Source organism: Bradyrhizobium sp. CB82, from assembly GCF_029714405.1.
Taxonomy (GTDB): domain Bacteria; phylum Pseudomonadota; class Alphaproteobacteria; order Rhizobiales; family Xanthobacteraceae; genus Bradyrhizobium.
Genome location: NZ_CP121650.1, coordinates 1,835,146 through 1,943,642, shown reverse-complemented (window position 1 = coordinate 1,943,642; position 108,497 = coordinate 1,835,146). Strand labels below are relative to the sequence as shown.

Genomic DNA, 108,497 nt, shown 5'->3' with positions numbered 1-108,497 from the left:
AAACATCACGCCGCCTTCGGCAGCGCGGCCTTGGTCTCGGCAAAGGCCCAGTCGATCCACTGGGTCAGCAGCTCGACGTCCTTTGCCTCGACGGTGGCACCGCACCAGATGCGCAGGCCCGCCGGCGCATCGCGGTAGTACGCGAAGTCGAAGCCCGCACCTTCCTTCTCGACCAGCGCGACGAGCTTCTTGCAGAACTCGGCCTGCGCGTCGGACGATAGCGAGGTGATTGCGGGATCGGTGAACTTCAGGCACACCGAAGTGTTGGAGCGGATCGCCGCATCCTTCGCCAGGAAGTCGATCCACGGCGTCTTTGCCTTCCAGTCGGCGAGCACCTTGGTGTTGGCGTCGGCGCGCGCGATCAGCGCCTTCAGGCCACCGATCGACTTCGCCCAGTTCAGTGCATCGAGATAATCCTCGACGCAGAGCATCGAGGGTGTGTTGATGGTCTCACCGGCGAAAATGCCTTCGTTGATCTTGCCGCCCTTGGTCATGCGGAAGATCTTCGGCAGCGGCCAGGCCGGCTTGTAGGTCTCGAGCCGCTCCACCGCGCGGGGCGAGAGGATCAGCATGCCGTGCGCGGCCTCACCGCCGAGCGCCTTCTGCCAGGAGAAGGTGACGACGTCGAGCTTGGGCCAATCGAGCGGCTGCGCGAACGCGGCCGACGTGGCGTCGCAAATGGTCAGGCCTTCGCGGGTCGCGCTGATCCAGTCGGCGTTCGGCACGCGCACGCCGGAGGTGGTGCCGTTCCAGGTGAAGACGACGTCGCTCTTCTGATCGACCTTGGAAAGATCCGGGATTTCACCGTAAGCCGCGTTGAGCTTGGTGACGTCCTTGAGCTTCAATTCCTTGACGATGTCACTGACCCAACCTTCGCCGAAGGACTCCCAGGCGAGCGTGGTGACTGGACGCGCGCCGAGCAATGACCACAGCGCCATCTCGACCGCGCCCGTATCAGAGGCCGGAACGATGCCGATGCGATAGTCGGCCGGCACTTCAAGCACTTCGCGCGTCAGATCGATTGCGAGCTTGAGCTTGGCCTTGCCAGCCTTCGCACGATGCGAACGGCCGAGAGCTGCGTCTTTGAGATTTTGGGCGGTCCAGCCGGGGCGCTTGGCGCAGGGGCCGGAGGAGAAATGCGGCACGAGGGGCCGCGAAGCGGGCTTCGCTGCAGTCATCATCTACCCTTCCAGATAGTAAGCCTCCCGTTGGGGGGAGGTGTCCCGCGGCGGCTAATACGGCAAACGGGCAGAAGCGTCAAGGAAGTTTAGACGTCTCACGGTGGAGTGATGCGGTTTCCACCGTCTTCTCTGGAATTTCGACGGCAGCCGCTGCGTTGAGCAAGCCAGTCGCTTCGCTGATCAACTGCGCAGCTCGGCGCCGGCTGGCGACCTTCAAAATGCATTTGTCGTCGGCCTGCACAACGTAGTCGTTGCCGACCTTGATCAACGAATAGCTTGTCATTGAAATCCCCGAACCGACCGAGCCCGGTGTCCAGACGCAACCTAGCACCGATCGTTGCCCGGCGAGCATGAACGACCGCCCGGTAGTTTATCAGCCCTTAACCGAAACGGATGGGCGGGCAGATTTTGCAGACGATGCAACGGCTGCGGAAAGTTGCGTCAAAAGCGGACAGTCATGCCGACATGGCTCGCGGAGAATCCGAGCCGCTTGTAGAAACGTTGCGCGTCGACGCGGCTCTGATGCGTCAGCAACTCGACCAGGTTACAGCCCTTCGCGCGGGCTTCCGCGACTGCCCATTGCACGAGCTTTTCGCCGATGCCGCGGCTGCGGCAGTCGGAGGCGACGCGCACGTCTTCCAGGAGACCACGCGAACCACCTTGCGAGCTCAGGCCGGGCAGGATGGCGAGTTGCAGGCAGCCGACCACCCTGCCCGTGCCGTCCACCGCGACCACGAGCCTCAGACCGGGATTCTTGTCGACCGCATCGAATGCGCTGAAATAGGACTCCGGCAGCGGCTCCTCCAGGTGCTCGCGGGCGCGGCCGAGATGGTCGTCGGCGAGCATCGCGACGATCGCGGCCACGTCCTCGCGGCGGGCGCGGCGGATGATGATGGAATCGGCGCTCATCTCAGGCTCTCCCGTTCAGCGCGCCGACGGCAGGCCAAGATAGGCCTCGGCCTCGTCGATCCAGCGCCGCATGGCGTCGTAACGGCCGAGATCAAAGCCTCCTTCGTGGGCGACGCGGGTATAGGCCAACAGCGAGACGTCGGCGAGCGAGATGGCTTCGCCGACGAAGTAGCGGCTCGATGCGAGATGCTGTTCCATGCGGTCAAGCGCCGCATAGCCGCGCTTGACCTTCTCCGGGTCGAGCTCGGAGACGTCCTTGCCGAGATAGACCATTTGGAAACGGCAAACCGCGACATAGGGCTCATGGCTGTACTGCTCCCAGAACAGCCATTCGTCCATCTTGGCCGCGGCAAAGGCATCGCGCGGAATGAGATCGCTGTCGCGCGCGAGATAGCGGATGATCGCGTTGGACTGCGCCAGCGTGCGACCGTCGTCGAGTGCGATGGTCGGCACCTGACCGGCACCGTTCATCGCTAGGAATTGCGGCGTGCGTGTTTCGCCCTTGCGCGTGTCGATCTCGACCCACTGATACGGCAGGTCGAGCCTGTCGCAGACCCACTTGACCTTCAGGCAATTGCCGGAGTTCGTATCGCCGTAGATCTTCATCGCCGCTGCTCCCATCGCAGCGACAAAAGCATCAGGGCGGCGCCGTCCTGTCAACCGGCGCCATGCGCTGCGCTCAGAACCTGTAGCCGAGGCCGGCGCGGACGGTGTTGATGCTGGTGTCGACTTGGGAAGTGAAGCGGACATATTCCCACTCGGCGCGCATGAAGAGACCGCCCATGAGGTTCACGTCGACGCCGAGACCGCCCGTGTAGCCGTAGACCAGGTGGTTGTGCACGGCATCCGTCGCGCTCAACGGCGCGAGTGCGGTGAATGGCCCCGTCTGCGACGAGGCGATCGCATCATTGACGGTGACCGAGCGCGTGATGTCGGCATTACCGAGCGCAAAGCCGCCGAACATGTAGGGCAGGAAACAACCCCAGGCATAGGCGGCGCGGCCGCGGAACGTCGCCATGTCCTTGATCGAGATCGAGGCCGACGACGTCACGGCGACGTCATGGAAGTTGCCGTCGGATAGCTTGCTGCCGCTGACGAGTTCCTTGAACGCGTTGGACGAACCGCCGAAATTGCCGTGCAGGTAGCTGACCTCGAGACCCAGCACGACGTCTTCCCATTGCCCGTTATAGCCGAAGAAGGCGCCGTAACCTGCGGAGCGACTCGAATTCTTGCCGAGCCCGAGATTCCAGTTGGCGACATCCATTTGCTGGATCACGTTGTGGTCGAGCAGGGCGGCGAGCATCGTCGAATTGGAGCCGCTGAAGTTCTCGTCCGACGAGCCATAGCCGCCCTGGCCACCGACGTAGAAGCCCTGCCAGTTGACGCTCGACCGGCTGAGGCCATCGCTCAAGCTGCCGCGCAGGATCGGGAGATCCGGCATATCGGCGGCCTGCGCGGCGGACACCACGCCCCACATCACCGCGGCCCACAAAAGCCTACGCATCGCAACGCTCCATCGAACTCGGACTTGTCGCGCATGATCATGGCCCGTTAACCTTAACCAATGGTTGCGTTGCGCGATTTCGGCACGATCAGGCCATGAATTTTGCACAAAGCAAAACGGCGCGGGATGATCCCGCGCCGTTAAGATGTCTTAACCGATTGGGTACTGCGATCAGCCCTTGGTGACCAGCGGCGGTGGCGCATAGACCGGCGGGTTGTCGAGATTCCAGCGCACGCCGAGCTTCAGGTCTTGCGAGGTGATGTGCTTGAACGTCGTCGGGTTGACGACGGCATTCGTGCCATCGAAGGTCTTGAGGTCGCCGGTCAGACCATCGCCCATGTCGAGGTATCGATAGGCGAGTTCGACAGTGAAGGCTGGCGAGACCTTGTAGGCGAGACCGGCATGAGCCGCCCAGGCGAAGTTCCACTTCGCAACGTTGTCGCCGAAGGCCAGGCCCGGCAGCGCACCGGCACCAATATTCACGATGCCCTGGTCAGTGAAGCCGTTGATCGCGACCCGCGCCGTACCGATGCCAGCGCCGACGAACGGCGTGATGCACCACCAAGTACCGAGGTCGACATATGCGTTGGCGAGAACGACCCATTCGTTCTTGGTTGCGTGATAGGTGTCGGTGCCAACCCCACCCGGAAAGGTGATGCGGTCGGTGCCGAAGAATTGCGAGTTGCCGCGATACTCACCGGTAACGTCTGCACGGAACCAGTTGTTGAACCGATAGCCGGCACCGAGACCGAAGATGCCGGCGCTGTTGAAGTTGAGGGTCTGCACCGAGGACGTGGTGTTGGCATCGAGCACATTGTTCAGCCGGTCCACGCGCTGGTTGCTGAAGCCGATATCGCCGCGCAAATACCAGCCGCCGAAGTCGGCGAGAGCCGGCGGCGCGTACATGGGGGGCGCGGCGATCGGCATATCGGCGGCAAACGCCATCGACGAGATCAAAGTTGCCGCACCTGCGGCAAGGAATGACTTAACGCTACGCATTGGCTTCGTCCTTTTAACCGGTGAGGCAAAAATGCGGACGCCCCACTTTCTGGAAACTCACGGGCGGACGATGGCACTAAATGCTTAAGCGCCGCTTAACCCTAATTTTTAAGGTTGATTTTCCCTCACCCCACGCACCCGTGCGGCCGAAGCGTTGCAAAAATGCGGCACGCCGCGGCACAATCGCTAACGATGCATGAAGGCACGGCGTCCTGGGGAACGTCGAGTTAACGCGCGTGCTGCGGCAGTTTTGGCAGGAACACGGCCAGCAGGCCGATCGCCGGCAAATAGGCGCAGACCTGATAGACGAACTCGATCGAGGTATGGTCGGCGAGCTTGCCGAGCACGGCCGCGCCAAGGCCACCGATGCCGAAGGCCACGCCGAAGAACACGCCCGAGATCATCCCGAAGCGGTGCGGCACCAGTTCCTGTGCGAACACGATGATCGAGGATGTGGTCGAGGAGATGATGAGACCGATGATCACGGAAAGCACGGCGCTCGTGTAGAGCCCGGCATAGGGCAGCGCCAGCATGAACGGCAGTGCGCCGACGATCGATATCCAGATCACGATCTTGCGGCCGAAACGATCCCCGAGCGGACCGCCGAAGAACGCGCCGACCGCATTTGCTGCGAGGAAAATGAAGAGGTAGATCTGCGCCGCCTGCGTCGACACGCCGAAGCGATCGATCAGGTAGAAGATGTAGTAGCTCGACAGGCTCGATACGTAGAGCTGCTTGGAGAACAGGAGCGCCACCAGCACGAGAAGCGCGACCGCGACGCGCCGCGAGCTCGGCCCGTCAGGATGCACATGGATCGGCTTCTCCTTCTTCGTCGTGATCTGCGGCGCGTACCAGCGGCCGATGCGCCAGAGGATAACGATGGCGAGAAACGCGATCGAGGAGAACCAGGCGATGCTGCCCTGTCCGAACGGCACCACGATCAGCGCCGCCAGCACCGGGCCCATCGACGTGCCGAAACTGCCGCCGAGCTGAAACACCGATTGCGCAAAGCCGTAGCGGCCGCCGGAGGCAAGCCGCGCGATGCGCGCCGACTCCGGGTGAAACACAGCCGAGCCGAGGCCAACCAGCGCGGCCGCCACCAGGATGATGAGATATTGATGCGCGGCGCTGAGCAGCAGCAGGCCGAAGAAGGTCGAGGCCATACCGATGGCGAGCGAGTAAGGCTGCGCCTTCTTGTCGGTGTAGTGCCCGACCACCGGCTGGAGCAGCGAGGCCGTTAACTGGAAAGCCAGCGTGATCATGCCGATCTGCGCGAAGTCGAGCGCGTAGGTGTCTTTCAGGATCGGATAGACCGACGCGATCAAGGACTGCATGGTGTCGTTGAGGAAATGCGAGAAGCTGATGCCGGCGAGCACGATATAGGCCGGCCCGGCGCCCGGCTTGCGCGCCGCAGCCGCCACGTCGGCCACGACGACGGGCTCGGCCAGGCTTTCCTCAGAGACGACGACAGGCTTGTTCAAGGGATTGATTCCCGGCAGGCGCGGCGGACCGCCACGCCCCTCCCTACGACGGCAGGGATGAGCTGACCACCGTCAATCGCCGATGGCAGGGATGCACCTCTCCCATCGGGAGACGTCGGCGTAGACGGCCGACGGCCGTCGTTCTCCGAACCGCCGATGCTTCGCAGCGGCTACGGCCGGGGTGAGATGTTAAGGTCGCGCGTGAAGTTGCGGCCCCCTCACCTGGATTGCACTGGACGATGCTTGGCATCGCCAGGCGCAGTCCAACCTCTCCCCGCCCGGGGAGAGGTAAGAGGCGGCGTGAAAGGAGAGCGATGTGTTCTTCTAAGCCGCAGCCTGCCCGAGTGCGGAGACGATAGTATCGACGACTTCCTCGACCAGGATACGGTCCTCGCCCTCGCCCATCACGCGGATCACGGGCTCGGTGCCGGAGGAGCGGATCAGGAGCCGGCCATGGCCGTTGAGCCGCTTCTCACCGTCCGAGATCGCCGACTTCACGTCGTTGTCGTCGAGCGGCTTGCCGCTCTTGTAGCGGACGTTCTTCAGGATCTGCGGCAACGGATCGAAGCGATGGCAGACTTCGGAGACCGGCCGGCGCAGCTTCTGCACCACCGCCAGCACCTGCAATGCAGCGACGAAGCCGTCGCCGGTGGTGGCATAGTCGGACAAGATGATGTGGCCGGACTGCTCGCCGCCAAGATTGTAGCCGCCGCTCAGCATCTGCTCGAGCACGTAGCGGTCGCCGACCGGCGTGCGCACGAGATCGAGCCCTTGCCCTTTCAGGAATCGTTCGAGCCCGAGATTGGACATCACGGTCGCGACGATGCCGGGCCGCGACAGCCGTCCGTCTTCCTTCCAGCTCTGAGCGATCACCGCGAGCAGCTGGTCGCCATCGACGATGTGGCCGCGCTCGTCGACCAGGATGACGCGGTCTGCATCACCGTCGAGCGCGATGCCGATGTCGGCGCGCATCTCGCGCACCTTCTTCGACAGCGCTTCCGGCGAAGTCGAGCCGCATTCCTTGTTGATATTGAAGCCGTCGGGCTCGACCCCGATCGGCACGACGTCGGCGCCCAATTCCCACAGCGCCTCCGGCACCACCTTGTAGGCGGCGCCATTGGCGCAATCGACCACGACGCGCAGACCGTCGAGCGACAGATCGCGCGGCAGCGTGCGCTTGGCGAATTCGATATAACGGTCATGCACGCCGTCGATGCGGCGGGCGCGGCCCAAGCTCGCACTTTGTGCGAGCTTCTTGTCGAGGGATTCGTCGAGCAGTTGCTCGATCTGTCTCTCGACGTCATCGGACAGCTTGAAGCCCTGCGGGCCGAACAGCTTGATGCCGTTGTCCTCGAACAGATTGTGGGAGGCAGAGATCATGACGCCGAGATCGGCGCGCATCGACTTCGTCAGCATCGCGACCGCCGGCGTCGGCATCGGGCCGACCAGCAGCACGTCCATGCCGACGGAAGTGAAGCCCGCGACCATCGCATATTCGATCATGTAGCCGGACAGGCGCGTGTCCTTGCCGATCACGACCCGGTGGCGATGGTCACCGCGCTGAAACGCAAGGCCGGCTGCCTGGCCGACCTTGAGCGCGAGCTCCGGCGTGATCAGTCCGTTGGCGCGCCCTCGAATCCCGTCGGTCCCGAAATATTTGCGGCTCATATGAGTCCCCCACGGCGGCAACCAGGATTCCCCAATACAACTACCGGATGCCTTGCACGGCTCCGCCATCCCTGATTTCCGCTCGGCGTTCTTATAATGCCATCACAGCTAACTTGGCTTCAAAAAATATCATGAATCATTACGGAACCCGGCTGCCGGCCGGTCCGGCAACCCTTTGTTAACATTGGAACTCTCGTCAAACAAGCCCGAAGCAATGGAACTCTGAGGTTTAATCCGAGCGCTTCACGTGCCGGTCGCCACGACTCGGGGGAGGCTGGGTGACGTTGACGGGATCGGAGGCAGGAAAGGTCTCTTCGAGACCCTCCTCGAGCGCCTCATCGAGGCGATGCTTCTCGTCCGCATCAGTTGATTTCGGCCCGGGTCGCGGTCTGGTCATGGCTGCCTCTTCGCAAACGATTTGGCTGTGCACCCATCCATGCTAGATGACCCCTAAATCCGTTGACGCAAGGACGGGCGCCGGGGAACGTCATGAAGCATATCACCTGCATTGAAGACCTACGTGCGCTGCACAAGCGGCGCGTACCGAAGGCGTTCTTCGATTATTGCGACCGCGGCTCCTATGCCGAGGAGACGCTGCGCGCCAATCGCGACGATCTTCAGCAGATCAAGTTTCGTCAACGCATCCTGGTCGACGTCTCCAAGCGCGACACCTCGACCACGATCCTCGGCGAGCCCTCGACCATGCCGCTGATTCTCGCGCCGGTCGGGCTGCTCGGCATGCAGCATGGCGACGGCGAGATCCACGCCTGCCGCGCAGCGCAAGCCGCCGGCATCCCGTTCACGCAGTCGACGATGTCGATCTGCTCGATCGAGGATATTGCCGCCAATGTCGAGAAGCCGTTCTGGTTCCAGCTCTACGTGATGAAGGATCGCGGCTTCATCAAGGAGCTGATCCAGCGCGCGATTGCCGCCAAGTGCAGTGCACTGGTGCTCACCGTCGATCTCCAGGTGATCGGGCAGCGCCATGCCGACATCAAGAACGGCATGACGGTGCCGCCCGAGTGGTCGCTATCGAAGCTCATCGATTTCGCCACCAAGCCGACCTGGGTTTCCGGCGTGCTGCGCGGCAAACGCCGCACCTTCGGCAACATCGCCGGTCACGTGAAGAACACCGAGGATCTCAATCGCCTCGCGGAATGGACGGCTTCGCAGTTCGACACATCGCTGAACTGGAAGGACGTCGAGTGGGTCCGCAGCATCTGGCCGGGCAAGCTCGTCATCAAGGGCATCCTCGATATTGAGGATGCCGAGGAGGCCGCAAAGACCGGCGCGCAAGCCCTGGTCGTCTCCAACCACGGCGGCCGGCAGCTCGACGGTGCGCCGTCGTCGATCGAGGTGCTGCCCGAGATCGCGGATGCGGTCGGCGACAAGATGGAGATCATGTTCGACGGCGGTATCCGCTCGGGCCAGGACGTGATGCGCGCGCTCGCGCTCGGCGCAAAGTCCTGCATGATCGGCCGCGCTTATGCGTATGGGCTGGGCGCCGGCGGCCAGGCCGGCGTCGCCAAGGCGATCGACATCATCCATAAAGAGCTGCTGACGACCATGGGTCTGTGCGGCGTCAACCGGGTGGACGAGATCGACGATCACATCATCGCGGTCTAAGCGCGACGTATCGCGGTGTTACCACCAGCCCTGTTGCGGCTGCCAGTACTGGCCGCCACGCCGGCGAAGAGTGCCGGGCTGCGGGTTAGGATTGCGCTGGAAGAAGAAGCCGAAGCCGCCATTGTCCCAGCTGTCATCGCTCGCAACGAGATCGGGGGCCGTGGGCCGGCGCGTGATGAAGCCGCCCTGGGGCTCGTTGCTCAGCACCGCGACGAACTCGGTGCGGTAGTTGGTTTCGCTGCTCAGCGGCTCGTCGGAGATGATGATCGAGGATCGCGGCGCTGCGGTCGGCGCGATACGGTCGAGCACGTCCTGCGGGATGGTGATGCGGTCGAGCGCGTCCTTGGCGTCGTCTGCGTTGTCGATCGTGACCACGCTCCAGCGCAGCCCGGCATCGCTCTTCGCCATCGCGGTGAACACGTGCGTGCCGATCGGCCGATCGGGATTGCGGATCGTGACGGGAACCTCGATGGTCGTATCGAAGACCTCGCCGCCGCCGTCCGGCGCCGGCTTGTGTGTGTTGCGCCGCACGTAAAGTTTCTGCGTCGCGCGGCTGACGTAGATCGAGACCGGCTCGAGCGCCAGCTTCGCCTCGGTCGCAGCTTTGACGGCGTCGGCCTTCCTGGTCGCCGCCGCCTTGGCGGCGTCTTTGGCAGCAGCGGCGGCATCGCGCTTCGGCTGCGCGTTCGCCTTGGCGGTGTCGAGCTGCGTTGCCGCATCAGTGGCCTTGGTGGCGGCTTTCTGCTTCAGCCCCTCGGCCCGGGCCCTGGCCTGATCCGTCTTCGCGGCGGCGAGCACCTTGTCGGCGTAAGCGAGTTCGGCGTCGGCGCTCTTCTTGAGCCGTTCCAGATTGCGCAGCGTCCCCGGAAGCGATGCGGCCTCGCGCGCCGTCGTCGCGGCAGCTTTCTTCGTCTCGTCGGCTGCCCTGATGGCCTCCTCGGCCTCGCGGGAAAGCGTATCAGCCCGCGCCGGGGCCGCCGCAATCGCCTCCTTCTTCGGCACGAACAGCGCCGGATGGGAGAAATCGACCGGTGCGGCGTCGTTCGGCGAGATGATGACCCGCATCCCGATGTTCGTCTTGTCGAACAGATCCTCCGCAAAGCCGAAGGGCATCCGCACGCAGCCGTGCGAGGCCGCATAGCCGGGCAGCGGCCCGCCGTGTAGCGCGAGGCCGTTCCAGGTGATGCGCTGCATGTTCGGCATCCAGGCGTCATCATACATGGTCGAGTGGTGGTCCTTGTCCTTTTCGATCACGGCGAAGACGCCGGCCGGCGTCTCGCGTCCCGTCGTCCCCGTCGACACCGGTGCGCGCAGGATCCAGCCATCGGCGTCGTAGAAGGTGACCTGCTGGCTCTTGATCGACACGATCGCCATGATCGGCTCGCCTGCCATGCGCGGCGCAACCGCTTCGACTGCGGGGCGCGCCTGCTTCGCCGCGGCGACGTCGGGAGGTAGCACCGTCAGCGCGGCCATCGCCGCGATCGTTGCAAGGCCGGCAGGCCGCCAACGCCGCATCGCCAGAGTGGATTGCGCAGTCGTCAATCGATTTGCCATGCCGTACCCCGGTTGAAATAGTCGTCTGCGCTCGGCTTCGACTTAAAGTCAGATTGCGATCCTTGGATTAAATAACCGTCGCCATCGCAATTGGCTCCCGAGGATTATCGGCAGGTTCGATGGCAAATCTCTGATATACGACGGCCCGCACGGGAGGAAGGGCGGCTTTCCGTCAAAAAATGGGCCCGGGAGCCCAACAGCGCGCAAGGGTCACCGGCGCGTCCACGGTCTGTGGGCGAACCGGTGTGGATCGGCCCAATGCTGACGATTCCCTGCAGCCCAAACCCGGACGACGAGCCGTGCCGCCGGAAATGACGTCCGCAGTCGCATCGGCGGCGTCACTCCGTCGCGGCCGACCCGCGCAGCGGAGCTGCTCTACATCGGCGGCGTCAGACCGTCGCGGCCGACGCTGATGCGGCTGGCCTCGAAGGACCCGTCCGGCAGCGCCTTGATGGAGGCGATGATCTTGGCGCCCTCTTTCAGATCCGATTTCTCCCCGGCCACGTAGGTGACGACTGGCGTGTCCGACGAGACGAACACCTTCTTCTCGCCGTCCTTGTATTTGACGAGCAGCGTGTGACCGTCATTGCCGACCACGCTCTCGGTCACCGTCGCATTGGTCATGCTGGAATTTGGCCGCAAATCGTAGGGCCGCGAGCCTTCGCCGGTGCCGCGCATGCTTTCCGGAAAGACATGAACCTCGACGGCGTTCTGGCCGCCGTCCGGTCCCGGCACCGTGGTCGCTCCGACGAAGGAGCCGACCTTGATATCGGAAAGGGCGATCCTGGTGATCCCCGCGACGCGCAGGTCGGCGGCGATATGCAGCCTGACGTCCTCGCCGCTGCGTGACTTCACCGACAGCAGATCGCCGTCGACTTTTTCGATCGTTCCGCGCACCCGCGTCGGCACAGGCGCCTGCTGCGCAACGGCATAGAGCGTGGATAGGCCCACCATCGCGACAGCGACGAGCGGACGTGTGAAAGTTTCACGTTGAACAGGCATGACGTTCTCCGATTGTCCCACGAGAACAAACTCCGGAGGCCGCGCCCTATTCACTCAAGATTTTGTGAGATCGGCTTCGACGAGCGCGCGCAGTTCTGCCGTCACTTGCGGCCGCTTGCCGAACCACAGCTCGAACCCGCGCACCGCCTGGTGCAAGAGCATGCCGAGCCCGTCGGCGGTCTTCAGACCGCGCGCCTGGGCTGCCGCAAGCAATGGCGTGATCAGCGGGACATAAACGAGGTCGGCAACGACGGCCTCTTGCGGCAGGCGCGCGATGTCGAGTTCGAGCGCCGGCTGGCCGCGCATGCCGAGCGAGGTGGTGTTGACGAGCAGCCTTGCCCGCGGCATCACGTCGTTGATCGCGTCCCACGCCATGGGCTGCACGCGCGAACCAAACGCCGTCGCAAGCGCCTCCGCCCGCGCAATGGTGCGGTTGGCGAGATGGACGCGTCTGACGCCGCGTTCGAGCAGGCCGAACACGATCGCGCGCGACGAGCCGCCGGCACCCAGCACCAGCGCCTCCTCGGCCGCATCCCACCCCGGAGCGCTGGCATCCAGATTGTCGACGAAGCCTTCGACGTCGGTGTTGGTCGAATGCAGTTCGTTTCCCGCGAGCCACAGCGTGTTGGCGGCACCAATCGCCTTGGCGCGCGCATCCGGCGTCGAGAGCGCGAGCACGCCTTCCTTGTGCGGGATCGTGACGTTGGCGCCGACGAAACCGTGCAACGACAACCGCAGCACGAAGTCGCGCAAGTCCTCCGGCGGCACCGCCTCGATGACGTAGCCGCCATCGATGCCGAGCGTGCGCAGCCAGTAGCGATGGATCAACGGTGAGCGCGAATGCGCCGCCGGCCATCCGATCAGGCAGGCTACGGGCGTCTTAGACACGATAGAATCCGAAATTCCGATGCAGCACGGCGACCTCCCCGTCATGCCCACGCCTGTCGCGGGCAACCACGTCGTCTCGTGCATTCCGGAGACGTGGATGGCCGGGACATCCAGCGGAAGACACGCTTCGCGCTTTCTGCCCGGCCATCACGATCAATATGTTCAGCGAAGGCCTGTCAAGCACAAGGGCATCCACGGAGCCAGCACTTCTGGCGAGGCGCGATGTGCCAGACCGGGAGCACCGCCTGGCGGTGCGCCCGGAATGAGCGATCACGCCGCGTGCTGATGCGCGGCGATGATCTGGTCGGCGGCGCGACCCGTCACCTCGGCCATGTGATCGAACTGGCGGGTGAAGCTGCCGGAGCCGGCGGTCGCCGAGCGCAGTTCGACGATGAGTTCGCCGATCTCGGCCTCCGGCATCATGGCGCGCACGCAGTCCCAGCCGCTCCAGCCCTCGCGGGTATCGAAGCCGAGAATCTGGCCGCGCCGCGCCGACAGGATCGCGTTGATCTTGGCGGTGGCGTCCGTCGGGCAGACGATCTCGACTACATGGATCGGCTCCAGCAGCACCGGCTGGCATTGCGGCAGGCCCTCGTTGAGCCCGACCCGCGCCGCCGTGCGGAACGCGAGATCGGAGGAGTCGACGCTGTGATAGGAGCCGTCGGTCAGCGTCACCTGCACGTCGGTGACGGGGAAGCCGAGCGGGCCACGCATCAAGCCGTCGACGACGCCTTCCTCCACCGCCGGGATGTAGTTGCGCGGCACCGCACCGCCGACCACCTTCTCGGCGAACTTGAACCCCTCCCCGCGCGCCAGCGGCTTGATGTCGAGCACGACGTCGCCGAACTGGCCGTGGCCGCCGGACTGCTTCTTGTGCCGGCCGCGCTGGATGATCGGCTTGCGGATGGTCTCCTGGTACCCGATCGCCGGCGGATGGGACTTGACGTTGACGCCGAAGCGGTCACGCAGCCGCTCGCTGGCGACGCGCAAGTGCATCTCGCCCTGCCCCCACAGCACGGTGTCATGGGTTTGGGGGTTCTGCACGACCATCAGCGAGGGATCTTCCTCGTGCAGCCGGGCGAGCGCCTGGCCAAGCTTGACGTCGTCCTTGCGGTCGGTGGCCGCGACCGAGATCGCAAGCACCGGCGGCGTCGGCTCGACCGCGATCAGCTGAGACGGTGGGGTCTTGCCGGCCGAGATCGTGTCGCCGGTCTTGATCGGATCGAGCTTGCCGAGCGCGATGGTGTCGCCGACCTCCGCAGACGGACGCTTCGTATCATAAGCGCCGTTGACGGCGAGAATGCCGGAGATGCGCCCCGCGCCGCCCGAGGCGGACTGCAGCGTGGCGCCGTCGTCGAGATGGCCGGCAAGCAACCGCGTCAGCGACAGCTTTCCGCCATGCTGCGAATGCAGCGTTTTGAAGACATAGCCGAGCGCATCCTTGGTGTCGGGGGCGCCAAGCCGCTTGGCGGTCTCGGCAATGCCTGGCGCCTCATGGCGCAGCGCCTTCATCAGGCGCAGCACGCCGTTCTCGCGCGCGGCGGCGCCGAGCAGCACCGGGCAGATCAGGCCTTCGCGGAGTTCGCGCGAGAGATCGTCGAATACCGCATCGCGCGGCGGCTGGATGTCTTCGAGCAGTTGCTCCATCAGCGCGTCGTCGTGATCGGCAAGCTTCTCCAGCATCGAGAAACGGGCTTCCTTCTCGCGGTCGAGATTGCCGCCTTCGAGCGCGATGACCTCGGAGGCCTTGTGCTCGCGATAGACGAAGGCGCGCTCGAGCGCGAGATCGACGAAGCCTTCGATCAGCTCGCCGTTCCAGATCGGAATCTGGCGCAGCACCAGCGGCACGCGAGAGGCCGGTTGCAACGTCTCGAGCGTCTCGCGGATGCGCTTATTGGCGCGATCGATCTTGTTGAGGAACAGAAAGCGCGGGATCTTCATCTCCTCCAGCTCGCGCAGGATGATCTGAAGCTGCGGCAGCTTCTTCTCGTCGGCCTCGCAGACCACGACAGCAGCGTCGATCGCAGGCAGCGCCGCGCGCATGTCGTGAGCGAACTCAACGGAACCCGGACAATCGAGGAAGGTGTAGCTGTCGCCCATGAAACTCGTGGTCGCAGCCGTCAGGCCCACGGTCATCTTGTGAAGGCGGGCCTCTGGCGTCGCGTCGCCCACCGAAGTACCGGCGTCGACGCTGCCGGCACGCGGGATTGCGCCCGTTCGTGCCAAAATCGCTTCGAGAAGAGTGGTTTTACCGCTTTGGAAAGGGCCCACAAGCGCAATGCACCGTGGACCTCGGGGACTTCTGACGTCTTGTCCCATTCGCCGCCTCCTTCATGTGGAGCTCGGCCCGTGATTGGGTCGGCAAAGGTCGATGCTCTGCCGGTCCCTTCGTTTTGGCAAGCGCGAAACGTCGCTGCGGTGCGTCGTCGCCCAAACGTGTCTGACCGTTAACGACCCGGCCGCAGTTCCAGGCTTTCGAGGCCCGCGGCGACGTTGAGTCCGACCTGGCCCTGCACGCTGAGTGGCTGGAGCGCGATCGAATTGTTGGAGCCGCCGACCAGCACGTTGCCCCCTAAGCCGACGCCGACCGACGCGCTACCTTGCGCGCCGGCATAGTCGCCCGAGAGATCGCCCGGCCCAAGCCGATCGACCGGCGCGAACACGCCCCATGTCAGCGCCGTCTCCTGCGTGATGCCGAGGTCGAGACCGACTTTGCGAATGGTCGCGACGTAACGGTCCTCCGGCACACCGTCGGCGCGCAGCACGCAACCGAGATTGGTCACCGATCCCACCACGAAGCCGACGCTGGCGCCACCACGGCATTCGAGCACACCGACGCGCACCATCCGCTGCTGCTGCGCGCTGGCGCCGGCGACGAACGCCACGAGGCCGATTGCGGTAAGCCCGGCAAGGAGGAGTGAACGGTGCATGGAGGGTCTCCGGCTATGATGCGATACCATCAGAGATTGATAGCGGCGCGACGACGCACGCAACGCTCTATGCCACAAGAGTCCTGCTGGTGCCAGATCGGGTGCGATAAAAAAGGCCCGCTTCGACGCGGGCCTTTTCGTTCATCTGGCGGTTCAACGCAGGTTGCCGCAGAAGCGCTGGATGCGCTTGCAGGCGTCTTCGAGATCGGAGGTCTTGGTCGCGTAGGAGATGCGGAAGGCCGGACCGAGGCCGAAGGCCGAGCCCTGCACGACCGCAACGCCTTCGCTCTCCAGCAGTTCGGTGACGAACGCCTCGTCGTTTCCGATCACCTTGCCCGACGGCGCGGTCTTGCCGATCGTGCCGGCGCAAGACGGATAGACGTAGAACGCACCCTCGGGGCGCGGACACTCGATGCCGTTCGCCTGGTTGAGCATGGAGACCACCAGGTCGCGGCGCTCCTTGAACACCTTGTTGTTGGCCGGGATGAAATCCTGCGGACCGTTCAACGCTTCCACCGACGCCCACTGCGCGATCGAGCACGGGTTGGAGGTCGACTGCGACTGGATCGTCGACATCGCCTTGATGAGCTGCGCCGGACCGCCGGCATAGCCGATGCGCCAGCCGGTCATGCAATAGGCCTTGGAGACGCCGTTCACGGTCAGCGTGCGCTCGTAGAGCTTCGGCTCGACCTGGGCGACGGTGGTGAACTGGAAGTCGTCATAGACGAGATGCTCGTACATGTCGTCGGTCATCACCCAGACATGCGGATGCTTGACCAGTACGTCGGTGAGCGCCTTCAGCTCGGCCTTCGTGTAGGCGGCACCCGTCGGGTTCGACGGCGAGCACAGGATGACCCATTTGGTCTTCGGCGTGATCGCGCGCTCGAGGGCCTCGGGCTGGAGCTTGAAGCCGGTCGCGGCCGTGCAGATCACCGACACGGGCTCGCCGCCGGCGAGCGCCACCATCTCGGGATAACTGACCCAATAGGGCGCCGGGATGATCACCTCGTCGCCCGGATTGATGGTCGCCATCAGCGCGTTGTAGAGCACCTGCTTGCCCCCGGTGCCGACGATCACCTGGTTCGGCTTGTAGCTGACGCCGTTTTCGCGCTGAAATTTTGCGATGATCGCTTCCTTCAGCTCGGGAATGCCGTCGACCGCGGTGTACTTGGTCTTGCCGGCCTCGATGGCGTGGATCGCGGCCAGCTTGATGTTGGCGGGCGTATCGAAGTCGGGCTCGCCGGCGCCAAGGCCGATGACATTGCGGCCCGCCGCTTTCAGCGCGCGTGCTTTATCCGTGACCGCGATGGTCGCGGACGGCTTCACACGGTCGAGCGCAGCGGCAAGGAAGGACATCATCATCTCCTGGCGAGCGTCGTGAACCCTTGGGCGTCACGACTCTGATTGTGGGAATGATGCACCCTAGGACGGGTGCCGCTGCACCGCAAGAACTTCGGCTCAATCCGGCAAAAGTTTACGAATCCGAGCCGAAGACGCCCCGGATTTGCGCAATATTCCTAAACTTTTGCTGCCGGAATGCCTTATATCTGGCAAGGATTGTCCTCCGAGCAATTTCTACTCTTCGCCGAGCTGCAAGCTCGGCCGTTTCGGCGAGGCCGTGCAACCTGACGATGTGGGCGACGCCGGCTCGATTTTGCGGTTTGATATCGCAACCATTGAAGGCGGATGCGATCGCGGCGCAGCGATCGCAGCCTGACGCAAGCGTGATGCGAATTGTTCTGTCGTGTTGAAATGATTTTTTGCAGCGTTGCAGTGCAGTAGCGATTTCAAGTTTTTCTAGCGCGTGGGCCTTGCGGCGGATTCACAACGGCATCATTCTTTAGCCGCGTTGCGAGGCAACAAGCGGCGCGCCTTCCCGTCACCTGAGCAGACCCTCTCGAATGTACAAGCTCTATTCGATGCAACGCTCCGGCAACAGCTACAAGGTCCGCCTTGCGCTGGCGCTGTTGAACTTGCCCTACCAGGCAATCGAGATCGACATTCTGCGCGGGGAGAGCCGCACGCCGGATTTTCTTGCGAAGAATCCTTCCGGCCAGGTGCCGTTGCTCGAGGTTGGCGACGACCGCTACCTTGCCGAATCCAACGCAATCCTCTGGTACGTGGCCGGCGGCACGCCTCTCGCGCCGGAGCAACGCATCGACCGCGCCGAAGCGCTGCAATGGATGTTCTTCGAGCAGCACGCGCTTGAGCCCAATATCGGTGCCGCCTATTTCTGGTTGTCGCTGGTCAAGGGCGGCCGCGACCTCCAGACGCACGCGCTGGAGGACTGGATGGAGCGCGGCTATGGCGCGCTCCAAGTGATGGAAAATCACCTCAAGACTGCTGAGTATTTCGCCGCCCGCCAGCTCACCGTCGCCGACATCGCGCTGTACGGCTACACCCACCTCGCCGACCGCTGCGACTTCGACCTCTCGACCTTCCCCGCGATCCGGGCCTGGCTGAAGCGGGTCGAGCAGGCGCCGGGCTTCGTGTCGATGGACTGGCGGCCGGCCGATATCGACGATCCCGCGAGCATCGCAGCGAGCGCCTGAGCGGGCCGAGAATACCGGGCACAACGTTAATCCTTGCCACGATCTCGCCATATTCAGCTGGAGTGCGCCCCAATATTGCCGGTTGAAATTGTGACAGTTGTTGGCGTCGCGGGTGATTCGCTCGCGCGTTGAAGGATTTAGACCATGACTCGGGCGTCCGGCATGGTGGGCTTTCAGGGCCGACCTGCCCCCGTCGTCTCTTCCCGGCTGACAGGCGCCGTCGCGGCCTCGCTCGCGATCGCGGCGCTGTCGCTATGCCTGATCGTCGCTCTGACGGTGCTGACGACCCGGGCGACCATGGCGATGGGCCTTGCGGGCTGACCCACATCCTCGGCCCCTACCCGGCGCGGTCAGTGCGGCCCCGCGCTGATCGGCAACGCAGCAAGGACATCGATGAAATCACCGGTGATCATCGTTGCAGTGACCCTGACCGCGGCCATCCTGGTCGCTGCATCGCTGTTGATTTTCGCCGGCACGCGCAAGAGCACGGGCACCTCGACGCTGAACCTTCCGGCAGTGCGCAGCCAGGTGACGGGATAAGGCGCGAAGGCTTGTCTGGCATGTTCGCTCAAACGCGCATCGATTTGGCGTAAAATCCGTTGAAAGGTCTGCGCCCCACCGCAGCCACGCCTTAAGCATCCCGCGCGAAATCACACCGCAACGGTGCAACGATCGGCCAGTCTCGCGGCATTAGCTCGTCAGGGAGCGAGACAGGCCATGCGGTTCGGATGCCGTACGTTATCCGGTCCGGCGCTCACGGCAGCGACCGCGCTGCTGGCGCTTCTGCTCGATCGCTATCTTCCCGTCCCCTCACCCGTACCGCTGTTCGTCTGCATCGTTGCCTTCGCCGGCTCGCTCTCCGGCTTCTCCTCCGCCATGGCCAGTGCGGCTGTTGCGGTGATGGGTACAGCGCTGTTCTTCCTCAATCACAAGGCCGTTCCCGGCTACGCCACGATCGACCTCGTCCGGCTCGGCCTGCTGGCGATCACGGCGGCGGCCACTGCAGGGATCACCGGGCTGATGCGTGAGCGCCTGCTCGATGCCTTTGCGCTGGAGCGCCCGCATTACGCCACGGCGGAGCGTCTGTCGGCGGCGCTCGACCGGGTCGATATCGGCATCGTGCTGCTCGACGCCGAAACGCGCGCCGAGTTCATCAATCGCGCCTTCCGCGACTATTTCTCGCTACCCGACGAGAAGGCCGAGAGCCGGCCGCCTTTCGTCGCGCTGATGTATCACGGCCGCGACACCGGTGCGTTCGAATTGCCGGAGGATGAACTGAGCGCCTTCATCGCCGCACGCATGGAGATGGTCAGGATCGGCGACGCCACGCCGATCAACATCAAACTCAGCAATGGCGAGGTGCTGCGCTTCGTCTGTACCGCGCTGCCTAACGGCGGACGCATGCTGAGCTACACGCCGGTGACCGATCTCGTCCGTCACAGCGACGCGCCCTCGCGCGCCGATTACTATCGCTCGCTGCGCGATCCTACCGGCCGCAAGCTGATCCGCAATTTGCGCGTTGCCGAATAGCCTTACTGCGTCATAAACGCGCTAACTCCTCATCCTGAGGAGCTTGCGAAGCAAGCGTCTCGAAGGATGTGGGCCACAGGCGGGGCCTCATGGTTCGAGACGCGCTTCGCGCTCCTCACCATGAGGGTGACACAGTAAGGATAGTGCGATTGATCAGCGCCGCGATCATCCCGTATGAATGAGGCTCGCCTGGCGCCTCGCCCTGCATCCCTTGATCGCGGAATTTCGGTATGTCCCTCATCATTCGCGCCGCCACCCGACAGGACTACGATCAATGGCTGCCGCTGTGGGACGGCTACAACGCGTTCTACGGCCGTTCGGGTGCGACCGCGCTTGCGCCCGAGATCACGCGCATGACGTGGGCGCGCTTCTTCGATGCCTATGAGCCGGTGCATGCGCTCGTCGCCGACAAGGACGGCCGGCTGCTCGGCCTGACGCACTATCTGTTTCACCGCTCGACGACCGCGATCGAGCCGTCCTGCTATCTCCAGGACCTGTTCACGGCGGAGGCCGCGCGCGGCCAGGGCGTCGCCTCGGCGCTGATCTACGCCGTGTACGAGCGGGCGAAGGCCGCGGGCTCGCCCCGGGTCTATTGGCAGACGCACGAGACCAACCTCACCGCGCAGCGCCTCTACGACAAGGTGGCGGAGCGCTCCGGCTTCATCGTCTACCGCAAGATCTTCTGAGCTCCGCGGCTTGCAACCCTGTGGATAAGCGCGGCTGTCACCGGTACGTAACATTGCAGGATTAGGCTCGCGCTTGCGTCTGATCAGGCCCCCGTCACCGATCAAGCGCCCAAGCGGTCCCCGTCAGTCGCCGCGTCTGACCGGGGCCGCATTTTTTTGTACGCATGGCAGCATCGCGGCCGTCGCCTTGCCGGTCGAGCGCACGGCCGTCAGAATGGGATGTCGCCCCCACGCTCCTCTGACAGGACCTCCCATGGAAATCCGCAATCTCGGTGCCTCCGGCCTGCGCGTCTCCGCCGTCGGCATCGGCTGCAATAATTTCGGCCAACGCACCGATCTCGAGACCTCGCGCAAGGTGATCCACCGCGCGCTCGATCTCGGCATCACGCTGTTCGACACGGCCGACATCTATGCCGGCATGGGCGGCTCGGAAACGGTCTTGGGCACAGTGCTCGGCGACCGCCGCAAGGACATCGTGCTCGCGACCAAGTTCTCCAAGCCCATGGCGAGCGACGGCACCAAGCAGGGCGCCTCGCGCCGCTACATCATGCGCGCAGTCGAGGCGAGCCTGAAGCGGCTGAAGACCGACTATATCGACCTCTACCAGCAGCACGATTACGACCCGCTGACGCCGCTGGAGGAGACTCTGCGCGCGCTCGACGATCTCGTGCGCCAAGGCAAGGTCCGCTACATCGGCAACTCGAACTTCCCGGCCTGGCGCATTGCCGAAGCCGAATTCACCGCGCGAGCGACGAACGTCAGCCGCTTCATCTCCTGCCAGGATGAATACAGCCTCGTGGTGCGTGACATCGAGAAGGACCTGCTGCCCGCCGCGCAGGAGTACAAGCTCGGGCTCCTGCCATTCTTCCCGCTCGCGAGCGGTCTTCTGACGGGCAAGTACCAGCGCGGCGCGGCGGCGCCCGCAGACACGCGCTTTGCCAAGGCGCCGGCGCTTCGCGATCGCTACGTCACTCCGCGTAACGAGGATATCGTCGAGAAACTCCAGGCCTTTGCCAAGATGCGCGGCCATACCATGGTCGAGCTTGCCTTCTCCTGGCTCGCCGCGCGCCCGCAGGTTGCGAGCGTGATCGCAGGCGCCACCCGCGTCGAGCAGGTCGAGGAAAACGCCAAGGCGATCGCCTGGAAGCTCAGCACGGACGAGCTCGCTGAGATCGACGGGATCAGCAAAGGCTGACGCTTGCAGCGCGGCGCGCTATTTCGCGCCGCGTCCCACGGTCTGCATCACCTCGAAGCCTTCGAACTGGGGATGGCCGAGATAGAGCGGCTTGTTCTCGCCGGCCCGGTGATGCGCCGCGCGAAACGCCTCCGACTTGGTCCAGGCCTCGAACGCCGCGTAGTTCGCCCAGACGGTATGCGAAGCATAGAGCGTATGGTCCTCGGCCTCCGGCCCCCTCAGCAGATGAAACTCGATGAAGCCCGGCACCTTGTCCAGATGCGTGTCGCGCGACAGCCACACCTGCTCGAAGGCACCCTCCGACCCCTTGGCGACGCGGAAGCGATTCATGGCGATGTACATGAAGTTGGTCTCCTGATGCTCTGCAGATTATCTCGTCATTCCGGGATGCGCCGCAGGGCGCAGACCCGGAATCCATTTTTCCGCGGAGAGATGGATTCCGGGCTCATGCTGACGCGCGCCCAGGCATGACGGCTGTGCTTGGTTATGCGACGAGCCCCTTCATCGGCTTTGCGCTGGCGCTGTCCGGGAACACCGTCTCAGCCAGCACGCGATCCGACAAACCAAACTGGTCTTGCAGCACGCCTTTGATCACGGCCCGCAGGTCGGTCGTCGGCTTGAGATCGCGACCTTCGTAGAGGCTAGCGAGCTTCAATCCCGGCCAGTCGGAGATGACCCGGCCGCCTTTCACGGCGCCGCCGGCGAGCAACGCGATGGTGCCGGTGCCGTGGTCGGTGCCGTCGGTGCCGTTGATGCGGGCGGTGCGGCCGAATTCGGTTGCGACCAGAACGGCGGTGTCGCGCCAGCGATCTCCTAAACCGCTTTCGAATTCCGCGAGCGCGCCGTCGAGACCGCCGAGCAGGAAGGCGAGCCGCCCGACCGGACCGCCTTCATTGGCATGCGTGTCCCAGCCGTCGAAGGCGAGTGCGGCGATGCGCGGTCCGTCGTCGGCAGCCATCAGTTTTGCGGCGCCCTTCGCGACCAGCCGCATCTGCGCGACTGCGTTACCCGGCTTCGGCTTCATGTCGTCACCGCTTGCCGCCTTCTCGAGCTGCAAGCCTTGCGACAGCACGGACGCAAGCGCTGGGTCGCGGTGACGATAGAGATCGACGAGCCGCATAGCGGTGTCGTCATCGGCCTGCGGTAGCGCGACCGGCGCCCAGCCGACGGTCGGCGCGGTGCCGCGTAGCACCAGCGGCGTGGTCGGACCGACCGCGAGCCCGCTGGAGACACGCTCGCCGCGCGGCAGCGCTTCCAGTGCGCGATTGAGCCAGCCCGACTGCACGCGGCCGGGACCCGCATAGCCGCTTTCGAGCACGTCCTGGCCGTCGAAATGTGAGCGGTCGCGATAGGGCGTCGACACCGCGTGAATCACTGCGGCGTGCTTGTCGCGATACATGCGCCCAAATTCCGGCATCGACGGATGCAGCGCGAAGAACGAGTCCAGCATGAGCGCAGGGTGCTCGCCGTCGCGCGTCAGCGCGATCGAGCCGTGCAGACCGGCATAATCGGGATCACCGACCGGTGCGACGGTCGCAAGGCCGTCGAGCGCGCCGCGCAGGATAACCACGATCAGACGCGGATCGCGACCGTCAGTCGCGCGCGCGAATTTCGGCAAATACGCCCATGCGGCGAAGGAGGCGCCGCCGAGCAGCAGCGCGCGGCGCGAGGCGAGGAGCCGGTTCTCGGCGCAATCCATCGTCATCTCCTCTGGAGTTCCGGTGACATCAGGAGCAATGCCAGTGCCTGCTGGCGCGATTCCGCGCGCTCGATGGTCCGCCGCGTCTCGGTCGAGGCCGCATCCGCCGCTGCGAATTCCAGCAGATCGAGCGGGTCGATGTTGTTGCCGAGCCGCGAGCCGATCTGGACGGCGATGTCGAGTCTCAGCTTCATGCCCTCGGGCGCGGCCCACGCGGCGTTGGTGTCGGGGAATCCGTTCGGCCCGGCCGGCGACCACAGCGGCTGCCCGAGCAGATTGAGGCTGCCCAGATATTGTCCGGGATCTTCCGGCACGCGCGCGAGCAGCCTGCCGCTCGCGACCAGGAACTCGTAAGGGCTGCGCATCTTGGTCAGCGGCGCTGTCCAGGCCTCGTTGGAATCGACGAGCGCGGTCGCCAGCGCCTTGAGGTCGCCGTCGGTCCTCGTGAATACGTCGCGCAAACGCGCCACCAGCGCGGGCGGCGGATCGTCGGCGACGAAGTGACGGACGAACTTGGTCGCGATGAAGTTCGCGGTCGAGGGATGGCGCGCGATGTCGGCAAGCGCCGCTTCGCCCTGCGCGAGCCCCGCCGCGTCATAAGTCTTGCCGAGCAGCACCTGCGGTCCCGGCTGATGGGCGTTGGCGTTGAAGACGAAATTGCCGGGCTCGCCCAGCCGGCCCTGCCGGCCGGCAAAGGTCCACCCCGTGATGATGCGCGCGAGCGAGGTGACGTCCTCCTGCGTGTAACCGCCGTTTACGCCGAGCGTATGCAGCTCCATGATCTCACGCGCGAGATTTTCGTTGAGCCCGCGCTTGCGGTTCTGGCCTGCTCGCGAATCCGGTCCGAGCGATTGCTGGTTGTCGAGGAAGAACAGCATCGCCGGATGCTGCTCGACAGCCTTCAGTATGTCGGCGAAACGGCCGAGCACGTGGGGCCGGATCGCCTCGCGCTCGAAAGAGCCGGCCCAGATCCGCGCCAACTCGCCCTTGGCTGCGGAGATGCAGAAATGGTTGGACCAGAACGCAACAAGGCGCTCGGTGAAGCCGCAATCGGCGAGCGTGGCGCGTTGCAGCCGCGCCAACGCCTCGGCGCGAAACGTCTTCTGGATCACGTTGAGCGGCTGCGGCGCAGGCTTTGCGGCGGGTGGGGTCGCCGCACTGGGCTGCATGGCATCAGTGGGTTTTGCCGCCGCATCAGACGGCTTCATCTCCGGTTTCTCGCCGGCGATGTCCATCGCGACTGCATTGAGCGACAGGTTGCGGCGCGCGCCGGATTTCCGATCGGCTGGCGTCGGTGCGCCCTGGACTTGCGGCGGCCCTTCGCCTGGCTTCGCCTCTGGTTTCGATTCACCTGGCGTGCCGACCTTGGCGGCGGCTTCGCGCGCCGCTTTGACCTGCGCCTGATATTCGAACACGGCCTGGCCGAGTTGCGGTGTCGATTGCAGGCCCGGCGCTTCCAGCAGTACGCCGTTCGGACGGCTCAGCTCGGCCTTCACGAAACCGCGCGGATCGGAGGCCGCATTCATGAAATCGCCGGACGCACCGCCGCGCGCGCCAAGGCCGAACCGGTTGAGCGCAACGAGCGCGGCTTGCGAATCGCGGGCCATTGTTCTGTCCTTGCACTTCCTTGCGGCATGCGCGCCGATTACTATACCGCCGTCAATGATGAACCCGGTATGAAAATGTCGGCGAAGCCGCGGCGCAAATGATGACAAATCGGAAAGAAATCCTCACCTCACCCGCCGCGCCTTTGCGTCAAATCGTCTGTTCCCGCTGCGGCACAGCGTTTTCATGCGGATTGTCCGACGCCTGCTGGTGCGCCGAGGAGACGTCGCGGCTGCCGATGCCGGTCGAGGGCGAGGATTGCCTGTGCCGCGATTGCCTGCGCAAGGCGGTGGCGGAAGCGGCGAAGTAATGGCGCAGTCGCAGATGGCTACACCGCATGCCCCGGCGACTTCCGGGCCATGCCACCGAACGCGTCGAGCAGCTTTTCGCGCCAGGCGTAGACGGGGTCGTCCGCATCCAGCAGCTTGAAGGGGCTCACCACGCGCGCCCACTGGAAGCCGCCGAACACGATGTAGTCGGCGTAGTTCGGCGCCTGGCCGCCGAGAAAGGCTTGCGTCTTCAGAGTGAGGCGCATGATGTCGAGCGACTTGCGGAAGGCGACGACAGCGCTGTCGCGGCTCGCCATGATCTCCTCCAGCGGCTTGCCGAAACGCGCCTCGCGCGTCCGGCGGAAATAATCCGCATCGACCTTCTCCAGGTTCTTCGGGATGTCGGCGATGATGAGCGGAAAGATGCCGCCGATGATCGCGATGTCGCCCCACCCGTTCAGTATCTTCGCCATGGCGCGGCCGCCCTCCCCGCCGAACAGCGAAGGACGATCGGGAAAGGTGTCTTCGAGATAGTTGGCAATGGTCCAGGAGTCGACGACGGGCTTGTCGTCGTGCAGCAGCACCGGCACCTTCTCCGAGCCGTGCGGTGCAATCGCGGCTTTCTCGGTGAAGCGCCAGGGCAGCGTGTCCGCGGCGAGGCCCTTATGCGCAAGCGCCATGCGCGTGCGCCAGCAATACGGGCTGAAGGGCCGCGCGGCGTCGGTGCCGACGAGCTCGAAGAGTTTGAGGTTCATGGAAGGTCCCCGCTGCTGTGATTTGCGCAGAGAGTAGCCGTCGTTGCGAGGAGCGCAAGCGATGAAGCAATCCAGACTGCACCGCCAGGGAGACATTCTGGATCGCTTCGCTCGCACTGACAACGTGGAGGACACGCAGCAAGCTAGTTGGGGAAGAGGCGAAGATCAGCGGCCGTTGACGCGCAGGAACTTCTCGCCATCCTCGGTCACCGCGATGATCAGGCCCATGCCGGGCAGCGTCTCCCGGGCGACATAGCCCCGGTCGGCGGCGTCTTCCCAGATGGTCAGACGCGGGCACGAGGTCTTCCAGGTCGAAATCACCTCGGCATAGGTGCGCGGCTCGCGCGCGATCCATTCGACGAAATCGAGCACGAGCGGGTCTGCGCTCTCCGTCATTGCACGCCTCCGTTGTCAAAGGCCGCCATCACCGGTGTGCGGACCACGAGCCAGCTTCCATAGGCGAGATAGTAGCAGGCGATGGTGGTGATCAGCCGCGTCGCCCAGACGCGATACTGCTGGTCGCTCATCGCCTCCAGGATGCGCCGCGCCAGCGAGGTGCCGAGCATCGAGGCCGCGATTGCGATCCCCGCCAGCACCGGATCGAGCGTCGCCGCCTGGTCGACGATGCCGCCGAAATAGACGAGTTTCGTGAAATGGCTCGCGACTTGGCAGGTCGCTTTCGTCGCCACGATCTCGCGCCGGCCGAACCTCCCGCCGAGGAAAAAGGTGTCCATCAGCGGGCCGGAGACGCCGGTCATCAGCATCAACCCCATGCAGATTGAGCCGTAGAATGTGCCTTGCCAGATGCTGTCAGGGTTCGGCTTGATGCCGGAGGGCATCATCCGCGCCATGAACGGCGTGACGCCGAGCAGGAGCAGCGCGACCGGCTTGTCCGGCACGTAGCGGGTGAGCGACCACGCTGCGAGGGCAGCCGCGCAGCCGATCAGGTAGACGAACACGGGCCGCCAGCGGATATGCGCGCGCCAGAGCAGCGCGCGCCAGCCGTTCGAGGCCATCTGCGTGATCGCATGCAGCACCATCGCGGTCGGCAGCGGCATCAGCGCCAGCAGCACGCCGATCAGGATCAGCCCGCCCGCCATGCCGAACAGCCCCGACAGGAAGGCAGTGGCGACCATCAGCAATCCGAGGGCAGCGATCATGGTGGGCGTCACGAGAGGATCTCCTGTGGCTCAGGTAGGGGCGCAGGCTGTTCGTCTCCCTTGCCGCTCTTGCGGCGAGAGGGTGGGCCGAGGCGCTGCGTCCACAATCACGGTAGCAGTTCGCGGAGACTCGCCTTCACCCTGAATTTGCTTCGCGTAAATTCCGGCCTCTCCCCGCACGCGGGAAGAGGCGAAGGGCCGCAGCGCCTCTCGACAAATCAGCATGGATTACGCTGATATTTCTGCCTCGCTTGCCCCATCCGCGCAAACTGAGTTATCTTGGCCTGGCATCAGTTTTCCTGAGGGTACGGCATTTGCGGCGGCTGCTCTTTCTCAATGGCATCAAGGCATTCGAGGCGGCGGCGCGGAGCGGCAGCTTTGCCGGCGCCGGCCTCGAACTGAACGTCTCGGCCGCCGCGGTCAGCCGCATGGTGCATCTGCTCGAGGAGCGCCTCGGCGTCGCACTGTTCGAGCGCAAGGCCAACAAGCTCGTGCTGACGCAAGCCGGCCGCGCCTATCAGAGCGGGCTGACGCCGATCTTCGACGCGCTGGCGAGTCTCACCGCGCAGGTGACGGCGCCCTCCAGCGTGCGCGTGCTCACGATCGGTATCGGCCACACCTTTGCGATGCGCTGGCTGATCCCGCGCCTCTCCGAATTTCGCAGCGAGGAACCCGATATCGAAGTACGCTTCACCACCGGCGGCGCCACGGTGCCGTTCGGCGAGGACTGGAGCTGCGGCATCAAGCTCGGCACCGGCGACTGGCCGGGGCTCATTGCCGAGCCGCTGTTTGCCGGCGACCTCACGCCGGTCTGCGTACCCCGCCTAGCCGCCGGGCTGAAGAAGCCGGCCGATCTCAAGGGCCAGAATCTGATCCGCGTCGCGCATTCACCCGAGGACTGGCCGATCTGGCTCAAGGCGGCAAACCTCACACGCATCAGCGCACGCGGGCCGGAGTTCCAGTTCTATGGCCAGGCCTTGCAGGCTGCCGTCGACGGCCTCGGCATCGCCATGGGGATCCGCCCCTATATCGACGACGATCTCGCCGCCGGCCGGCTGGTAGCGCCGTTCGATCTCTCGGTGCCCAAGGGCATGCGCTGGTATCTGGTGTATCGCAGCTTCCAGACCGAACAGCGCGATTTTGCCGCGTTCCGCCGCTGGATCATGCGCGCTGCTGCGGAACCCGCAGCGCGCCCGCGCAAGACCGGCCGCCTCGCCGCGCGCGCCTGATGCAAAAGGCCGGCTCCGTGTGAACGGCTTCACACACGTTTTCGGCGAGACGTGGTCTTCTGACCCTCCAACGAGAAATTGGGGACCAGCAATGACGACGCTTTACGACGGCTTTGACATCGAATCGTTCGAGGCTGGCAAGGGCCTCTGGCACGCCCGCATCCGGCGCGCCGACTTGAGCCTGCTCGCCATCGACGGTGTGCTGTTTCCGGCAATGGAGGTCGGCTTCGCCTGGCCCGACCCGGAAGCCGCGATCGCCGATGCCAAGCACCATATCGACCGCTTCCGCCGGCGGACGGAGCAGGACGAATAGGATTTCTGACCAGGATCTTTTGACACAGCGCGGTGGCAGAAGGAGGATTGAAGTCATGTCGCAGATCGAGTTCGAAGAGACGCAACCGCTGGCCCAATCCTGTGAACGCGCGGTGCGGTCGAGCTGCCCGGAATGTGACGGCGAGCTCGCCGTGCTTCGCGTGATCGGCGGCCGGGCCGGATGCGAGTACTGGACCATGCGTTGCACCCATTGCGGTGGGATCCATCTCGACGTCCTCAAGCCGCGGGCGGCCGTCCAAGGAGACGGGTCGCTGCCGGCCGCGTGAGCCTGCTGCCAACCTGCTGTCAGCAGGCCGCTATGAGCGAAGGCCTTCGCCCTTTCCTGAGGGGCGGACTCGTCCCATATTCGGGGGATGGCGAAGAAACCTGCTCCTCCCGAAAAATCCGTCAAAACCCCGAAATCCAAAGCACATCGGCCCGACGTGCAGCCGATCGCGCCGGCATTGGCCGAACTGCTCAATCCCGCGATCAATCGCGGCGACGCGGGGCTTGGATCAGGCACCGGCTTGCAGCCGCCACCAGACAATTCGCGTGACCGCCGCGCCGGCGGCGAGGCCGCCGCACATCGCGCGCGGGCCTCGACGCCGAAGGATTTTCCGCAGGATTCGACTCGTGGCTCGCCCCGCTCCCCGGAGGCTGGTGCGCTGGAAGAGGCCCCGCAGGCCAATTACGGCACTGCCGCCACCGTGCCGTTCCTCGATCCGGAACTGGCGCGGCAGCTCGGGCTGCCGACGGAAGAGGACGATGCCGAAGCTCTCGCCCGCCCACCACGCAGCAAGATGGAGGCGCTCGGCGTCAAGGCGACCGCGGACGCGCTGGAGGCGCTGATCCGCGAGGGCCGGCCGGAGTTCCGCAAGGACGACGGCTCGATGCGGGTGTGGACGCCGCATCGGCCGCCGCGCCCGGAAAAGTCCGAAGGCGGCGTGCGCTTCGAGATCAAGTCGGAATACCAGCCCAAGGGCGACCAGCCGACCGCGATCGCCGAACTCGTCGAAGGCGTCGAGCGCAACGACCGCAGCCAAGTCCTGCTCGGCGTCACCGGCTCGGGCAAGACCTACACGATGGCCAAGGTGATCGAGGCGACGCAGCGCCCTGCCCTGATCCTCGCGCCGAACAAGACGCTCGCCGCGCAGCTCTATGGCGAGTTCAAGAATTTCTTTCCCGACAACGCGGTCGAGTATTTCGTCTCGTATTATGACTATTACCAGCCGGAAGCCTACGTCCCGCGCACCGACACCTATATCGAGAAGGATTCGTCGATCAACGAGCAGATCGACCGCATGCGCCACTCGGCGACGCGCGCGCTGCTCGAACGCGACGACGTCATCATCGTCGCTTCGGTCTCCTGCATCTACGGTATCGGCTCGGTCGAGACCTATACCGCCATGACCTTCGCGCTGAAGAAGGGCGAGCGCATCGACCAGCGCCAGCTCATCGCCGACCTCGTCGCGCTGCAATACAAGCGCACGCAGGCCGATTTCACCCGCGGCACATTTCGCGTTCGAGGAGACGTGATCGACATCTTCCCGGCGCACTATGAGGACCGCGCCTGGCGCGTGAATCTGTTCGGCGACACTGTGGAGAATATCGAGGAGTTCGATCCGCTCACCGGCCACAAGCAGGACGAGCTCGAATTCATCAAGATCTACGCCAACTCGCACTATGTGACGCCGCGCCCGACCCTGGTGCAGGCGATCAAGTCGATCAAGTTCGAATTGAAACAGCGGCTCGACCAGCTCCACGACCAGGGCCGCCTGCTGGAAGCGCAGCGGCTGGAGCAGCGCACGACCTTCGATCTCGAGATGATGGAGGCGACGGGAAGCTGCGCCGGCATCGAGAACTATTCGCGCTATCTCACGGGACGCCGCCCCGGCGAGCCGCCGCCGACGCTGTTCGAATACGTGCCCGACAACGCGCTGATCTTCGCCGACGAAAGCCATGTCACGATCCCGCAGATCGGCGCGATGTTCCGTGGCGACTTCCGCCGCAAGGCAACGCTCGCCGAATACGGCTTCCGCCTGCCCTCCTGCATGGACAACCGCCCGCTGCGGTTCGAAGAATGGGACATGATGCGGCCGCAGACCATCGCGGTATCAGCGACGCCCGGCGGCTGGGAGCTCAACGAGAGCGGCGGCGTGTTCGTCGAGCAGGTGATCCGCCCCACCGGCCTTATTGATCCGCCCGTCGACATCCGTCCCGCCCGCACCCAGGTCGACGACCTCGTCGGCGAGGTGCGCGCCACCGCACAGGCCGGCTATCGCTCGCTGATCACGGTGCTGACCAAGCGCATGGCCGAGGACCTCACCGAATATCTGCACGAGCAGGGCATTCGCGTGCGCTACATGCACAGCGATATCGATACCATCGAGCGCATCGAAATCATCCGCGACCTCAGGCTCGGTGCCTTCGACGCGCTGGTCGGTATCAACCTCTTGCGCGAGGGCCTCGACATTCCCGAATGCGCGCTGGTCGCGATCCTCGATGCCGACAAGGAAGGCTTTCTGCGCAGCGAGACCTCGCTGATCCAGACCATCGGCCGCGCCGCGCGCAACGTCGACGGCAAGGTGATTCTCTATGCCGACAGCATGACCGGCTCGATGGAGCGCGCGATCGCCGAGACCAACCGACGCCGCGAAAAGCAGGTCGAGTACAATAGCGCCAACGGCATCACGCCGGAGAGCGTGAAGAAGCAGATCGGCGACATCCTCAACTCCGTCTACGAGCGCGATCACGTGCTGGTGGAGGTCGGTGGCCACGACATGACCGACGACGTCATCTCGATCGGCCACAACTTCGAAGCCGTGCTCGCCGACCTCGAGACGCGGATGCGCGAAGCCGCCGCCGATTTGAACTTCGAGGAAGCCGCCCGTCTGCGCGACGAGGTCAAGCGCCTGCGCGCCACCGAACTCGCGGTGGTCGACGACCCCACCGCCAAACAGCGCATCGTGCAGGGCAAGGCCGGCGCTTATGCCGGCACCCGGAAATACGGCGACGCCGCCAACTTGCCGGTCAGCGCGATGAAGAAAAAGACCGTGACCTCCGCGCTGAAGGCCAGCGGCGGCAGCGGCTCAAAGGTCCACAAGCCGCATCTCGACGAGATGCACGGCCCGGAGTCGCTGCCCTACCGCGCGAACCGCGCGCTGCCGTCAAAACCGTTCGGCGGAGCTAGCAGGATCATCCTGCCAACCGACTCGCGGCAGTCTGGCCCGGAGTTCGGGCCCGCGCCGAAGTCGACCGGTGGGGCGCCTGGGCGACGGGGCGGGTGGAAGAAGAGATAGGGTTTGCAGCGCTGGCATCCGTTGCGGAACGAAGTGCGCAATGAATCCGGGACGCGCCGCTTTCGCGGCGCCCCGGAATGACGCGTTGAGAGAGAGATCACCGCACCGCACGCAGCTACCCCCTGAAAGCAATGGTTCGGGTTTGTGCCGTCACAAGCGCCGGATTTCATGCAGCAGGTTTTGAAGCCTGCGTTCCGAGCCGCAGGCGCAGAGGTCGTTGCGACGGGGCTTTTCGCTCAGCTCGACGTCGCCGTGAATGACGCGCCGTCCGCGCTTGCGAAGAACTTCCGCTGCTTACGCGTGATGCTGAAAGCAGGGAAAGTTTTCGAGATCGCGATCCCCGCGCATGGCGCCCTCCACTGGTTTTAAGAACGCGAGTCGACTGCTGCGGCGCTCAGCTAGGCCGTGTAAGTCGGCGAATATGTTGGAGTCCGGAGCGGCTTTTCGATTTGGGTAATCCTTCTGCGCACTCACTTTTGCGTTGCTCCCGAATACTCTGAACAAACCACCGGGGCCTCGGCGGGCTAATCGTGACGATCTGAAGAACAAGAACGTGACGGAGCTGCTTGGCCTGGTCCGCGAAATGGCGGCCGAGTTCGAGCATGCCAATGGACTGGACGATCAAACGCTGGACGATATTGAGCATCGCGCTCGAAAATTGGAGGGGCAGGCTTTTGACGGCGATGCTCGCGCCGAAGAATCGGAGCAAGTGTGATTGGATCGCGGGCGTGCACCTGGACGAGATATCGATCTTTTCCCAGCCCTGGTTCGTAGATATCGCGTACGGGAAGAAGCTCCGTGTAGCCAAAGCATTTAATAAAGCCGGCAAGCTAATATGCGCTTTTCCATATTGCCAAACAAACATAATGGGCATTTTTCCGAGGATAACAAGTTCAGATAACTGGAGACGCCTCAGCTCATTCGTCTTTCTCGACAAACACATAAGTGATGAAGAGAAGCGAGGCGCGATTACCGATATTATAAAGCAGCTTCCTGGATCGATTGGTTATTGCCAATTCATTCTGGATAACGATTCAGGCATCATTCGCGACGCGTTCATCAAAGCTGGGTTTGAATGCATCGAAATGCCAAAATACATCCGTCCACCCAGCAAACAAAATTATGAGCGTGTTGATGCGTATGCGCAAGCCAGAGACAACGTACTGAAAACCATTTCGAAAGACGGAAGAGCTAGATATAAAAAAACAGCAAGACAAGCAAAAATAGAAAGTATCTCGGCGTCTGACTTTTGCAGGTTTTACGAGAGCAATCTTATTAGTAATGGCGAGCAGAGCTATGCCCCGCTAAGCGTTGCAGAGACACTCATCGAGAACAGTGTTCGTCGTCAGAAAGCTTTCACGCTTGCGGTAAAAGATAAGGACGGCATGGAAGCCGCCGCCGCTTTCCTGTTTGATTCAGGAGCGATCTATGCATGGTTGGCAAGTAGAAAATATCACCCGCAAAGCACGAAATTTAGTGGCGATGATAAATATAAAAAATATTGCATAGATCTACTGATCATCGAAGCCATGATCTTCGCAGAATTGCATGGCCTGACTTATGATGCAGAAGTTATTGCTGTTGAAAGAAATGGCGCCCCCAGAAGTCCGCACAAAATTTTTGTCAACGAGAAGATACTTCACCTTTCGAAAACAGAAGCCAGATTTGTTTTCGAAAGAATGGGGTGGTGGTATCACGCAGCAAGGCAGGTCTTTTGCAAGGCAAGGGGCGTTTTTGCAAAAGCGGCCAGTTGATGTGATCGAATGACGCTCAAGTAGCCGTCGGGGATCGTTCCATGCGAGGCGCCGCCGCGCTTTCTGGAAACTGACTTTTAGGCTGCTCCAGAATAGCCACTCAAGCCTGACCCCCGGTCTTGCCGTTCGACCACGTGCCGCAAATCGCATCATCCTGTAGCTTTCCCGTCGCCCTCACTCGGCTACCAATACCATGATACCGATCGTCAGGCGATGGACGTCCGTCGGAGGACGCGTTCCAAGGAGCGCAACCGGCGGCCGAAATGCTTCGACTGTGGCTTGAACGTTACATCTGAGAGCAAAGAACCGGTTTAAGCTTTGGTTCGTTCGGCGAATGCTTGGGGCTTTTCATGAAAAAACTTGCTTTGGCGGTGTCCGTTCTCGCGGCCAGCGCAATGGGCGCATCCGCTGCCGATATGGCGGTGAAAGCGCCTCGGTACCAAGCACCCGAAGCAGTCGCTTCGACTTGGACAGGCTTTTATGTTGGAGCCTCGCTCGGCGGCGAGCAGGCCAACGCCAATTGGACGACGACGTCGATCGGCGTTGTCGCGCCGGGCTTTGTCATTCCTCCCCCAACGGTGGACGGTAGTTCGCCGAGACGCTTTAGCCCCTCAGGCGGTCGCTTTGGGGGCTTTGCCGGATACGACTATCAGTTCGCGCCTCAGTGGGTTGCAGGCGTTGTCGTCGATGCCGCGTATTTTGACAGAACCGTTACGACCGTGGGGGCGCCCGGCTGCACGGTCACTTGCATTTTGGGTGTCCCGGGACCGGGAGCCGATGTATCGAGTGTAAGAGCTCAATGGGATGCGAATGTGCGGGGTCGGCTCGGATATCTGGTCACTCCCAATGTGCTGCTCTATGGGACTGGCGGTATTGCCTTCCAGAAGTTCTCCAACTCCATCACCTGCGAAACCAGCCTGACTGATCCGCTTTGCGGACCAACTGCAATCCCCGCTGCTGCGACGGCGACGAACAGTTCCACGCGAACGGGCTGGACGGCCGGAGTCGGCATCGACGCGAAAATCTTCGCAAACTGGATGCTTCGAGCTGAGTATCGTTACTCGGACTTCGGAACGTGGAGCAATTCACTGTCGCTCGTATCGCCCGGTGTTTCAGTTGTAACGGTAGCCACGAATCTGAAACTCAATACGCACATTGGAATGATAGGACTGGCGTACCAGTTTGGTGGCCCCGTCGTTGCAAAGTATTGAGTTCTCCATCCATATTTTAAAGCCATGCGCCTGCCTTTGCGCCGCTTAGGGCAGTTGCCCAAAGGCACTTGGATCGAGCAACTTGCAGTGCCGGAGCTTTCGTTTTCGCGAAGCTCCGACATGCTGAGTTGGAAGGTCGTTCGCCGCCCGGCGGTTACTCCCTAAAAATAATAACCCCGGTTCGACCCGTCATACGCCCCGGACCGCATGCAGCAGGCCTTGAAACCTGCGTCCGGAGTTGCACGGGCACAAATCGTTGCGGCCGAGCTTTTCGGTGAGCTCGACGTCGCCATGGACGACGCGCCTGCCTCGCTTGACGTGCGTTTCGGAAGGGAAAGGAATTCCGCCGCTTACGCGTGATGCTGAAAGCTGGGGAGGTTTTCGAGATCGCTGATCTTGCGCATGACGCCCTCCATCGGTTGGAAACGCGGCCCGATTGCCGCTGGCCGTGTCGGTAGCATGGGAGTGGCCGGGTTCAAAGAGGCGCCGGTCGCGCATATCAACGAATGGTTGTGGTTGTGCCTTCCAGGCTTGCGGTTTCATCGCGCCCGGGAATTGACGCGCGGGGCGGGCGCGACTTGTTCATGTTATGCACGTTTTGATTGCACACAGGCTTGTGAAGCGAACCTGTGATCTGCCGCCTTGCCGGTGTGATCTACTTCACCTAACGATTTTCATATTTCAATTACGAGTTGCTGGGGTGGTTATTTAGAGGAGTGATAGACATGGCAATGGCAGTGAAGCGTGGTGCAATTCCGAGCCCGCGACACGAACTGGCAGCAGCGATGCCGCATGTGGCGCTGGCTCAGGTCCCGGCCCATCATCTGTTCTTCCCCAAACAACTTTCGATCTGGCACAACGACGTCCACGGCGACTGCGTGACCGCCGAAGAGGCCTTTGCCAAGGCCTGTCATAAGCCGGAGATCTTCATCAGCGACGCCGAGGTGGAGACATGGGCAAAGGCCCACGGCGTCTACGAAGGCGCGACCCTCATTAGCGTGCTGAAGTGGATGCAGAAGGAAGGCTTCAGCCAGAGCGACCACACCTATGACGACGGCTCGCACACTACGGTCGACTGGACCAACCCGGCGGTGCTGAAGAGCGCGCTGGTTCACGGGCCGGTCAAGATCGGCGTCGCCGCCGACCAGCTCGAGACCACCTGCAGCGCGAACAATTTCAAGACCGGGTGGGTCGCCACCGGCTACACGCAGGACAACAACGAGGACCACTGCGTCAGCCTGTGCGGCTACGGCACCATCAGCTGGCTGGCGCATCAGCTCGACACGTCCGTGCCGTCAGGCATCGACGGCACCAAGCCCGGCTATGCGATGTTCACCTGGGGCAGCATCGGCATCATCGACGTGCCGTCGATGGTGGCAATCACCCATGAAGCGTGGCTGCGGACGCCGACGACCGTCGTCGTCTAACCCAACCCTCGCGAACAATTGGTGGCACGCCGCTCCCGGCGGGCCACCAATCAATCGCGCTTTAAAGCTTGCCCTGCCCGTTCACCTGGCTCTGTTGCTGCTGCTTCTCCTTGGCATGATGCCGGCCATAGAGGCAGCCGGCTGCCGCGCCGAGGGCGCCGTGGTGGCCGGCATAGTGACCGGCGACGCCGCCGACAATGGCGCCCTTGATGCACCCCTTGGCATTGGCGGCTGAGGGCACTGCGAGCGAGAGCGCGACGGCGAGCATGAGAAGCGAGGATTTCATGTTGAAGTCTCCGGATGCGATGTCGCCTCCTCAACAAGCATAGGGGCGATGGAGTTCCCCTAAGACCAGGCATCGCGCGCCACACACCATGTCTGGCGCGCCATCGCAAAGGCGAATCCCGCGCACGAATCCGCGCAGGGAAGGAATCACATAACCTGCAATTGCGTGTCGTGAACCTGGTATTGCGCCGGCGCGTCAAAAGCCCTGCAATTCCCGGTGGTTTTGCGGATTGCCGGGATCGGGCAGGCCGCGATAGCGTTTGCGATGCGCGGGCCAAAGAGGGCGGCGGAGCATGACGGTTGAGAGTCTGAACAGGCAGCGCGTGCTGCATCTCCTCGACACTTTTGCGCGCGGCGATCGCGATGCGGCGCTGGCGTGCTGCACTGACGACGTCGACTTCCTCACCCACGCGCCGATCGACGTGCTGCCGCACATGGTGCCGCGACACGGCAAGGCCGAGCTGCGAAAACTCTGGCAGGCGGTGCGGTCGCGCTATTCGGAGATCCGCCACGATCCGGCACGTGTCGTCGCCGAAGGCAATCAGGTCGCAGCCTATTTGCGCGCCTTCTTCAGAAAGCGGACCAACGAGCGCGTCGTGCAAGTCGACATGGCCGTGTTCTATTCGCTGCGCGACGGGCTGGTGTCGGAGATCCGCGAGATCATCGATTCCTACGATCTGGTGCAGCAGGTGCTCGAGCGCGAGATCGGCCCGCTGATCGTGGGCGCGCCCGTGGAGGCGATGTAGGCCCCTTCTCCCCGCTTGCGGGGGAAGGTCGGGATGACGGACGAGTCTCCGCAAGGACGGCAACAAATGGACACGCGGAGACTCCCGCTCACCCGGAATTCAAGCTGCGCTTGAATTCCAGCCTCTCGCGCAGGCGGGGCAAAGCAAAGATGGCGCAATTGAACCTCCCTCCTCCCTCCCCAGACCCATCTCGGGGCGTTGTGGACGCCGGCTAACCGACTCCGGGCCGATGAGAATCGCGTTGCTTGCCGTTTTGGGGCTGTTTCTGGGATCGCTGGGCGGGGCCGCGCTCGGCATCGGGGCCGGGCTCGCCTGGGTCGAAATCTTCAAGACCACGAATTTCGAGGGCTATAGCGGCATGCTGGTGTTCTTCACCTTCATGCCACTGGGGGCCGTGATCGGTGGCGTCGGCGGCGCCGTGCTGTTCGGCCTGCTGGCGATGCGCGACGACGCGATCGCCGTCGAGCGGGAACCCGTCGCCCGGACGGACCGGTAAATTCTATTGTGAATGTCACAAAGCGCGCTCACTTGTGCATTTCGAAATTGTGAATTGCGTTCGGGCGAAAAACGCCTATTTGTTTGCGTACTAATGAATTCCGCGACCCTGCGGCGCTGACGGTGCATGGTTGTTTTCGTTTTTTTGCAATCCAGTCTCGGGAACGACCCAAATGACAGAGCACAGCCTCTGGCGTTTCTCGCGTGCATTGCATCGCGCGATCAACGACCGGCATTTCGAGGATATCGAGGCCCTGATCGACGAGGACGTCGACTGGGCGATCTACGGCCCGATCGACATGTTTCCGTGCCTCGGCGCCCGACGGGGCAAGGACGCCGTGCTCGACGTCATCCGCCGGATCGCGGACAATTTCCGCGTCCGCCGCTTCGACCGCGAGACCATCATGCTGGGCGTGGATTCCGCATCCTCCATGCTGCGCTATTCGCTGACGGCGCTCGATTCGGACAAGCCGATCTCACTGCGGGTGGCGCAGTTCGCGCAGTTCAAGGCCGGCCGTCTGCTCAACATGCGCGTGCTGGTCGACACCTTCGATCTCGTCGAGCAGGTGCTCGGCCGTCCCATTCATCTGCCGAAGATGAGCCGGATGGGGTGAGGGCACCAACGGGTCCCGTCTCTCCCGGGCCCGGCGACGCGCGCACATCCGGCCACCAGCCCCGCCGGGTCGCTTAGCGCGCACATTGTCGTCGGGCGCGCGCCGTTCGCGCGGCCCGTTGGTTTCGCACTTTGATGTGAGTTTCGTTCAGTGCTTGCCGCCACAATTTTGCGACGATATCTCCGCATCGTGGACGCGGAATGATTGGTCGCATGGCATCACCGGAAAACAACGCACGGTTTTCCCGATCATGCGTCGGGCTTGCGGGCAGGACGAATGGAATTCTCGACAGGGTTTGGCTGGACCAGGCTGCCGATGCTGGCGGCCGTGGTCATGTTGGTGTCCGTGACGGAGGCGCCGGCGCAGATCGTACCGATGCAGCCGGACCAGGCCACGGCCGCGCCCGAGGAGACCGACGAAGCGGCCGACGTCAACGATCCCGACGTGCTCAAGGACATCGACGTCGACAAGCTCGACTGGACCCAGCTCAACATCGACGCCACCACGCTCAACGAGCTGATGGCGGCGAAGAAGCGCGCGCAGGCGGCGGCCAATGGTGAGCCGAACTGGTCGAACGAGCGGCGCGCCAACGGCACATCGGCGGTGACGGTCAAGCAATCGGTCACCCCGTTCTGGGACACCCAGGTCGGCGCCGACATGACGGTGACGCACGAGCCCACCACGATGTCCGAGCTGCTGGCCGAGAAGGCCGCCAATGGCGGCAGCTTGCCGCAATCCTCCGGCAGCGCCTGGGCGAGGGCGACCGCGCCGGGTGCGGGCTCGATCTGGGACAAGACCGCGGTGGAAGCCCGCGTCGATCCCGGCGCCGAGAGCAGCAAGCTCGGTGCCTCGCTCAGCAAATCGGTGCCGCTGTCGGACGATCATTCGCTGACGGTCCAGAACGGCTACAGCGTCAACCAGCAGGGCACGACGCCGATCCCCGGCATCGCCGGCCGCACCACCCGCAACTACGAAACCGACCAGTCCGCCAAGGTCACCTTCGGCGAGACCGGCACGAGCATCGTCGCCGGACAGACCATGTCGACAACTGACGACAAATGGCTGCGCAAGGTCGGCGCCGAGCAAAAATTGTTCGACAACGTTACCGTTTCCGGCTCCGTCGGGGAGACCGCGCAGGGCACCACCAACAAGAGCCTGACCGCGGGATTCAAGAAGAGCTGGTGATGGTTCGCCTCTTCCCGCAAGCGCCGCCACGGCAAAGCCGCCGAATGGTCGATCCTTGCCGCATCTCGGCCTATATGCGGTCAAAATCGGACGCCCTGATGCTTCCTGCCTTACAGACGTCGTCGTGCGGGGGACACTCGCGCTGCGCTCAACGCGAACAGGGGAACAACGATGAACGCCATTCGTTCGGAAAAGATTGAATCAACTGAGACCGAGGTCGCCGACAGCAACCTTGCCGCGGTCACGGAGGTCGAGGCCGGCATCCGCGACTTCGTGCGCAACGACATCGCCTATCTGCGCCGCCCGGCTGCGGGCAGCGAGCCCGCACTCGATTCGAGCGCGGAAGCCACCGTCACCAACGTCAACTCGCTGATCCAGCGCGTCGCCGGCACTTCCCTTGCCGAGATCGAGAACCTGATTTCGGAGCTGGAGAGCCTGCGCGATCTTCTGCATGCCGAAGGCCAGCGCGTCCAGCGCGAGATCTCCGGCTACGCCCAGCTCAGCCAGGCCGCGATGAAGTCGACCCGCATGATTGCCGACAACGTCGCGCAGTGGAAGCGCGCCGCCGACGGCCTGCGCAACAGCTGATCGCAGTCCGCAACATTTCGACCGCCGCGTTCCCAAGGGAGCGCGGCGGTTTTCATTTGGAAGGCGTCCAACGTGGAGCGCCACAAGGCCAGGCGTCATCGCCCGCGAAAGCGAAAGCGGATGATCCACTACCCCAGAGACAGCGATGGGATACGGAGAAGCCGCGGCGTACCAGAGGCCCCCGGTCAAGCCGGGCATGACGGCGGCGAATGTGGCACGCCGACAGATCAAGATGATGATTTGAACTTGTTCCGTCTTCCCCGCGACCAAAGCCTAGCGCGGGCCGCATTCGCAGGCCTTGGCAGGGGACGGTTTCAGATGCAAAGCATTCGGCCCGAGAACACGGACCCGATCCCGCTGCGTCCCGCGCCGACGCAGTTCGGCACGATCATGGTCCGCTTTATCGGGCTGCTGGCGGTTGCGATCGCGATCCTGGCGCTGGTCTACAGCCGCTGAAACGGCTCGCCTCGCGCCGGCGATGTGATGGGTTAAGGAACGGTTAGCGATCGGCGGCGACGGTCGAGGCTTCGAGGGTATAGCCGCCATCGGCATAGCCCCGCACCACCATGCCGGCTATCAGCATCACTGCGACTGTCGCGGTGGCGAAGATGAATCCGACCAGCTTGAGTGCGCTGCGGTCTGCCATGGTCCTCGTTCCCTGTCCTCTATCCCGTTGGTTCAAATAGACAGCGACAGGTTCACAATTAGTTAGCAATTCAATGGTTCCGCGAAATGCTTCGCGACGAACCGCATGGCGAGGCTTATGGCAGCCAGTGCCGATCCCGTCCATAGCGCGCGGGCAACACTTGCCGCGCATTTTGGCCGTTCAGATTGGAACTGGTTTGACCACTCCTCACCCGCGCATCGGCACGAAGGCGGTCGCGGTGATCGCGTACACCTGTTCGCCGCGCTGGTTGGTGCCGGTGGTGGTAGCCTGCAGGATGCCCCAACCGGGGCGCGAAGCGGACATGCGCTTGTCGATGATCTCGCTCGCGAAGCTCACGGTATCACCCGCGAGCACCGGCTTGATCCAGCGCAGGTCGCGAAAGCCCGGCGACGGACCCCACACCGCGATCTTCTCGCCGCGAGCAGCAGCTTCCTCCGCAAGGCGCTGGCCGTCTGCGACGAGCAGGCTCATGCAGGCGGAGCCGACATGCCAGCCGGACGCAGCAAGCCCGCCGAACAGCGAGTTCCTGCCCTCTTCCTCATCGAGATGAAAGCGCTGCGGATCGAACTTCGCGGCGAATGTCTTGATGGCTTCCGCGGTGAATGTGTAGGAGCCGATCTCGCGGCGCAGGCCGATCGATATGTCCTCGAAGAACGGCATCGTTCAAGCCCCATCGCGCCGCTTGATCAGGATCGGCGAGGTCATCTCGCAGAGCGCCTCGCCTCTCGCATTGCGCGCGGTGCACTTGAACTTGACGATGCCGAGTTCAGGCCGGCTCTTCGAGGCGCGCGCCTCCACGACGTCGACGTCGAGGGTCAGTTCATCGCCGGGCCTTAAAGGAGAGAGCCAACGCACCTCGTCAACGCCGGGCGAGCCGAGCGAGGCGGCGCGGGTGATGAAGCCGTCGGCCATCATCCGCATCATCAGCGAGCAGAGATGCCAGCCCGAGCCGGACAGGCCCTTGAGCATGCTTTTGCCAGCAGCCTTCTCGTCGAGATGCATCGGCTGCGGATCGAACTCGGCGGCAAAGGCCAAGATCTCGTCGCGGCTGACATGGCGTGGGCCAAACGTGCCGAAACGGCCGGGGGGAAAATCTTCGAAAGTCAGGGTCATCTTGATGATACAAACGGGAATGACAGATTGTGGCCGCACTTTGCGGCAATCTCAACCCGCCCGCCCGCATGGCTCGTGCTACATTCGATGCGGCAGGGCTTGCCTGCCTTGAGTCGGATCGACGCGGGTCAGGTCCGATTTGCTGGGGGAGAGAGAATGTTCACGTTCAGCGACCTGTTTCAATGGGACCGCTTCATCGTTTCTGCCTCTACCGAAACAGAAAGCGGGGGCCCACCGTATCGGTACAGGCGGGCAGGCCTTAATGATCCAGCCTAAAGCGCAACAGCAAGGCGACCTTGTTTTCTTGGGCCGCTACAAGCTGGCGGCATGATCCATGCGGGGAATAGATGCACAATTGGCGAGAGATTTTCCAATGGGATCGGTTCATTACGCCGACCCTCGTTCGGCCGCTGTTCGGGATGATGGTCGGACTTGCGGCGCTGGCCGGGCTTGCCGGCATCGTATCAGGTCTAGCCATCATGGCGGTCAATCCATTTGCTGGCTTCCTATCCATCTTGCTCAGTATCTTCGGGCCGGTGGTCGCGATCACAGTGACCCGCGTCGGCTGCGAATTTGTCCTGATCGTTTTTCGAATTAACGAGCATCTCGGTTCAATCCGAGATCGGAACGGAGATTGAAACATTCGGCACGTCAGTATGGGACGGCCTTACCATTTACCCGGGCCGTAAACGGTCAGCCATGCGATTAGCCGGGGCCGGCCATTGAGCCCGGCGCGCGCTCACAGACTCACTCCCAGATACAAAGAGGACCCGCTCTCCGGCATTGGAGAGCGGGCCAAGTTTCGACGGGAAGCCCCCGACTGACCGCGTTGTGCGGGTCGGGGGTGCGTATGTGTTCCCCGCCGGTCGTGATTTTCTCACCGTCGGTTGCATGTCCGCGCGAATACCTAAAGCACAAATCCCCGACAGGATCAGTGAAAAGGTTCCGAAAAAACTTATCCGGCATAGGGGCTAAGCGCGCGCACCGTTTGCCTTTGCAACCGATGCGATTTTCCGTATTACGAATGCCAGACACGAACCGGGAATAACCGGCATGGCGCAGCAGCAGGGATCAACCCGGCGCGCGCCCAATAAAAATGCGTATGTGAAAGGACACAACCCCATGCAGCCGTGCGGGGATTGTCAGCTTTGCTGTAAACTTTTGCCGGTTGGCTCCTTGAGCAAAAGTGCCGGCGCGCTCTGCAACTTCCAAAAATACAAAAGAGGGCGCGCGGCGGCGATGCCGATTGAATGCGGCGTTTGGCACTGCCGCTCGCTCGTCAATGATAACGCCGATCCGGCTTATCCGCAGGCCCATGGGGCCCCCGCCTTGCGCCGCTGGCCCTACCGGCGCGCCGCGGACGGGGTCGCCGCCTTAATCCGCTTCAATGAACGAGCCGCCATCACGGTGTTCGCACCGCCCTTCGATCCGGCCGGCCAATGGCACGAGATCGACAGCGGCGTCTCGGTCAATCGCACCCATTCCCTTGGGGAAGTCGTCACGGCGCTCGGTGGTCGAGCGGCGGCGATCATAAGCGAGCCGGAGAAAGGCAACGATGGCAAAGCAAGCAGCGCCCCCAACACGCGATAGGTATCGGATCGTTTGCGAGACCGATACCGACGAGGATATGGGCCGCGTCATCGGCGCGCTTACGCGGATGGGGTTCAAGAACATCGGGTTTGAACTGATCACCGATGTCGTCACCTTCAATCGCAATGCGCCGACGCGCCCGATCACGTCGGAAGCTTTCGCCCTGGCATGGCTCGAAGCAAATCCGACCTTCGCGCTGACCGATCTGGTGGCGCACTTCAAGGCGGATAACCGCACGCCATCATCCGCCTATTATGCGGTGAAGAAGCTCGCCGACGCCGGCAAGGTGCGCAAACTGGACGGCGGCAATTATCAGCGCGCCGATGTCGCCGCGATCGAGGCGCCCCCGCCCAAAGCGGCCGAGCCGAAACATGAGCGCACGCACCGCGAGGAGATCGAGCGATTCATCGCCCGGCGCAAAACCTTCACCACCGCGCAGTTGCGCGAGCTATTCCGCGAGCAAGGCCGCAACGAGGTATCGGTCAGCCCGATCCTCGACAAGATGATGAATGCCAAAATCATCAAGCGATCGGGCGCCGCCGGATCGGGCGAATATGAGGTGGTGAAAAGGCCGGCGGCGAAAAAGCCGGCGACAAAACTCAATGGTGTATCGCAAGGAGAAATGACGAATGCCCAATAGGATCGGCCACAACTCGGGGACGCTATGGCTGACCCGATCCTATAATTTCATCGACAAGGACCCAGAGATCGATCGCTTCCGGACGCTCTATCAAAGGGATCGGATCAAGGAGGCCGATCTTGCGGTGCTTGCCGGCCTATCCGGATCGACGGTCAGCAACATGTTCGGCGGCAAGACGCGGCGGCCGCAGCATGCCACATTCGCTAAGATGGCCGGCGCGCTTGGCTACAAATACGATTTAGTCCGCGATGACCGACCAGACTACGCGAGCGAAATCCCGAAGGCGCGCGAGGAGCGAAAGGCTTATCGAGCCTTGCTCGCAAGAAATAAGGAACGCGCCGAAAAACGAAATGGCCATGCAGACGGCCACGGCAAATCCGGAAGGAGCAAGTAAACCAATGGGACGGGCTAAAAGCACCAAAACGAAAGTCCGCAGCGCCGGCAGTGCCGATCGCTCGCTGGGCGTCATGATCCGCACGCGCCGCAAGGAGGTCGGTCTGAGCCAGAGCGAGCTAGGCGAACGGCTCGGGGTCAGCTTCCAGCAAATCCAGAAATACGAGAAAGGCGTCAACCGCGTCAGCGTGGCGAGGCTTAGTGAAATCGCCACCGCGCTCGAATGCGACATTTCGCTCTTTACCGGCGCGGCGAAAGGCGATGTCAAAATCACGCCAGCGATGGAATTCGCGGCCTCGAAAGACGGACACGACATCATCGCGGCCATGATGCGGGTCAGCAATCCGGAATTGCGGCGCAGCGTCATCGCGCTCGCCCGCACGCTCGCGGAGCAATACCCGCAGTGACGACATGCCCATTCTGTCTTAAGCATTGCGGTTGCGCTCCGCCCAGGATGCGGCGGGACAGAATGGGCACTATCATTGCAATTCAGCGGGCTTGGGGGCTCGCGATGGGCGGAAAATGGAAATGAGGGATAGCGATAGCGGCGACAATCGCATCAAGTTGGTGAACGCGAAGGAAGCGGCGACGGCCGACTTCGTGGTTTGCGTGCTGTATCTAGCAGAGGAAGGTTTGCTGCTGCCCGACAACGTGCTCGACCGCTGCTGGAAATGCGGCCGGCGCGTCCAGTTGAGGCCCACGGTGCCGACCGGGCCAAGACGCATCTGCATCGAAGATGCGATTTTGGAGGTTGAGGCACATGGACAAGACGAACATTGAAACGACCGACTTGAAGTGGGCCGCCGGTTTTCTTGAAGGTTCGGGTAGCTTCTCATTCACGTCGTCGCTCGCGCTAACCGGCTCACAGGCTGACCTGTGGCCGTTAGAGCGGTTGCAATCCCTATTCGGCGGGACAATCAAACCGAGCGGCACGCCGAAAAACAAGGTGGTGCTCTCGTGGTACATCCATGGCCACCGCGCCGCTGCCGTCATGATGACGCTTTACGTTTTGATGTCGCCGCGCCGGCAAGCGCAGATTAGGTCGGCGCTGGCGATCTGGAAGCCTCTCAAGTTGCCGCGCGGAGGCGTTCGATGAACCCGAAACTTAATCAGGCCATTTGGTCCGTTCCGCCCCCCGATCGCATCAAGCGGCTGCCTATTGTCCGCGCTCAACCCCTGTTGCCGTGAGACGGCAGAGACGCAATCCAGCGAGCCGCGCGGATCATCGATCAGCATGCCTTCCGGCAATCCAACCCGACCGCATTGCGGCGCCAGCAAATCGCGATCCGCAAAGCCGGCGACGTGCTCTCCGATGCCATCGGCGAGCGCGACGATCTGATCGACGCGCTTGAGGCGGCGCACGACCAAATCAATGCGCTGCTCGCCATGCTCGCGGGCAGAGATTATTCCTTTGACCCATCGGAGACGGAGCTATGGCCCGAAATCGACCGCCGCACGGAAATCCTTCAACGTCATCGGAGGATGGGCGGGAAGAAGGCCGATTGAGGCCCGAAGCGATGCAAGCCGCGTTGCGGCAGTCGGATCATCTCGTCGATTTGATCCCTCCGTTCTTCGCGGGACAAACCCCGGAAGTGCAAGGCGCGACGATCGCGCAACTGCTCGCGATCTTCGTTGCCGGGCATGCGCCGCCGCTGCGCAGTGGCGCACGCAAATTCTTGATCGGTTGCGCCGAGGAGTTGGTGCCGATCATCATCGAGGAAATGATCGAGGACGGCTGAGCGCCGCCCGAGTGGCGCACTGAGACTACGGAGCAAGGTTAGCGGTGTCAGCCCGAGAAAGCGCCCGGCCATGCGCTCACGCACGTTCCGGATGGGTTATTGGTCCATCTTGCGGATTTCGTAACATAAACCGGGCACCAAAGCCGGAAACGCAGATCGCAAATATGCCGAAACCGGGCGGTCGCGCGTCCCCGCGCCGGATCACGCAGCCCAAAATACCTACGCCACGCCCCGTCCCGGACTTGGGCCGACGAACTTGTCGTTCTTGGGAACGTACCTGATAAAGGTTGGTTACCACTCGACGAGGCGGCAATGTGCGAAAAGTGCGATGAACTCAATGAGAAGATCGAGCACTACCGCAGCCTTCTCTCCCATGTCACGGATCAGTTGGCGAGCGAGGGAATAGCTCAACTGATTGCTGATTTGTTAGCCGAAAAGGCCGCGCTTCACCCGGAACAAGAAGGATAAGGCCGTCTAGTTGGCGGCCTCTGTTTCCTCGATCGGGCGCTTGGCAAAGCTCCGTTCGGAACCGAAACCTTCTTGACCTATATGAATTCTACCAACGGGGCGTGGCAGCGATGAGGCGCGCGATGGCCCCGTTCTCAATGGGCGACGTGTTTCTTACGGTCGCCATCATGTCCACCACCTTCCTGGTCGAGATTGGCTTTTTCATCTTGATTGGAATGTTCTGAAAGGAAACGCGCGCTCTGGGCAGCGCGCAGCCGATGCGGGGTCTAGGACTCCACAAGCTTAATGGTTGAGACCGGCCATCTTCCATCATGGCCTTTGATCGCAATCCGAAGCCCGTGCAATTCATCCAGCCAAACGTTCTCCACCGTGCCTGCCTTTCCGTCGGTAAGGACGACGGCTTTGCCGATCAATTCAGATTGCGCCTCACCGTACTCGTTCAAAATCGTTAACGCATGGCGTTTCACCGATGGCATCGCTCGTCCATGTTCGGCCGACCCGTCCGCGCGGCTCAATGGCGAGGTGTCTTCCAATGCTCCGCATCGGGAACGATTGACGGTGAGCGCTCCAATTCTGACGGTGAGCGCTCCAATTCGTTGAGCCGGTCGATTTGCGTTTTGAGGCGCGCTGGCAATTTAGGCTCTAGTCTTAGCGACACGCGTAGTCCCTTGCCGATCACTCGAAGGATGGCCCGGCTGTGTACGTAGTCGACGTCGACGCGGTTGCGCATAACGGAGCCTTCGGTTCGGCGCCACCTGCGCTCCTCCGCAACCGATCGGAGCAGGCTGGCCATTTTTGAAAGGAACCGGAGACCGCCGCTTTTGGCTATCTGCGCGAGCGCTTGTATTCAGAACAGCGGGTCGCTGGCAGCGACCTTTGGCTATCCCGCGACATGCGCCGTGTTAGTACCGGCGAGCGGCGGTCTTATGCTTTTCTAAAGCTTCGCAGGAGCTTTCGTTCCTTCGATCCTCATGATGGCGACGCGATGGTTCCATTCGGACGAGGAACTCGTGGCGTCGGGGCCCAACTGACAGCACTCTGAACCATTTCTGAGAGTGCCCGTCCATGAGACGATGAAGGGAGGGATGATCGCTATGAGGACCGAATATCTCGCTGCGAGCGCGATGGCTGTTCTTGCCGTTTGTACTGGGCTGGCCATGAATTCCCGCGACTCGCTACCTCTCGAAAAGCAGTCCACGCCAGCCGCCACGCAAGTTGCGGACCGATTAGCTGTGTCCGTGGAAGCTCTCGGGGCTTTCGACCGGCGTGAAGCAAGGTTGGACATGTTGATAGCACCAACCGGGTGGCCCTGATCCTGACCTCAGCCAAGGCATTTATCCACGGCGAATGGTCGTCCGTCTCGTCGTACCATTGGGGACGTTCGGTCACCATGACCGCCCCCCAAGACCCGACCCTTGACTGGCAGCTGCTCTTTCTTGAGCCGGTCTCGCTCGGCGCACAGTTCGTCGATCTTGTTGAGCATCCGGTCCAGAAGCGCCTCGGCCGACGCGGTCGAAATTCCCGCCCGTTGAAGCTGCCGGATTTCGCCGCGCGGGCGATGGATTTGGGTCCGCATGCGCTCGATCTCGCGCCGCATGACGTTCCCGCTCAGCCAAGACTTTCTCGATCTGCCGGAGAATGGCGGCCACCGGACGGCCCTGCCGCCCTGGGAGGCGCAGGCGGTGCCAAAGCCGGATGATTTCCCGTTCCCGATCGGCGTCCATGAACGTTCTCTCGCTAGGGATTGGGGTGCTCCCTGTAGACCGTACTAACCTCAACGGGCGCGACGCGATCTGATCGGATGAACAGGCTTGCCATTTGTTCTCATTTCGTTCACGGTGCGCCGTTCGGGTAGTGGGTCAGTTTGAAAAATGACCCGCGAAAAAACGGGGATGTCCCGGGTTCTGTTGAATTTCTGAAGAGGTCGGCGTTGCCCACCTTGAGCCGGTAGGCTCGGGGTGCTGATTCCACAAAGGAGAGCAACGCCATGACGAGAGATATCACACCGGCTGGTTGGCCGGCGACCGGGGCTGTGGACGAAGCGTTTGCAGAAGTGCGGGCGAGCTTCGATCGGTTCTGCCTTGCGGCAGGGATCGAGGCGCTCGGCACGATGATGGAGGCGGATGTCACGGCGGCCTGCGGGCCGCGCCACGGTCGCGACGCGGCGCGGCGGGCGCACCGTTGGGGCCGAACGCGGGGACGGATCGGCTTCCACGGCGGCAAGATCGAGGTCGAGCGCCCGCGGGTCCGGGGCGTGGACGGCCGCGAGGTCACGATCCCGAGCTGGGAAACGGCGGCGGAGGAGGACTGGCTCGGTCGCTGGGCGATGAACCTGATGCTGATCAATGTGTCGACGCGCCGGTTCGGCCGCGCTGTCCGGCTGCCCGAGGGTGACGTGCCGGCACCGCCCGGATCGGGGGTTTCGAAGTCGGCGGCCTCGCGGAGGTTCGTAGCGCTGTCGGCGGCGCGGCTGGCCGACTTCATGGCTGCCGATCTGTCCGCGCTCGACCTTCTGGTGGTCCAAATCGACGGGCTGCATCTCGGCGACGATCTCGTGCTGGTGGCCGCGATCGGGGTTGACGGCGAAGGCAACAAGCATCCGCTGGCGCTGGTGGAAGGGGCGACCGAGAACGCCGCAACGGTTCAGGCCCTGCTGGACAACCTGGTCTCGCGCGGGCTCGACCCGACGGTGCCAAGACTGTTCATCGCCGACGGCGCGAAGGCGTTGTCGAAGGCGATCCGCCGCACCTTCGGTTCGGCCGCTGCGATCCAGCGCTGCCAGATCCACAAGGCGCGCAACATCATGGAACGCCTGCCGAAAGAGCATCATGCGGCCACCCGTCGGGTGCTGCGCCAGGCCTGGGAGCTCGATGACGCCGACAAGGCTGAAAAATTGATCCGCAATCTCGCGCGTCGACTCGACCAGCAATGGCCCGGCGTAGCGGCCAGCATCCTCGAAGGCCTCGACGAAATCCTGACTGTCGTCCGGTTGAAGCTGCCGAAGGAGCTTCGTCGATCGCTCGCTTGTACCAACATCGCCGAGAACATGATGGGCACCATTCGCCGCGTCACGCGCAACGTCAAACGCTGGCGGGATGCCGGCATGGCCTTGCGATGGGTCGCGGCCGGCATGATCGAGGCCAACAAGGGCTTCCGACGATTGAAGGCGCATAAGCAATTGTCGGTTTTGCGTGCGGCCCTTCAAGCTCGCCACAATCGCATGACGATCAACCCCGTTGCCCACGTCACGAGGGCCGCGTAACATTCATTCCGGCAACGTCGGCCCGACGTAGTTCAACAGCGATCGGGACATCCCCGAAAAAACCTCTTGGTTAATTTTGCGGATGGCGCGGAGCGGGACTCGATCGGAACGCGAACCTGCGGCTAAAATTGCGGGATGGCAAAGATCGCGTCGCGATTCCGATGGCTGTTATTGGCTCTATGGTTTTTTCTCGGTCCACTGCTGCTGGCAGTCTGGAACGGATATATCGTTCGGGCAGATGTCGGAAACAACCCATGGGGCTGGGTAACCTGGTTGGCGGGACTGCCGGGTATACATGCCGGATCGCTGCTATTTACCGGACTTGTTGTGGGTGTCTGGGTCGATTGGATTCTCAGAAGGATTGACGGATCGCGCGCCGACGATCGTAGAGCGCTTGGGGTTAGATTTTGTAACTTGGCTCACACCATTGAGGATCGCTTTCGCTGCGATGATAGATGGCCTTCAAACATCGTCTCAGTGATTCCAAATATTACATCAGCGTTTATTGAAGCTGATAAATATGGGGTTTGGACGCCCGCCGATACACTCTATGAAAATCCGAACGGTGGAAACTTAATGGTATACTATCTACTGCACGTTGGAACGCTGCTTAGGGATGGACATTTTAGGGAGGCCAGAGTCCATTCACTGCAAGCTAAGGCCCTCGCTTCTCAATCAACCAGCGCTGCGATTTCTCCCTGATCTACTCCAGCGCGTCATGTTCGCGCTCAAATCCATAGATCGTATCAACCTCGCCGCCGCGCCAAAGAACGCTGACCGAATAGCCCTTGCCGATATCATATTTGCGGACCACGAATTGATACTCCGGCTTGTAATTGGCTAGCTCCCACCGCTCCAGCATCGCAACCAGATCGTCCATTTCCCAAAGCTTGTCAGTCACGCCAGCGGCCATCGCGGGCGTTACCTTGAGTGTCTGATGGATGCGCACGAAATTGTAGTACATCGCGTGCAGCGCGATTGCTGCGGCATGATTCTCAACTTTCTTTGAAAACGCATTCGTCAGTCGCGTGAATCGCCGCATATGCATGCGCATCGTCAGATTGCTGCGCTCTGCATATGACGTGCTGATGTGCTTGTACTCGGGATTGCCAATCTTCGGCTGACGCTCCGCGCCGATGCATTTAGCCGGGCTGTAGCGCGTTTCTGCTTGCGGATCAGATCCATAAATCTTGACTAGCATGGCGTAGTCAACGTCCTCGCCAAACACTGCGTCAACAGCCGTCAGATAGGGCCTGTGGCCGTCGCTGGTGAGCTGGACGCGATGAGTGAGGCGGCTGCGCAGGTCGCTAGTAAACGTAAGAGCGGCGTCTAGGCCGCGATCCGCAAGCAGCCAGCTAATGAGAAGCTTGGTGTCGGCGCAGATCGCGGTCCAGGTCCACACGTCAGCAGTCGCAGGAGCGGCCTTCGCCTTCGCTACATTGTCGTTCTTGGCGTAAACGAACGACCAGATTTCATCCATCTGGACGCGCTTGCCCGGCAGGTTGTGAAGCGTCTTGTCCTGATAGTCGGCACAGGCATGACCAGCGTCCACAAGTAGCTTGGCAACAGTGTTCTTGCTGCATCCGGTGAGCCGCGTAATGGCGCGGATCGATTGCCCCTCGCAAAGCAAATGAAGGATTTGGGCGCGGGTCTTTCGGTCCAGCTTGTTCATAGCCAGAGTATCTGACCCTTTATGCTTAGCGTCAAGCATTTTCCTTAATAGCCAATAAGTGTTTGTTCCGGCAAAACAAACGATTTGCAGGCCAAGATTCTTGCAATATTTACAGTTGGATAGTATAAGGACGTAACGCGGCCACCGATGGCTAGATCGGCACCGCGCCACGCCTACGTTACGTTATGGCGGTTGCATTGCTACCACCTCCTTCCCGGGGCTTCCGTAGCCCCCGGTGCTTAGACGAACGGGCCTCACAACCCATTCTTGCCCGGCTACCCGGGCTGCCCCCTACATCAGTGCTACGGCCTGATGCAGACGGGATTACAGCGGCGGGCCTCGGCCCGCCGTTCTCGTTAGAGGGCTAGTTGCCCCTCCGAATCTTCGTCGCCTTCTGTCACGCCAGATTTCGTGCGGCTGTCCATGTTCTTGACCGTCTTGGGAATGCCGCAGGCATTGGCGACCTGACGCCACCAGCGGCGAAACTCAACCGCTGACCACGGGATTCCTGACCACTCTGAAACGATGATCGGACCAGAGGAAGGAAGCGCAGAGCGCGCCTGTTTCCCAAGTTCAAATCCATACTGTGCGCGAAGTTCGTCAAGCACCATCGACGACTGCCGAAGATCGAATTCGATGATCTCTCGCTCGCTCGAGTGCCGTAGAGTCAGATTGTCATCGATTTCGTTCCAGCGAAGGCCGCGAATCCATTTCTCCCGACGGCCCTCGTCATCAGTGAATATCACGTCGGAAAACCCCTGCTCGTCCATCGGGACCCACTGACCGATAACATCGACCTGCAAAAGACCGACACCGGACTGAAACGCTTGCGCTAGGGCGATAGAAGGCCTTTCCAGTTCGCGCGCTTTGACCCGAATAAGATCCGCCTGAGCAACGGTGAGTTGTTGAGTGCGAGCCTTCGGAGGAGTGAATTTCTTTTTGCCGAGAATGCCGAACAGCCGTCCACACTCAGCATCCTCTAACTGCGACGTGCCAAAGCCGAACAAGCTTCGCGCCATCTGGATTTTGCTAAATGCGATGGCAACCTTGCCGCCCTCCGCCCATTTGGCATGCCATCCGTCGAAAGTGGCTGCATTGATGTCGGCTAGAAAAACGGTGCCGTAGTCGCGCTCGATCAATCTGAGCAGATTGTCGTAGTGTTCGCGCGACCTGTGCTTCAGGGACTTGTAAGGGGATTTTTCGTGATTGCGGTACCTGGCAATGAGATCGGTAATCGTCATGCCATTGCGCCGGGAGGTCGCCGTAGCGACCACAGCAACAGGTGTGCCAGCATTCCCGCCATACTTGGCCGCAAGCTCAGCCTGATAGCGATCATACTCCGCGATCTCACGCTCCACCGCTTCTAGCTGCTCAAGCAAGCTAGTCCTGCGGCGCTCCATCAGATCGCGGATATCGTGGCGATTGCCCATGGCGCGAATTAAGGCCACATCGCGGCGCGAAAGTCAATGAACCTTCTGGGTTTATACTATTAGCGCGAACTTAGCTTACCCCATCGGGTAGCTGCCGCCTTTTTGGCGATTTCGGCCCGCTTTTCGGGGCTCAGGTTATCCGCCCTTGCCTTGCCGCCCTTCTTTCCCATCGCCGCCGCGGCCGGGTCCTTGCCCTGTTCTTCGGGCGTGGGATCGCGGTCAGGCTTCTGCCCTGTCGCAATGTCGATAATCGACTTGGCGAGCTGATTGGGGTCCCTAGGGCGTTTGGGGGTCATTGGGTGATCTCCCGAACTTCACCCGGCTTGACCTTTAACACTTCCACCTCTCTCGGCGTCAGCCTGTTGGTCAGCAGTACGGCCGTCCAGCCCTCTGTCACCGCATCGTCCCGGCTACCGGCCGTTACGTAGAGCCGATGCTGTCGGTTGTCAGTGGTGACTTGTACCAAGTGGATACCGCCTGCAAAGGTGTTTGCCATCCATTCAATATGCGCCCCGCGGCGGCCGATTCCTAGACTGCGATTTCCGCCATAATCAAAGTGACCCACTACCGCCGTTCGTGACAGCGGGCGCTTCTCTTCGGCTGTCACAAACCTGTGGCATGCCCGTTGCACAGTGAAAATCAACTGGGATTTCAGCGCCCAGTTTGAGACAGAACGCTGCCGGGGGGACAGGGAATTTCGAGCCCGGCAGCGTCCTGTTTCGCGAAGTAGGACAGCACAGCGATGTGTCGCCAGCCGCTGCCTGTTGCGCTTCCTGTGCGATCGGAGCGGGGAAATGAGCGAAAATTGTTACAGACGTGGCCCGGACATTGGTTTATCGCCGCGGGGCGGCGTCTTGATCCTTTTCCTAGCTGGCCTACTCGTTAGCGCCGGAAAGAGATCGGAAGATAAGGGGAAAACCATGATGAGGATGCCGCTAATCCTCGTTGTCACCATCATTGGCTTTTCGGCAACTGCCTTCGCTCAAACCGCAGTGCCCAAGGCGACCGCAGCGTCCAAGACTGCCAACAAGCCGCACAAACAGCCGGCAGCACCGATGGGCTGTAAGCTCGTAGGAACGGTGAAGGGGACAAAGATTTGGGCCGGCGATTGCGCGGCACCGTCAGAGCTCAGTACACCCGCCGCCGAACCCACAGCGCCAGCAGTACCAGCCGAAGAGCCCGCCAAACAATAGGCGAAGATTGGTTCCAGGCCCCAGGTAAAGACGGCCCCGGCCGTGGCTTTCTGGGTATGATGGGAGGCCGGGGCCGTTGGAGGTCCTTGGCGGTATTTGGGATTCGCCAAGCGTCGCGACGCTAGATTGATTCGACCGCCAAATCTGTTCGCTTTCTTACTTTGGAACTGACGGCGGCGACACTACCGGCCCGCGCCCAATGACTGAGCCTCGTCGCTGAGGCTTCGCCTTCAATCGAACGCGACGCCGAGGCGTCTTTCCTTTCGCCAGACGACGTGGCAACGCCGCTTTAGGTGATCGCTTGGCACGCGGAGCGTGAAGCGGTCCGGGATGAGAAGCGGCGTGGCAAGCTCGAGCGCCGCGCCGGTCTCCGAAATGTTCTTGACCGTGCAGTCGATCCCGCCGCCGCCAAACTCGATCGTGCCGGCCTTCAGGATGCGACGACGTGGCGCTATCCTATGTTCCATAGGGCGCAGTTTAATCATCAGTTGCAATCTTTTCGTAAACCAACAGAGCGCCATTACTGTTCCAGTCGCGGAACTGCTGCCCGCCCATAGGAGGAAAATGGACCGCGAGGCCGCCGACCTTGGGGAAGGTTTGCTCCCGATAGGGGGGCATTTGTGGGGTTTGGTCGGGAGCTTGGATTCAACTCGGTAGTCGGGGGGCGTTCCGCTGCCATCATGAAAACGGCCTCAGTCTTAGGTGGCTGGGGCCGTTTGCATTTCCGAAAGCCGCTCCGGTCAGGGGAAGAACCGAAGCCGCTTTTCAACGCGCCCGATTGCGGCTTGTTCCTGATTCGTAAAATGCAGCCGAAAAGCTTATCTTCGGCTCATGCGCATGGCGTACGAGCTCTGCCTGGCGACCGCCGGACTGGATCCACGAAGTGAAGCACGACGGTTACCGGATGCTGATCATCCGGGAAGACAAGCGCGTGCGCCTGCTCTCGCGCAATGGCACCGACTGGACCAAGCGCTATCCGTGGATCGCCGAGGCCGCACTGAAGAACCGCCAGAAGCATTTCGTGATCGATGGCGAGGCGGTGATCCTTGGCGTCGATGGCATCTCCGATTTCAACGCCCTGCACTCGCGCAAGCACGACCACGAGGTCCAGCTTTATGCGTTCGACGTTCTGGCAATGGACGGAGACGATTTGCGTTCTTTGCCGCTGCACCTGCGCAAGACAAACCTAGAGCGGCTGTTGGCGCGTCGGCCGGACGGTATCACGGTTGCGCCGTTGCGGCGACTCGACTGCTACACGCTAGCACGCCGTTGCCTCTGCGCGGCGACGCCTCATATCCTTTCCAAGACCCTTTGCACCTGAACCGCCGACCACCTGCCGCCGCGCGCGGTTGGAATGCCGGCTTCGTTCAATCCGCCCGCGATAGCCCGCAGCGATGTAGCGCCGGCCGGCGGATCGATGTTCAAGGGGCAGTTCGACGTTCTGCGGTCACTTCCGGTTCACACCGAATTCCGGACATACTGCTGCATCGCCAAGTGAAGCGATGGGCCTTGGTTGTGTGCAAACAGATAGGTCGGACGCGGCCGTGGTCGCCTTCTTGCGGCCCGGCGAGGCGCTTGAGGTCGTGCCTGGCCTGATCGTTACCCAGATTCCGGAGAGGGTAAGGCCAACCAGTATTTCCTGCGCGGCTTCAACCTTGGCCACGGCACCGATCTTGCGATCAGGATCGATGGCATGCCCGTCAACATGCCGGCTCATGGCCACGGGCAGGGCTACGCCGATATCAACTTTCTGATCCCTGAACTCATTCAGTCGGTGTATGTCCGCAAGGGTCCGTACTACGCCGATGTAGGCGACTTCAGCTCCGCTGGCTCTGTCGAAATTGATTACCTCAACAAGCTCCCCAAAAACATCGCCGAGATGACATTTGGCAGTTTCGGCTATCATCGTGGGCTGGCCGCTGGCTCGACTACGGTTGGGGCCGGCACGCTGCTCACTGCCATCGAGAGCGTCCGATATAATGGCCCATGGGACGTGCCGGACAATGTTCGCAAGGTCAACGGCGTGATGCGCTACAGCCAAGGCACCGCGACCGACGGGCTTACTAAGCGCGTAGGCCCAGGACATCGCCGCCTGGGCGAACCATTCCGCCGATCAAGTGAGATCGTACACTTTCTTGAGTGCTGCCCAATGTCCAGATGGTCATTGAACAAGCAAAACGGCCTGAGTGCGCGCACACCTGAGGCCGTTTCAGACCTCCCGCCGGCAAAATGTCGACCGGTCGGTGGCTTAGCTTTCGGAGATAGGATCGCCGATTGCTCAGGACCAAGACCAGCCCAAGGTGAATCGTTCCGTCCCAATCTGAAATATTTAGCGCCCTGATCGCACCGCGGATGGCGCGCTGGCCCTGTTTGGACCGTTGAATCGCTCTGTAACCGCTAATTCGACAACCGAACACGAATTAACTGGCTATTTGGTTCGATCGGGATCCATATAGCTCCATCACCGCCGCACCACGGGCATTCACCGGTGACAGAGAGTATTGCGCTCCCGCCTATTCGAGGGGAAGCGTCGTTTGCCTTATCTCAACGCATGTCGTCCGCCATTCCGCCAGTTGCATTTGAGCGCCCCGCCTGTCCGAAGTGCAGGGCCAAGATGAGGCTTACCCGCATCGAGCCAGCACGCCCAGGCGTCGACTTGCATACGTTTGAATGTGCTGTCTGCAATCCTAGGCCTCGAGCTCCCGGGAAACTCCGATGCGACTTTCGACCCACCGACAAAGAATTACATAGTAAGCAAACGCAAAAGGAGGAGGAAATGAGGGATTACAGATACGAACGGAATGTGCCCACCGCCGCCTTGCGTAAGGCACGACAAGCCTTCAAGGAGGCGGACGTCAAGGTAGCGATGGCCGAGTATGAACGCACTCAAAAGGCGTTCCATGCAAACCACGAGCGGTTAAAGGCGGAGCGATTGGCTCGCGACGCCAAAGCAGCGCGGAAGCTCAAAACCTGATCGGAGGCTTTCGGTCAAATCTGAGTAGCTCCTCGAACCTGTTAGGCTGAAATATCTTGCCGTACTCGTCGGTGATCTGCACCTGCCACCGCCTAACTAGGGTGCGAGTTGCGTGTTCTTGAAATTTCTAACTGCGATAATTGACCGCAAAAAGGAGAGCGTGATGGTTAGATTGGTTACTCGCGGATGTTTCACCCACGATTATGCCAAGGGATTGGTGGCCGCACCGGAGGATCGAGAACCGGCCGTGCGCAAGCTGGTCGAGGGGGCCGGCGGCAAGCTCTTGAACTTTTACTTCACGACCGGAGACACCGACTTCACGCTGATCTCCGAGGCCAACGAAGCCGAGAGCATTATCGCCGCTCTATTTGCAGCAGTGGCCGCGGGCACAATTTCCAACGTGACCACTTCAAGGGCATGGACTGGTGCGGAATTCAAGGCGATTGCTGAAAAGGCTGCCAAAGCCGCAGGCAGCTACCGAGCCCCTGGCAAGAACTGACCGAATAGGTCTTTGGAGGCGCGGACTACTCGCGCCCGATCGGAAAACGGGCCGGGGCAGCCTCCCCGACCCGTTGACCCCGGCGACGAGCGGCACGCTAACCTTCGGCACAACGAATCTCCTTGGCCCAAACAGCCGACGCGGCCTAAACGGAGCGACCGGCTGCGGGGTCAAAAGCGCCGATTTAGCTTCGCGGGAGTCATGTCTGCTCTACCCCTGCCAGCCGATGTAAAGACAAGTGCCGAGGTTGGTCGATAGCGGCCAGAACCGGGCATAGCCCAGCCACGCACTTTACGCTGAGCAGCCGACGCAAGACCGGAGCTTTCAGACGGTCCGCATCGGGCCATGAGGAGTAGTCGCGAAGACGCGGCTCGTTGCTATCCTACTCGCTCAACAAGATGCGCACGGGAGGGTGCAGGGTCGAATGGATCGGCGAAATATTGCGTTTCGCTGGCCACCTGTCCTTCGCGGAGTTCCATGATGCTCACCGCGTATGACGGCACACCGTCATAGGTAAGAACGAATTCAGTGACCCAGAGTTCGCCGCTACCGACAATTCGCCGGCCCGTAAAACGCTTCTTGTTCGGCTGGACGAATCGGCTCTCCTGAATGTGGCGCCGGCCGCGGAGTTATGCACCGGCATCCGGCCCTCGATAGGTGCCGAGAAGCCTATCCCAGAAGAAGTGGATCACGGCAAAATTTCTGTTCGCGTGCCGGTGATGAATGAAGTGCAGCTCCTGCATCCGTCTGAACCACACAAATCGCTGAAGCCGCGATCCCTCGACGTGGTATTCCTTGTCGAAAAAGACGTGCGCATAAAACGATGCCGCGCTTCCGATGACCATCGCCACAAAAAGACTGAGCGGCAACAGGAAATAAGCGCATCCGCCGGCGAGAAACAAAGGGATAAAGAAAAAAGGTGTGTTGTTGCCCTCGTCACCGAGGTAGGTTCGTGAGACGAGATGATCCGTGGAATAATAGGTGTGATGGAAGTCGATATGATTGTGAAAGAATCGGCCACCCATGGGATGGTGACCGAGTTTATAATGCATCACCGTCTGCGCAAATGACATAACCAAATGCGTAGCGATGGCAGTCAGGAGAAAGAGCGGGACTTCAGGAAGTAGCCACGATGTCATTGAAGCATCAGCCTTCCGTCGCCCCAAAAGGGATTATAACCCACTTTGCCGGCGATTGGCGCATAGGACGGCGCTCGTAGTCAGCTATTTTTCGGCCCTTGGCGGATTTCACGCAAAGCGTCGTAACTTCCGCTTCTGATGCTGTTGTCTAATCGCTGCCGGGGCGTCAAGCATATAATCGCTGAGGACACTGCCGGGTGCATGGTTGTCTTCGCGGTCGGCATCAGCCGCCGCATGATGGAGCTTCGCGGGACGAGCCTTCAATGTGGACGACGCACTTTGCTGAGTCAGCAATGCAACAGCATCAGCGGAATGGCTCGGCTCACGTCCCGGCAGGGACGCCTTAGGCGTTCGGGTTCCGAACGCGATCGGGACTTATGCGGCGGCTCCGGCATTCGGGTTAAACAGCTCGCCGGTCTTAAGCATCGTATGCATTATTACCGCCAGTTTGCGGGCCACAGCCACGGCAGCTCTTTTGAAGCCGATCCTCTCCCGGAGCTGCAGACCCCACGTGCGCAGCGTGCTGTGAGTTGAGCTGCGCGTCAGAATGACCGCCGCCGCTTCGTAGAGAAGCCCTCGCAAATTGTGGTCGCCACGTCGGGATATATGGCGTCATAATCAACTTCTCCGGATTGGTAGCGGCGCGTTGTTAGCCCGATCCACGCACCGACAGATCGGGACTTCCTGAAGTTGTCAGGCTCCTCAATAGCGGTGGTAAAGGAGGTTGCGGTGATGGCACCGATGCCAGGAATCGACATGAGGATGCGGCAAGCCTGACTCTGGCGCGCGTCCCGCACCAATTGGCGTCCGAGTTCGGCGGCGCGGAGGCGAATGCCACGCCAGGCTTCCAGCATCGGCAGCACGATGGATGCAAGTCCGTCCTGATCGGCTAGAAGGCTCCGCACATTCTTCTCGAAGGTGCTTCCCTTTCCGGCGGGAACGAGCAGACCGAAGGTTTTCATGACACCGCGGATCTGGTTGGAAAGCTCGGTAGTGATTCGGACCAGGCGCGTCCGCGCTGCGACAAGCGTGCGGGTCAGCATGCTGTCGAATCCCTTCACACGCACCTCACGAAAGAAGCCGACTTCCGCGAGTTGCGCCAGACCATCGGCGTCGTTCGCGTCCGTCTTATTCGTTGCCATATCGAGCGCCGCTTTAGCATGGCGCGCATCGATGCAGATCGCCGGCAACCCTTCGGTGCGCAGAGAATGATAGAACCATACCGACAGCGGTCCGGTCTCGAATACCACGCGTTTCACGGATGGCGCCCGTTTGCGGATGAGCTCGGCGACGATGCTGGGATCAGATGCGCACTTGCCGCGCCAGATCCGTTCACCTGCTCGGCGGATCGAGACTGCCGTCTCTTTCATCGACACGTCGAGACCAATATACTCTTCCATGGCTGTTCTCCATTCGATGCTTGGGCCCGGCGTCCAGTCGTGAGCCCGTATTTCCATCCTATCGGGGAACAGCCACCAGCTTCCATTGTCGGTTGGGACTGACTCAGGGGCGACTCGCTCCCGCGATTACCCCATGTGGACGGCTCCTCCACGGGCACGAGAGTGCCAAGGAGTGGGCGCCGTTTGAGGCTCCCACTATTCGCAGGAGCAACCTATGCAGTCAATTTCGACAATCGGTCTGGATATCGCGAAGTCGGTCTTTCAAGTGCATGGCGTTGATGCAGCTGGCCAGGTGGTCATACGCCGTCAGTTGCTGGCGTGTGGCCAAAACGACGCGAATGACTCATTTGGGACATTGGTCGTTTCAGTCGTGACACCGAATCGACGGTTGCAGTGACCTCGTTGTCGTAAAGGACAGTGTGATTGTCACACCCATTGGTGAGAGGGACGAGGTGTCGAGCGCACGCATCTATGCTGGCTCTCGCTGAGGGGCAGATACCGACCAACGTATGACCAGGCGGCCGGGCCATCAGTGGTTGCAGCTAATAGTCCTGCAGAGCGGCGTAACGCCCGCCGGCCTTTCTCTATTGAGGATGCGATGACGTTCAGCATTCATGCGAGGAAGGAGGACGGGAAACCGTCGTTGCGAGCGACGTCAGTCCAATGCTGGCGGTTGCGAAAGCTCGCACCATAGTTAGGGCCGGATGGCAGGTGCAGATCACCGACGAGTACGGCAAGATATTTCAGCCTAACAGGTTCGAGGAGCTACTCAGATTTGACCGAAAGCCTCCGATCAGGTTTTGAGCTTCCGCGCTGCCTCGGCGTCGCGAGCCAATCGCTCCGCCTTTAACCGCTCGTGGTTTGCATGGAACGCCCTTTGAGTGCGTTCATACTCGGCCATTGCTACCTTGACGTCCGCCTCCTTGAAGGCCTTTCGTGCCTCACGCTCGGCCGCGGTGGGCACCTTCCGTTCGTATGTGTAATCTCTCATTTCCTTCTCCTTTTGCGTTTGCTTACTCTTTGTCGGTGGGTCGAAAGTCGCATCGGAGTTTCCCGGGAGCTCGAGGCCTAGGATTGCAGACAGCACATTCAAACGTATGCAAGCCGACGCCTGGGCGTGCTGGCTCGATACGGGTAAGCATCATCTTGGCCCTGCACTTCGGACAGGCGGGGCGCTCAAATGCAACTGGCGGAATGGCGGACGACATGCGTTGAGATAAGGCAAACGACGCTTCCCCTCGAATAGGCGGGAGCGCAACACTCTCTGTCACCGGTGAATGCCCGTGGTGCGGCGGTGATGGAGCTATATGGATCCCGATCGAACCAAATAGCCAGTTAATTCGTGTTCGGTTGCCGAATTAGTGGTTACAGAGCGATTCAAGGGCCAAAACGGGGTCAGCGCGCCATCCGCGGTGCAATCAGGGCGCTAAATATTTCAGATTGGGACGGAACGATTCACCTGGGCTGGTCTTGGTCCTCAGCAATCGGCGATCCTATCTCCGAAAGCCAAGCCACCGACCGGTCGACATTTTGCCCAATGCCCGGCGGGAGGTCTGAAACGGTCTCAGATGTGCGCGCACTGAGGCCGTTTTGCTTGTTCAATGACCATCTGGACATTGGGCAGCACTCAAGAAAGTGCACGATCTCACTTGATCGGCGGAATGGTTCGCCCAGGCGGCGATGTCCTGGGCCTACGCGCTTATGTTCAACTGCCGCAGCACGTCAGCGATGAGTTGCTCTTGATGGCCACCGTTGTTGAAGGTGATGCGCGTGCCTTGCCCGTCGGGCAGTGGTGTGGCGGTCACGATCCTATCCGTGTTGATGACGATGGGCTGATCGTCCGGTTGCGTGAACTGCACGAATGCCATGAAAGATCGATCCTGCCTGTTGGGCGCGCGTGCCGCGCCCCGAAACCTGCGACGCGCGGGCGTCAAGGTCAAGCCTGTGTACCGAAAACGGGGTCTTCAAATTTAGCAGGAAGATCGCCAGTCGTTTGTATGCGTCCGCCTAAGGCCACCTTGTCAGGTGAGGCTCAGTGTTGAGAACTGTCCTTATGGAAAGTGATAAGCGCAGTGCCCAGGTCGAGCGGCTTGAAGTGGTGGAGACGAGCCGGCGCCGACGCTGGTCCGAGGATGAGAAGCTCAAGATCGTCCTCCCCTTGCTGTGAACGACCTGTAGCGTTTGACCCCTACCGCACATTCGGCGTGACGCTTTCGCGCAACCACAGTCCGCGCCGGGTAGCCTCTCATTCAATTAGGAACTGAAACGACCGGCGGCCGTTAGGCAGCATCACCGCCCGATCATCTGCTGTTATCGGGGACTTCTTGCGCAACTTGAGTTGATCGCGGGCCGGCAGCCGGTCTCAGTTATGAAGGAGCTCACGAAGGAAACAATGGATTTTGCCGCCGCGCGGCACCTCGCGGATGGCTTCAACTTCCGCGCCTACACTCCGCATAAGACCGTCCACGCGCTGCTGCGCTGGGATCGGGAATTCAAAGACGCCGATTACACGGAGCTCGTTGCGCGCTGTGACGCTTTGGCAAAGTAGCTCGCGCGACTAGGCAAGGGCGACGAAAGTGGATTGCAGCCATAAGCACAAGCCAGCCACCCTTTTTTGGATGGGAGCGCAGTACACGCGACGGTCGCGCTTTGTGAAAGTATTGCACCAAATGCGATCGGTCGGACACTCAGCTCGTTAGTCATCTCTACCGAGCCGATTGGCTGTTTGGTCGAGGCGATGGCGCAGATCCCCCGAAGAGGACTACCACTGAATTACGATTGCAGCAACGATCAACAGCCCGAAAAAGATCGGCAGCAAGACCGGAGGTACGAGCCACGCACGAACACTGAATCTATCGATATTCGACATTGGGACCGCCTTCTCAAAACGGCGGGAGCGCAACACTCTCAGTCACCGATAACAGCCAGGGGACGCGCGGTGATATGGGGAATATGGTGACGCTCCGCGGAATCACGAGGCTGATCGTAACTTAATTGTCGTGGGCAGGTTGTAATCCGATTCCAAAGTAGCCATTTACGGCTTATCGCAGCCGGGTCGCTTTCAACATCTTTTCCCGTTGCGCAAACTTGATCGGACCCAACAATGATCGAGTTTCCAAATTATAGTCGTTCATATGACCGAACGCGGCATGCCGTGCGTTTTTGGGGATACGATAGCGCGTTAGAGGCATCGTTTTTCATAGAGGAAGACGCGCTGAGGCGACTTCAACCGGACGCTCACCCCAATGAAACGGGTTTCCTGAACGCATTCGATTCCAATCGTGATGTGATATGTGCCGCCGCTGCCAGGGTGTACGTCCGCGGCAGCAGGGGTTCTTACGATCTGGCCGCCGCTAATTTTTGAAACGAAAACTCACGTCTTAATGGACGCGGAAGACTCCGTTTACGGCACGTGGTTCATTACGACGGCCAATCCAGAAATAATCCCAAAAGCCAAGGAGAATCGCATGAAATTCCGTCCGCTTCACGACCGCGTCGTGGTCAAGCGCATCGACGCAGAAGAGAAGACCGCTGGCGGCATCATCATTCCGGACACTTCCAAGGAGAAGCCCTCCCAGGGCGAAGTCATCGCCGTCGGCCTCGGCGGCCGCGATGAAGCCGGCAAGCTGATCCCGATCGATGTGCAGGTCGGCGACCGCGTGCTGTTCGGTAAGTGGTCGGGAAACGAGGTCACGATCGGCGGCCAGGAGCTGTTGATCATGAAGGAGAGCGACATCATGGGCGTCCTCACTGATCTGCCCGCCGCCAAAAAGAAGGCCGCGTAAGCGCCAGCCAGCTTTCCTTGCCCCGGGGATTCGGCCTAGCCGGGTTCTCGAAGGATGAGGCCCGCAATTTAAATCGCATCCCTCAAGGAGCTCGCAAGTTGCGCGGTCTTTGGGATCTGACCAGTTGAAAACGGAGATCACTATGTCAGCCAAAGAAGTCAAATTCGGCGTCGATGCCCGCGACCGCATGTTGCGCGGCGTCGACATTCTCAACAACGCGGTAAAGGTGACGCTCGGTCCGAAGGGCCGCAACGTCGTCCTCGACAAGTCGTTCGGCGCTCCCCGCATCACCAAGGACGGCGTCACCGTCGCCAAGGAGATCGAGCTCGACGACAAGTTCGAGAACATGGGCGCCCAGATGGTGCGCGAAGTTGCCTCCAAGTCCGCTGATGCGGCCGGCGACGGCACCACCACCGCGACCGTGCTCGCGGCTGCGATCGTGAAGGAAGGCGCCAAGGCCGTTGCCGCCGGCATGAACCCGATGGACCTGAAGCGCGGTATCGACCTCGCCGTCGACGCCGTCGTTGCGGACCTCGTGAAGAACACCAAGAAGGTCACCTCGAACGAGGAGATCGCCCAGGTCGGCACCATCTCGGCCAACGGCGACGCCGAGATCGGCAAGTTCCTCTCCGACGCCATGAAGAAGGTCGGCAACGAGGGTGTCATCACGGTTGAAGAAGCCAAATCGCTCGAGACCGAGCTTGAGATCGTCGAGGGCATGCAGTTCGACCGTGGCTACATCTCGCCCTACTTCGTCACCAACGCCGACAAGATGCGCGTTGAAATGGACGACGCCTATATCCTGATCTACGAGAAAAAGCTCTCCAGCCTGAACGAACTGCTTCCGCTCCTGGAAGCAATCGTACAGAGCGGTAAGCCGCTCGTTATCATCGCAGAAGACGTCGAAGGCGAAGCGCTCGCCACCCTCGTCGTCAACCGCCTCCGCGGCGGCCTGAAGGTCGCGGCCGTCAAGGCGCCGGGCTTCGGCGATCGCCGCAAGGCCATGCTGCAGGACATCGCGATCCTGACCGGCGGCCAGGCGATCTCGGAAGACCTCGGCATCAAGCTCGAGAACGTCAATCTCTCGATGCTCGGCCGCGCCAAGAAGGTGATGATCGACAAGGAGAACACCACGATCGTCAACGGCGCCGGCAAGAAGGCCGACATCGAGGCGCGCGTGGCGCAGATCAAGGCGCAGATCGAGGAGACCACCTCGGACTACGATCGTGAGAAGCTCCAGGAGCGTCTCGCCAAGCTCGCGGGCGGCGTCGCGGTGATCCGCGTTGGCGGCGCGACCGAGGTCGAGGTGAGGGAGCGCAAGGATCGCGTTGATGACGCGATGCATGCGACCCGCGCGGCTGTCGAGGAAGGCATCGTCCCGGGCGGAGGCGTCGCCTTGCTGCGTGCCTCCGAGCATCTCAAGGGGCTGCGCACCAAGAACGACGACCAGAAGACCGGCGTCGATATCGTGCGCAAGGCGCTATCTGCGCCGGCTCGCCAGATCGCGATCAACGCCGGTGAAGACGGCTCGGTCATCGTCGGCAAGATCCTCGAGAAGGAGCAGTACGCCTACGGCTTCGACTCGCAGACCGGCGAGTACGGCAACCTGGTCGCCAAGGGCATCATCGACCCGACCAAGGTGGTTCGCGTGGCGATCCAGAACGCGGCCTCGGTCGCGGCTCTCTTGATCACCACGGAAGCCATGGTCGCCGAGGTGCCGAAGAGGAACGCAGGCGGCGGCGTGCCTGCGGGTAGCGGCGGCATGGGTGGTATGGATTTCTAAGTCAACCCGCTCATGGCCGAACGGCGGACAATGAAAGGATGGACCGATTTCCAAGAGGCAGAACGACTATCTGCTCAAAAGAAAGGGCACGTAAGTTGAGGCCCGCCTGCGTATCGCGCAGTCCGGCGAACTCTTCCAAGGAAACTTCTTGTCGCTTGCTGAGGCGCCGAGGCGAGGCTGCTGTTTTATCGGCATCGATAGCGAACGTCCTCCCTAAGCGAAAAGCCCGGCCACGAGGGCCGGGCTGATCGGTAATATATTCCAAGTCAGGCAATGCACGGAATAAATCGGGAAGAGGCGTCGCCGTCTGTGCAAAAAGGAACACCTGAACCGATTATTGGCACCGCCCGCGCATCAGGCCATCCCGAGAGTGTCGGTACGCGATTGAGTGAGCAATTTGGTACAGACACCGATCGCTCGAGGTGTCTACCCTTCTTAACCAATGAAGCTCAACATACCTCTAAGTCAAGGTGAAAATCATGGAAATCTCCCGGGAGACAAAGGCTGCCGTGAAGCCGGCACTGTGGGGAGCTGTGGCCGGAGCAATTGCTCTGGCAATCGTGGGGTTCAACTGGGGCGGCTGGGTGACGGGTGGGACCGCCGAGACGCTCGCGAAGAATAGTGCTGCGACGGCTGTCGTCGCAGCTCTCACGCCCATCTGCGTTGAGAAGTTTCGACAAGCCGCTGATGCGTCGGCGAACTTGGTCGAAATGAAGAAGGCGACCTATGCATGGGACCAGAGCAAGTTCGTCGAAAAAGGTGGTTGGGCCACGATGCCGGGAAGCACTGAGCCAAACTCAGCCGTCGCAAAAGCTTGTGCCGAATCGCTTGGTAGCATGAAAGCTGTGGAGCTGCGCGGATAGTTAGGCAAGTCGCGCGGCGGAAATCTGCCCACCCTCTCGACATGTCTGCATCTCGCGCAGTCGAGGGGGGCTCCTGCAAAGCAGACCAGACAGTCGTCGCTAGATGGTCAAGCATCGAAATTCGTCGTATCGACTTTTGAACGAAGAACTCCGAGGAGGCCGAAATCCGTGAAGCCCACGGAACGCTTCCTCCTGTCATTTCAGTTCCTAGTTTGCCGCACGCCACATCCAACAGGTGAATATCCTTTCAAATTGCGGTAGTATGATAGCGTGTTAACGGTCCAGCGAACGAGAATCCTGCCTTGGTGAAAGCGGCGAAGGGCTTGTTTGACCCCAGAACCTTCCTTGCCAAGGTCGGGGCCGGAAAATCGATTTCTAAATTTGGCAAAGGTCAGAACGTGTTTGCGCAAGGAGATGTCGCGGACGCGGTATTCTACATTCAGGAGGGAAAGCTCAAGCTTACGGTCGTTTCGGACCAAGGTAAGGAAGCCGTTGTCGGGATTCTAGAACCGGGACAATTCTTTGGCGAGGGCTGCCTCAATGGTCATCCATTGCGTATTGCCACTACTACGGCAATGGAGGCCTGCGTCATCACGAGAATATCGAAGACGGCGATGATTGCCGCGCTCGAAGGCAAGCCGAAGTTCTCTCAATTGTTCATGGCGTATTTGCTCGCGCGCAACAGCCGGATTGAAGAAGACCTGATCGACCAACTCTTCAATTCGAGCGAGAAACGCTTGGCGCGTCTGTTGCTTCTGCTGGCAAATTTCGGCAAGGAAGCCAGCTCGCAGCCCATTGGCGTCAATATCAGCCAGGAAACGCTGGCCGAAATGATCGGTGCGACCCGATCACGGGTAAGCTTCTTCATGAATAAGTTCCGCAAGCTTGGTTTCATCAGCTACAATGGAAAGATCGAGGTTCATAGCTCGCTCCTGAACGCGGTTCTGCGCGACAAACCCGAGATAGACCGGAAGGACTAATCGCCGCGCGGGCAAACCGGGCAATGGACCAAACGCGTGACATTAGCCCGGTTGAATTGCGCGCATTAGGGCGAACTGGACCCGCCGCCAGTTTGTCCTTGCTGGTCCCAGCGAATGACAGACCAGGCTCTTTCGTCCAGATAGTAGAGGATCATTTTCGTAATGGCCTCAGCGCCGGCGATCGAGCCTGCAACCTTGACGCTACCGGTGAAGATGAAACTCAGCACGAAGGTGTCGATACTACCGGTGATCCTCCAGCTGACGGCGTTGACTATGGAGCGAAAATGGGAATCTCGCGTCCGAATGAACGGCTTCCCTGCTACGCTCGATCATGTCGGCTACTCCCGCAAAACGCAGACTGGAGCTGACGCTCCCTCGGGGGCGGCGGAAATCGAAACCGTAGTCGTACTGACGGGCTTGGCGATCACGACGGAGTCCTATTCGGCGACGTTTTTCGCCGTATGCTCGTGGTGCAGATCTCAAGTCAGCCTATGAAATGCCGGCGGCAAAACCTCTCGCACGAGCTCACTTAGATCTAAAGCCTCGCCGCTTTCCGTAATGTCCGAGAACAGAACCTCGATAAAAGGATGTTGCCGGTTGAACGCGGCTCCCCGCTGGTATTTTGCGCTCACGATCCGTTGGATCGCCGCAAGGTTCAGCTCGCCAAGCGCATTGTATTGATCGCGGAGCAGACTTTGCCGTCCACCATGGTGCTCGGCAGATTCGGCCCAGACGTCCATCACTTTGCGGCCTACGAACGCCTCGACGCGTTCACTTCCATCCCGGGCAAAAAGCCGTAGCCCATCCATGCTATGAGGGCCGTCATCGACGCTAAATTGTGTAAGTGACATTATGCGTCCTCCTGCTTTTCCGCGTTTACTCACATCGGCAGTTTGCCATGGACTGAGCCTCCCTCGTTTTCCCACCGCGACAGAGCGGCAGCGCTCGCATCGCTAGGTGTATCCTTTGTTAAAGGCAGCTTGTTGCGTCCGACTTCATTCTTGTACCTCTGCTCCGTCAATAAGATGAAGCCAGTCCTCCAGGTCTTGAACTTACGGCTTTCCTCAGCCCTGGTCGAACCCTCGACGAGTTCGCCGGGCGCGGTTGCTCTTGCGTGATGCTGCTGAGATTTGAACATATGCAGAGCCCTTTCGTTGGAAGTCTCCGCGCACTCCGGCCAGTCTGATGGTTGACTCGGATAGACTTGGATATGGGGATCCAATGGCTGAATAACGAGCCCCAGGAATAAATAGTCGTCCGTGAAGAGCGACTAAGCGATGGCTGCGTGGAAAACTCTATTCCATCTTCGTCCGGGTAGAGCTCGTGATCGTCTCTGATATCGAAGAAATATCTGATCATCATGAGCGCCCCGTTTTAGAGAATGTCGGCGCCAGCGCGAGAGGACCTGAAGGCATGTCCAGGCCTTCCAGTTACAGTGGCGGCTGCAGGCCCGGGGAACTCAGCCACTTATTCATCTCCAGAGCAACATCGATCTGCCGAGCCTTCTGAAGAAGTTCGGCGCGCCGGACGCAAACAGGCATTCCTTGGGCCTGCTGGCGCAAGTTGACCGCCTCTTGAGTGAGACGGTATTCGAATGTTGAAGATTGAGACTCGCTAAGAACCTGCATGGCTTGCTCCCTTGAATGGGCGGGAGCGCGACAGGCGTTCTCATCACCGATGGTTGCCTCGGGTCGGGCGGTGACGACCTTCAAATAAGTACTCGAAGGCAGACCAGCCAGACTTGATTGAAGAAAAGTTTTTTGGATAGCATCCCGGCTGATGTTGAGCTTCAACGTATGGGAGCGATCCGTGCGAGATCGCGGTCTGTTCCCACAGGCCGCCTCAATGTTTGGTGCTCTCGTTTCGGTAGACTATCGATACGCAGAAAAGCCGTTCAGTCATCGAGCGCACCTCTACGGCCAAATCGGGACGATCGCCTTTGAATACAGACTCTCTGGCGATCCCGGTCAGCGTTTGCATCGCTTCAACCTCGGCAGCTTTTTGATTGGGCAGACGCAGTCCTTCCTCGTCGGCAAAGAACTCGCGGCCACTTTGAATGTCAAAGAAATAGCGTTCCACGAAAGCCCTCCAGTTCCATGCAGGCGGGAGCGCTCTCGGTCTCTCAGTCACCGACGCCTACGGGACAAGCCTCGCCGATGATCGGAGGACAATACGCCAGCTATCACTTGGTTGCCAGGGATTGCTCTGGCGACCGCACTGATCCATGCAAGCCGCTCGATTGAATATGCCGGCCTCGGCAAGCGTCGCAGGGAAGAACTCCAGCCATCGGCATCGATCGCATCACCTGACTTGGTTAAGATGGACGAGAAGCCGTCGGAGTAGATCCCGCGCCGTTTTCTCGGCCTTCTTGCGCCGGAAAAATTCCAAGAACGTGCGCGATCATTCCTCCCTTCTGGACGCACCTGTCTCCACCGGGGACACACAATTACCTTGTGGCCCGAGCGATTTAACGTCCGCTTGGTCGCGATCAATCCCATTCCCCATTGCGCGAGAATCAAAATGAACAGGCACAAGCCGACGGATGTCCGCAACTGGCCGCGAGGCCAATCGCGGATCTCGGTCTAGACCCATCGCGGCCAGCGCGCGCTGGACCTGATTGGCCGCATAGTCGACCACCAGCAGAATCAGCGTGGCGGTCATGAGGGTCGCAAGACCTATCTCTGTTGATTGGCCCCAGATTTCGAGCATTCGCGGCAGATGCCAATGGCGGACTTCGCCTCGAGTCATCTTCATGCCAGTCTCACAGGCCGCCTGAGGTCGGCAAGAGCACGCCGAACAGCGATCGCCTCGGCGCTGTACCAACCATGTTTGAGAGCGTTCTTATTCCCCTTTGGAGCGCCCGGTGAGGGACCCCCGTGCATCCGACAGCGGCCGTTCGGCATCGCTGGCGATTGGCACGGGCTCCCGTTGCGGGTCCTTGCCCCACAGCGCGGGCTGCATTGCATGTCCAAGAGCATGGGGTTGATCCTTGATTTCGGCTTGCGCCCCTCCCCCCGGGGCCTGGTTGACATCGCCAACGATGGCATTGTCTGCGTTGACGGTGACGTGCTTCACGAGGATCGATTGCTGTCCGGCGCCACGGTGGCGATCAAGGCGCTCTGTCAGCAGGGCGAGGCGGGCGGCTGCGACCAAGCCCGCCGATACATGTCGAGAGCAGCCTCATGCGCCACCACGATCTGTGACGTCAGCATTCTTCAAAGTCAGCAAACAGCGGGTGGCGGCAACAGCGTGTCCGTTCAGGGTCACAACTACAAATAGCTGCCATCGGCGCAATTCGTTTCGACGATGTCGAAACTTACTTGGCGGCGGGATGGAACACATCAACCGCAATCAGGACGACATTGTCATTTCCGATATTGCGGTGGTAGTGCGTCGTATCCTTGGTGGCCGTTGATGTGTCGCCGGGATGCATGATTCTTTTGCCGCCATCGGCGAGCCCGACCTCGTCAGTTCCTTGCATGAAATAGACCACGGCGGGTCGGTCCTCGTGGCTATGTAAGCCGATATAGCCACCTGGCTCGATGGTGAGCACGCGCATCCGCAGTTGTCGGCCTGCCATGCCTTCGATTTAGATCGACGACGGTGGTTTTGCTGGCGGTGAACCCCTTATTGCCTGTCGGAGCAGTGTCCTCTGAATTGGCAATCTGAGCACCCGATATAACGCTGATCGCCAGAACGGCGCTTATGGCGAGCCTCCGAACCATCTTGTTCCTCCTGACTAGCTTGTCTCTCACAACCATCTGGTTGGAGAGGGGGTCCGCTCTAACTCAGACAGCCAGCGTGCTCGTGGCCGGACCGGGTTCGGCTCAGGGCCACGAACCTACGTGACCAGCAAGGCTCTCTCCCGCAAATCGAGAAGAACATATCGCATCAACCGGATTGATGTGATGCAAGCGGATTATGCTCGGGCTGCACGCCGGCGACCCAAGCGAGCTCTTCGCCCTGGCGCGCCACCAACTCCAGCCGCATTGGTTTGAGAACGAAGATCGCCATCAGGGCGGCAACAACATTGAAGAGCGCGGCGATAATAAAGGCTCCTTTCCAGCCCCCAGTCTCCATCACCAACACGTTGGCGAGCGGCACCAGCAATGAGGCCGTTCCTTTCGCCGTGTAGAGCAAGCCCGCATTCGTTGTGGCGTACTCGGCGCCAAAGCAATCGGTGCAGGTCGCTGGAAAGAGGCTGTAAATCTCACCCCAGGCGAAGAACACAACTCCGCTCAGAAGCACAAACCCCAAGGGGTTCTGCCCATAGACGTACAGCGCCCAAATACCAATGCCCTCTAGCAGGAAGGCGATGAACATGGTATTTTCTCGCCCTAGGAGATCGGAAACCCAGCCAAAGAACGGTCGCGTCAGTCCGTTGAGGACTCGATCGATCGTGAGCGCAAATGTCAATGCAGGCAGAGTGATGCCAATGAGCGTGACCGGGACGGTGTCGAGATGGAAGTCCTTGGCGATGGGCTTGAGTTGTGCCGTTGCCATCAACCCGCCCGCCGCCATCAGCACAAACATTGCGTACATGACCCAAAACGTCGGCTCCCTGAGGACCTGCAGCGGTTTGTATTGAATACGACTTTGCTGGACGAGCCCGCTGGTCGAGGCTTCTGGAGTTTGTCCATGGCGCGGTGCGAACAGCAACAGCGACAGCACCACCACGATCAATCCCTGACCGATACCGAAGATGAAGAATGTGGTCTCGTACCCATGAGTTGAAATCATCTTTTGGATGGGAATGATCGTGAGGGCCGAACCAATGCCGAAACCCGCGGCGGTTAATCCAGCCGCGAGGCCGCGGCGGTCGGGAAACCATTTGAGTGCGTTGCCAATGCAAGTGCCGTAAACAGCGCCCGCGCCCAGACCGCCGATGATCTGAGCGACGTACAACATCGCGAGCGACTCTGCGATGGAGTTGAGAACCCAAGCCAGCCCGGTTAGACACCCGCCTGCAAACACCATGATCCGCGGCCCGAAGCGATCGACGAGATAGCCTTCGGCTGGCACCAGCCAGGTTTCAAACAGCACGAAAAGCGTGAACGCCACCTGGATCGAAGCCAGGTTCCAGCCGTGCTTTTGGCTGATGGGGATTGTGAAAAGTGTCCAGCCGTATTGGAGATTGGCGATCATCACCATGCAGATGATGCCGATAATCAGTTGGCCCCAACGGGTCGCTTCGGAGGCCTGTTCCGCAGGCCGATCGATATGTGAAATCGCAGTCATGGGGGCACTCCTTCACCCCCTGACCCTCCAAGTCTTGCTCAGGTTCTGCAGAATCGCCATTAGACGGAAGGATGAAGCGTACGTTCCCGATACCAATTCGGCAGTACGCCCCGACGCGGGCCCACCGTCAATGCTGCCCCTCGTGTACTCACAAAGCAGCCGGTTGCAATGCAGCGATAGTGGTTTGTCGTGCGGGCAGGACTGCTAGACTGTATGTCCCCCCACAAAATGAGGCGACTCACCCTCGATGCTGCGACGAGGGTTGTCCGGATGGACCGGGCAGAGCCTCAAACAAGGAGGGCGAGTCGTGGGTCATCATACCGAGGTCTTTGTCGGAATCGATACGTCAAAATCGCGCAATGCTATAGCCATTGCCGATGGCGGCCGTGGCGGCGAGGTGCGGTATCTCGGGGAGTTTCCTGCCACGGAGGCAGCGATCCGAAAGCTGGTGGCAAAGCTTGCAGCGAAATGCTGTCATTTGACGTTTTGCTACGAAGCAGGGCCGACAGGATATGGCCTCTACAGACTGCTCAAGAGCCTCGGCCATGACTGCCTGGTGGTGGCCCCCTCGCTCGTTCCGAAGAAGGCCGGCGATCGAGTGAAGACGAACCGGCGCGATGCGGTAAGCCTCGCCAGGCTGTTGCGCGCGGACGAGCTCACCGCGGTGTGGGTGCCGGACGAGCGCCACGAGGCTATGCGCGATCTCTCGCGCGCCCGTCAGGCAGTGAAGAAGGGCCTCCAGGGCAAGCGTCAACAGATCTCGTCATTGATGCTGCGGCTGGGACGCATCTATCCGGGCAAGACAACGTGGGGACCAGCCCACATGAGATGGCTGATGTCGCAGAAGCTCGAGCATCGCGAGCAGCGCATCGCATTCGAAGAGTTACTTGAGGGGATACGCCAGGAAAGTGAGCGGATGGAGCGTTTGGAAGATGCCATCCGCGAGGTCGTACCTGAGTGGTCGCTCGCCGAGGCTGTCGTGGCCCTGCAGGCGGTGCGTGGGATTGATCTCATTGCGGCTGTGGGGGTGCTGGCCGAGATCGGTGATCTCTCCCGCTTTCAAAATCCGCGCGAGCTGATGGGCTATCTGGGTCTGGTGCCCACAGAAAACTCGACTGGCGACCAGGTCAAGCGCGGCGGCATCACCAAGGCCGGTAACGGACGGGCGCGACGCATTCTTGTGGAGGCGGCCTGGAGCTATCGATATCCGCCGCGCGTGAGCCGAGACAAGCAGCCAAAGGTGGAGGCCGCACCGAGAGTCGCGCGCGAGATTGCGTGGAAAGCGCAAACCAGATTGTGCGGACGCTTCCGCTCACTCGAGCGGAAGGGCAAGCGGCGAACCGTAATCGTCACGGCGATTGCCCGAGAGCTATCCGCCTTCATTTGGGCGATCAATCGCGAGCTCATGCCACCTCGACAGGCATGACATCGTTGGGGGCTGTGGACCGCTCGAGTCGTGTGAGGTGCGCTCGACCGGCCCACAGCCCCCTTTGTTGCAATCAAGATCAGGGGCAGTCGCAGACATTAATCGTGCAGAAGTGAAGGCGGGACCATGGCAGGGGAAATCCTGAAATCCATTATGTGGCCGATTATCCGATCGACGCCCGACGCTAGACCAGGGACAGCCCCAGACGAAAAAACGGAAATGCGGTATCCAACCCGCGCATCAGAGCCTGTTCACCGACGTCTTTGGGTCCCGCCTTCTCCTCTGCACGATTCATCGGCGCAAGAACTTCACGCTGAGTCCTCGTGGAGATGGGAAACCGTGCGCTGTGTGCTTGACTGGGGACATCAGAATGGGATGGTCCGGCCGTGCTCCGGCCCTGCCGGTGCGAGAAGCTGGCAAGGGGCGCTCAAGACAAGGAGCACACCATGTCTCAGAAGCTCAACGCAGCGATCGCCGTGATCGGCATTGATATCGGCAAGAACTCGTTCCATCTCGTGGGTCATGATCACCGCGGTGCCATCGTGCTGCGGCAGAAGTGGTCGCGCGGCCAGGTGGAAACGCGGCTCGCCAACCTGCCGCCGTGCTTGATCGGTATGGAGGCCTGCGTCGGTGCGCATCATCTCAGCCGCAAGCTCCAAATGCTTGGCCACGACGCCCGCCTGATGCCGGCGAAAACGTGCGTCCCTATTCGAAGGGGCAGAAGAATGACTTCCGAGATGCGGAAGCGATCGCCGAAGCTGTCCAACGCCCGACCATGAAGTTCGTCGCGACCAAGACCGCCGATCAGCATCGACCTTCAGGCGCTGCACCGCGTCCGCGATCGATTGGTCGGTCAGCGTACCGGCGTCATCAATCAGATCCGTGCGTTCCTGCTGCGCCGTACGCCAAGCTGTTCGTGCAAGCCGCGTGGGTTGTGCTGGTCAAGGAGTTGCTGCAGCCCAGCAACATGTCGATGCCGAGCTGCAGCTGATGGAGCGCCACGATCATCGTTTTGCGCGTGCCGCCGCGGGCATCGGAAGTTCGCTTCCGATACCACGCGGTCAGCGCGCTGGCCTTCTGATGCACCAGATGACCCCAGGCGAGCTCGGCCGGCCGTCGTGCTGTCCTGACGTCTTGCTCTACCACTGCCAGGCTTCGCCTTGAAACGCGCCAGAGCATCCTTGTCCCTGCTGCGGCGGCCGCATGCGCATCATCGAGACCTTCTTGCGCGGGCAACAGCCCAAGCACCGCCCCTCGCCAGTTTCGCCAAAGGTCAGGATCGACACCTCATGAGGCCGACGCCAGTCCTCGACACACACGGCAACGCTCACCGCCTGTGTTGGCTCTTGCCCGACCGCGCCGCCGCTTGCCTCGCCACGCCGGATTGTTGCGCAATCACAACCAAAAGATACAAAACCTCGTCGCTCAAAACGCCCGCTGCTCGATCGTGCTTCAACCTACGCCCCGCCTACGTGGCAAAACGGGGCTCGCTGCCGCTTCGCGTCATCACGGGCGCACCTGAGCTCGTGGCCAAATCCCCATAGAACCCGCGGCACTGCTGACGCCCACATCCCGCGATTTCGTGCCTTGGCGCTTTTCGGACGCCGGCCACTGGAGCGCGCGGATAGTCCCGCCATCCCGGCATCCGAAAACCTGCACAGGTGCGGACTAATCCGCTGTAGCCAAGCGGCGCCGAAATCGTTCGGCCTCTCGCGCCAGACCTTTCTTACCATTCAATCCCAACGGCTCGCCGCGCGAAGCTCGCAACCGATCGGCCATTTGCCGATGCGGGCAGCGGGCTCTCCTAAAGACCCGCTATTTCTTTTTGTCAGGAGAGAAGCTTGGTTGCCAGGTCGCGGCTTTCTGGCTTGGCGCCGCGGCGATGACTTTCATCTTCTCTTTCTTGGGCTTATTGGCCTCCCGGTTGCCCCGCCGCTCGTCTTTGGCCATGTTGATCTCCTCCGGCTTTTCGAGATGATTGAATTCATCCGAGAATAAGAGCTGCCCGCGCGGCGTGCAGATCCTCACGTCGATGTAGCCTTCTTGCAGCAGCTGCCTGGCCTTCTTCAGCGCGGCCGCTGCCGTGGCGCGCGTGAGATTTTCGCGGGCCCCTTCATGGTTGCCGCAGACCAGGTATTTCATTTGCGTCCGCCTAGGCATTGAAGACGGCGACCGCGATCACCAGGAATAATGGGACGATGACCGGCGGCACGATCCACTCGGCCAGGTGAAATTGCCGCAAGGGAATTGCTCCTGCTCTTTGCGGCGGGAGCGCGCGGCCCTCAGTCACCGGTGGATGCCTTGGAAAATGCGGTGATGGCCAACCCTACGCCGATGTCCTGGGAATAGCGAGCGCAAAAGCGCTTCGCATCGGACGGGGGCAAGAGCGAGCAGGAAGAGACCAGCGGCGGCTTGTTCGCGGCGTGCGGCAAGAAAGCGGTGGCTATTGCGGCTTAAGGGGCGCATGCTGCCTTCCGGGGCTTGCGCCGGCGCAAGGCGTTTTCGCGAAAGGCAATGCGCGGATGACCATCCGCTCCCGACGTGAAGTTGTCACCTTCAAACATCCGTTCCGGATCAGGGGCATCGATCGCCTGTTGCCCGCAGGCGACTACGAGGTCATTACCGATGAGGAGACGATCGAGGGGCTTTCGTTCGAAGCTTTCCGCCGTGTCGCCACTATGATCAGCGTGCCCGCGGAAGGCTCGCGCGGATTGGTGACCGAGATAGTCTCGATCGGCTCGGTGGATCTTGCAGACGCGCAGCGCATCGATGCGAGTGCTTCCGATGGCTGACGAACCGCTCGACCTCGACAGCCACCGCGGCATGGCGGCACAGAAAGCGACCGACCTCCGCCGTGCGGTCGCGGAGGTCGAGAGCCATGCGAGGGAGCTGCGCGAGCGGCGGGCCGAGATCGAGCATCACCTGCTGTCGTTCCCCGCCGCGTCGTGGCCGGAGGCGGCCGCCAAGGCGCGCTACGTCCTGAAGCTGTACGCCGCAGGACTGGCGCCGGAAGACACAAGGCATCGTGATCTCGTCGCAGCCATCCTCGAGGAGTTTGACCGGCTGACCGAGCAGGGCTGTGCATGATTGCTGCGCTGCTTCGAAGGAGTTGGTCACATGACGCTCACACAGGGGCGCTTCATCAGCTACGAATACGACAGGATGGTCGTCCTGTTCTAGATGCTCGACGGCGAGAAGGAGATCCACTGCGCGATTTCCACTTCAGCCATGGATGACATGGAAGGTGTGGTGCGAGCGAGAACGAGCCAGCGCGAGGCGCAGTTCATGCGAATGCGCGAGATCGAAGCCTGCGCCGACGGCAAATACCAGGCCGACCGAGTTCGAGGGCACGCCGCCCGGCATTGTCCTACGCAGCATCGATTTCCGAAAGCCGCGATAGAACCGCGCGGCGCGAGCCGCGCATGGGGAAGTGCTGCTGTCGGGGTTAGCGACGCTCTATGTGCTCTAATGACTGCGAGCGTGTAGCACGCAAACGAGCGTCGGCTGGCCGATCCGCTTGAGGCGGTTAATCAACATCGTTCCCCACAGCGGGCGCGAAAGTTTCTAAGAGCTTCGAACTAGCCATAGGATAGCTCAAGCCCTATATTGTTAGTATCACTGATCGTAAAAAGGTCTTCAGTGACTGAGAGACCGTACTGTGCTCCCGCCGCCCAACAGGAGGGAGCCCATGAGTTCCATCATCTATCCATTGCATTTTCATCGAAGCTTCGAGCGCCGCTGGGCCTCTAGAATGGTCAGCGACGAGCCGCGCCGTTCTCCAGCACGAGGGACCAATACCTGTATCTGCGGACACCTCGTTACTGCCCCGGTCAGTTCAACCTATTTGCCCACGGGGGTTGTCAACGAATGGCGGTGTTCTGCTTGCGGCAACGACTGGGAGACGATTGCTGATCCCGGCGTGGGCTCAACGAAGCCAGCTCAATGAGCCATTGGCCAGCCTTGTGCACGGCAAAGGCAGCGCAGCGGCGAACTGAAGCCGTCCCATAAAGGCTCTGCACACCCGCGAAAGAGCGCACCGATGCGCACGGCTCGACCTCAAGCAAGGAGGCTCTTGTGAAAGGCAATATATTCAACAGCAAGGGTGTTCACGTCGGCGTTATAGTAGGCCGAGAAATTTTCGACCGTAATGGTACGAAGCTGTATGACCTCAAAGGGATCAACATCTACCGGCTGTCCGGAGAGTTGGTTGGTCATCTAAATGACGCGAGCGGTTCGGACAAGCTGCTCGATAAAGCGACCGATCGCTTGTTCACGTAGTCCCCCCAGGGGCGACCGGTCTCCCATTAACTTCGGACATTTCGTTGCACTGCGCTCACTGACGCGACGGGCCTAGGCTGTTCTCTAATTCCGGGCCTGCGGTCAAGACTCTCCAAACACATCCTTGCCGGGTTCATGGTTCTCTCCGCGGTAGGGGCATGCCCTCCGCATGATGGCGTAGGATGACGCTGGCGGATCAATGTGTGAAGCGCGCTTGCCTTTTGAGCATCGCAAAGCCTGGGGCGATCGCACCAACGCCAACGTCCCGGCAGGGACCTTGGATCCCGCCGGTGCTCGGCGGGAATTCGCTATCTGCTATGCTGTTTGCACGGCGGTCTCCTTTGACGACCATCTAAATTCGGTACCATCGATCCACATCCGATGCAGAATGACCGCGAGCTTTCGCGCGACCGCAACTTTGGCCTTGCGTAGCCCAGTTCGCTTTGCAAGCCGAATGCCCCAGGCTTTGAGCGCTGACCATTTTGCTACGCGTGTGAGCAGCACATTGGCTGCCTCATAGAGATAGCCGCGCAACATTTTGTCGCCGCACTTCGAGATTCGACCCGTCCAGTCGATCTCGCCGGATGCGTAGCGTCGGGTCGTTAGTCCGACATAGGCTCCGACGCTTCTTGACCTTTTGAAGCGCGTAGGGTCGTCGATCGTTGCAAGAAAGCAAAGAGCCGTAACAGGGCCGATGCCAGGTGTCGTCATGAACTGTCGCACTTGGGCATTGCTGCGTGCGAGCTTCATGACCTTACGGTCGAGATCAGCAATCTGCTGCTCGATGGCTGCTCGGGCGCTGAGTAGCGGCGTTACCGCAAGGGCGAGTTCCGGCCGCTCTTTGGTGAGCTCCGCAGCACGCAATGCGAATACGTTCATCTTTGCCGGACCAATAACCAGCCCGAGGTTCTTTAAGAGCCCGCGGATTTGGTTCTCGAGATCCCGCTTGATCTTGACGAGCAGAGCCCGGCTGACGAGGAGAGCCTTTACCGCATGACTGTCGAGGCCTTTGACGCACACCTCCTTATACCATCCACATTGCATGATGCGGGCGATGCCTACGGCATCGTTGCGGTCACTCTTGTTGATCTGCATTTTCAACACCGCCTTGGCGTGCCTGGCGTCGATGCAGATGACGGGCAGCCCCAGCTTATTCAACTCGGTCCACAGCCATGTCGACGTTGCCCCTGTTTCGAGTCCAATCCGCGCGACATGCGGCGCGTTTGACTTGATGAATGCTGCGATCGCTTCGGGGTCGGAACGAACAACGCCTTCGTGCTCAATCTTTCCCGTCCGATCAACGATGCAGATCGCTGTTAGCTTCAAAGAAACGTCAAGTCCGACATAGCGCTCCATTGCAGCTCTCCTATCATTGCAAGGCCCAAGAGGTGAGCCTCATCGATTCTTGGAGAGCTGATTCTCAGAGCTTCAGTATGGCTCCGGCCCGGAATTACCCCATGTGTGAAAAGTCGAAGTTCGCGGGCATCGAGAGAATCAAATTCCTTTTGATGAGTCGCCTTGCATGTTGTTGTTCTTCAGATGAGCCGACATAACCCTTCGGTTAGCAAGATATTCTAGCGAAACTCGCGGCGCCTGACTTTTCACACAGGCTGGGCCGTGAGCAGAAGTCGCTTTACTACTTATTCAATCACTTCGTCCGCACGGGCGAGGACGGTCGGGGGCAACGTGAGACCTAGAGCCTTGGCGATCCGCAGATTGATCCTGAGATCGAACTTAGTGGGCCTTTCGAAAGGCAAGTCGCCTGGCTTTGCGCCTTTCAGAACGCGATCAACTTGTGCAATCAAGAGACGCGTTGCGTCTGCAAAGTCCGGTCCAAACGACATAAGGCCGCCGTTGGCGACCCAGTCCGGTGCAGCAAAGATCGCAGGTTTTTTGCTTAGGCCCACCATCTTAATGATTTCGGCCATGTGAGCATTGAGTATGGCATCCGGAACAAAAACAAGCCCGTCAAATCGGGCGAGGAGTTCCGGGCTGAGGATTTTCGCGATATTGGCGGGATCATCGATGTTGATCGCTCCAACCTCGAAACCCAGCTTCCGGCCGGTCTCCAAAACGGGCGCAAGGCTCGTTGCGCCGCTCGTGAGTTTTGTCGTCACAGTCCCAAGGCGGACGGCCTGCGGGAGAACTTCCCGCATTAGCTCGACCCGCTTGACGGTGGTTTCTTCAGAAAAAACCGCGATGCCGGTCACGTTGCGACCCGGACGGGCGAGGTTATCGGCTAGTCCCGACACGACTGGATCAACTGCGGCAAAGGCCACGATCGGAATTGTCTGAGTTGCCTTGCAGGCCGCCAGAGCAGCAGGTGTGCTAATCGCGATGATCACGTCCGCGCGGCCCTCTCGCACGATTTCCTCTGCAAGTGCCGGCAGCGCGTCGGCATTCCCGGCCGTGTTACGAAATTCAAGCTGAATATTCCGCCCTTCAACGTAACCAAGCTCGGCCAGAAGCTTTCTGGTTGCGTCAGTCTGCCCAGGAATGTTGACTGGTCCCAGTTGGACAACGCGCGGCGTTGCAGCCAGCTTTTGGGCGTGGGCAACGAGCGGCCAACTTATTGCTCCTGTAATAAGCCCAATGAATCCGCGTCGTCTCACCTGACCTCGCTGGAGGCTGCCATTCAGTGGCTAGACTATCGCAATCTCCGAGTGCTCGCGAGTGAAAGGACCGCTGGTCTCGTCCGATTTGGGTCATTCTCGACCGGTTCAACCGGTTTTGCTTCCAGGTTCATGTCTGCGTCGCCCCCGAAAGCTGACCTGACGCCGGGGCGACAAGCCCCGAGGCATTTTTTGCCCTCAGTTTGGAGCGTGGCGGTCGCCGCTGCCGCGCCGCTGTGCCGAGAGGGGCCCCGGCCATCGCCTGCTTACCACGCGCTATTCACCGCACTGGCATCCATCGGCGAACGAGATGATCCATTCGTGCGGATAGTGCTTTTTGATCATCCGCAGCGCGATCGAGAGCGCGACCCCGGCTATTGCTCCTGCGACCAGCACCGTCCGCATCGGGATACACGTGCATGGCGGCCCTCCCATCGTTTCAAGATTTAGGTGCCGCCCTTGACCTCGTAATGACCTGGCACGCACTTATATCGATCAACTCGCCACGAGTCGGATCGGTAAATTGGATGGTTTGATTTCCAATGAGCGAGGCCAGCCTGGCCAGACCTCATACAACTCTGAAGGGTCACACCCTTGTCGAGTGACGAATTGGTGATGATCTCCTCGACGCAGTCATGGTGGCCGGTGACCATCAAGCGGCACATCACGGCGACCACGGTGACAAACATCGTCACCCTCCGACTGGCCGACACTGCTCGAAGGGCAAGTCTATACTTTTCAGCGATCCGGTCCGTCTCTTAGTGCACAGATCGCTGCGACAAATTGGCGCCTTGCCGATTCACGTCTGCGTCGCCTCGAAAGCTGACCTTGGGCGATAGCCCCAGGCTTTGTGTATCCTCAATTTGGAGCGTGGCGGTCGCCGCTGCCGCGCCGCTGTGCCGAGGGGGCTTCGGCCATCGCCTGCTTGCCACGCGCAATCCCGCGATACATGCTGGCGCCGCGCCGCTCGATCTCCGCATATGGGATTTCTTTGCAGGCGAGCCGCGCACGCGCGTCGGGATTGAGAAAATAGATATACCGCATCTGGTAGCCGTCGAGCGGCATGCCCTGGCCCGACCATGACCCGCCGGTTTTGGCGAAATGTGCCGCGCGGTTCTTTCCGGTTACTTGCGTCATCTTGTGCGTGACCGAGCCATCGGGCAATCGGAGCAAGCTTTTGTTCAACTTGACCCCGGTCAAGGTGAAGCCGGCCGCGCGATAGATTGTCCCATCGCCGCACTGGCATCCGTCGGCGAACGAGATCACCCATTCGATGTGCGGATAGTGCTTTTTGATCATGCGCAGCGCGATCGAGAGCGCGCGGCTTTCGCTGTTGCGCGGCAGCGCTTCCGAGAACGCCAGCCGGTTCAATTCGAGAAAACCGTTCCATGCGGTATCATGCACGAGCCCAAGGATGTTCGACTTATCCATCGACGGGCCGAACGTCATCGCGCCTTCAAGCCGGCCGTTCAAAAAGACGCCGAGCGCGAGGAAAGCATTGTTGACGGTCTTGTGGCTGTAGTGCAGCCGGATGATCAGCGCGTCTGCATCTTTCTTCGAGATCGGCGCGACGCGGATTGCTTTAGCCTGTCCCATGGCTAGTCACTGAGTTCGTAGCGCATCATTCGAGGCTCCGGTGCGGGAGTCACGGCGGTACCACCAACCCACAACAGCCCGTCGCAGAGCCGCCAACGCTCTGGATTTACTTCCGCTTTCGGGGCATAGCGAATATTGCCGGACTTGCTGCTGGCTCGACCCGTTCGAGAATGACCCAAGGCGGACGCTTGTCGATACGTCGCCGCAACTTCGGCAATTGCCCTGCATGATGCCAATGGATACGCTCTTCGCGTATCCTTCAGTCTTCGTAGGGGGCCACCATGCCTCATCAAAAACTGATTGCACGTCTGCAGGCGACCGGCGGCCTATCAGATGAAGAGCGACGCTCGCTGGCTGACATACCGAGAACGATCAGATCATTGGCCGACGGGGAGTACTTTTCGCGAGAAGGCGATGTTGCGTCGCACTGCGCCATCTTGGTCAGCGGGTTTCTGTGCCGCCACAAGATTGTAGAAACGCGGGACCAAATTTTGTCCTTTCACGTGCCTGGCGACATGCCTGATCTAAACACCTTGCACCTGCCAGAGATGGACCACGACCTGATAAGCATCGGGCGATCCACCGTCGCTTTAGTGCCTCACCGGTTCCTAAGCCAGATGCTGGACGAGTCTCCAAGGCTTACGCACGCCTTCTGGCGCGAAACCCTGATCGATGCTGCGATTTACCGCCAATGGGTAGCCAACTTAGGCGGGCACGACGCAATTGCAAAAATCGCGCACCTCATCTGCGAGCTTCTTGCTCGCTTGGAGGTCGTCAGCTTAGCGCAGGATAATAGGATCCAGCTTCCCTTCACGCAGAAGCACGTGGCCGACGCTTGCGGCCTCTCGATTGTCCACGTCAATCGCACGCTTCAGGAACTAAGACGTCGAAGCTTAATTGTTTGGGAAGGAGGAGAGCTGGCAGTGCTCAACCGCAAGGAACTGGAACGGATTGCTGAGTTTGTGCCTGACTATCTTCATCTAAAGCAGTAGGTATTGTTGTGGCCGCCTACAAGTTCATCATAGAAGGGAGATCAGGCTTCGAACCCGTCCTCCTCGAATTGCCGACCGACGTTACCGCGTGGCGAGAAGCCACGACTCTCTGCGGAGAACTTGTGAAGGACGAATTGGAGCCCTCCACCGGCTTTCGGCTGCTGGTCCTCGACGGGAATGGGGTGCAGCTATTCCAGATCAGTATTGCGGCGACCTGATCTCATGGGCGCTCAGCGGAGGCGCGCTCTCGCGGCGAGATGGGGGACCTTACCGATTCCATGAGCGAACGAGGGCATAGGGCGCCATGGGATTTCTTTTTTACAATCCGAGGGGCGGCTGGGAGTTTCCCGCGCTTTGGGCCGTATCAGCCATTGCTCTGGCTCTTATCGGTGATGGGCGCCGTGCACCATGACGATGGTCCCGGCAAGTTCTCCAGCAAACAAAAGGGCTATCCAGCGAACCAAAACCCCAAGTATTAGAGCTGCACCGCCGAGTACCTCGAACACGATGATTGCGTACGCAAACCATTCCGGCAGCCCAAGGCCACCGAAGTACTTGATGAAGCCTGCCGGTGTAAGCACGAAGATCTTTAGTCCCGCGTGGGCCAGTGCGAGCAAACCCAGCGTGATCCGAAGAAGAAGAGCGGCATAAGGCACGGTCCGTTCGTCAATCATCGATTCCCCCTCCCGTGTGTTTGCGTTGAGGCCAGGCACAGTCAAGCGTACTTTTGCACCAATTGGCAGCGATCGGTAGCAAATAAGATAGAGGCTTTTTGGAAGCCAAGCGGCTCGAGCAAATCATGCTGGACATCGCTTGTTGCAGAGCATGAGTCCGGAAATGGGCCCATCGCGTCGTTTCGCTTCGCTGCGGTATTTGGTGGGTATCGGGCCGTAGCGGACATCGAGTAAGCCGCACCAATCAAACTCGATTTATGAGACGCGCTCTAGATATTCTGCGCAGATCGCGGCGAGCGCATTGCCTTGCGGCGAGCGATTGGGATTGCTCGCCTCGCGCGGCTTGGTCGCCTTGGCGATAGCGCGCTCGACGATCCCGAATTGCTCCCCGTACAGAATGAACGTCATGTCCCGATAAGGCGACCGATCGCCGTCCGGCAATTCGGGCATCTGTTCAAGCTCGCCGACCCCTACAGACAGCCGCGATAGCTCGTCCTCGGTAATGCCGGTCAGCGCGATCTCGAAACCGCCTTCCACGAGGTCGGCCAATTCGAGCCGCAGCATCTCGTCATCCCAATCGCTGGCGTCGGTGAGCCGATTATCGGCGATGACATAAGCGCGCTTTTGCTGATCGCCCCATCCGCGCGCGACGATGACGGGGACCTCAGCCATCCCGAGCAGTTTGCCGGCGGCTAATCGGCCATGGCCGGCGAGCACCATGCCGTCATCGGCCGCGAGAATCGGCATCGTCCAGCCCCATTGCCGGATCGACGCCGCGATCTGCTCGATTTGCTCGGGCGAATGCCGGCGCGCATTGCGCTCATATGGCCGTAAACGGTCAACCGGCCATCTTTCCACGGCCGGCTTGCTCGCCAGTGCATCCATGATTTGGTTTTCCCGCAGCTAGGGTCAGCGTCCCTGTCGGTTTCTGAGCTTTGGGGCCTGCGATGATGGTAACGGCAGGAATTCAAATATCAGTTGACTGGTTCTCCGCTAAGAACAAGCTTTCCGTTCTGCCCCGAGACCTCGATCAAACCGGCACCCTAGCCTACTTGCCCTATTCCTTTAACAGAGGAGTGTCCTCCATGTCAGCAGAAGACAATAAGGCCCTCGTCCGACGCCTTTTTGAAGAGGTCTGTAATGAAAGAAAATTAGGTGTAGCAGACGAGCTGTTTGCTACCAACCACACCCATCACGATCCCTCTAATCCCTCAGTTGGACAAGGTCCTGAGGGGATGAAGCAACTGATCTCCACCTATCAAACGGGCTTCCCCGACGCCCATTGGAGCATTGATGCCATGCTTCTCGCCGAGGATGGAGAGACGGTTGTGGCGCGTTGGACCGGCGTGGGTACGCACACATCTGACCTCCCTGGTATCCGCGCGACGGGCAAGAAGGTGAGGGTTCCAGGAATATGGATATATCGCTTTTCTTCCGGCAAGATCGTGGAGAGCTGGAACATTTGGGATACGCTTGGAATGTTGCAACAACTGGGCATCGCCCCTGCAATGGGATAGGCGGGATTGAGTGTAGCTTAGCTTAGAGCTGGGCCCCTTTGGAGCTGGACCGCGCTCCTAAGAAAACGAACCGCTCGCCTGAAGCTATCGAGTGGATGCCTCGGCGATCATTCTTCGCGAATACAAAGGAGGATCCCCGACCGCCCCAGCTCGAAGGGCGAGGCCGAACGGTCGATATACATGCCCTGGCTAGCCCCGCTGACGGGGGATTTTGCGAGGAACCAAAGGCCAAAAACGCGACCCCGAAATACGCTAAAGGCGGGCGGTCCCGCGTACCCGCATTTAATTTTTGCACCCTAGGGGAACCACCGAAATTCCCGCTAGGGTCCAGCTGGGCGCTGTCCGGCCGGTTCGAGAATGTTCCCGGAACTCCGCTATGTCGTGTACCGTTAAGAGTCCGTCCCGGGCAGGGTCTGAGCCTGGAGAAGGGATATGGAACGACGTCGAGTGAAACATGCACAGGCACTTGAAGTGCGACTCGCCGATGAAGCCCAAGAGCTACGCCAACGGGCTAAACAACTTCCCCCAGGTGCCGAAAGAGAGGCTTTGCTCCGCAGGGCGCGATACGCCGAAACCGCAGCCCATATGACGGAGTGGCTGACCTCGCCCGGGCTACAGCCGCCAAGATGAAACAATGAAGAGCAAGGACTACTTGCGTTGTTCTCCGGCCGTGAACGGCCGCCGTGGGCGAGCTCGCATATGTTTTAGTTTCCTGTCCTGTCAGGGGCCGACCCGGCCGGTGCTGGATCATGCCAGGCATTGCTCGATGCTTTTCTCGGTGATGTAAATCACCACCAACATCGCACTTATGATCCACGGCCAATCGCCAAACCTTGCGCGCGACAGCACCCGAACCAACGACAATGCGCCCAGCGCCGTGACGGCAGTGCCGGTTAGCACGAGATCGAGTTGCCACCCGGTCATTTGCTCGCCGCCGAATTCTCGCCACGCCCAAAGCGTGCCGCGCGTGAGGACAAGCCCGGCCTTTATCGCAGCCATGGGCAGCGCCAGCGCGATTCCGGGTGGTGGATCGGTTAGGCATTTCCACCACGCCAGCTTGAGCGCCTGCTTTTGCTGGACAATGTAGAGCGAGAGGAACGCAAGGGCGGTCGCAAGCAGAATGACGATCGTCCCGTTGACGGTTTCCAGATAGAAATTCACGTCAATCGGACCGTATATCATTGCCGTTCCGCATTTGCCGCTGGTTGAACACGTCGGTCATGAGCGCAACCAGAGGATCATCGGCCTCGACATAGGGGCGCATTTTCGTCGCAAGCGAATGCACGTCTTGCCGGAGATCGCTCGCCGCTTCCGAGACTTTCTGTGCGGTGTAGTGCTGGTGTGGCTTGCCGCTCAACTTTTCCATCAAGCGCACGAAAAGGGTCATCGCCTGTTCCGATATTGCGCGTGAGGATCGAATATCGCTGACAGTTGCGCGACGACCGCCTTGAGTTCGATCATGGCGACCACGGAGTTCTCGGCGACCTCTTTCAGTTCCCGTTGCGCGTCCTGCCGCTCGTTCCGCTCAAGCCAAAATAGGATGGCGAAGATCGGCGCTGCAAGACCACCAGCCGTTTTGACGTATTCGAGCAGTTCGATAATCGTCATGTTCCCACCGCACGCTAGCGCAGGAGAATTCTGTCTAGTAGTCGCGCCGTTGTGCGAGATGGGCGGGAGCGAGCCGATTGATGGCACGGTCCCGCGCGATCGTTGGGAGGGCGGCCTCGCTAGCCGGCTTGAGGCCCCGTGCTGGTTTGATCGGTGCTCGTGCCAGTCTCAGTGCCGGTAGTCGTGCCCGGCGGCGGCCCGGGCGGCTGAGTGCCGGCCGTGACCGCAGACGCCACGATCTGCGCGTTCGACGTATCGAGATTTTTGATCGACAGCAGCGTGTCCGAAAGCTGCTGCAAGTCGGCTGGGCTCGCGCCGCCGGCCGCGACAAGATCATCGACCTGCTTTTTGAGCGAGTCGATCGTCGCGTTCTGATCATCGACCACTTTCTTGACCGCGTTGGCGACATCGGTTTCCGCCTGCAATTGCTGCAAGGTGGCGGCGGCTTGGTCTTGAAGGTCTCGGATGCTGAGTGCCATTGCATTCTCCGATCTGGTTACTTTGGTTGCGAGCGCGGCGATACGGTCGTTGATGTCGGCCAGATGCGCCACGATCAGCCGGCCAATCGGATCATCCACAACGATGTGGTGATAGACGTGCATTTCCATGTTGCGCGCTCCTATCGAGGGCGCCGCGTTGCCATCGCGCGCGCGACGTTTCGCGGCAAGCTTTCGAGGATCGCTCGTCGCATGGTGTTGGTGAAATCCTGATAGAACGGCACATCGCGCTTGATCGGCACGGCCGGATCGAGCGTGTAGACCATCTTGCCTTTTGCGAACAGGAAACGGCCACGCCGGGCCGCCTTGTCACCGAGCGCGCGCGGCGTTTGACTACGCGAGACCGCGCCGCTCGCGGTGCGCTTGACGTTCGCGGACGACGGGATCGCGAGATTAGCGCCCTTGGCGCGCCGCGTGCCGCCCTTCGCATGCAGCATCAGATTGCCCCGCCCGAGCTTGTCGTAAATCTCGACGCGCAAGTCGTACTTGTTCGCCCTGGCGCCACGGGTGGTCAGCGCGGCGCCGATGAATGAGCGGTTCTTTGCACTGATCGATGTCGGCCACGTCTTTTCGATCAGATACGACCGCGTTCTATCGGCCGCATCGTTGAGCGAGCGCGCGAGGATGTACGGCAGTTGATCCGCAACCGCGCCGAGCTCCATCGCGCGACCGGTGAAATCAGCCGTGTCAAATTCGACTTGGATCATGGGGCACAAAAAAGACCGACCTCGCCGCCGAGATCGGTTCAAAGTGTTTCGTTCGCGTAGTGAAGCGTCCTCGATGCGGGCATAGCTGTGCACATCGGGCGTGCGCGCGTAGAAAACCGTCCAAATTCCGGCCCGTCAACGTAAATTTTTCCGGGCCGCTTTGCGTAAATCGGGAAAGATCGCTGGGAGTAAATCAGTGCCGAAATCGAGAATGTCGAGTGTAATGAGTCGCTTAGTGACTTCTTTGCGCAATCGCGCGAGCGCTTCTGCGTAGCTCATGACGCGGCCGATTTTTTTTGCCTCGATCCGCCAATCCCGGTATGTGGCATTGAACCACGCTAGTTCCCCGCGCGCATTTGCTTCGCTGATCGTTTCCTCGACCCGCCGCACCGCCGATCGCACCCGCGCCATCGCCGCGTCGTGGTTGGTCAGCGATATTTTCCAATCGCGGGCGACTTGCTCGATCAGCCGGCACGCGGTTTCCGCCCGCACGGCGAGCCGGCCATCGAGATCATGCGGCAGCACGCCATTGACCTCGTTCGCTATCGCCTCGGCGGTGTCGCGATCCTTCACCCAAAACGCGCAAGAGATTTCCGACCACGGCCAGCGTTCGTGCATGGCCTCATAGGTCTTTTCGAGATCGCGCGAGGCGCCGACGATACACGGCTCGCCGCGCGGGATCGTGCCGACATAGATCGCGGCGACGCCGAAAACGATCAGGTACTCCCGATGAGCACCACGGGGAATTTCAAAGTCCATCATTCAAAAAACCGGAACATGTTCGGCGCGGAGACCAGCAGCGATAACATCGCACCCGCGATCATGATTCGCTCGCCACGTGTCGGCGTAGCCGCCGCGCTTGACAGCAACCCACCCCGCGTCGCGCTCTAACGAGTGCGCCAATGCAACCGCATTGACCGCAAGCAGGAGATGATCGATCCCGCGCAGATATCGCGCCGGCCAAATGATCGCCGTCTCCATGCGCGTCACGTCGCTGTAGGACGGCAGCAACCGCGTGCGGTTCTGCATGCGTTGCGTTTTTTCCAACTCGCCTTGCTTCTGTTGCGCGATCAAGTCCTCGAATTCGTAGCTATAGGCGGGCCATGATCCGCCAAAGCCGGCGACCGCCGACATCGGGATCATCCGCAGCGTCCGCATCGCCTCGGCCAATCGCTTGCCGACATGCGGGCCATCCCAAACGTTCGGCGGGACGTCATCCATCACCGCGTCCTCAAGCGGATTGAATTTCAGCGGTTCGCGCCGCGTCAGCATCACGTCACCCATACGGAAACTCCTGTTGCTCGCTCAGTTGCCGATATCGCTGCGATCGAACCTCGAATTGCATTCTGATCGCACCCTTAAAGCCGGTCTCGTCAAAACGAACTTTCGCGATATGCACGGTAGCTTGATCGCCCTCCGGCGCGCGCTCGATGACCACGCCGTGATCGCACTTGTTGAACCAATGCGCAGACCCCTCGATGTCGTACAGGGTCGCGGTACGAGCCTTGCCGTGCTCGAAAACATCTTTGGTCGGGTGCGCCAGGACGATCACCGCGACCTCGTATTGCCGGCCGAAGCGCTTTAGCCGGCGGATCGCCCGACCGACGTATTCGGTCGTGGTTTCGTCGCGGAGGCGCGCGTGCTCAATCTCGTTCCACGGATCGATCACCAGCACGTTGATGCCATCGCGCAGCACCGCGTCGCGGGCTTTCTCGATGATCCATTCCAGCGTGATATCGTCCTCGTCCGCGTCGTTTGGATCGTTGTCGATGAAAACGAAATTGCTCTCGATCAGGCGGTCGGCGTCATCGCCGCCGATGATCCGGCGCAGCTTGTCGCGCAGATACGGGACGGTCGGCATCTCGGGCGAGAAGATCGCTGCGCGCCAGCCGTAGTCGCGCGCTGTATTCCAAAGCATGTTGAGCACCCAAGTCGATTTGCCGTGGCTCGGGATGCCGGTAACCACCATGAACTCACCCGCGAACAGTTTCATCCATCCGTTGCCCGGGACGCTGCCATCGAACAGCGGCCAGCCGATCGAGATGGGCTGCAGCGCCGGCAGCGCCGGATACTCCGACAGCCGGTAAAGCCCACGCACCGGGTATTGTTTCGCGGTGCGCAGCACGTCATGCACCGCCTCGCGCCCGTGCTTGCGCAGCACGTCGTTCAAGTCTTTGCATCCCTCGGGATAGGTGACGAACATGCACCGCGCCGCGCCAAGGCGCCGGACAATCTCGGCCGCCAAGCGCTGGCCCGGCCCGTCGTCATCGACCGCGAGAATGAACCGCTTGATACGCCGCAGCCGATCGCGATTGAGCCAGAGAAATTCAAACTTGCCCGTGTGCTCGGTCTCCGGATCGAGCGGCGCCATTCGCCCATCTTTCGGCACGGGCGGCGCACCATCGGGCACTGAGACGGTTAGCGGCCAGCCGCAATCGATCGCGACCATCGCATCCTCGAACCCCTCAGCGATCACCAGCGCTTGCGTGCCCGCCTCAAGCTGCGGATCGTCGAGGACGTCCGAATTCCAGAACGTCCGCTTGCCGCCCTTGCGGTGCCAAAAGAACTTTTCGCCGTCGCGCTCGGCGCGATACTTTTCGTTGACGACTTGGCCGTGCTCGAAAAACGGATACGCGATGACGTTGCCGCGCGCGCTCGGCTCGACGTGCCGCTCGCCCGGTTTACCGACGACTGCACCCGTATAGACCTCGAACCGCGTCGCTGTTTCTGGCGATATCCCCCTTTGAACGAAAAACTCGACGTGCTGCGGCGCCAGCGTGTTCATAGCGATAGCTCCCGTGGAAGTCGTCACAGTGGAAACAGCGGAAAAAGATCTCGTCGCTCTCGGAGCGGATCGACAAGCATTTATTGGATTTCTTCCGGCGATGCGGCGAGCAGATGGGGCAGCGCGAAAACCGCGTGCCGCGAAAATCGCGCGGATCGGCGCCGACGCTCGCCAGCAGTCGCAATGCCTCGTCGATGGAATAGCGCCGCGTCATGGCTGCACCACCGTGGTCGGTTCGTTGCCGCGAATGATGCGGCCGATGAATTCGCGGGGATTTTCCTTCGTCGACGCTTGCTCGATCGCCGCGCGCGCGAGCGCGACGTTGCGGTCTTTCGCCTTGAGCAATTGCGAGATCATCCCGCCGGCTTTGTCGCCGAGGATTTCGCGCCCTCGCCGGAACAGCTCGGCCTCGGGATCGCTGGGTGGCGGTTTGGATCGCGGCGGTTCCGGTTCGCCTAGATCGAGCGAACCCGAGCGCGCGCCGTAAGGCGCGGCATCTTTCTTCTCTTCTCTACTCTTCTCTCCTCTACTCTCCTCTCCTCTACTCTTATGGTGTTGCTGTTCGGATAGTGGGCTTGATACCGACCCGTTAGAATTCAATGCCTTGTCTGGAACATCTCCGCTCGACCTTTGCTCAACCTCGCCCTGGCCCCGGCCAGACCCCTTGCGAACCCCGCGGCTACCTCTCCCCCCTTTGGCCGAGGTTGAGCGCCGGTCCTGCACCAGTTGAAGCTCGGTTTCGGCGCGGTCGTTGGTCAGTCGGCCGTCGATGATCCGCAGCTTACCGGCATCGAGCAGCGCCTTGAGGTTGCGGCGAAATGTGAGGATGTGCTGATTGCACCGGCCGGCGAGCCCCTGCTCGTGCAGAGCGATCGGGCCTTCGTGCAAATAGATCAGTTGGCAGACGACGTGATAAACGCGATACGGCCCATCATCGAGACCCTCGGTGCCGTCCATCCAATCGGGAATGTCGTGCTTGAACCACTCGACCATCACACCCTCCGGCGGAATAGCGGCGAGGTTTGCACCGCGACCGATGGGTCGAGGATCGAGGCTTGGTAGTGCCAGAGCGCAAGCGCGTCGGCCGCGTTGTCATCGTTCGGCGTCCAGCCCAAGCGATAGCAGGCGTCCATCGTGAGCGACTTCGCCTCTTTGCGCTTGTGTCGGTTCGATCCGATGAAATGGGCGCGGACGTCGGACACGCGCGCCTCGCGCACGTCATAGCCGCGCGCATAGGTTAGCTCCTCAACGACCGCGCAAAGGCCGATCAGCACGCGGATGATTTCCGCGCGCGTCCGGCCGGCCATGTGCTGCGGCGTCATCGGCGCCTCGAACACCACCAGCTTGATATCGTTCTCGGTCGCGAGGCGATCGTTGAGCCATTGCCGGCATCCGGCAAAGACCGCGCCCATGCTCGCGCCCTCGCGCGCGAAGCGTACCGAGCCGGAGCGCGGCTTTTCGTCCGCGGGGTAGCCGACAGCCCAGCCCGTGCGGGACGCGAGGTCGAGCGCCAGGATGCGCGGATTGTACGGCATGGGCGCACCCGATCAGTGGTGCGCGGTGCTGCCCATCGCCGCGTTCGCGGCCTCCATGGCCGCCGCCCGCCACAGCGGCAAGTCCTTCACGCCTTCGGCGGTCGCGAGCATCGAGAGCACTTGCTGCTGATCCTGCTCAAGCTCCTCGTAAATCTCGCGGTTCTTGTTCTCGTTCTTCCGAATTTTGACGAGCGAGCGCAATTCCTTCGTGGGAATGCCGCGCGCCTTGGCCTCCTTGAAAACGGTATTGATGCTCTCGCGAATGTTGCGGCACCGGGCCATCGATGACCCACGCTCGCTCGCGAGATCGGCCTCGAAACCGTCGATCTTGCCGAGCACCTCCTGCACCACTTCCGGGTCAAACTCATTCGTCTGCTGCGCTGCTTGCTTTGCCATTCGGCTTTCCCTTTCGATTGACGGGGCCTCGGCGAATTGGGATCGATCGCCGGGCCGCGCGTGGGCGGCCCATCACGCCCTCCCGACGTAAGCGGTGACGACGAACTTGCGCTTGTGCTTCGCGCACCATGGCGATCCCGGCACCTTGCGCGCGCCGCAGAACATCGCCAGCCCTTTCGGATCGCGCTCGTCGAGCACCGCGCGGCAGTGATGCGGTTTCGCGCGCAAGATCGACACGGGCTCGGAGACCGCCTCCGCGATGAATTTCGGGAGCGGTGCCGGCGGCGTTTTCTTCGATGGGCAGCTCGATCGCCCGAACTTCGTCATGATCGGCCCGCTCTCGCGATGGAGTCTTAGCCGCTTGATCTTGCCGCAGACGGCGCTGCGCGTTTTCTCGACCGCCTCGGCGATCAGCGCGGCCGACGCGCCGGCATTGAACAATTGTCGCAGGGTGATTTCGGCCTTGTCAGACCATTCGTTCGAATGAGCCATCGCACGCTGCCTTTGGTCGCGAAGCAGACAGCCACATCGAATAGGCAATAATTTGCGTGCGCGTCATCTGAAAAACGCGATCTTTGCCGGGCAATTTCGTAAACGGCATTTTTGCGGCTAGCGCGCGGTGCATCCGCGCGTGAGTAGAAAACTTTTTGCTGCTACCGAAAGTCGAAAGTTTCACTCTGCCGGATTTTTTCATGACCCTATGTTGACATCGGGCGCGAAGCGGCATGAAAATTTACGTGCGTAGGACGGGCGATCCAACAAACAAATAACAGCCCGGCGCGAGGCGTCACCGGCCGCCGATAGTAGCGGGCGGCACCACCAAAGATCGAATGGTTCCGAGCATCACCTTTGCGAAACGGCAGTTTCGCAGAGCACGGGAGGATTTTGTTTCGAGCGAACGGGGCTTCGGGAATGAAAAGCGCGGTGCAGTGCAATGCAATCAATTTCATGGGACGGCAAGCCGATCACTCGGCCAGGACTCTATCGCAACATTCCGCTCGGGGACTACCATCGTCACGATTTGTGCGATGCGGTCAGCGTCTCGTCGTCGATGCTTCGCAACATCATCCGTAAGTCGCCCGCGCACGCTTTCGCGAATTCTTCGCTCAATCCACACCGCGACGGTGAGCCGCAGACCGAGAGCATGGCGCTCGGCCGGTTTGTGCACAAGGCGGTGGCCGGCGAGCCGTTCGACGACGATTGCGTGCTCTGCCCGCCGGAAGTCGGCGGCAAGCCGTACAACATGCGCTTGAAGGTCTGGCAGGACTGGCGCGACGAGCAGCAAGCTGCCGGCAAATACGTCATCACGCCATCGCTCGCTACGCGCGCCAAAGGCATGATCATCGCGCTCGGCAAATTCCCGCTGGTGCAGCAGGGCATGCTCGGCGGCGCGCCCGAGCGCTCGCTGATCTGGAAAGACCCGCGCGGCTTTTGGAAGAAAGCCCGGCCGGACGAGATGCCGAACGACAGCGGCGATTTCGTCGACCTCAAGACCACCGCCTCGGTCCTGTACCGCGACACGCAATACTCGATCGCCGAATACGGCTACATGCAGCAAGCCGCGCTGGTGATGGAGGGTGCCCGCGCGATCGGCATGGTCGCGAATACCTTCACCTTGCTTTGGGTCGAGAGCGAGAAGCCGCATTGCGTGCGTGCTCAGACGCTCAAGGACGAGGATTTGGCGCGCGGGCACAATCTGAATGAGTTGGCTGCCAAGACCTTTTGGCAGTGCTACCAGAGCGGCGAATGGCCGGGTCCTGGCGACGACCGGCCCGACGCCGAATATGTCGACATGCCGGATTGGTGGCGCAAGTCGGTCGATGACCGGGCGAAATACGAATTGCGGGAGGCCGCGTGATGTCTGAGCAAACCGAGACCATCGACCGCCCGCAAGATGCGCCGCCGCCCCTACAGCAAGCCGGCACGGAGCGCGTGACCCGCCGCGATCTAGTCGAGGGTAACGCGGAGAAGGTCGTCACCGAGCGCACTGAGGCCGTGACACTGTTCAAGGGCGGCGGCGTCGACTACTCCAACCTCCGCGATATGGTCGATGCGGCCAAGCTTCTCGCGTCGGCCGGCCCGATGCTCAAGCCGTGGCTGCAAGGCAATGTCGGCGGGTGCTTCGCGATCTGTCTGCGCGCGCAGGAACTCGGCGTTTCGCCGCTCGCGCTCGCGGCATGGACCTATATCGTCGAGCAATGGCAGAACGGCCAGAAGATCGAGCAAGTCGCATATGAAAGCCAGTTCTTTCACGCGATCATCGAGGCCCGGGCGCCGATCACCACCCGCTTGCAAGTCGGCTACGAGGGGCAAGGCGACGCCCGCAAGTGCCGCGTTTGGGCGACCTTCAAGGGCGAGGCCGAGCCGCGCTATTTCCCGCCGCTCGACGCCGATCCCGATCAATTCACGCTCGGCAAGCTGCGGCCGGGCCGCAACGACAAAGGCAAGATCAAGGGCTCGCCGCTGTGGGACCTCAAGCCTGACCTTCAACTGTTCTACAACATGTCGCGCGATTGGGCGCGCATGTATTGCCCCGACATCATCGCTGGCATGTATGGCCGCGATGAAATGGAGGATGCCGGCTTCACCGTCGCCTCCGACCACGCAAGAGACGTTTCCCCCGGACTGACCGCGCGGCTGCGCGGATCATCGTCCGCGCTCGGTCAAGCCGCAATCGACGCGATCGACGCGCAGGCCTCCGCATCACCGAAAAGCAAGTCCAAGCCGGAAAGCAAAGAACCTCCCGCCGTGCCCTCCGGGTCCGACTTCCCGGGCGATCGGCCAATGGAAAACGACAAGTGATGGGAATGCCTGCAATGGGAATACCGCGGTCGGGAGATACGCACTTTCTGTGCGGGATGGCGCACGGTCTGGACATCGCGCGGCGCGTTTTCTCGCGCCCAAGCTACGCCGACATGGCCCGCGAGTTTCGTCGCATCTGCGCGGCGCGGCCTTACCTCAACCATTGCGTAGTGGCGCGCGATGTCGCCGCGCGCGCTTTCGAGACCAGCATTGACCATTTGCAGTCCACTACTCGTGACGCCGACAATGCGGAAGTCCGCCACAAGATCATGGCGTTCGTTTACGTGATAACCGGCGCAAAATTCAGTGAGATCGGCCGCGTCTTTAACCGCAACCATTCGGCGGTCTCCTACGCTTGCGGCAAGTATGCGGACGCGATCCGCGCCGCGATCGGCGGGTGATCCCATGCGCAAGCTGGTGCGGGACATCGTTGGCGACATCCGCGATGCTGGCGGGTCGGATGTGCGGATCACCGAGGGCGGGAGCCATACCCGGGTGCACTTCACCACGCGGCGCGGCTACCACGCCTGTCTGCTCATTCATCGCGGCACCGATGTCAGCAAGCGATATGCCGGCATGCTCCGGTCTCAACTCCGGCGAAAGATCGCACAATAGCGCGAGCGGCGCAGGACACTCACGCCGTCCGCATCTGAGATTATTGGGAGAGCACAAATGAAAATTCCGAAGGGCACCGATATCCGCGTCGACACCAGCAACGAACTGGTGGAATTGCACATCACGGCGGCGATCACCACCAAGACGCAGGCGAATGAACTGGCGGCGGCGATCAAGTCGTTCTCCAGCGTGCTCGAAGGCGAGAAGCGCCAGCGCAAGCCAAGGGGGCAGCCATCGCAGGCGCAGGCCGCGTGATGCTGAAGTTTCAGATCCCCATGGCAGACAACCGCGACGCTCTCGGCCGCACGCCAGAGCAATCCCAGCGTGATGCGGATGTCGGCCGCGAGGCCGCCGAGATCATCCTAAGCCAACTCGACGGCATCCCGGTCGGCGTCGCCTACAACGTGATCGGCAATCTAGCCGTCGCTGTCTTTCGCGCCGTGCCTTACCTCGATCCGGCGGATGCGCTCGCCGAGTACGACGAGTGGGCAGCCTATACGCGATCGATTATCGAGAGCGAGGTCAAGGAGCGGGTGCAATGACGCCAGCAACGATCAAGGCCCTGCGCTGGTTCGCTTCGCGCGGCGAGGTCGGCTGGTTCGATCGCACCGCGCCTGGGCATTCGATGCGCACGCGTCTGCTCAGGCGCGGCTTGATCGAGACCGTCAAAGACGGTCGGCCGATCCATTTGAAGCGGCTGCGACTGTCCGAGCAGGGCCGAGAGATGCTGCGGGAGAATGGCTGGTTATGAGGACTGCGCGCTCGCCCAACCTCCGGATCAGATGCGCCGCCGCGCTGCTGGCGCTAACCGACGAGCGCGGGAAGCGGCTGGTCCCGCACGAGCACGCGAAACAGATGACCGCGGACCAAATCATCTCGCTATTCCAGTTTGACCACTATCCGATCCGCGCCGAGGCCGGCGGGCCGACCGAGCCGTGGAATTTGGACCCGCGCTTGATTCCGGGCCATCGCGAAAAGACGGCCAAGCGGGACATCCCCGAGATCGCGAAAATCCGGCGCGTCTCGGCGGCTGAGGAGGAATTCCGGCGCCGCATGCTCACGCCGAAAGATCAGCGGGCGCTGCACCGATCGCGATGGCCGAAACGAAAGTGGCGTTCATGAGTGATGAGAGTACCCGAAGCCAACCCGCCCTGGCAGACATCCCCACACTGACTTGCAAGGCGTGCAACGTGGAGAAGCCCGAGACCGAATTCTACATGCAAGCGCGCGACGGCTATAAGCCGCGCCGCATGCGGGTCTGCAAGGCTTGCCATAAGGCCCGCGTGGTTCGGAATAGCCAAAGATATCGGCGGGAGGGCCGCCTGGCCGGGCTGACCCGACCGGGGCGCCCCGGCAAATCAGCTTGAGTGAAACGGGCCCCGGCCGAAAGGGGCCGAAACCCGACCCAAAAAATGTCGGGACTATCGCTAGATAGCGGGATTGTTGCCTTTTTTGCGATTCTCCCGCAGGTCCGACAGAGTTTCAGTAATGCATTCCCGAGTAGCCTCCCGGAAATCCGAAGGGCGCAAGAGGCAGTTAAAGGGCACCGTCCGACCGCTTGATCCTGCTGATCCCCGAAACCTCGACCATCCAAGTCATCGCGAGCAGTGGCTCGAATTAGCGAGGGCGCTAGGCCGGGCGGAAGCCCGGGAGGAACATCGCCAAAGGCAACTTAAGAAAGAACGACGCAACCAATGTCAAAGCATCACCATCGGGACGCCAAGCCGCTGAAAGCTGCGCTGTATGCCCGCTATTCCAGCGACTTGCAAAAGGACACCTCGATCGAAGATCAATTCGCGATGCTGGAGAAAGCCGCGAAGCGGCTCAATCTCCAGCTTGACAGGCGCCATTACTACGCAGACCGAGCCGTCTCGGGCAGTTCTCTTTTCGAGCGCCCCGGCTTGACGCGCGATCTGCTCGTGGCCGCTGAGCGCGGCGAATTTGCTGCGGTCTTGGTTGAAGCAACCGACCGGTTATCGCGCCGCAAGGCCGATATGTTCTGGCTCGCCGATCGCTTTGAGTTTCACCGCATCCGCATCTTCAACATGAGCGGCGAAGTCAGCGACCTTCAATTGCTGTTCGAGGGGCATAGCAACGAAGACTTCATCAAAAAACTTGCCATCCGCGTCAAGCGCGGCCATGACCAAGCGGCGTTGAAAGGGCGGATCACTACATGCGCCGCCTATGGTTACGATTGCGTCGAGCATCAGCCGGGCAAGCGCGCCATCAATGAGCAAGAGGCAAAGATCGTCCGGCGCATCTTCACCGAATACGCGAGCGGGATGACGCCGCGCCAAATCGTTGCCGGCCTCGCGAAAGACAAAATCCCATCGCCGAGCGGACAACCGGCGTGGAATTATCAAGGCATCGTCGGAGGTAAGGGTGCCAAGCGCGGCTTGCTCCACAACCAACTGTATATCGGCAAGTACGTTAAGAACCGTTTCACCGCGCCAAAAAATCCAGCCACTGGCAAGCGCGAAGTCCGCGCCCTCGATCCGGAGGATTTGATCACAGTCGATATGCCCGATCTCCGCGTCATCTCCGATGAACTCTGGAACGCCGCGCATGCGGTCCGCCTCAAACGCCAGCACGAAAAATTCGGCGCGAGCGGCTATGTCAAGCGGGCGACGATCCCGCGTAAGCAAGGTTTGCTGTCAGGTCTGATCGTATGCGGCGCATGCCATGGCCCGATGACGGTCATGGCTTCCTCGCGCAATGGTCAGCGGGTTGGCTGCTCCGGCGCGCTCTATCGTAAGACCTGCACCCACACCAAAAGCTACGACCTCAACGAATTGACGGCCGGCGCGATCAAGCACATGCACGCGCATCTGACCGACCCCGAATTTCTGAAAGAGAAAGCCAAGGCTAAGGCGGTCGAGGCGGCAAAACTCGCCCGTGAGGAAGGCGATGAGCGGCGGGCCGCACAAAAGCAACTCGATCGGCTCAATCTCCAAATCAAGCGGCTGGTCGACGCTATCGCCGAGTGCGACGGATCGGTTAGGGAATTGACCGACGCGATCAAGGCGAAGGAGATCGAGCGGGCGGCCCTACAGGAGCGCATCCGCCATCTACCGGGCGGCAATGTCATGACCCTCCACCCGGCGGCGCTCGCCAGCTTCAGCCGGAGCGTCGATCTCCTCCACGCCAAGCTGATCGAGGACCGCGCCGATCCGGAGGCCCGGCTAGCCTTCCAAAACGTCGTCGGTAGCTTGGTAGTCCATCCGACGGCCCCGGGCGCGCCCTACGAGATCAGTCTGTATGCGCGTTATTCCGCAATCGAGAGCGGCATCGATCTATTCCCCACGAAAAGGACGACCGAAGAAGTCATTGCAAATGAAGGGGTTAGGCGTATCGGTACAGGCAGGCGTAATTCATCACACCGACCATCATCAAGTCCTTCTACTGGCTGGTGATAGCGCTGATCTGCCTGTTCGGCATCTCCGGCATCTTCTCGGGCCTGGCAGCAATGGCCATCAGCCCGTTCGCAGGATTCCTGGTGGTGCTCTATTCGATTGCGAGCGTCGTCGTCGGCATCGTGTTCTCGCGCATCGTCGCGGAGTTCATCCTGATCGTGTTCCGCATCAACGAGCACCTCGGCGCCATCCGCGACCAGGGCGGGATGCGGTGAAGCAAGCGCAGGTGCGTACGGTGGATGAGAAGGCGTAACCCACCGCTTCCATCACCGGGAGAAGTGGTGGGTTACGCTTCGCTGACCCACTCTGCGAGTCCCGCAGAATCTACGTATTGAACCTGAAATGCATCACGTCGCCGTCGGCGACGGTGTAGTCCTTGCCTTCGAGGCGAAGCTTGCCGGCATCGCGGGCGCCAGCCTCGCCGCCGAGTGCGACGTAGTCGTCATAGGCGATGGTCTCGGCGCGGATGAAACCCTTCTCGAAATCGGTGTGGATGACGCCAGCCGCCGCCGGCGCCTTGGTGCCGCGATGGATGGTCCAGGCGCGCGCCTCCTTCGGCCCGACCGTGAAATAGGTGATGAGGTCGAGCAGCCGATAGCCGGCGCGGATCAGGCGATCGAGGCCGGCCTCTTCGAGGCCCAGCGTCTCCAGGAAGTCGGCGCGCTCTTCGCGCGACAGCGTCGCGATCTCGGACTCGATCTTGGCGGAGATGACGACAGCGACGGCACCCTCTTTCGCGGCCTGCTCCTCGACCGCCTTGGAGAAGGTGTTGCCGGTGGCAGCCGAGCCTTCCTCGACGTTGCAGACATAGAGCACCGGCTTCGACGACAACAGTCCGAGCATCGAAAAGGCGCGCTCTTCCTCTGCTTTGCGCTCGACGAGTCGCGCTGGCTTGCCGTCGCGAAGCAGCACGAGCGTGCGGTTGACAAGGTCGAGCTGCTCCTTGGCGTCCTTGTCGTTGCCCTTGGCCTTCTTGGTGAGGTTGTCGACGCGCTTCTCGAGGCTGTCGAGGTCGGCGAGCATCAGCTCGGTCTCGATGGTCTCGATGTCGGCGAGCGGCGCGATCTTGCCCTCGACATGGGTAATGTCGGAATCTTCAAAGCAGCGCACGACATGCGCGATCGCATCGACCTCGCGAATGTTGGCCAGAAACTGGTTGCCGAGGCCTTCGCCCTTGGAGGCGCCGCGCACGAGGCCTGCGATATCGACGAAGGTCAGCCGGGTCGGGATGATTTGCGCGGATTTCGCGATCGCCGACAGCTTGTCGAGCCGCGGATCCGGCACCGCGACCTCGCCGACATTCGGCTCGATGGTACAGAACGGATAGTTCGCCGCTTGCGCAGCCGCCGTCTCCGTCAGCGCATTGAACAAGGTCGACTTGCCGACATTGGGCAACCCGACAATCCCACATTTGAATCCCATCGTGTCCTCGTAGGGTGGGTTAGCGAAGCGTAACCCACCAATTTCATTGTCGTGACCAGGTGGGTTGCGCGGAGCGGACTGCGCTTGGCACAGCCGCAGGGGCTAACCCACCCACCCTACGCATCCATCCTCGTCGAAGCGATGGATCGCCGGGTCAAGTCCGGCGATGAAGAGCATCACTCTTTGCCGTTGTCGTCCTTGGTCAAAAATCCCTTCGCCAGCATGGCGAGATGCACCTTGTTGGCGAAGGTCGCGTCCGTGCCTTTGGCAAGCAGTGCGGCGTGCTCGGCGACGGCCTCACACAACGTCCTTACCCATTCGTCGTCGGCCTTGGCGAAGTCCGCCAGCACGTAGCTGTGGACCAGCGCCTTGACGCCGGGGTGACCGATGCCGAGCCGCACCCGGCGATAGTCATTGCCGATATGCGCTGAGATCGAGCGCAGCCCGTTGTGCCCGGCGATGCCGCCGCCGATCTTCACCCTGACCTTGCCCGGCGGCAGCTCGAGCTCGTCCTGGAATACGGTGACGTCGCCCGGGGCGATCTTGAAGAAGCTGGATGCTTCCTGAACGCTGCGGCCCGACTCGTTCATGTAGGTCGTGGGCTTGAGCAGGATGACGCGCTCACTGTCGAGCGTGCCCTCCGATGTCTCGCCCTGAAATCTGCGGCGCCATGATGCGAAACCATGACGCCGCGCGATCTCGTCGACGGCCATGAAGCCGATATTGTGCCGGTTGCGTGCGTATCTCGCGCCGGGATTGCCGAGCCCAACAAAGAGTCGCATGACGCGGCGCGCCCCTCGCCTGGCGCGCGGTGAGAAGCCGCGCGCCAGCGCCTTGAGAGATTACTTCTTCTTGTCGCCGCCGGCCGGAGCCTTGGCGGCCGCTGCCGGAGCAGCACCAGCTGCGGGAGCTGCCGCACCAGCCGCCGGAGCCGCAGCCGCGGGCGCAGCGCCCGGAGCAGCCGCACCCGCTGCAGCCGCAGCCGCCGCCCTCTGCTCTTCGGCGTAGCCGGAGGGCGGCACGATGGTGACGAGCGTTGCGTCCTCGCGCGTCAGCGCCTTCACGCCGGTCGGCAGCTTCACGTCAGACAGATGCAGCGAGTATCCGATTTCGAGCTGGCCGACATCCGCCTCGATGAATTGCGGGATGTTTTCGACCGAGCATTCGAGGTCGATGGCGTGGGCGACGATGTTGACGGTGCCGCCGCGCTTTACGCCAGGGGAGGTTTCCGCCTTCACGATGTGCAGGGGCACGCTGATGCGGATGGTGGCGCCTTCACCAAGCCGCATGAAGTCGACATGGATCGGGAAGTCCCTGACCGGATCGAGGTGGTAGTCGCGCGGAATCACGCGGTGCTTCTTGCCTTCGAGGTCGATGTCGACAAGGGTGGTCAGGAACCGGCCCGCGAGGATGCGCTGGCGCAGTTCGCGATCGTCAACCGAGATCGGGAGCGGGGGCTGGTTGTTGCCATAGATCACTCCGGGCACTCTCCCGGCGCGACGCTCAGCCCGGGCGGCCCCCTTGCCGCTCTTCGGACGTGCGGTCGCCTTCAATTCCTTGACGGTCGCCATAGTCGTAAGTCCTTGTTTTTGCAAAAGTTAATGGGCCGCAAGGCGGCCCATGGTTTTCGCCGCAGCAAGCCTCCAGGGGTGCGGGGGCCGCGGACGTGGCGGGCTTTTAGCCGGAAGCTGCGGAAATGACAAGGAGAATGGGCTGCCGGCCGATACCGGGTAGCCCGCTTATGCCCCGGGCGTTCCGCCGAGCTTGGCCTCCAGCGCCGCGATCCGGGTCTTCAGGGCCTCGTTCTCCTCGCGGGCGAGGCGCGCCATGTCCTTGACCGCCTCGAACTCCTCGCGCTTCACGAGGTCCATGTCACGCAGGAATTTCTCGGCCTGGGTGCGCATGACCGTGTCGAACTCGCGCTTGACACCCTGAGCGGCGCCGGCAGCGTCATTCATGAGGCGTCCGATCTCGTCGAAGAACCGGTTGGTGGTCTGTGTCATGGCGCTCTCCGGATGCCTTTGTGCGAAACTAGAGGTTGGGAAGACAATGGCAATCCGGACACCGCCGATCAAGGGCCGCGCGCGCCTGAGCCGTCCTTGTCATGCCCTGGTTTCCTTGCCATCGTATTGATCGGCCGGGCATAACAAGAATCAGAAAGCGAAGCGCGAGACCATGATCGACCAGCAGATCGAGATCCCGACCAAGGACGGCTCGACCACCACCTTCATCTCCCATCCCGAGCGCGGCGGCCCGTTTCCCGTCATCATTTTCTACATGGATGCGCCGGCGATCCGTGAGGAGCTGCGCGACATGGCGCGCCGGCTGGCTACGTCCGGCTACTACGTGATGCTGCCGAACCTCTATTACCGCTCCGGCGTGATGGAGATCGGGCCGGTGCCACCGGACCCGAATGCGCCCGAGCGCAAGCGCATGTACGAGCTGATGAGCTCGATCAACATTCCCCTGATCATGGACGATACCCGCGCGCTGCTCGCCTATGCCGAGGGCCAGGCGGCCGCCAACACCAAGCTGGTCGGCACCGTCGGCTATTGCATGAGCGGCCGTTACGCCATCAACGCTGCCACGCACTTTGCCGATCGAGTGAAGGCTGCGGCCTCGATCTACGGCACGCATCTGGCCACCGACCAAGCCGACAGCCCGCATCTCGCGGCGAGCAAGACCAAGGCCGAGCTCTACTTCGCCTGTGCCGAGACCGACATTTACGCACCGCAGGAGATCATCGACAAGGTGACTGAGAGCATGAAAGGCGCCAAGGCCGAAGTCGAGATCTATCCCGGCACTCATCACGGCTTCGCCTTCCCCAAGCGCCCGGTCTATCACCGCGACGCCGCCGAGCGGCATTGGGAGCGCCTCCTGGCGCTCTATCGCCGCAATCTTGTCTAGAACCAAGGCGCGATGCCGTTTCTTCTGATCAACTTCCCCTCCTTCGACCCGATCGCGGTAGCGATCGGGCCGTTCGCCATCCGCTGGTATGCGCTTGCCTATATCGGCGGGATCGTGCTCGGCTGGATCTACGCCCGCGCGCTGGTCAAGACCGACAGGCTGTGGAGCGGACCGGCGCCGATCTCGCTGGTCCAGCTCGACGATTTCATCCTCTGGGCCACGCTCGGCATCATCCTGGGCGGCCGCACCGGTTATGTGTTGTTCTACAACCTGCCCTTCTTCATGGAGCACCCCTCCGCGATCCCCAAATTGTGGGAAGGCGGCATGTCCTTCCATGGCGGCTTCCTGGGGTGCGTCGTCGCGGTGATGTGGTTTGCGCGCCGGAACGGCATCTCGATCCTGTCGCTCGGCGACATCACGACCGCTGTGGGGCCAATCGGCCTGTTCCTGGGGCGGCTCGCCAATTTCATCAATGGCGAGCTGTGGGGCCGCGCCGCCGATCCAGGCCTGCCCTGGGCGATGATCTTTCCGACCGGCGGCAACATCCCGCGCCATCCGAGCCAGCTCTACGAAGCCGGCATGGAAGGAATTTTGCTGTTCACCGTGCTCGCGGTGATGATCCGCCTCGGCGCCTTGAAGCGGCCGGGGATGATCCTCGGCAGCTTCATCCTGATCTATGGCCTCACCCGGATCATCGGCGAGCATTTTCGCGAGCCGGATGCGCAACTCGGATTTTTGTGGGGCGGGTTAACCATGGGCATGCTGCTGTCGATCCCCATGCTTATCGTCGGCGCCATACTTATTGTATTTGCAGTGCGGCGCGGTGCGCCCGAACCGCTCGAGGCCATTCGTTAATTCATTTCGAGAAGACAGGCTGTGACCGAATCGCCGCTGCTGAACGAGATCAAGGCGCTGATCAAATCCTCCGGCCCGATGCCGGTGTGGAGGTACATGGAGCTGTGCCTGATGCATCCGCGTCACGGCTATTACGTTTCGCGCGATCCGCTCGGGCGTGAGGGCGACTTCACCACCGCGCCGGAAGTCAGCCAGATGTTCGGAGAGCTCCTGGGGTTATGGACGGCATCGGTGTGGAAGCAGATGGGCTCGCCGCCTCAGTTGCGGCTGATCGAGCTCGGGCCCGGCCGCGGCACCATGATGGCGGATGCACTGCGCGCGCTGCGGGTACTGCCGCCGCTCTACCAGGCGCTCCAGGTCCACATGGTCGAGGTCAATCCGGTGCTGCGGGGGCGGCAGAAGACGACGCTGTCCGGCGTGCGCAACATCACCTGGCACGACACGATCGACGACGTGCCCGAAGGCCCCTCGATCATCCTTGCCAACGAATATTTCGACGTGCTGCCGATCCACCAGATGGTGAAGCGCGAGAACGGCTGGCACGAGCGCGTCGTCGACATTGATGCGAACGGCAGCCTTCAATTCGGCGCCGCCGCTGATGCGACCCCGCGCTTCGACGTGCTGCTGCCGCCGTTGGTGCGGGCGGCACCGGTCGGCGCGGTGTTCGAATGGCGGCCGGATGCCGAGATCATGAAGCTCGCCGCCCGCGTGCGCGACCAGGATGGCGCGGCGCTGATCATCGACTACGGCCATTTGCGCAGCGATGCCGGAGACACCTTTCAGGCGATCGCGCGCCACACCTTTGCCGATCCGCTGAAGACGCCAGGCCAGGCCGACGTCACCGCCCATGTCGACTTCCAGGCGCTGTCGCGCGCCGCCGAGGATGTCGGCGCCCGCGTTCATGGCCCGGTGATGCAGGGGGAGTTTTTGAAGCGCCTCGGCGTCGACACCCGCGCGGCCGCGTTGATGCAGAAGGCGACGCCAGATGTCTCCGCCGACATCGCCGCAGCGCTGAAACGGCTGACCGATACGGGCCGCGGCGGCATGGGCTCGATGTTCAAGGTGCTCGCCATCTCCGAGCCGCGGCTCACCTCGCTCGCGGCCTTGAGCGACCATGTTGAGGAAGGTGACGACGCGTCATGACTCTCGGCTCCTCGCTGCTCTCGGCCGTGCCTGGCCTGCGCCACGCCTTCTTCACCCGCGAGGGCGGCGTCTCCAACGGTATCTATGCCGCGCTCAATGGCGGGCTTGGCTCCAATGACGATCCGGCCCATGTCGCAGAGAACCGCCGCCGCATGGCCGAGCAGGTCGGCGTTCGGGCTGAGCGTTTCATCAGCCTGCACCAGATCCACTCGCCTGATGCGCTCGTCGCCGACGGCGCCTGGCCAAGCGGCCCGCGGCCGAAGGGCGATGCGCTCGTCACCCGCACGCCCGGCCTCGCGCTCGGCATCTCCACTGCCGATTGCGGACCGGTACTGTTCGTCGATCCCAACGCGCGGGTGATCGGCGGCGCGCATGCCGGCTGGAAGGGCGCGCTGACGGGCGTGCTGGAGTCCACGATATTGGCGATGGAAAAGCTGGGCGCCGAGCGCGGCCGCATCATCGCCGCGATCGGCCCCCTGATCCGCCAGCAGAGCTACGAAGTCGGCAACGAATTCGTCGCGCGCTTCATCGAGGCGGACGCGGACAATGCGGTATTCTTCATTCCCTCGGTGCGCGAGGGCCACGCGATGTTCGATCTCGCAGGCTTCATCCGCATGCGGCTGGAAGCCGCCGGCATTCTGATGATCGACGACCTCGGCCTCGACACCTACGCCGACGAGCGCTTTTTCAGCTATCGCCGATCCGTGCATCGCAACGAGCCCGACTACGGCCGCCACATCCACGCAATCTCGCTCGAAGGGTAACGGTCTCGTTTCCCGGACGCGGCGCAGCACGCAGTGATGCGCTGCAGAACCGGGGCCCAGTCTGCAGCGGGTCTGCGGGGCGTGTTGTGGGTCCGCCTCCGCTCAACAGCGCTACGCCGCCGCGGCGCGTCCGGGACACGAGACTTCCACATGACGCAAGCCCAAGTGACAACAAGCGAATTCGTTTGGTTGGCGAGATGTGGCGCCGCTGCCCTAGACGTTAATCGGTTTTAACGATATCGCTGCCCTCCATAATGAGGGAAGCGTCATCAATCTTGCGCCGCGCGGGCACGCGCGTGCTGGCAGCCATGCTGCTGGCGGCATCGTGCGCGCTTGGCGGCTGTGCCGGCGGCGGTGCGGCGAACAATTCCTATGCGATGGCACCGCCGAGCGGCGGCAGCGGGACGACCGTGGCCTTCGAATCCGTCGACGGGCCGCCGCCGCAGGTGTTCGACCGCATGGTCGGCGTGCTCGACAGCGAATCGAAGCTGCGTAGCCTGTCCGTCGTGTCCCGCGAGGGCCAGGCTGCCTATCGCGTGCGCAGCTACCTCTCCGCGCAGGTCGTCCGCGGCAAGACCATGATCGCCTGGGTCTGGGACGTCTACGACGCCAACCAGCAGCGGGCGCTGCGCCTGTCCGGCGAGGAACCGGCCGGCAAGGGTGGGCGCGATCCCTGGTCGGCAGCCGACGACCTGGTCCTGAGGAAGATCGCGCAGGCCGGATTCAGAGGACTTTCCAATATGATCAACGGCACGCCGCCAGATGCGCCGGACACCGTCCCGGGCCT

Annotated in this window: 136 protein-coding genes and 7 pseudogenes (1 of these 143 running past the window's edge); 73 read left to right on the top strand and 70 right to left on the bottom strand. The window is 61.4% G+C overall.

From position 1 onward, the window contains the following. Positions 1-5 precede the first annotated feature (5 nt). The 9 genes from QA640_RS09550 to QA640_RS09510 form a co-directional block, all read right to left on the bottom strand. The gene (locus tag QA640_RS09550) at positions 6-1,178 is read right to left on the bottom strand and encodes a phosphoserine transaminase (RefSeq protein WP_283042754.1); all 1,173 of its coding nucleotides are present in this window, start codon (positions 1,176-1,178) and stop codon (positions 6-8) included. A 79-nt stretch (positions 1,179-1,257) separates the two neighbouring features. Beyond that, positions 1,258-1,464 carry a hypothetical protein gene (locus QA640_RS09545; protein ID WP_283040441.1) on the bottom strand — a complete coding sequence of 69 codons (207 nt, stop codon included), beginning with the start codon at positions 1,462-1,464 and terminating at the stop codon, positions 1,258-1,260. 158 nt (positions 1,465-1,622) lie between these two features. After that, positions 1,623-2,090 (bottom strand): GNAT family N-acetyltransferase, encoded by a 468-nt coding sequence (locus QA640_RS09540; RefSeq protein WP_283040440.1) that lies wholly within the window; start codon positions 2,088-2,090, stop codon positions 1,623-1,625. A gap of 15 nt (positions 2,091-2,105) precedes the next feature. Further along, positions 2,106-2,696: a glutathione S-transferase family protein gene (locus QA640_RS09535; RefSeq protein WP_283040439.1), complete on the bottom strand. Its 591-nt coding sequence runs from the start codon at positions 2,694-2,696 to the stop codon at positions 2,106-2,108. 73 nt (positions 2,697-2,769) lie between these two features. Next, positions 2,770-3,594, bottom strand: a complete 825-nt coding sequence (locus QA640_RS09530; RefSeq protein ID WP_283040438.1) for an outer membrane beta-barrel protein — start codon at positions 3,592-3,594, stop codon at positions 2,770-2,772. A 171-nt stretch (positions 3,595-3,765) separates the two neighbouring features. Continuing rightward, positions 3,766-4,593 (bottom strand): outer membrane beta-barrel protein, encoded by an 828-nt coding sequence (locus tag QA640_RS09525; RefSeq protein ID WP_283040437.1) that lies wholly within the window; start codon positions 4,591-4,593, stop codon positions 3,766-3,768. 227 nt (positions 4,594-4,820) lie between these two features. Then, the gene (locus QA640_RS09520; protein ID WP_283040436.1) at positions 4,821-6,074 is read right to left on the bottom strand and encodes an MFS transporter; all 1,254 of its coding nucleotides are present in this window, start codon (positions 6,072-6,074) and stop codon (positions 4,821-4,823) included. A gap of 324 nt (positions 6,075-6,398) precedes the next feature. Next, a complete protein-coding gene (glmM, locus tag QA640_RS09515) occupies positions 6,399-7,742 on the bottom strand; it encodes a phosphoglucosamine mutase (protein ID WP_283040435.1) in 1,344 nt (447 codons plus the stop codon). A 229-nt stretch (positions 7,743-7,971) separates the two neighbouring features. Continuing rightward, complete coding sequence (locus QA640_RS09510; protein ID WP_283040434.1) at positions 7,972-8,139, bottom strand: hypothetical protein; 168 nt, start codon at positions 8,137-8,139, stop codon at positions 7,972-7,974. 92 nt (positions 8,140-8,231) lie between these two features. Between QA640_RS09510 and QA640_RS09505 the strand changes: the two genes are divergently transcribed. After that, entirely contained in the window at positions 8,232-9,368 is a 1,137-nt protein-coding gene (locus QA640_RS09505) for an alpha-hydroxy acid oxidase (protein ID WP_283040433.1), read from the top strand. 18 nt (positions 9,369-9,386) lie between these two features. On the opposite strand, the gene QA640_RS09500 is transcribed toward QA640_RS09505, so the two are convergent. From QA640_RS09500 to QA640_RS09475, 6 genes are all read right to left on the bottom strand, one after another. Continuing rightward, entirely contained in the window at positions 9,387-10,922 is a 1,536-nt protein-coding gene (locus QA640_RS09500) for a L,D-transpeptidase (protein WP_283040432.1), read from the bottom strand. A gap of 375 nt (positions 10,923-11,297) precedes the next feature. Further along, positions 11,298-11,924: a hypothetical protein gene (locus QA640_RS09495; RefSeq protein ID WP_283040431.1), complete on the bottom strand. Its 627-nt coding sequence runs from the start codon at positions 11,922-11,924 to the stop codon at positions 11,298-11,300. A gap of 54 nt (positions 11,925-11,978) precedes the next feature. After that, complete coding sequence (locus QA640_RS09490; RefSeq protein ID WP_283040430.1) at positions 11,979-12,812, bottom strand: shikimate dehydrogenase; 834 nt, start codon at positions 12,810-12,812, stop codon at positions 11,979-11,981. A 270-nt stretch (positions 12,813-13,082) separates the two neighbouring features. Then, positions 13,083-15,131, bottom strand: a complete 2,049-nt coding sequence (locus tag QA640_RS09485; protein WP_283040429.1) for an elongation factor G — start codon at positions 15,129-15,131, stop codon at positions 13,083-13,085. Between the two features lie 128 nt (positions 15,132-15,259). Further along, positions 15,260-15,742 carry a DUF992 domain-containing protein gene (locus QA640_RS09480; protein ID WP_283040428.1) on the bottom strand — a complete coding sequence of 161 codons (483 nt, stop codon included), beginning with the start codon at positions 15,740-15,742 and terminating at the stop codon, positions 15,260-15,262. A 153-nt stretch (positions 15,743-15,895) separates the two neighbouring features. Continuing rightward, positions 15,896-17,098, bottom strand: coding sequence for a pyridoxal phosphate-dependent aminotransferase (locus QA640_RS09475; protein ID WP_283040427.1), 1,203 nt, complete (start codon positions 17,096-17,098; stop codon positions 15,896-15,898). A gap of 545 nt (positions 17,099-17,643) precedes the next feature. Between QA640_RS09475 and QA640_RS09470 the strand changes: the two genes are divergently transcribed. From QA640_RS09470 to QA640_RS09445, 6 genes are all read left to right on the top strand, one after another. Beyond that, positions 17,644-18,294 (top strand): glutathione S-transferase family protein, encoded by a 651-nt coding sequence (locus tag QA640_RS09470; RefSeq protein ID WP_283040426.1) that lies wholly within the window; start codon positions 17,644-17,646, stop codon positions 18,292-18,294. A 144-nt stretch (positions 18,295-18,438) separates the two neighbouring features. Further along, entirely contained in the window at positions 18,439-18,615 is a 177-nt protein-coding gene (locus QA640_RS09465) for a hypothetical protein (RefSeq protein ID WP_283040425.1), read from the top strand. A 72-nt stretch (positions 18,616-18,687) separates the two neighbouring features. Further along, entirely contained in the window at positions 18,688-18,834 is a 147-nt protein-coding gene (locus QA640_RS09460) for a hypothetical protein (RefSeq protein ID WP_283040424.1), read from the top strand. Positions 18,835-19,011: 177 nt separating this feature from the next. Next, positions 19,012-19,824, top strand: a complete 813-nt coding sequence (locus QA640_RS09455; RefSeq protein ID WP_283040423.1) for a PAS-domain containing protein — start codon at positions 19,012-19,014, stop codon at positions 19,822-19,824. Between the two features lie 230 nt (positions 19,825-20,054). After that, positions 20,055-20,510: a GNAT family N-acetyltransferase gene (locus QA640_RS09450; protein WP_283040422.1), complete on the top strand. Its 456-nt coding sequence runs from the start codon at positions 20,055-20,057 to the stop codon at positions 20,508-20,510. Positions 20,511-20,763: 253 nt separating this feature from the next. Continuing rightward, positions 20,764-21,705, top strand: a complete 942-nt coding sequence (locus tag QA640_RS09445) for an aldo/keto reductase (RefSeq protein WP_283040421.1) — start codon at positions 20,764-20,766, stop codon at positions 21,703-21,705. A gap of 18 nt (positions 21,706-21,723) precedes the next feature. Here the strand turns inward: QA640_RS09445 and QA640_RS09440 are convergent, their stop codons facing one another. The 3 genes from QA640_RS09440 to QA640_RS09430 all read right to left on the bottom strand — a co-directional run bounded on the left by QA640_RS09440 (position 21,724) and on the right by QA640_RS09430 (position 25,011). Then, positions 21,724-22,047, bottom strand: a complete 324-nt coding sequence (locus QA640_RS09440) for an antibiotic biosynthesis monooxygenase (protein ID WP_283040420.1) — start codon at positions 22,045-22,047, stop codon at positions 21,724-21,726. 142 nt (positions 22,048-22,189) lie between these two features. Further along, positions 22,190-23,410, bottom strand: a complete 1,221-nt coding sequence (locus QA640_RS09435; protein ID WP_283040419.1) for a DUF1501 domain-containing protein — start codon at positions 23,408-23,410, stop codon at positions 22,190-22,192. Further along, positions 23,407-25,011 (bottom strand): DUF1800 family protein, encoded by a 1,605-nt coding sequence (locus QA640_RS09430; protein ID WP_283040418.1) that lies wholly within the window; start codon positions 25,009-25,011, stop codon positions 23,407-23,409. Before QA640_RS09430 ends, QA640_RS09435 begins: the two co-directional genes overlap by 4 nt. 101 nt (positions 25,012-25,112) lie before the next feature. Here QA640_RS09430 and QA640_RS09425 point away from each other — a divergent pair, with 101 nt between their 5' ends. Next, the gene (locus QA640_RS09425) at positions 25,113-25,319 is read left to right on the top strand and encodes a cysteine-rich CWC family protein (RefSeq protein WP_283040417.1); all 207 of its coding nucleotides are present in this window, start codon (positions 25,113-25,115) and stop codon (positions 25,317-25,319) included. Between the two features lie 18 nt (positions 25,320-25,337). Here QA640_RS09425 and QA640_RS09420 read toward each other — a convergent pair whose 3' ends face one another. From QA640_RS09420 to QA640_RS09410, 3 genes are all read right to left on the bottom strand, one after another. Continuing rightward, positions 25,338-26,033 (bottom strand): glutathione S-transferase family protein, encoded by a 696-nt coding sequence (locus QA640_RS09420; RefSeq protein ID WP_283040416.1) that lies wholly within the window; start codon positions 26,031-26,033, stop codon positions 25,338-25,340. A 165-nt stretch (positions 26,034-26,198) separates the two neighbouring features. After that, positions 26,199-26,429, bottom strand: coding sequence for a hypothetical protein (locus QA640_RS09415; protein ID WP_283040415.1), 231 nt, complete (start codon positions 26,427-26,429; stop codon positions 26,199-26,201). Beyond that, positions 26,426-27,205, bottom strand: coding sequence for a sulfite exporter TauE/SafE family protein (locus tag QA640_RS09410; RefSeq protein WP_283040414.1), 780 nt, complete (start codon positions 27,203-27,205; stop codon positions 26,426-26,428). Before QA640_RS09410 ends, QA640_RS09415 begins: the two co-directional genes overlap by 4 nt. Positions 27,206-27,507: 302 nt before the next feature. Between QA640_RS09410 and QA640_RS09405 the strand changes: the two genes are divergently transcribed. The 8 genes from QA640_RS09405 (at position 27,508) to QA640_RS09370 (ending at position 34,998) form a co-directional block, all read left to right on the top strand. Further along, a complete protein-coding gene (locus QA640_RS09405; RefSeq protein WP_283040413.1) occupies positions 27,508-28,422 on the top strand; it encodes a LysR substrate-binding domain-containing protein in 915 nt (304 codons plus the stop codon). A 91-nt stretch (positions 28,423-28,513) separates the two neighbouring features. Continuing rightward, entirely contained in the window at positions 28,514-28,735 is a 222-nt protein-coding gene (locus QA640_RS09400) for a hypothetical protein (RefSeq protein WP_254098322.1), read from the top strand. 55 nt (positions 28,736-28,790) lie between these two features. Next, positions 28,791-29,021: a hypothetical protein gene (locus QA640_RS09395; protein ID WP_283040412.1), complete on the top strand. Its 231-nt coding sequence runs from the start codon at positions 28,791-28,793 to the stop codon at positions 29,019-29,021. Between the two features lie 87 nt (positions 29,022-29,108). Further along, positions 29,109-32,033, top strand: a complete 2,925-nt coding sequence (gene uvrB, locus QA640_RS09390) for an excinuclease ABC subunit UvrB (protein ID WP_283040411.1) — start codon at positions 29,109-29,111, stop codon at positions 32,031-32,033. Positions 32,034-32,201: 168 nt separating this feature from the next. After that, on the top strand, positions 32,202-32,402 hold the full coding sequence (locus QA640_RS09385) for a hypothetical protein (RefSeq protein ID WP_283040410.1): 201 nt from the start codon (positions 32,202-32,204) through the stop codon (positions 32,400-32,402). A 184-nt stretch (positions 32,403-32,586) separates the two neighbouring features. Then, on the top strand, positions 32,587-32,748 hold the full coding sequence (locus QA640_RS09380) for a hypothetical protein (RefSeq protein WP_283040409.1): 162 nt from the start codon (positions 32,587-32,589) through the stop codon (positions 32,746-32,748). Positions 32,749-32,761: 13 nt separating this feature from the next. Next, positions 32,762-33,787, top strand: coding sequence for a hypothetical protein (locus QA640_RS09375; protein ID WP_283040408.1), 1,026 nt, complete (start codon positions 32,762-32,764; stop codon positions 33,785-33,787). A 350-nt stretch (positions 33,788-34,137) separates the two neighbouring features. Next, on the top strand, positions 34,138-34,998 hold the full coding sequence (locus tag QA640_RS09370) for an outer membrane beta-barrel protein (RefSeq protein WP_283040407.1): 861 nt from the start codon (positions 34,138-34,140) through the stop codon (positions 34,996-34,998). Positions 34,999-35,187: 189 nt separating this feature from the next. Here the strand turns inward: QA640_RS09370 and QA640_RS09365 are convergent, their stop codons facing one another. Next, a complete protein-coding gene (locus QA640_RS09365; RefSeq protein WP_283042753.1) occupies positions 35,188-35,496 on the bottom strand; it encodes an SEC-C metal-binding domain-containing protein in 309 nt (102 codons plus the stop codon). Positions 35,497-35,723: 227 nt separating this feature from the next. On the opposite strand from QA640_RS09365, the gene QA640_RS09360 reads away from it, so the two are divergent. Beyond that, on the top strand, positions 35,724-36,425 hold the full coding sequence (locus tag QA640_RS09360; protein WP_283040406.1) for a hypothetical protein: 702 nt from the start codon (positions 35,724-35,726) through the stop codon (positions 36,423-36,425). Between the two features lie 61 nt (positions 36,426-36,486). Here QA640_RS09360 and QA640_RS09355 read toward each other — a convergent pair whose 3' ends face one another. Continuing rightward, complete coding sequence (locus QA640_RS09355; RefSeq protein WP_283040405.1) at positions 36,487-36,711, bottom strand: hypothetical protein; 225 nt, start codon at positions 36,709-36,711, stop codon at positions 36,487-36,489. A 292-nt stretch (positions 36,712-37,003) separates the two neighbouring features. Here QA640_RS09355 and QA640_RS09350 point away from each other — a divergent pair, with 292 nt between their 5' ends. From QA640_RS09350 to QA640_RS09325, 6 genes are all read left to right on the top strand, one after another. Next, positions 37,004-37,456, top strand: a complete 453-nt coding sequence (locus tag QA640_RS09350) for a nuclear transport factor 2 family protein (protein WP_283040404.1) — start codon at positions 37,004-37,006, stop codon at positions 37,454-37,456. Between the two features lie 229 nt (positions 37,457-37,685). Further along, positions 37,686-37,952 carry a hypothetical protein gene (locus QA640_RS09345; RefSeq protein WP_283040403.1) on the top strand — a complete coding sequence of 89 codons (267 nt, stop codon included), beginning with the start codon at positions 37,686-37,688 and terminating at the stop codon, positions 37,950-37,952. Positions 37,953-38,124: 172 nt separating this feature from the next. Continuing rightward, positions 38,125-38,565 (top strand): nuclear transport factor 2 family protein, encoded by a 441-nt coding sequence (locus QA640_RS09340; protein WP_283040402.1) that lies wholly within the window; start codon positions 38,125-38,127, stop codon positions 38,563-38,565. Positions 38,566-38,841: 276 nt separating this feature from the next. Next, positions 38,842-39,750, top strand: a complete 909-nt coding sequence (locus tag QA640_RS09335) for a hypothetical protein (RefSeq protein ID WP_283040401.1) — start codon at positions 38,842-38,844, stop codon at positions 39,748-39,750. Between the two features lie 171 nt (positions 39,751-39,921). Next, positions 39,922-40,338, top strand: a complete 417-nt coding sequence (locus QA640_RS09330) for a hypothetical protein (protein ID WP_283040400.1) — start codon at positions 39,922-39,924, stop codon at positions 40,336-40,338. A gap of 318 nt (positions 40,339-40,656) precedes the next feature. Beyond that, positions 40,657-40,794: a hypothetical protein gene (locus QA640_RS09325; RefSeq protein ID WP_283040399.1), complete on the top strand. Its 138-nt coding sequence runs from the start codon at positions 40,657-40,659 to the stop codon at positions 40,792-40,794. Between the two features lie 43 nt (positions 40,795-40,837). On the opposite strand, the gene QA640_RS09320 is transcribed toward QA640_RS09325, so the two are convergent. The 3 genes from QA640_RS09320 to QA640_RS09310 all read right to left on the bottom strand — a co-directional run bounded on the left by QA640_RS09320 (position 40,838) and on the right by QA640_RS09310 (position 42,118). Further along, on the bottom strand, positions 40,838-40,984 hold the full coding sequence (locus QA640_RS09320; RefSeq protein WP_283040398.1) for a hypothetical protein: 147 nt from the start codon (positions 40,982-40,984) through the stop codon (positions 40,838-40,840). A 207-nt stretch (positions 40,985-41,191) separates the two neighbouring features. Beyond that, a complete protein-coding gene (locus tag QA640_RS09315) occupies positions 41,192-41,665 on the bottom strand; it encodes a MaoC family dehydratase (RefSeq protein ID WP_283040397.1) in 474 nt (157 codons plus the stop codon). A gap of 3 nt (positions 41,666-41,668) precedes the next feature. Continuing rightward, positions 41,669-42,118 carry a MaoC family dehydratase gene (locus QA640_RS09310; protein ID WP_283040396.1) on the bottom strand — a complete coding sequence of 150 codons (450 nt, stop codon included), beginning with the start codon at positions 42,116-42,118 and terminating at the stop codon, positions 41,669-41,671. 419 nt (positions 42,119-42,537) lie between these two features. On the opposite strand from QA640_RS09310, the gene QA640_RS09305 reads away from it, so the two are divergent. The 10 genes from QA640_RS09305 (at position 42,538) to QA640_RS09260 (ending at position 46,948) form a co-directional block, all read left to right on the top strand. After that, entirely contained in the window at positions 42,538-42,756 is a 219-nt protein-coding gene (locus QA640_RS09305; protein ID WP_349253701.1) for a DUF4282 domain-containing protein, read from the top strand. Positions 42,757-43,171: 415 nt separating this feature from the next. Further along, on the top strand, positions 43,172-43,708 hold the full coding sequence (locus tag QA640_RS09300; RefSeq protein WP_283040394.1) for a hypothetical protein: 537 nt from the start codon (positions 43,172-43,174) through the stop codon (positions 43,706-43,708). After that, positions 43,674-44,348: a hypothetical protein gene (locus QA640_RS09295; RefSeq protein ID WP_283040393.1), complete on the top strand. Its 675-nt coding sequence runs from the start codon at positions 43,674-43,676 to the stop codon at positions 44,346-44,348. Before QA640_RS09300 ends, QA640_RS09295 begins: the two co-directional genes overlap by 35 nt. Further along, positions 44,338-44,742, top strand: a complete 405-nt coding sequence (locus QA640_RS09290; protein ID WP_283040392.1) for a helix-turn-helix domain-containing protein — start codon at positions 44,338-44,340, stop codon at positions 44,740-44,742. The genes QA640_RS09295 and QA640_RS09290 overlap by 11 nt, the downstream gene beginning before the upstream one ends. Continuing rightward, positions 44,699-45,148 carry a helix-turn-helix transcriptional regulator gene (locus QA640_RS09285; protein ID WP_283040391.1) on the top strand — a complete coding sequence of 150 codons (450 nt, stop codon included), beginning with the start codon at positions 44,699-44,701 and terminating at the stop codon, positions 45,146-45,148. Before QA640_RS09290 ends, QA640_RS09285 begins: the two co-directional genes overlap by 44 nt. Before the next feature lie 121 nt (positions 45,149-45,269). Then, positions 45,270-45,521: a hypothetical protein gene (locus tag QA640_RS09280; protein WP_283040390.1), complete on the top strand. Its 252-nt coding sequence runs from the start codon at positions 45,270-45,272 to the stop codon at positions 45,519-45,521. After that, positions 45,502-45,837, top strand: coding sequence for a hypothetical protein (locus QA640_RS09275; RefSeq protein ID WP_283040389.1), 336 nt, complete (start codon positions 45,502-45,504; stop codon positions 45,835-45,837). The genes QA640_RS09280 and QA640_RS09275 overlap by 20 nt, the downstream gene beginning before the upstream one ends. A 206-nt stretch (positions 45,838-46,043) precedes the next feature. Next, a complete protein-coding gene (locus QA640_RS09270; protein ID WP_283040388.1) occupies positions 46,044-46,247 on the top strand; it encodes a hypothetical protein in 204 nt (67 codons plus the stop codon). An 11-nt stretch (positions 46,248-46,258) separates the two neighbouring features. Continuing rightward, positions 46,259-46,480, top strand: a complete 222-nt coding sequence (locus QA640_RS09265; protein ID WP_283040387.1) for a hypothetical protein — start codon at positions 46,259-46,261, stop codon at positions 46,478-46,480. Between the two features lie 312 nt (positions 46,481-46,792). Further along, complete coding sequence (locus QA640_RS09260) at positions 46,793-46,948, top strand: hypothetical protein (RefSeq protein ID WP_283040386.1); 156 nt, start codon at positions 46,793-46,795, stop codon at positions 46,946-46,948. A gap of 266 nt (positions 46,949-47,214) precedes the next feature. Here the strand turns inward: QA640_RS09260 and QA640_RS09255 are convergent, their stop codons facing one another. After that, positions 47,215-47,424 carry a PRC-barrel domain-containing protein gene (locus QA640_RS09255; RefSeq protein ID WP_074120550.1) on the bottom strand — a complete coding sequence of 70 codons (210 nt, stop codon included), beginning with the start codon at positions 47,422-47,424 and terminating at the stop codon, positions 47,215-47,217. 827 nt (positions 47,425-48,251) lie between these two features. On the opposite strand from QA640_RS09255, the gene QA640_RS48270 reads away from it, so the two are divergent. The 3 genes from QA640_RS48270 (at position 48,252) to QA640_RS09240 (ending at position 50,912) form a co-directional block, all read left to right on the top strand. Continuing rightward, positions 48,252-48,647: a hypothetical protein gene (locus tag QA640_RS48270; RefSeq protein ID WP_349253700.1), complete on the top strand. Its 396-nt coding sequence runs from the start codon at positions 48,252-48,254 to the stop codon at positions 48,645-48,647. Positions 48,648-48,935: 288 nt separating this feature from the next. After that, entirely contained in the window at positions 48,936-50,210 is a 1,275-nt protein-coding gene (locus QA640_RS09245; protein WP_283037679.1) for an IS256 family transposase, read from the top strand. A 135-nt stretch (positions 50,211-50,345) separates the two neighbouring features. After that, positions 50,346-50,912 carry a hypothetical protein gene (locus QA640_RS09240; RefSeq protein WP_283040384.1) on the top strand — a complete coding sequence of 189 codons (567 nt, stop codon included), beginning with the start codon at positions 50,346-50,348 and terminating at the stop codon, positions 50,910-50,912. 1 nt (position 50,913) lies between these two features. Here the strand turns inward: QA640_RS09240 and QA640_RS09235 are convergent, their stop codons facing one another. From QA640_RS09235 to QA640_RS09215, 5 genes are all read right to left on the bottom strand, one after another. Beyond that, positions 50,914-51,882 carry a helix-turn-helix domain-containing protein gene (locus QA640_RS09235; protein ID WP_283040383.1) on the bottom strand — a complete coding sequence of 323 codons (969 nt, stop codon included), beginning with the start codon at positions 51,880-51,882 and terminating at the stop codon, positions 50,914-50,916. Between the two features lie 356 nt (positions 51,883-52,238). Then, positions 52,239-53,312, bottom strand: a complete 1,074-nt coding sequence (locus QA640_RS09230; RefSeq protein ID WP_283040382.1) for a hypothetical protein — start codon at positions 53,310-53,312, stop codon at positions 52,239-52,241. 59 nt (positions 53,313-53,371) lie between these two features. Next, a complete protein-coding gene (locus QA640_RS09225) occupies positions 53,372-53,608 on the bottom strand; it encodes an RNA-binding protein (RefSeq protein ID WP_283040381.1) in 237 nt (78 codons plus the stop codon). Next, on the bottom strand, positions 53,605-53,955 hold the full coding sequence (locus QA640_RS09220; RefSeq protein ID WP_283040380.1) for a hypothetical protein: 351 nt from the start codon (positions 53,953-53,955) through the stop codon (positions 53,605-53,607). Before QA640_RS09220 ends, QA640_RS09225 begins: the two co-directional genes overlap by 4 nt. Positions 53,956-54,735: 780 nt before the next feature. Then, a complete protein-coding gene (locus QA640_RS09215) occupies positions 54,736-54,990 on the bottom strand; it encodes a PilZ domain-containing protein (RefSeq protein WP_283040379.1) in 255 nt (84 codons plus the stop codon). A 419-nt stretch (positions 54,991-55,409) separates the two neighbouring features. Here QA640_RS09215 and QA640_RS09210 point away from each other — a divergent pair, with 419 nt between their 5' ends. Next, positions 55,410-55,826, top strand: coding sequence for a hypothetical protein (locus QA640_RS09210; protein ID WP_349253699.1), 417 nt, complete (start codon positions 55,410-55,412; stop codon positions 55,824-55,826). Here QA640_RS09210 and QA640_RS09205 read toward each other — a convergent pair. Next, a complete protein-coding gene (locus QA640_RS09205) occupies positions 55,796-55,876 on the bottom strand; it encodes a hypothetical protein (RefSeq protein WP_349253744.1) in 81 nt (26 codons plus the stop codon). The genes QA640_RS09210 and QA640_RS09205 overlap by 31 nt on opposite strands. Positions 55,877-56,064: 188 nt before the next feature. Here QA640_RS09205 and QA640_RS09200 point away from each other — a divergent pair. The 3 genes and pseudogenes from QA640_RS09200 to QA640_RS09190 all read left to right on the top strand — a co-directional run. After that, positions 56,065-56,570: pseudogene (locus tag QA640_RS09200) on the top strand (TonB-dependent receptor plug domain-containing protein); the annotation flags it as partial. A gap of 711 nt (positions 56,571-57,281) precedes the next feature. After that, positions 57,282-57,479, top strand: coding sequence for a hypothetical protein (locus QA640_RS09195; protein ID WP_283040378.1), 198 nt, complete (start codon positions 57,282-57,284; stop codon positions 57,477-57,479). Positions 57,480-57,642: 163 nt separating this feature from the next. Next, positions 57,643-57,978, top strand: coding sequence for a GYD domain-containing protein (locus QA640_RS09190; RefSeq protein ID WP_283040377.1), 336 nt, complete (start codon positions 57,643-57,645; stop codon positions 57,976-57,978). Between the two features lie 377 nt (positions 57,979-58,355). Here QA640_RS09190 and QA640_RS09185 read toward each other — a convergent pair. The 5 genes and pseudogenes from QA640_RS09185 to QA640_RS09165 form a co-directional block, all read right to left on the bottom strand. Continuing rightward, positions 58,356-58,607: pseudogene (locus QA640_RS09185) on the bottom strand (nuclear transport factor 2 family protein); the annotation flags it as partial. Then, positions 58,608-59,117, bottom strand: a complete 510-nt coding sequence (locus QA640_RS09180) for a sterol desaturase family protein (protein ID WP_283040376.1) — start codon at positions 59,115-59,117, stop codon at positions 58,608-58,610. A gap of 375 nt (positions 59,118-59,492) precedes the next feature. After that, positions 59,493-60,517 (bottom strand): annotated as a pseudogene (locus tag QA640_RS09175) (IS110 family transposase). 793 nt (positions 60,518-61,310) lie between these two features. After that, positions 61,311-61,508 (bottom strand): hypothetical protein, encoded by a 198-nt coding sequence (locus QA640_RS09170; RefSeq protein ID WP_283040375.1) that lies wholly within the window; start codon positions 61,506-61,508, stop codon positions 61,311-61,313. Between the two features lie 700 nt (positions 61,509-62,208). Continuing rightward, positions 62,209-62,385: a hypothetical protein gene (locus QA640_RS09165; protein ID WP_283040374.1), complete on the bottom strand. Its 177-nt coding sequence runs from the start codon at positions 62,383-62,385 to the stop codon at positions 62,209-62,211. Between the two features lie 524 nt (positions 62,386-62,909). On the opposite strand from QA640_RS09165, the gene QA640_RS09160 reads away from it, so the two are divergent. From QA640_RS09160 to QA640_RS09135, 6 genes are all read left to right on the top strand, one after another. Further along, positions 62,910-63,065, top strand: a complete 156-nt coding sequence (locus QA640_RS09160; protein ID WP_283040373.1) for a hypothetical protein — start codon at positions 62,910-62,912, stop codon at positions 63,063-63,065. 555 nt (positions 63,066-63,620) lie between these two features. After that, on the top strand, positions 63,621-63,881 hold the full coding sequence (locus tag QA640_RS09155; RefSeq protein ID WP_283040372.1) for a DUF1488 domain-containing protein: 261 nt from the start codon (positions 63,621-63,623) through the stop codon (positions 63,879-63,881). Between the two features lie 103 nt (positions 63,882-63,984). Then, entirely contained in the window at positions 63,985-64,302 is a 318-nt protein-coding gene (locus tag QA640_RS09150) for a co-chaperone GroES (RefSeq protein ID WP_283040371.1), read from the top strand. Positions 64,303-64,444: 142 nt separating this feature from the next. After that, complete coding sequence (gene groL / locus QA640_RS09145; protein ID WP_283040370.1) at positions 64,445-66,085, top strand: chaperonin GroEL; 1,641 nt, start codon at positions 64,445-64,447, stop codon at positions 66,083-66,085. A 479-nt stretch (positions 66,086-66,564) separates the two neighbouring features. Further along, a complete protein-coding gene (locus QA640_RS09140; protein ID WP_283040369.1) occupies positions 66,565-66,948 on the top strand; it encodes a hypothetical protein in 384 nt (127 codons plus the stop codon). A 302-nt stretch (positions 66,949-67,250) separates the two neighbouring features. After that, positions 67,251-67,928 (top strand): Crp/Fnr family transcriptional regulator, encoded by a 678-nt coding sequence (locus QA640_RS09135; protein WP_283040368.1) that lies wholly within the window; start codon positions 67,251-67,253, stop codon positions 67,926-67,928. 65 nt (positions 67,929-67,993) lie between these two features. Here QA640_RS09135 and QA640_RS09130 read toward each other — a convergent pair whose 3' ends face one another. From QA640_RS09130 to QA640_RS09105, 6 genes are all read right to left on the bottom strand, one after another. After that, on the bottom strand, positions 67,994-68,155 hold the full coding sequence (locus QA640_RS09130; RefSeq protein ID WP_283040367.1) for a DUF2061 domain-containing protein: 162 nt from the start codon (positions 68,153-68,155) through the stop codon (positions 67,994-67,996). A 252-nt stretch (positions 68,156-68,407) separates the two neighbouring features. After that, entirely contained in the window at positions 68,408-68,779 is a 372-nt protein-coding gene (locus tag QA640_RS09125; RefSeq protein WP_283040366.1) for a signal transduction histidine kinase, read from the bottom strand. A 579-nt stretch (positions 68,780-69,358) separates the two neighbouring features. Next, positions 69,359-69,721, bottom strand: a complete 363-nt coding sequence (locus QA640_RS09120; protein WP_283040365.1) for a hypothetical protein — start codon at positions 69,719-69,721, stop codon at positions 69,359-69,361. A 49-nt stretch (positions 69,722-69,770) separates the two neighbouring features. Next, the gene (locus QA640_RS09115; protein ID WP_283040364.1) at positions 69,771-70,007 is read right to left on the bottom strand and encodes a hypothetical protein; all 237 of its coding nucleotides are present in this window, start codon (positions 70,005-70,007) and stop codon (positions 69,771-69,773) included. Positions 70,008-70,328: 321 nt separating this feature from the next. Further along, a complete protein-coding gene (locus tag QA640_RS09110) occupies positions 70,329-70,682 on the bottom strand; it encodes a hypothetical protein (protein ID WP_283040363.1) in 354 nt (117 codons plus the stop codon). Then, on the bottom strand, positions 70,679-70,894 hold the full coding sequence (locus QA640_RS09105; RefSeq protein WP_283042752.1) for an HGGxSTG domain-containing protein: 216 nt from the start codon (positions 70,892-70,894) through the stop codon (positions 70,679-70,681). Before QA640_RS09105 ends, QA640_RS09110 begins: the two co-directional genes overlap by 4 nt. Between QA640_RS09105 and QA640_RS09100 the strand changes: the two genes are divergently transcribed. Further along, complete coding sequence (locus QA640_RS09100; protein ID WP_283040362.1) at positions 70,893-71,207, top strand: hypothetical protein; 315 nt, start codon at positions 70,893-70,895, stop codon at positions 71,205-71,207. The genes QA640_RS09105 and QA640_RS09100 overlap by 2 nt on opposite strands. A gap of 37 nt (positions 71,208-71,244) precedes the next feature. Here QA640_RS09100 and QA640_RS09095 read toward each other — a convergent pair whose 3' ends face one another. Continuing rightward, entirely contained in the window at positions 71,245-71,487 is a 243-nt protein-coding gene (locus QA640_RS09095) for a cupin domain-containing protein (protein WP_283040361.1), read from the bottom strand. Positions 71,488-71,819: 332 nt separating this feature from the next. After that, positions 71,820-73,166 carry an oxalate/formate MFS antiporter gene (gene oxlT, locus QA640_RS09090; protein ID WP_283040360.1) on the bottom strand — a complete coding sequence of 449 codons (1,347 nt, stop codon included), beginning with the start codon at positions 73,164-73,166 and terminating at the stop codon, positions 71,820-71,822. A 307-nt stretch (positions 73,167-73,473) separates the two neighbouring features. Between oxlT and QA640_RS09085 the strand changes: the two genes are divergently transcribed. Together QA640_RS09085 and QA640_RS09080 are read left to right on the top strand one after the other, a co-directional pair. Further along, a complete protein-coding gene (locus tag QA640_RS09085) occupies positions 73,474-74,592 on the top strand; it encodes an IS110 family transposase (protein ID WP_283040359.1) in 1,119 nt (372 codons plus the stop codon). Positions 74,593-75,038: 446 nt separating this feature from the next. Next, positions 75,039-75,488 (top strand): annotated as a pseudogene (locus QA640_RS09080) (IS110 family transposase); the annotation flags it as partial. Here QA640_RS09080 and QA640_RS09075 read toward each other — a convergent pair. Further along, the gene (locus QA640_RS09075) at positions 75,463-75,840 is read right to left on the bottom strand and encodes a hypothetical protein (RefSeq protein ID WP_283043145.1); all 378 of its coding nucleotides are present in this window, start codon (positions 75,838-75,840) and stop codon (positions 75,463-75,465) included. The pseudogene QA640_RS09080 and the gene QA640_RS09075 sit on opposite strands and share 26 nt — an antisense overlap. A 567-nt stretch (positions 75,841-76,407) precedes the next feature. Next, positions 76,408-76,734 carry a hypothetical protein gene (locus QA640_RS09070; protein WP_283040358.1) on the bottom strand — a complete coding sequence of 109 codons (327 nt, stop codon included), beginning with the start codon at positions 76,732-76,734 and terminating at the stop codon, positions 76,408-76,410. Positions 76,735-77,114: 380 nt separating this feature from the next. On the opposite strand from QA640_RS09070, the gene QA640_RS09065 reads away from it, so the two are divergent. From QA640_RS09065 to QA640_RS09045, 5 genes and pseudogenes are all read left to right on the top strand, one after another. Beyond that, positions 77,115-77,384 (top strand): hypothetical protein, encoded by a 270-nt coding sequence (locus tag QA640_RS09065; RefSeq protein WP_283040357.1) that lies wholly within the window; start codon positions 77,115-77,117, stop codon positions 77,382-77,384. Continuing rightward, a complete protein-coding gene (locus QA640_RS09060) occupies positions 77,377-77,679 on the top strand; it encodes a hypothetical protein (protein WP_283040356.1) in 303 nt (100 codons plus the stop codon). The genes QA640_RS09065 and QA640_RS09060 overlap by 8 nt, the downstream gene beginning before the upstream one ends. Before the next feature lie 30 nt (positions 77,680-77,709). Next, positions 77,710-77,992, top strand: a pseudogene (locus QA640_RS09055) (DUF1488 family protein). A gap of 288 nt (positions 77,993-78,280) precedes the next feature. Next, positions 78,281-78,538, top strand: coding sequence for a hypothetical protein (locus QA640_RS09050; RefSeq protein WP_283040355.1), 258 nt, complete (start codon positions 78,281-78,283; stop codon positions 78,536-78,538). Positions 78,539-78,666: 128 nt separating this feature from the next. Next, the gene (locus QA640_RS09045; RefSeq protein ID WP_283040354.1) at positions 78,667-78,870 is read left to right on the top strand and encodes a hypothetical protein; all 204 of its coding nucleotides are present in this window, start codon (positions 78,667-78,669) and stop codon (positions 78,868-78,870) included. Between the two features lie 315 nt (positions 78,871-79,185). Here QA640_RS09045 and QA640_RS09040 read toward each other — a convergent pair whose 3' ends face one another. The 4 genes from QA640_RS09040 to QA640_RS09025 all read right to left on the bottom strand — a co-directional run bounded on the left by QA640_RS09040 (position 79,186) and on the right by QA640_RS09025 (position 83,078). After that, the gene (locus tag QA640_RS09040) at positions 79,186-80,226 is read right to left on the bottom strand and encodes an IS110 family transposase (protein WP_283035482.1); all 1,041 of its coding nucleotides are present in this window, start codon (positions 80,224-80,226) and stop codon (positions 79,186-79,188) included. Between the two features lie 284 nt (positions 80,227-80,510). Beyond that, positions 80,511-81,482, bottom strand: coding sequence for an ABC transporter substrate-binding protein (locus QA640_RS09035; RefSeq protein ID WP_283040353.1), 972 nt, complete (start codon positions 81,480-81,482; stop codon positions 80,511-80,513). 276 nt (positions 81,483-81,758) lie between these two features. Further along, positions 81,759-81,887, bottom strand: a complete 129-nt coding sequence (locus tag QA640_RS09030) for a hypothetical protein (protein WP_283040352.1) — start codon at positions 81,885-81,887, stop codon at positions 81,759-81,761. 453 nt (positions 81,888-82,340) lie between these two features. Next, positions 82,341-83,078: a hypothetical protein gene (locus tag QA640_RS09025; RefSeq protein WP_283040351.1), complete on the bottom strand. Its 738-nt coding sequence runs from the start codon at positions 83,076-83,078 to the stop codon at positions 82,341-82,343. A 281-nt stretch (positions 83,079-83,359) separates the two neighbouring features. On the opposite strand from QA640_RS09025, the gene QA640_RS09020 reads away from it, so the two are divergent. From QA640_RS09020 to QA640_RS09010, 3 genes and pseudogenes are all read left to right on the top strand, one after another. Further along, positions 83,360-84,070 (top strand): Crp/Fnr family transcriptional regulator, encoded by a 711-nt coding sequence (locus tag QA640_RS09020; protein WP_283040350.1) that lies wholly within the window; start codon positions 83,360-83,362, stop codon positions 84,068-84,070. A gap of 8 nt (positions 84,071-84,078) precedes the next feature. Further along, positions 84,079-84,288, top strand: coding sequence for a hypothetical protein (locus QA640_RS09015; RefSeq protein ID WP_283040349.1), 210 nt, complete (start codon positions 84,079-84,081; stop codon positions 84,286-84,288). Positions 84,289-84,368: 80 nt separating this feature from the next. After that, a pseudogene (locus QA640_RS09010) lies at positions 84,369-84,482 on the top strand (DoxX family protein); the annotation flags it as partial. A gap of 31 nt (positions 84,483-84,513) precedes the next feature. On the opposite strand, the pseudogene QA640_RS09005 reads toward QA640_RS09010, so the two are convergent. Continuing rightward, positions 84,514-84,744: pseudogene (locus QA640_RS09005) on the bottom strand (DoxX family membrane protein); the annotation flags it as partial. 255 nt (positions 84,745-84,999) lie between these two features. Then, on the bottom strand, positions 85,000-85,629 hold the full coding sequence (locus QA640_RS09000; RefSeq protein ID WP_283040348.1) for a ParB/Srx family N-terminal domain-containing protein: 630 nt from the start codon (positions 85,627-85,629) through the stop codon (positions 85,000-85,002). Positions 85,630-85,829: 200 nt separating this feature from the next. On the opposite strand from QA640_RS09000, the gene QA640_RS08995 reads away from it, so the two are divergent. Next, positions 85,830-86,261 carry an ester cyclase gene (locus QA640_RS08995; protein ID WP_283040347.1) on the top strand — a complete coding sequence of 144 codons (432 nt, stop codon included), beginning with the start codon at positions 85,830-85,832 and terminating at the stop codon, positions 86,259-86,261. A gap of 747 nt (positions 86,262-87,008) precedes the next feature. Here QA640_RS08995 and QA640_RS08985 read toward each other — a convergent pair. The 12 genes from QA640_RS08985 to QA640_RS08930 all read right to left on the bottom strand — a co-directional run bounded on the left by QA640_RS08985 (position 87,009) and on the right by QA640_RS08930 (position 94,281). Then, positions 87,009-87,422: a hypothetical protein gene (locus tag QA640_RS08985; protein WP_283040345.1), complete on the bottom strand. Its 414-nt coding sequence runs from the start codon at positions 87,420-87,422 to the stop codon at positions 87,009-87,011. Position 87,423: 1 nt separating this feature from the next. Beyond that, a complete protein-coding gene (locus QA640_RS08980) occupies positions 87,424-87,648 on the bottom strand; it encodes a hypothetical protein (RefSeq protein WP_283040344.1) in 225 nt (74 codons plus the stop codon). Next, positions 87,645-87,869 (bottom strand): hypothetical protein, encoded by a 225-nt coding sequence (locus QA640_RS08975; protein ID WP_283040343.1) that lies wholly within the window; start codon positions 87,867-87,869, stop codon positions 87,645-87,647. The genes QA640_RS08980 and QA640_RS08975 overlap by 4 nt, the downstream gene beginning before the upstream one ends. 119 nt (positions 87,870-87,988) lie before the next feature. Further along, entirely contained in the window at positions 87,989-88,420 is a 432-nt protein-coding gene (locus QA640_RS08970; RefSeq protein ID WP_283040342.1) for a hypothetical protein, read from the bottom strand. Positions 88,421-88,488: 68 nt separating this feature from the next. After that, entirely contained in the window at positions 88,489-89,073 is a 585-nt protein-coding gene (locus QA640_RS08965) for a hypothetical protein (protein WP_283040341.1), read from the bottom strand. Positions 89,074-89,208: 135 nt separating this feature from the next. Further along, positions 89,209-89,835: a hypothetical protein gene (locus QA640_RS08960; protein ID WP_283040340.1), complete on the bottom strand. Its 627-nt coding sequence runs from the start codon at positions 89,833-89,835 to the stop codon at positions 89,209-89,211. Then, a complete protein-coding gene (locus QA640_RS08955) occupies positions 89,836-90,357 on the bottom strand; it encodes a hypothetical protein (RefSeq protein ID WP_283040339.1) in 522 nt (173 codons plus the stop codon). It abuts the gene before it with no gap. Then, positions 90,350-91,858: a DnaB-like helicase C-terminal domain-containing protein gene (locus tag QA640_RS08950; protein ID WP_283040338.1), complete on the bottom strand. Its 1,509-nt coding sequence runs from the start codon at positions 91,856-91,858 to the stop codon at positions 90,350-90,352. Before QA640_RS08950 ends, QA640_RS08955 begins: the two co-directional genes overlap by 8 nt. A 210-nt stretch (positions 91,859-92,068) precedes the next feature. Beyond that, positions 92,069-92,815, bottom strand: coding sequence for a DUF1376 domain-containing protein (locus QA640_RS08945; protein ID WP_283040337.1), 747 nt, complete (start codon positions 92,813-92,815; stop codon positions 92,069-92,071). Positions 92,816-92,850: 35 nt separating this feature from the next. Continuing rightward, positions 92,851-93,393, bottom strand: coding sequence for a hypothetical protein (locus QA640_RS08940; RefSeq protein WP_283040336.1), 543 nt, complete (start codon positions 93,391-93,393; stop codon positions 92,851-92,853). A 12-nt stretch (positions 93,394-93,405) separates the two neighbouring features. After that, a complete protein-coding gene (locus QA640_RS08935) occupies positions 93,406-93,741 on the bottom strand; it encodes a GapR family DNA-binding domain-containing protein (RefSeq protein WP_283040335.1) in 336 nt (111 codons plus the stop codon). Positions 93,742-93,861: 120 nt separating this feature from the next. Next, on the bottom strand, positions 93,862-94,281 hold the full coding sequence (locus QA640_RS08930; RefSeq protein ID WP_283040334.1) for a GcrA family cell cycle regulator: 420 nt from the start codon (positions 94,279-94,281) through the stop codon (positions 93,862-93,864). A gap of 442 nt (positions 94,282-94,723) precedes the next feature. On the opposite strand from QA640_RS08930, the gene QA640_RS08925 reads away from it, so the two are divergent. From QA640_RS08925 to QA640_RS08880, 10 genes are all read left to right on the top strand, one after another. Continuing rightward, on the top strand, positions 94,724-95,647 hold the full coding sequence (locus QA640_RS08925) for a PD-(D/E)XK nuclease-like domain-containing protein (protein WP_283040332.1): 924 nt from the start codon (positions 94,724-94,726) through the stop codon (positions 95,645-95,647). Then, complete coding sequence (locus tag QA640_RS08920; RefSeq protein WP_283040331.1) at positions 95,647-96,591, top strand: hypothetical protein; 945 nt, start codon at positions 95,647-95,649, stop codon at positions 96,589-96,591. Before QA640_RS08925 ends, QA640_RS08920 begins: the two co-directional genes overlap by 1 nt. A gap of 14 nt (positions 96,592-96,605) precedes the next feature. After that, positions 96,606-96,992 carry a helix-turn-helix domain-containing protein gene (locus QA640_RS08915; protein ID WP_283040330.1) on the top strand — a complete coding sequence of 129 codons (387 nt, stop codon included), beginning with the start codon at positions 96,606-96,608 and terminating at the stop codon, positions 96,990-96,992. Between the two features lie 4 nt (positions 96,993-96,996). After that, positions 96,997-97,206 carry a hypothetical protein gene (locus QA640_RS08910; protein WP_283040329.1) on the top strand — a complete coding sequence of 70 codons (210 nt, stop codon included), beginning with the start codon at positions 96,997-96,999 and terminating at the stop codon, positions 97,204-97,206. A 57-nt stretch (positions 97,207-97,263) separates the two neighbouring features. Further along, positions 97,264-97,461 (top strand): hypothetical protein, encoded by a 198-nt coding sequence (locus tag QA640_RS08905; RefSeq protein WP_283040328.1) that lies wholly within the window; start codon positions 97,264-97,266, stop codon positions 97,459-97,461. After that, entirely contained in the window at positions 97,461-97,748 is a 288-nt protein-coding gene (locus QA640_RS08900; RefSeq protein WP_283040327.1) for a hypothetical protein, read from the top strand. Before QA640_RS08905 ends, QA640_RS08900 begins: the two co-directional genes overlap by 1 nt. Next, positions 97,745-97,957 carry a hypothetical protein gene (locus QA640_RS08895; RefSeq protein WP_283040326.1) on the top strand — a complete coding sequence of 71 codons (213 nt, stop codon included), beginning with the start codon at positions 97,745-97,747 and terminating at the stop codon, positions 97,955-97,957. The genes QA640_RS08900 and QA640_RS08895 overlap by 4 nt, the downstream gene beginning before the upstream one ends. Continuing rightward, a complete protein-coding gene (locus tag QA640_RS08890; RefSeq protein WP_283040325.1) occupies positions 97,954-98,328 on the top strand; it encodes a hypothetical protein in 375 nt (124 codons plus the stop codon). Before QA640_RS08895 ends, QA640_RS08890 begins: the two co-directional genes overlap by 4 nt. Before the next feature lie 572 nt (positions 98,329-98,900). Next, positions 98,901-100,619 carry a recombinase family protein gene (locus tag QA640_RS08885; protein ID WP_283040324.1) on the top strand — a complete coding sequence of 573 codons (1,719 nt, stop codon included), beginning with the start codon at positions 98,901-98,903 and terminating at the stop codon, positions 100,617-100,619. Further along, positions 100,580-100,834: a DUF4282 domain-containing protein gene (locus QA640_RS08880; RefSeq protein WP_283042751.1), complete on the top strand. Its 255-nt coding sequence runs from the start codon at positions 100,580-100,582 to the stop codon at positions 100,832-100,834. Before QA640_RS08885 ends, QA640_RS08880 begins: the two co-directional genes overlap by 40 nt. 109 nt (positions 100,835-100,943) lie before the next feature. Here the strand turns inward: QA640_RS08880 and ychF are convergent, their stop codons facing one another. The 4 genes from ychF to QA640_RS08860 all read right to left on the bottom strand — a co-directional run bounded on the left by ychF (position 100,944) and on the right by QA640_RS08860 (position 104,044). Continuing rightward, on the bottom strand, positions 100,944-102,041 hold the full coding sequence (ychF, locus tag QA640_RS08875; protein WP_283040323.1) for a redox-regulated ATPase YchF: 1,098 nt from the start codon (positions 102,039-102,041) through the stop codon (positions 100,944-100,946). A gap of 176 nt (positions 102,042-102,217) precedes the next feature. Continuing rightward, complete coding sequence (pth, locus tag QA640_RS08870) at positions 102,218-102,823, bottom strand: aminoacyl-tRNA hydrolase (protein ID WP_283040322.1); 606 nt, start codon at positions 102,821-102,823, stop codon at positions 102,218-102,220. Positions 102,824-102,883: 60 nt separating this feature from the next. Further along, complete coding sequence (locus tag QA640_RS08865; protein WP_283040321.1) at positions 102,884-103,612, bottom strand: 50S ribosomal protein L25/general stress protein Ctc; 729 nt, start codon at positions 103,610-103,612, stop codon at positions 102,884-102,886. Positions 103,613-103,780: 168 nt separating this feature from the next. Further along, the gene (locus QA640_RS08860) at positions 103,781-104,044 is read right to left on the bottom strand and encodes an accessory factor UbiK family protein (RefSeq protein WP_283040320.1); all 264 of its coding nucleotides are present in this window, start codon (positions 104,042-104,044) and stop codon (positions 103,781-103,783) included. Positions 104,045-104,216: 172 nt separating this feature from the next. On the opposite strand from QA640_RS08860, the gene QA640_RS08855 reads away from it, so the two are divergent. From QA640_RS08855 to QA640_RS08835, 5 genes are all read left to right on the top strand, one after another. After that, the gene (locus QA640_RS08855; RefSeq protein ID WP_283040319.1) at positions 104,217-104,948 is read left to right on the top strand and encodes a dienelactone hydrolase family protein; all 732 of its coding nucleotides are present in this window, start codon (positions 104,217-104,219) and stop codon (positions 104,946-104,948) included. Between the two features lie 12 nt (positions 104,949-104,960). Continuing rightward, positions 104,961-105,803, top strand: coding sequence for a prolipoprotein diacylglyceryl transferase (gene lgt / locus QA640_RS08850; RefSeq protein ID WP_283040318.1), 843 nt, complete (start codon positions 104,961-104,963; stop codon positions 105,801-105,803). A gap of 21 nt (positions 105,804-105,824) precedes the next feature. After that, positions 105,825-106,946: an SAM-dependent methyltransferase gene (locus tag QA640_RS08845; RefSeq protein WP_283040317.1), complete on the top strand. Its 1,122-nt coding sequence runs from the start codon at positions 105,825-105,827 to the stop codon at positions 106,944-106,946. Continuing rightward, complete coding sequence (gene pgeF, locus QA640_RS08840; protein ID WP_283040316.1) at positions 106,943-107,710, top strand: peptidoglycan editing factor PgeF; 768 nt, start codon at positions 106,943-106,945, stop codon at positions 107,708-107,710. Before QA640_RS08845 ends, pgeF begins: the two co-directional genes overlap by 4 nt. A 254-nt stretch (positions 107,711-107,964) precedes the next feature. Then, on the top strand, positions 107,965-108,497 hold the 5' portion of the coding sequence (locus QA640_RS08835) for a hypothetical protein (protein ID WP_283040315.1). 85 nt of this gene lie beyond the right edge of the window; the window shows 533 of its 618 coding nt (coding positions 1-533); its start codon is at positions 107,965-107,967; its stop codon lies off the right edge, out of view.

Bases quoted from the DNA above. Each gene is read 5' to 3' on its own strand.
- QA640_RS09550 (WP_283042754.1), bottom strand. From the start codon at position 1,178: ATGACTGCAGCGAAGCCCGCTTCGCGGCCCCTCGTGCCGCATTTCTCC.
- QA640_RS09545 (WP_283040441.1), bottom strand. From the start codon at position 1,464: ATGACAAGCTATTCGTTGATCAAGGTCGGCAACGACTACGTTGTGCAG.
- QA640_RS09540 (WP_283040440.1), bottom strand. From the start codon at position 2,090: ATGAGCGCCGATTCCATCATCATCCGCCGCGCCCGCCGCGAGGACGTG.
- QA640_RS09535 (WP_283040439.1), bottom strand. From the start codon at position 2,696: ATGAAGATCTACGGCGATACGAACTCCGGCAATTGCCTGAAGGTCAAG.
- QA640_RS09530 (WP_283040438.1), bottom strand. From the start codon at position 3,594: ATGCGTAGGCTTTTGTGGGCCGCGGTGATGTGGGGCGTGGTGTCCGCC.
- QA640_RS09525 (WP_283040437.1), bottom strand. From the start codon at position 4,593: ATGCGTAGCGTTAAGTCATTCCTTGCCGCAGGTGCGGCAACTTTGATC.
- glmM (WP_283040435.1), bottom strand. From the start codon at position 7,742: ATGAGCCGCAAATATTTCGGGACCGACGGGATTCGAGGGCGCGCCAAC.
- QA640_RS09510 (WP_283040434.1), bottom strand. From the start codon at position 8,139: ATGACCAGACCGCGACCCGGGCCGAAATCAACTGATGCGGACGAGAAG.
- QA640_RS09505 (WP_283040433.1), top strand. From the start codon at position 8,232: ATGAAGCATATCACCTGCATTGAAGACCTACGTGCGCTGCACAAGCGG.
- QA640_RS09500 (WP_283040432.1), bottom strand. From the start codon at position 10,922: ATGGCAAATCGATTGACGACTGCGCAATCCACTCTGGCGATGCGGCGT.
- QA640_RS09495 (WP_283040431.1), bottom strand. From the start codon at position 11,924: ATGCCTGTTCAACGTGAAACTTTCACACGTCCGCTCGTCGCTGTCGCG.
- QA640_RS09485 (WP_283040429.1), bottom strand. From the start codon at position 15,131: ATGGGACAAGACGTCAGAAGTCCCCGAGGTCCACGGTGCATTGCGCTT.
- QA640_RS09480 (WP_283040428.1), bottom strand. From the start codon at position 15,742: ATGCACCGTTCACTCCTCCTTGCCGGGCTTACCGCAATCGGCCTCGTG.
- QA640_RS09475 (WP_283040427.1), bottom strand. From the start codon at position 17,098: ATGTCCTTCCTTGCCGCTGCGCTCGACCGTGTGAAGCCGTCCGCGACC.
- QA640_RS09470 (WP_283040426.1), top strand. From the start codon at position 17,644: ATGTACAAGCTCTATTCGATGCAACGCTCCGGCAACAGCTACAAGGTC.
- QA640_RS09465 (WP_283040425.1), top strand. From the start codon at position 18,439: ATGACTCGGGCGTCCGGCATGGTGGGCTTTCAGGGCCGACCTGCCCCC.
- QA640_RS09460 (WP_283040424.1), top strand. From the start codon at position 18,688: ATGAAATCACCGGTGATCATCGTTGCAGTGACCCTGACCGCGGCCATC.
- QA640_RS09455 (WP_283040423.1), top strand. From the start codon at position 19,012: ATGCGGTTCGGATGCCGTACGTTATCCGGTCCGGCGCTCACGGCAGCG.
- QA640_RS09450 (WP_283040422.1), top strand. From the start codon at position 20,055: ATGTCCCTCATCATTCGCGCCGCCACCCGACAGGACTACGATCAATGG.
- QA640_RS09445 (WP_283040421.1), top strand. From the start codon at position 20,764: ATGGAAATCCGCAATCTCGGTGCCTCCGGCCTGCGCGTCTCCGCCGTC.
- QA640_RS09440 (WP_283040420.1), bottom strand. From the start codon at position 22,047: ATGTACATCGCCATGAATCGCTTCCGCGTCGCCAAGGGGTCGGAGGGT.
- QA640_RS09435 (WP_283040419.1), bottom strand. From the start codon at position 23,410: ATGACGATGGATTGCGCCGAGAACCGGCTCCTCGCCTCGCGCCGCGCG.
- QA640_RS09430 (WP_283040418.1), bottom strand. From the start codon at position 25,011: ATGGCCCGCGATTCGCAAGCCGCGCTCGTTGCGCTCAACCGGTTCGGC.
- QA640_RS09425 (WP_283040417.1), top strand. From the start codon at position 25,113: ATGACAAATCGGAAAGAAATCCTCACCTCACCCGCCGCGCCTTTGCGT.
- QA640_RS09420 (WP_283040416.1), bottom strand. From the start codon at position 26,033: ATGAACCTCAAACTCTTCGAGCTCGTCGGCACCGACGCCGCGCGGCCC.
- QA640_RS09415 (WP_283040415.1), bottom strand. From the start codon at position 26,429: ATGACGGAGAGCGCAGACCCGCTCGTGCTCGATTTCGTCGAATGGATC.
- QA640_RS09400 (WP_254098322.1), top strand. From the start codon at position 28,514: ATGACGACGCTTTACGACGGCTTTGACATCGAATCGTTCGAGGCTGGC.
- QA640_RS09395 (WP_283040412.1), top strand. From the start codon at position 28,791: ATGTCGCAGATCGAGTTCGAAGAGACGCAACCGCTGGCCCAATCCTGT.
- uvrB (WP_283040411.1), top strand. From the start codon at position 29,109: ATGGCGAAGAAACCTGCTCCTCCCGAAAAATCCGTCAAAACCCCGAAA.
- QA640_RS09385 (WP_283040410.1), top strand. From the start codon at position 32,202: ATGCAGCAGGTTTTGAAGCCTGCGTTCCGAGCCGCAGGCGCAGAGGTC.
- QA640_RS09370 (WP_283040407.1), top strand. From the start codon at position 34,138: ATGAAAAAACTTGCTTTGGCGGTGTCCGTTCTCGCGGCCAGCGCAATG.
- QA640_RS09365 (WP_283042753.1), bottom strand. From the start codon at position 35,496: ATGCGCGACCGGCGCCTCTTTGAACCCGGCCACTCCCATGCTACCGAC.
- QA640_RS09360 (WP_283040406.1), top strand. From the start codon at position 35,724: ATGGCAATGGCAGTGAAGCGTGGTGCAATTCCGAGCCCGCGACACGAA.
- QA640_RS09355 (WP_283040405.1), bottom strand. From the start codon at position 36,711: ATGAAATCCTCGCTTCTCATGCTCGCCGTCGCGCTCTCGCTCGCAGTG.
- QA640_RS09350 (WP_283040404.1), top strand. From the start codon at position 37,004: ATGACGGTTGAGAGTCTGAACAGGCAGCGCGTGCTGCATCTCCTCGAC.
- QA640_RS09345 (WP_283040403.1), top strand. From the start codon at position 37,686: ATGAGAATCGCGTTGCTTGCCGTTTTGGGGCTGTTTCTGGGATCGCTG.
- QA640_RS09340 (WP_283040402.1), top strand. From the start codon at position 38,125: ATGACAGAGCACAGCCTCTGGCGTTTCTCGCGTGCATTGCATCGCGCG.
- QA640_RS09335 (WP_283040401.1), top strand. From the start codon at position 38,842: ATGGAATTCTCGACAGGGTTTGGCTGGACCAGGCTGCCGATGCTGGCG.
- QA640_RS09330 (WP_283040400.1), top strand. From the start codon at position 39,922: ATGAACGCCATTCGTTCGGAAAAGATTGAATCAACTGAGACCGAGGTC.
- QA640_RS09325 (WP_283040399.1), top strand. From the start codon at position 40,657: ATGCAAAGCATTCGGCCCGAGAACACGGACCCGATCCCGCTGCGTCCC.
- QA640_RS09320 (WP_283040398.1), bottom strand. From the start codon at position 40,984: ATGGCAGACCGCAGCGCACTCAAGCTGGTCGGATTCATCTTCGCCACC.
- QA640_RS09315 (WP_283040397.1), bottom strand. From the start codon at position 41,665: ATGCCGTTCTTCGAGGACATATCGATCGGCCTGCGCCGCGAGATCGGC.
- QA640_RS09310 (WP_283040396.1), bottom strand. From the start codon at position 42,118: ATGACCCTGACTTTCGAAGATTTTCCCCCCGGCCGTTTCGGCACGTTT.
- QA640_RS09305 (WP_349253701.1), top strand. From the start codon at position 42,538: ATGATGGTCGGACTTGCGGCGCTGGCCGGGCTTGCCGGCATCGTATCA.
- QA640_RS09300 (WP_283040394.1), top strand. From the start codon at position 43,172: ATGGCGCAGCAGCAGGGATCAACCCGGCGCGCGCCCAATAAAAATGCG.
- QA640_RS09295 (WP_283040393.1), top strand. From the start codon at position 43,674: ATGGCAAAGCAAGCAGCGCCCCCAACACGCGATAGGTATCGGATCGTT.
- QA640_RS09290 (WP_283040392.1), top strand. From the start codon at position 44,338: ATGCCCAATAGGATCGGCCACAACTCGGGGACGCTATGGCTGACCCGA.
- QA640_RS09285 (WP_283040391.1), top strand. From the start codon at position 44,699: ATGGCCATGCAGACGGCCACGGCAAATCCGGAAGGAGCAAGTAAACCA.
- QA640_RS09280 (WP_283040390.1), top strand. From the start codon at position 45,270: ATGAGGGATAGCGATAGCGGCGACAATCGCATCAAGTTGGTGAACGCG.
- QA640_RS09275 (WP_283040389.1), top strand. From the start codon at position 45,502: ATGGACAAGACGAACATTGAAACGACCGACTTGAAGTGGGCCGCCGGT.
- QA640_RS09265 (WP_283040387.1), top strand. From the start codon at position 46,259: ATGCAAGCCGCGTTGCGGCAGTCGGATCATCTCGTCGATTTGATCCCT.
- QA640_RS09260 (WP_283040386.1), top strand. From the start codon at position 46,793: ATGTGCGAAAAGTGCGATGAACTCAATGAGAAGATCGAGCACTACCGC.
- QA640_RS09255 (WP_074120550.1), bottom strand. From the start codon at position 47,424: ATGCCATCGGTGAAACGCCATGCGTTAACGATTTTGAACGAGTACGGT.
- QA640_RS09245 (WP_283037679.1), top strand. From the start codon at position 48,936: ATGACGAGAGATATCACACCGGCTGGTTGGCCGGCGACCGGGGCTGTG.
- QA640_RS09240 (WP_283040384.1), top strand. From the start codon at position 50,346: ATGGCAAAGATCGCGTCGCGATTCCGATGGCTGTTATTGGCTCTATGG.
- QA640_RS09235 (WP_283040383.1), bottom strand. From the start codon at position 51,882: ATGAACAAGCTGGACCGAAAGACCCGCGCCCAAATCCTTCATTTGCTT.
- QA640_RS09230 (WP_283040382.1), bottom strand. From the start codon at position 53,312: ATGGGCAATCGCCACGATATCCGCGATCTGATGGAGCGCCGCAGGACT.
- QA640_RS09225 (WP_283040381.1), bottom strand. From the start codon at position 53,608: ATGACCCCCAAACGCCCTAGGGACCCCAATCAGCTCGCCAAGTCGATT.
- QA640_RS09215 (WP_283040379.1), bottom strand. From the start codon at position 54,990: ATGATTAAACTGCGCCCTATGGAACATAGGATAGCGCCACGTCGTCGC.
- QA640_RS09210 (WP_349253699.1), top strand. From the start codon at position 55,410: ATGCTGATCATCCGGGAAGACAAGCGCGTGCGCCTGCTCTCGCGCAAT.
- QA640_RS09195 (WP_283040378.1), top strand. From the start codon at position 57,282: ATGAGGGATTACAGATACGAACGGAATGTGCCCACCGCCGCCTTGCGT.
- QA640_RS09190 (WP_283040377.1), top strand. From the start codon at position 57,643: ATGGTTAGATTGGTTACTCGCGGATGTTTCACCCACGATTATGCCAAG.
- QA640_RS09180 (WP_283040376.1), bottom strand. From the start codon at position 59,117: ATGACATCGTGGCTACTTCCTGAAGTCCCGCTCTTTCTCCTGACTGCC.
- QA640_RS09170 (WP_283040375.1), bottom strand. From the start codon at position 61,508: ATGAGAGATTACACATACGAACGGAAGGTGCCCACCGCGGCCGAGCGT.
- QA640_RS09165 (WP_283040374.1), bottom strand. From the start codon at position 62,385: ATGGCATTCGTGCAGTTCACGCAACCGGACGATCAGCCCATCGTCATC.
- QA640_RS09160 (WP_283040373.1), top strand. From the start codon at position 62,910: ATGGATTTTGCCGCCGCGCGGCACCTCGCGGATGGCTTCAACTTCCGC.
- QA640_RS09155 (WP_283040372.1), top strand. From the start codon at position 63,621: ATGATCGAGTTTCCAAATTATAGTCGTTCATATGACCGAACGCGGCAT.
- QA640_RS09150 (WP_283040371.1), top strand. From the start codon at position 63,985: ATGAAATTCCGTCCGCTTCACGACCGCGTCGTGGTCAAGCGCATCGAC.
- groL (WP_283040370.1), top strand. From the start codon at position 64,445: ATGTCAGCCAAAGAAGTCAAATTCGGCGTCGATGCCCGCGACCGCATG.
- QA640_RS09140 (WP_283040369.1), top strand. From the start codon at position 66,565: ATGGAAATCTCCCGGGAGACAAAGGCTGCCGTGAAGCCGGCACTGTGG.
- QA640_RS09125 (WP_283040366.1), bottom strand. From the start codon at position 68,779: ATGTCACTTACACAATTTAGCGTCGATGACGGCCCTCATAGCATGGAT.
- QA640_RS09110 (WP_283040363.1), bottom strand. From the start codon at position 70,682: ATGAAGATGACTCGAGGCGAAGTCCGCCATTGGCATCTGCCGCGAATG.
- QA640_RS09100 (WP_283040362.1), top strand. From the start codon at position 70,893: ATGTCCAAGAGCATGGGGTTGATCCTTGATTTCGGCTTGCGCCCCTCC.
- QA640_RS09105 (WP_283042752.1), bottom strand. From the start codon at position 70,894: ATGCAATGCAGCCCGCGCTGTGGGGCAAGGACCCGCAACGGGAGCCCG.
- QA640_RS09095 (WP_283040361.1), bottom strand. From the start codon at position 71,487: ATGCGCGTGCTCACCATCGAGCCAGGTGGCTATATCGGCTTACATAGC.
- oxlT (WP_283040360.1), bottom strand. From the start codon at position 73,166: ATGACTGCGATTTCACATATCGATCGGCCTGCGGAACAGGCCTCCGAA.
- QA640_RS09070 (WP_283040358.1), bottom strand. From the start codon at position 76,734: ATGAAATACCTGGTCTGCGGCAACCATGAAGGGGCCCGCGAAAATCTC.
- QA640_RS09065 (WP_283040357.1), top strand. From the start codon at position 77,115: ATGACCATCCGCTCCCGACGTGAAGTTGTCACCTTCAAACATCCGTTC.
- QA640_RS09060 (WP_283040356.1), top strand. From the start codon at position 77,377: ATGGCTGACGAACCGCTCGACCTCGACAGCCACCGCGGCATGGCGGCA.
- QA640_RS09050 (WP_283040355.1), top strand. From the start codon at position 78,281: ATGAGTTCCATCATCTATCCATTGCATTTTCATCGAAGCTTCGAGCGC.
- QA640_RS09040 (WP_283035482.1), bottom strand. From the start codon at position 80,226: ATGGAGCGCTATGTCGGACTTGACGTTTCTTTGAAGCTAACAGCGATC.
- QA640_RS09030 (WP_283040352.1), bottom strand. From the start codon at position 81,887: ATGCGGACGGTGCTGGTCGCAGGAGCAATAGCCGGGGTCGCGCTCTCG.
- QA640_RS09025 (WP_283040351.1), bottom strand. From the start codon at position 83,078: ATGGGACAGGCTAAAGCAATCCGCGTCGCGCCGATCTCGAAGAAAGAT.
- QA640_RS09020 (WP_283040350.1), top strand. From the start codon at position 83,360: ATGCCTCATCAAAAACTGATTGCACGTCTGCAGGCGACCGGCGGCCTA.
- QA640_RS09000 (WP_283040348.1), bottom strand. From the start codon at position 85,629: ATGGATGCACTGGCGAGCAAGCCGGCCGTGGAAAGATGGCCGGTTGAC.
- QA640_RS08995 (WP_283040347.1), top strand. From the start codon at position 85,830: ATGTCAGCAGAAGACAATAAGGCCCTCGTCCGACGCCTTTTTGAAGAG.
- QA640_RS08980 (WP_283040344.1), bottom strand. From the start codon at position 87,648: ATGACCCTTTTCGTGCGCTTGATGGAAAAGTTGAGCGGCAAGCCACAC.
- QA640_RS08975 (WP_283040343.1), bottom strand. From the start codon at position 87,869: ATGACGATTATCGAACTGCTCGAATACGTCAAAACGGCTGGTGGTCTT.
- QA640_RS08965 (WP_283040341.1), bottom strand. From the start codon at position 89,073: ATGATCCAAGTCGAATTTGACACGGCTGATTTCACCGGTCGCGCGATG.
- QA640_RS08960 (WP_283040340.1), bottom strand. From the start codon at position 89,835: ATGATGGACTTTGAAATTCCCCGTGGTGCTCATCGGGAGTACCTGATC.
- QA640_RS08955 (WP_283040339.1), bottom strand. From the start codon at position 90,357: ATGGGTGACGTGATGCTGACGCGGCGCGAACCGCTGAAATTCAATCCG.
- QA640_RS08950 (WP_283040338.1), bottom strand. From the start codon at position 91,858: ATGAACACGCTGGCGCCGCAGCACGTCGAGTTTTTCGTTCAAAGGGGG.
- QA640_RS08945 (WP_283040337.1), bottom strand. From the start codon at position 92,815: ATGGACGGCACCGAGGGTCTCGATGATGGGCCGTATCGCGTTTATCAC.
- QA640_RS08940 (WP_283040336.1), bottom strand. From the start codon at position 93,393: ATGCCGTACAATCCGCGCATCCTGGCGCTCGACCTCGCGTCCCGCACG.
- QA640_RS08930 (WP_283040334.1), bottom strand. From the start codon at position 94,281: ATGGCTCATTCGAACGAATGGTCTGACAAGGCCGAAATCACCCTGCGA.
- QA640_RS08925 (WP_283040332.1), top strand. From the start codon at position 94,724: ATGCAATCAATTTCATGGGACGGCAAGCCGATCACTCGGCCAGGACTC.
- QA640_RS08920 (WP_283040331.1), top strand. From the start codon at position 95,647: ATGTCTGAGCAAACCGAGACCATCGACCGCCCGCAAGATGCGCCGCCG.
- QA640_RS08915 (WP_283040330.1), top strand. From the start codon at position 96,606: ATGGGAATACCGCGGTCGGGAGATACGCACTTTCTGTGCGGGATGGCG.
- QA640_RS08910 (WP_283040329.1), top strand. From the start codon at position 96,997: ATGCGCAAGCTGGTGCGGGACATCGTTGGCGACATCCGCGATGCTGGC.
- QA640_RS08905 (WP_283040328.1), top strand. From the start codon at position 97,264: ATGAAAATTCCGAAGGGCACCGATATCCGCGTCGACACCAGCAACGAA.
- QA640_RS08900 (WP_283040327.1), top strand. From the start codon at position 97,461: ATGCTGAAGTTTCAGATCCCCATGGCAGACAACCGCGACGCTCTCGGC.
- QA640_RS08895 (WP_283040326.1), top strand. From the start codon at position 97,745: ATGACGCCAGCAACGATCAAGGCCCTGCGCTGGTTCGCTTCGCGCGGC.
- QA640_RS08890 (WP_283040325.1), top strand. From the start codon at position 97,954: ATGAGGACTGCGCGCTCGCCCAACCTCCGGATCAGATGCGCCGCCGCG.
- QA640_RS08885 (WP_283040324.1), top strand. From the start codon at position 98,901: ATGTCAAAGCATCACCATCGGGACGCCAAGCCGCTGAAAGCTGCGCTG.
- ychF (WP_283040323.1), bottom strand. From the start codon at position 102,041: ATGGGATTCAAATGTGGGATTGTCGGGTTGCCCAATGTCGGCAAGTCG.
- pth (WP_283040322.1), bottom strand. From the start codon at position 102,823: ATGCGACTCTTTGTTGGGCTCGGCAATCCCGGCGCGAGATACGCACGC.
- QA640_RS08865 (WP_283040321.1), bottom strand. From the start codon at position 103,612: ATGGCGACCGTCAAGGAATTGAAGGCGACCGCACGTCCGAAGAGCGGC.
- QA640_RS08860 (WP_283040320.1), bottom strand. From the start codon at position 104,044: ATGACACAGACCACCAACCGGTTCTTCGACGAGATCGGACGCCTCATG.
- QA640_RS08855 (WP_283040319.1), top strand. From the start codon at position 104,217: ATGATCGACCAGCAGATCGAGATCCCGACCAAGGACGGCTCGACCACC.
- lgt (WP_283040318.1), top strand. From the start codon at position 104,961: ATGCCGTTTCTTCTGATCAACTTCCCCTCCTTCGACCCGATCGCGGTA.
- pgeF (WP_283040316.1), top strand. From the start codon at position 106,943: ATGACTCTCGGCTCCTCGCTGCTCTCGGCCGTGCCTGGCCTGCGCCAC.